Genomic DNA, 115,343 nt, shown 5'->3' on the forward strand with positions numbered 1-115,343 from the left:
ACGACCTGCTCCGGGGTGTGACGCTTCCTGCTGTTCGACATGATCTGACCAGTCTCCCTGCCCGCAACCACAGGCGACAGGACGACTCCCAGAACCACCGGACCTAAAAAACGGGGTCAGCCCACGCTCTTCTAGGCGGCAAGCTGAGCCTCGACACGGTCACTCATACGATTGGCCAGTTCCCGATCACGAGTCATCGTGGAATGCTGGTAGCGCAGCACAACCCGCATATCGGCATGGCCGCCTCGGCGCATCAACTCGGCCAGGGTCGCGCCCTCTTGCGCAAAGAGGGTCAGGCCGGTGTGCCGAAGAGCATGGAATCGGAATCCCAGCGGCACGCTCTTGGCCGTATCGCGGGCGTCACCCCAGAGATGCCCCCACTTGGTGTGTGACAGCGGCACGCTGCCACGGACGCTGGAAGGAACCACGGGAGCCTTCGCCTCGGACGCGACGTTGTCTCGCAGATGCTCCTTGAGACGCTCCACCATGATCCGCGGAACGCTCAGTGCTCGCTTGCCAGCCTCGCTCTTCGGGTCCGACATAGCGCCCGTGTTCGCGTTGAACTGCCGGCGCACATGCAAAGTGGCAGTGCCGTCGTTATGCCACTGGATGTCCCGGCGCTGCAGTCCGAGGCACTCACCACGACGCAACTGGCACCAAGCGGCAAGCAGGACCATGATCGAGTACAGATCCGGCGTCGCCTCATAGAGGGCTTCGACCTGCTCCGGAGTCGCAACGTCATCCTCTGGATCATGATCGTGATCATGCCGCACCGATTCCTGCTTGGGGATCGAAATGGGAGGTGCCGCCGGGATGATCCCGTCTCGAGCTGCCTGTCGCAGGATCATCATGAGCACGATCAGCACCGGACGGGTGATGCCGTTGAACTTCGACTTCGGATTCAGCGGCGCCGGAATCTGATCCAGACGACGGGTCATGACCCGAATGCGAGCCATGTCAATGCGTTGGATCTCCGTGTCGCCGAACTCGGGAATGAGGTATCCGGTGACCTTGCTCTTGTAGGAGCGCACCGTGGCGATCGCCCGCTTCTTTCCTCCCCGTGTCGGTTCGAGTCGAATAAATTCGATCCAGCGCTCGGCGTACTCGGCGAAGCCGATCGACCTCGCTTTCTCGGCCTCGGCTTCCGCTCGACGCCGAGCCGCGACGACCGAGGGTGGCTCCCATTCTCCCTGCGCGATCTTCGTGTGCACGCTGGCGAGCCACGTGCGAGCGTCGGTCTTGGTGAGGAACGTCAACGGCTTGTCGTCCTCCGTGCGGGCCGAGTGCATCTGCCCGTCTGGGGCCGGGTAGCGCGCCTGCCACCGTCCTGAGGGGAGCTTCCGCAGGCTCCCCCAGGTCTCTCTCTTCGCCGCCGTCTCAAGCTTCTTCGTGGTGCTCATCGTGCCCTCCAGGTGCCGCGAATGGACTCACGCGGACCGTCGTGCCACTCCGTGCCACTAGGTCGTGCAGTCCCTTCGAACCGGCCTCTCACCTGGCCTTTTACGAGCTCCGACGCGAGCCCAATGGCACGCTGTGGCACGCAGCCGGTGGCAGGCTGCCCCCAAATTTCGGGCTGCGAGCCACCCCGCGCTTGGCTGGAAGGTGCGCTCGTGCCACCCCCGTGCCATACCGAACGGATACTGATGTTCATCTGTGCTCTCCTCTGTCCTTCGGATGGACGCACGAAAAAAGGCCCGGACCTGCAGAAACCTGCGGGTCCGGGCCTCCCATCAGCCCTTTCGGGCCTCAAGCAAGCTCTGGGGTCTCAGAAGTCCCAGTCCTCATCCTCCGTGTTCACGGCCTTGCCGATCACGTAGGAGGAGCCGGAACCGGAGAAGAAGTCGTGGTTCTCATCCGCGTTCGGGGACAGCGAGGAGAGGATGGCCGGGGACACGTCCGTCATTTCCCGCGGGAACAGGGCCTCGTAGCCCAGATTGTTCAGTGCCTTGTTGGCGTTGTAGTGCAGGAACTTCTTGACGTCCTCGGTCCAGCCGACCGAGTCGTAGAGCGCCTCGGCGTAGGCCACCTCGTTGTCGTAGAGCTCGTCCAGCAGCTCGTACGTGTACGCCTTGAGCTCCTCCTGACGCTCCGGGGTCTCCTGCAGCAGACCACGCTGGTACTTGTAGCCGATGTAATACCCGTGCACGGCCTCGTCGCGAATGATCAAACGGATCAGGTCCGCGGTGTTGGTCAGCTTGGCGTGCGAGGAGAAGTACATGGGCAGGTAGAACCCGGAGTAGAACAGGAAGGACTCCAGCAAGGTGGAGGCCACCTTCTTTTTCAGCGGGTCGTCACCCTTGTAGTACGTCAGCACGATGTCGGCCTTGCGCTGCAGGTGCTCGTTCTCGCGCGACCAGCGGAACGCCTCGTCGATCTGCTTCATGGACGACAGCGTGGAGAAGATAGACGAGTAGGACTTCGCATGCACGGATTCCATGAACGCGATGTTCGTGTACACGGCTTCCTCGTGCAGGGTCTTGGCGTCCGGGATCAAGGAGACCGCGCCCACGGTGCCCTGGATGGTGTCCAGCAGGGTCAGGCCCGTGAACACCTTCATGGTGAGGTCCTGCTCCTCGGCCGTGAGCGTCTTCCACGACTGGACGTCATTGGACAGCGGGACCTTCTCGGGGAGCCAGAAATTGGACGTCAGACGGTCCCAGACTTCGGTGTCCTTCTCGTCCTGGACGCGATTCCAGTTGATGGCCTCCGCCGGGTGGCGGAGCAGTTCGACCTTCTCGGTGGTCATGGCGCGCACTGGCTCCTTCGTGGATGGGGGTTCCCGCCCCGCTGGATGACGCCGACGGCGCTCGGCGGGCGAGCGCTGCACACCGGTTCTCGCGGGGTCGGCTGGCGCGCGGGACGACTTCCCAGGGTACTCCACTTCAGGCGGGAACGAACGGGGCCCGATTCCTTCCACCCCGGACCCATCGCGTCATGTTCCCTCAGGGTGAACCCCGTGTCGGGGTCCTTCCGTATGTGACGGAAGCCGTGCAGGATGAACGTACCGACCCGACACCGGGCTGGTTCACCTACCGGAAGGACACAGATCATGCCGGATCTCGGAGGACTCGCGGACAAGGCCAAGGACGCCGCCGGAAACCACCAGGACAAGGTCGACCAGGGCATCGACAAGGCGGGTGACGCCGTGGACGAGAAGACCGGTCACAAATTCGAGGGCCAGATCGATCAAGGCCAGGACGCCGCGCGCGATCGGCTCAGCGGCAACGAGTGATCTGTACCGCCGCGTGAGAACGGGGTCCCTTCCGATCGGAAGGGACCCCGTTCTCACGTCGGCTCGAGGGTGCGCCCCACGGGCTCGAGGGCTCCTCTCACGGACCGGTCACCCGCGCGGGGGCGACGCCGCGGCGTCGCCACCGCTCTCGCGGGTCTCAGGCCTCGTCCGCCTCCCGGGCGAGTGCCGTGAGGCGGGAGACCGCCCGGTAGTACTTCTTCTGGTAGCCGCCGGCCATCATCTCCTCCGTGAAGACGCGGTCGAACGGCACGCCCGTGGAGAGGATGGGCAGGTCCCGGTCGTACAACCGGTCCGCGAGCACCACGAACCGCAGCGCCACCGCTTGCTGGTCGATCGTGCGCACCCCGCGCCACGCGATCGCGTCCAGGCCCTCGATCAGCGCACGGTAGCGCGAGGGGTGCACGCGGGAAAGGTGTTCCACGAGCGCGTCGAAGTCGTCGATCGCCACACGCCGACCCGCGAAGTGCTGTTCGACGGCGGCGTCGAGCGCGGCGTCGTCGGGCAGGGGCGACGGCGCGTTCGGCAGTCCGCGGTGACGGTAGTCCTCGCCGTCGATGCGCACGACCTCGAACTGGGAGGACAGCACCTGGATCTCACGCTGGAAGTCCTGCGCCGCGAACCGGCCTTCGCCCAGTGAACCGGGCAAGGTATTGGACGTGGCCGCGAGCTTGACGCCCGCGTCCGCGAGTTCGCGCATGAGCCGGGACATCAGCACGGTGTCCCCGGGGTCGTCGAGCTCGAACTCGTCGATGCACACGAGGGTGTATTCCTTCAGGGCGTCCACGGTGCGGCGGAACGTCAGCGCACCCACCAGGTTGGTGTACTCCACGAACGTGCCGAACGCCTTGGGCCCGGGCACGGCGTGCCACAGGGACGCGAGCAGGTGGGTCTTGCCCACGCCGAACCCGCCGTCCAGGTAGATCCCCTGCGCCGCGCCGGAACTCTTCTGCCCGCCGAAGAGTTTGGAGAAGAACCCGCCACCGGAGGCGCCGCCCCCGGACGCGCCCGCCGCGAAGGTCTTGAGCTTCTCGACCGCCTGTGCCTGCGAGGGCTGGGACGGATCAGGGCGGTACGTGTCGAACGACACCTCCCCGAAGCGTTCGGACGGGGTGAAACCGGCCAGCAGTTCATCGGCCGAGACGCGTGGATCGCGCTCCACGAGGTGTTCGATCTGAGTGCTCACGTGACAGGGCCTCCCGACCGGTTCCGGATCGCGCGCCGCGGCGGGCGCGCACCGGGACCGGTCCTGCGGTAAACGGACAGTACGTGGGACGCGCCGGGCGTCCCGTTCTCCCACGATGCTACCGGTCAGCCCGTGGTGAACACGGCGACCGCGTATGACGGCACACGCGGGCCGGCATGCGCCGGGTGCGCGCGCACCACTACGCTGGAGAACGAGACGCGCACGGCACGTGCGTGCGCAGCGCCCACGACAGCACAAGGACAAGGAGAAGTCTCATGGCTGTAGAAGCAGAGCAGAACGACGCGTTCGCGCAGTACGCGCACCCGGAACGTCTGGTGTCCACGCAGTGGGTGGCCGATCACGTCGGCACGCCCGGCGTCGTCGTCGTCGAATCGGACGAGGACGTCCTGCTGTACGAGACCGGGCACATCCCCGGGGCCGTCAAGGTGGACTGGCACACGGACCTCAACGAACCGGACACCCGCGACTACGTGAACGGGGAGCAGTTCGCCGAGGTGATGTCCCGCAAGGGGATCTCCCGCGACGACACCGTGGTGATCTACGGCGACAAGTCCAATTGGTGGGCCGCCTACGCCCTGTGGGTCTTCACGCTGTTCGGTCACCGGGACGTGCGCCTGATGAACGGCGGGCGCGACAAGTGGATCGCCGAGGGCCGCGAACTGACCACGGACGCGACCCCCGTGACCCCCACCGAGTACCCCGCGGTGGAGCGGGACGACTCCGTGATCCGCGCGTACCGCGAGGACGTGCTGGCCGCGCTGGGCACCACTCCCCTGATCGACGTGCGCTCCCCCCAGGAGTACACGGGCGAGCGCACCCACATGCCCGACTACCCGCAGGAGGGCACGCTGCGCGGCGGACACATCCCCACCGCGGCGTCCGTGCCGTGGGCCCGGGCCGCCGCCGAGGACGGGACGTTCAAGTCCCGCGAGGATCTCGACGCCATCTACCGCGACGAGGTCGGGCTCGGGCAGGACGACGACGTGATCGCGTACTGCCGCATCGGCGAGCGTTCCTCGCACACGTGGTTCGTGCTGACCCACCTGCTGGGCTTCGACAACGTGCGCAACTACGACGGGTCCTGGACCGAGTGGGGCAACGCCGTGCGCGTGCCCGTGGCGCAGGGTGAGGAACGCGGCGAGGCCCCCGGGGCCGCGCGGTGAGCACCCAGGACCTGCCCGAACAGTTGCGGGAGCTGGTGACCGAGTTCCACGAGGTCCCGGAACCCGACAAGCTGCAGTTGCTGCTCGAGTTCTCCCGTTCGCTGCCCGCGCTGCCCGCGCGGCTCGGCGAGCACCCGGAGGAACTCGAGCAGGTCACCGAGTGTCAGTCGCCGTTGTTCCTGACCGTGGAACTGGACGGGTCCGGTGCGGACGCACCGGTCGCCCTGTTCTTCTCCGCGCCGGCGGAAGCGCCCACCACGCGCGGTTTCGCGTCCATCCTGCACGAGGGGCTCAACGGCCTGCCGGCGTCCCAGGTGCTGGACGTACCCGACGACCTGCCGGAACGCTTCGGGCTGACCAAGCTGGTGTCCCCGCTGCGCATGCGCGGGATGTCCGCGATGCTCGGTCGGATCAAACGCCAGATCCACGCCCGGCTCGGCGAGTGAGCGCCGCGGGCAACCAGTCACGGATGGCCCGCTCGTAGCGTTTGCGGTCGATGTTCCATTCCTTGGTGTGCCGGGCCCCGGAGAACCCCACGAAGTCCACGTAGGGACTGCGATTGGCGAGTTCCACGGACCCGGCCACCGGGACCACCTCGTCGTCCGTGGAGTGAAGGATCAGGGTGGGCGTAGTGATGTCCTCCCAGCGGGAGAGCCAGTCCAGGGCATGCAGGTCCAGGGGCGCGGCCAGCCCGGTGATCCGCGGGCCCATCCGGTGGGAGATCAGGTCCGCCGCCATGCGACCCACGCGCCGCGGGATGCGGTGGATCCGGGTCTGGTGAGCCAGTAGCTCGTACCAGTCCACGACCGGTCCCGTGAGCACCAGCGCTCGGATGCGGTCGCGGTACTCGGTCAGTTCGGTCGTGCGCAACACAATGGCCCCGCCCATGGACCACCCGAACAGCACGATGTCCGACGCTCCGTGGTCCAGCGCATAGCCGATTCCCGCCTGGATGTCCTCCCATTCGGTGAACCCGAGCCCGTAGCGCTGATCCGGGGTGGAGGGTGCCTCCTGGTCGTTGCGGTAGGACAGGATGAGGGAGTGCAACCCCAGTTCGTGGGCCACCCTGGCCCCGCGGATGCATTCCGGGCGCTGGGCGCCGCGGCCGTGCACCATGACCGCCCACGTGCCGGTGTGGTGTGCGGTGGCCGTGTCCCCGTCCCCGGGGATGACCCACGCGGGCGCGGGCCCCAGCGGCGTCTCCACGTAGATCTTGCCGTAGGCCAACCCGGCGTCCGACGGTCGCGCGTACACAGTCCCGGTCCACCACCCGCGCTTGCCCACCGCGAGTTCCCCGCGGTACACGCGCTCCACGAGCCGCGTGACGGTGCCCCCGGTCTGGCGCACGATGAAGCCGATCCGCGCGAGGCCGCGACCGTCGTCGAACCGTAGGGCGTACGTCCCGGCGACCCGGGTGTCCGGGTTCGCGGGCAGCGTGATCAGTTCCTGTCCCGAGTTGGGGTCCTTCTCGAGCTTGAGCACCTGGACGTTGCCGGGCCGGGTGGACGGGGTGACCACGTGGCGCGCGACGAGCGCCGCCAGACCTCCCGACAACGCGAACGTCGCCGACGCCGCTCCGATACTCGCGGCGGCGCCCACCACCGCGCCGCGGCGCCACGAGCGCGCGTTCGAATCCTGCCCGGGGGTGATCAGGGTAGTCATGTCGTCATTCTGGCACGCGCCGATCACGGGGACCTGGATGGCGGGCCGGTCACCGCAGGCACCCCGAATACACGGTGCGCGCGAGCGTCGAACGGCGGCTACGCGACGTCGTACGGGCATAACCGGCGCGAACGCATGGTTGAACAGGGAGGAAGTCACATGACGACGAGAAGGAGGCGCCCCGTGACCACGGAGCCGAACCACGAGACGAGCGCCCGCACCGGCGGAGCCCTGAGCCCGGAGGCCGCCGCGGCGCGCACGGACGCGCAGTGGCGTGAACAACTGAACCCGCTCGAGTACCAGGTGCTGCGCCAGGCGGGGACCGAACGCCCCTTCACGGGCGAGTACGTGGACACCACCACGCAGGGCGTGTACGAGTGTCGCGCGTGCGGGGCCGAGCTGTTCCGCTCGGACACGAAGTTTTCGTCCCACTGCGGGTGGCCGTCCTTCTTCGCGCCGCTCGCGGAGGACCGGGTGCGCTACATCGAGGACACAACCATGGGGATGAAGCGCGTGGAGGTGCGCTGCGCGAACTGCGACTCGCACATGGGCCACGTGTTCGAGGGCGAGGGGTACGACACTCCCACGGATCTGCGCTACTGCATGAACTCGGTGTCCCTGCGTCTGGTTCCCGCGACGCAGGACTGAAGCGTCGATCCGATCCACCCCAGAACGACGCACGGCGATACGCACGAGCGACACGATGTCAAACGCGCGGTGAAGGATAACGGTGTGGTTAGTGTGACCTTGTGGGAGCGGTGACCGAGCTGAACAGCACTCCGGACGTGTTTCGCGCAGTCGTGCAAGCCCTGGAGACTGCCCGCTTCCGCCCGGAGATCGCACTGCGCCGTATCGTCCCCCCGCACGGACTTGCTCCGCACGCGATCTCCTTCGCCGCGGAAGTCGTCCGGGGTCCCCATCGGCGCGACACCGCACCCGACCGGCCCCGCACCGCGGACGACGCACCGGCGGCCGGGCGTTTCGTGGTGTTGTACGACGAGTCCTGCCCGCAGCCCTGGGAAGGTCCCTTCCGGATCGTGAGCTGGTTCCGGTCCCGCACGGACACCGCCATGGGCCGGGACGACCTGCTGACCGACGTCGGTTGGTCCTGGCTCACGGACACGCTCACCGAGCACGGTGCGCAGTTCACCGCCGAGGGCGGTACGGCCTCCCGCACGGTGGAGCGCCACTTCGGCAGCCTGACCGAACATGCAGACTCCGCCCAGGTGGAGGTGCGTGCGTCCTGGACCCCGGTGCCCCACATCGGCCCGCCGCACTGGGCCCTGACCCACCTGGGTGCGTGGGCCCAGGTGTTGTGCACCGCCGCCGGTCTGCCACCCCATCACGAGGGCGTCACCTACCTGTAACCGGCCCCGTCATCCGTCCCGTCCGGCGGTGCGGATCACCTGCACCGCCGCCGATCCACCCTCCGAGGAACATCCCATCAACAGCAACGCCAAGGACCCCAGGCCCTCTCGAGCTCCGGAGCCACCCGAGATCGTGGTCCCCGGATTCGAGCATCTGCACATTCCCGCGACCGTGCATCTCAACGGTCCCGCAGAGGGGCTCCCCCGCGTGGTGGACACCGCCCGCGGCCTCACGCGCGCCGCGGAGCAACTGGCCGCGGCCACGGGTCCCGTGGCGATCGACACCGAACGCGCCTCGGGGTTCCGCTACGGGCAGCGCGCGTTCCTCGTGCAGTTGCGCCGCGAGGGCGCGGGCACGATCCTGATCGATCCCGAGGCCGTGGGGTCCCTGGCGGTCGTGAACGAGGCCCTGCGCGACGTCGAGTGGGTGCTGCATGCGGCCACGCAGGACATGCCTTGCCTCGCCGAACTGGACATGCACCCGGACCGGCTCTTCGACACCGAACTGGGCGGTCGGTTGCTTGGGCTGCGCAAGGTGGGCCTCGCCTCCATGACGGAGGAGCTGCTGGGATTCACGCTGTCCAAGGAGCACTCGGCGGTGGACTGGTCCCAGCGCCCGCTGCCCGTGGACTGGCTCAACTACGCCGCACTGGACGTCGAAGTGCTCGTGCAGCTGCGCTGGGCCACGGAGGATCGCCTGGTCCAGGCGGGCAAGCTCGACTGGGCTCTCGAAGAATTCGACCACATCCGCACCCTGCCCCCGCCCGCACCGCGCCAGGATCCGTGGCGGCGCACCCACGGCGTGGGCAACGTCCGTGGCCGGCGCAAGCTGACCGCGGTGCGCAATCTGTGGCAGGCGCGGGAGTCGCTCGCGCGGCACAAGGACCTCGCGCCCACACGGTTGCTCCCGGACTCGGCGATCGTCGCGGCCGCCAACGCGATGCCCCGCACCGTGCCGCAGCTCATGGCCACCCCGGGCTTCCACGGTCGCCTGGCCTCGCGCGAGGCCACCCGGTGGCTCACCGCGGTCCAGGACGCCCGCAACACCGAGGAGCCCGTCCCCGCCACGATCCCCTCCAACGCCCTCCCGCCGGTCAAGGGCTGGGATGCCAAGCGCCCGGAGGCAGCGGCGCGGCTCAAGGTCCTCAAACCCGCCGTGGCGGAACTCGCCGAGCACCTGGAGTTACCCACCGAGAACCTCCTGACGCCCGAACTGTTGCGCCGGTTCTGTTGGCAGCCCCCGCGTTCCACCGCCGACGACGCCGTGGCCGCCCGGTTGCGCGAGCTCGGCGCCCGCTCGTGGCAGGTCGAGCACGTGACGCCCGTGATCGGGGCCGCGTGGCGTGAACTGCGCTCGCGGCGTCGGGCGGAGAAGACCACTGAGGGGCACGAGTAGATCGAGGGCGCGGAGTCGGCCGTGCACCGGACCGCTCCGGCCACGACACGACAGTGGCCGTGCACCCACGAAGGTGCACGGCCGTTGTCACGCGGCGGCGCGGTCACATGACCCGTGCCGCCCGTCGCATCAGTTCTTCATGTCCTTGGCGTCCGGACCCGGGTGCGCGGGCTTCATGTCCACCTCGTCCTCGGTCACGGCGGGCTCGGGCAGCTCGGCGCCCGAGTGCTTCGCGGGCGTACCGGAATCCTGACCGCCCTGGGTGGCCTTCTGCTTCACGGCCTCGGCACCGCCCTGCGCCTTGTCCTTAACGGACGCGGCACCCTGGGCGGCCTTGTCCTTGACGGCGGCCGCGCCCTCGGAGGCCTTGGCGCCCACGGTGCCGGCGGCCTTCTGCGCGCCCTCGGCGAGCTTCTCGCCCACCACGGGGACCTCGGACTTGACCCAGTCCGTACCCTCGGAGACCTTGGCCTGGACCTTGGGGTCGTTCCAGGTGTTCAGCGCGCTCTCGCGCAGGGACTCGTAGCTCTTGCGACCGGACGCGGAGCCGACCACGAAGCCGATTCCGAAACCGGCGACGAATGCAAGACGTTTGATCATGGTGCCTTCCTTCCTGTACCGCGGACCGGGATCCACCCGTCCGCTCCTGGTCCCATCGTACTGAGGAAACACCCCGCCCCCGCGCCCCACGCCGCGCCGTGACCGGTCCTAGGATTGGAGCCACCGCGTCGAAAGGATCGCACCGCCATGACCGTCCCACCCCTGCCCGAGGACCCCGCCGCCCGGACCAAGACCCCCTCCCCCGCGTTGTTCACGCGCCGACGCGCCGTGGGTGCCGCCGGGATCGCCACTGTGGGCGCGGTCGGGTTGAGCGCGTGCGGTTCGGGCGGCGGATCGGACGACGACGCCGCGGCCACCCCCACCGCGCCGGCCACCCCCGTGGACGTGGCCGCCGCCGCGGACATCCCCGTGGGGTCGGGGCTCAAGGTGGACTCCGGGGGTGTGCAGGCCGTGGTGGGACAGCCCACCGAGGGCACGTTCACCGCGTTCTCTCCCGTGTGCCCGCACGAGGGGTGCATCGTCAATCCCGCCAACCGGCAGTACGTGTGCCCGTGCCACAGCTCGGCGTTCGACATGGCCACGGGCGAGGTCACGGGCGGGCCCGCATCCAGGGGACTCACTGAGTACCCGGTCACGGTGCGCGACGGGCGCGTCATCGTGGGCTGAACCGCGCGGATCCGTTCGCCACGCACCACATCTGTCCGGCGGCAAACGGTCCGTGGGTCAGCGCTGGTGGTTCAGCGTCCCTCGCGCGGTTGCTCCCCGGAGCGCGGCACGGTGAACTGCGCGGCGTCTTCGGCCACGGGACGCGCGTACGGGACCTTGGTGCCCAGGACGGACGCGAGCGTGTCCTGGGCGATGCGCTGGGCGGTCAATCCCGTGTGCTGCAGGATCTGCTCGCGGCTCGCGTGCTCGAGGAACTCGGTGGGTAACCCCACCTCGTTCAGCGCGGTGTCCACGCCCTGGGCGCGCATCTCCTGGCGGATGAGCGAACCGATGCCCCCGGCGCGCACACCGTCCTCGATCACCACCACGATCCGGTGCGTCGCTGCCTGCTCCACGACCGCCTGCGGCACGGGCAGCACCCAGCGGGGGTCCACCACGGTGGAGGAGACACCGTGGGCGGCGAGGCGTTCGGAGACGTCCAGCGCGGTGACGCACATGGCGCCCACGCCCACGATCAGCACGTCGCGGTGATCCACGCCCTTGCCGGAAGCCTCGCCGTTGCGGGCGAGGACGTCCACCCCGCCGCTCAGTCGCTCGAGGGCGGGCAGCGGCGCACCCACCGCGCCCTTGGGGTAGCGCACCACGGTGGGTGCGTCGGAGACGGCAACCGCCTCGCGCAGCTCCTCGACCATGGTGGCCTCGTCCCGCGGGGCCGCGAGGTGCAGCCCCGGCACGATCTGCAACAGTGCGAGGTCCCACATCCCGTGGTGGCTCGGCCCGTCCGGGCCGGTGACGCCCGCGCGGTCCAGCACGACCGTGACGCCCGCGTGATGCAGGGCCACGTCCATGAGCAGCTGGTCGAAGCCGCGGTTGAGGAACGTCGCGTACAGGCCCACGACCGGGTGCAGCCCGCTGAACGCCATGCCCGCGGCCATGGTCAGCGCGTGCTGTTCGGCGATCCCCACGTCCACGACGCGCTGCGGGTGTGCTGTCTGCATCTTCTGCAGTCCCATGGGGATCAACATGGCGCCGGTGATGCCCACGATGTCCTCGCGCTCATCCGCGATCGCGGCGATCTCGTCGCGGAAGACGTGCGTCCACGAGCGGGCCGAGGCGGTGCTCGTGGGTTTGCCCGTGGTGGGGTCGATCACGGGCACGGAGTGGAACTGGTCGTTCGCGTCCAGGCGGGCGGGCAAGTAGCCGTGGCCCTTCTCGGTGATGGCGTGGACGATGACCGGGCCGCCGAAGTTGCGGGCATTCGTGAGCGCTTGTTCCATCGCGGCGAGGTCATGGCCGTCCACCGGACCCACGTACTTCATGCCGAGGTCCTCGAAGATCCCCTGCTGGACCACCACGTCCTTGATGCCCTGCTTCATCCCGTGCAGACCGCGGTACACGGCCTGGCCCAGGTGGCCCGAGGACGTCAGCAGGCGCTTAGCCTTCGCGAGGGTCTGCTCGTAGCGGCGGTCCGTGCGCACGGCGTCCACGCCCTGCTGCACGCTGGCCTGCAGCTCGCGCAGGTGGTTCGCGAACCCGCCCACGGTGGGCGCGTAGGAGCGGCCGTTGTCGTTGACCACGATCACGACTTTGCGGTCCCGGTCCGAGGCGATGTTGTTCACGGCCTCCCACGCCATGCCACCGGTCAGGGCCCCGTCCCCGATCACCGCGACGGTGTGCCGGTCGTCCTGGCCCGTGAGCGCGTAACCGCGCGAGATCCCGTCCGCCCAGGACAGGGACGACGACGCGTGGGAGGACTCCACGATGTCGTGTTCGGACTCCGCGCGGGACGGGTAGCCCGCGAGGCCACCCTCCTGGCGCAGGGTGTCGAAGTCCTGGCGACCCGTGACGAGCTTGTGCACGTAGGACTGGTGCCCGGTGTCGAAGACGATCGAGTCCTGGGGCGAGTCGAACACGCGGTGCACCGCGAGGGTGAGCTCCACGACACCCAGGTTCGGCCCCAGGTGACCCCCGGTCGCGGAGACGTGGGTGATCAGGAAGGAACGGATCTCGGCGGCCAACTGCTCCATGGCCGCGGCGTCCAGCCCCCGTAGGTCTTCAGGTCCCTCGATGGTCTCCAGAAGCGTCATAGCCTGCTCTCCGTGGATGTCTCGTCCTCTTCGGGTCCGCACCGGACGGGTGCTCGTCCGACGGGGGATCATGATGCGCCCGAATGCTCCGTCCGATCTTACTCGCCCTGGCCGGGGCCCCGTCCCGTCGCATGGCATGGGCCACGGCGAACGACGCCTGCAACGCCGTCGGCCGGTGCCCCCCCCGAGAGGGGATCACCGGCCGACGGTACGATCCGAGGATCTATTACTTGGCGATCTGACGCAGCACGTACTGCAGGATGCCGCCGTTGCGGTAGTAGTCGGCCTCACCCGGGGTGTCGATGCGCAGCACGGCGTCGAACTCCACGGTGGAACCGTCTTCCTTGGTGGCCGTGACCTTCAGGGTCTTGGGGGTCTGGCCGTCGTTGAGCGCGGTGACCCCTTCGATCGAGAACGTCTCGGTGCCGTCCAACCCCAGGGAGTCCGCGGACTCGCCCTCGGGGAACTGCAGGGGCAGCACGCCCATGCCGATCAGGTTGGAACGGTGGATGCGCTCGTAGGACTGCGCGATGACCGCGCGCACACCCAGCAGGGACGTGCCCTTGGCCGCCCAGTCACGCGAGGAACCGGAGCCGTACTCCTTGCCGCCCAGCACCACCAGGGGAACACCGGCCTCCTGGTAGTTCATCGCGGCGTCGTACACGGCGGCCTGCGGGCCACCCTCCTGAGTGAAGTCGCGGGTGAAACCGCCCTCCACGCCGTCGAGCAGCTGGTTCTTGATGCGGATGTTCGCGAACGTACCGCGGATCATGACCTCGTGGTTACCACGGCGGGAACCGTAGGAGTTGAAGTCCTTGCGCTGCACGCCGTGCTCCGTGAGGTACTTGCCCGCGGGCGTGTCGCTCTTGAACGAACCGGCCGGGGAGATGTGGTCCGTGGTCACGGAATCGCCCAGCTTGAGCAGCACGCGCGCACCCTCGATGTCCTCCACCGGAGTGGTCTCCATGGTCATACCCTCGAAGTACGGTGGCTTGCGCACGTAGGTGGACTCGGGGTCCCACTCGAACACGTCACCCGTGGGGGTGTCCAGGTTCTGCCAGCGCTCGTCACCGTCGAAGATGGTGCCGTACTCGCGGTCGAACATACCGGTGTCGATCGAAGCATCGATGATCTTCTGGACCTCGGTGGGGTCCGGCCAGATGTCCTTGAGGAACACGTCCTGACCATTCGAGTCCTGGCCCAAAGGCTCGTTCTCGAAGTCAAAGTCCATGGTCCCGGCCAGCGCGTACGCGATGACCAGCGGCGGGGACGCGAGGTAGTTCATCTTCACGTCCGGGTTGATTCGGCCCTCGAAGTTGCGGTTACCGGAGAGCACCGAGGTCACGGCGAGGTCGTTTTCCTGCACGGCCTGGGAGATCTCGGGCTCCAGAGGACCGGAGTTGCCGATGCACGTGGTGCAGCCGTAACCCACGATGTAGAAGCCGAGCTCCTCGAGTGCCGGGACCAGACCGGACTTCTCGTAGTACTCGGTGACCACGCGCGAACCCGGCGCGATCGAGGTCTTGACCCACGGCTTGGCCTTGAGGCCCTTCTCCGTGGCGTTGCGCGCGAGCACGGCCGCGGCCATCATCACCGAGGGGTTGGACGTGTTGGTGCAGGACGTGATCGAGGCGATCGACACGGCACCGTGGTCCAGCTCGAAGTGACGGCCGTCCTCCATGGAGACCTCCACTCGGTGCTCGGGGCGCTCCCTCATGTCGTCCGCGGGGCTCTCGCGCGGCGCGTCCTGGGGGTCCTGCTCGTCGGTCGCGTCGTGGGAGGGGGCGTCGGAGGCCGGGAAGGACTCGACGACGTCCGGGTCCACCTCCACGGACTTGTCCTCGGCCACGTAGTTCACGAGGTCGTCGCGGAACTGTTCCTTGGAGCGAGTCAGCTCGATGCGGTCCTGGGGACGTTTGGGCCCAGAGATCGAGGGGACCACGGTGGACAGGTCCAACTCGAGGTACTCGGAGTAGGCGACCTCGTGCTCGGGGTCGTGCCACATGCCCTGTTCCTTGGTGTACGCCTCGATCAGGGCGATCTGCTCCTCGGAGCGGCCCGTGAGCGCCAGGTAGTCCAGGGTCACCTGGTCGATCGGGAAGATCGCCGCGGTGGAACCGAACTCCGGGGACATGTTGCCGATCGTGGCGCGGTTGGCCAGCGGCACCGCTGCCACGCCCTCACCGTAGAACTCCACGAACTTGCCCACGACACCGTGCTCACGCAGCATCTCCGTGATGGTCAGCACCACGTCCGTGGCGGTCGCACCGGAGGGGATCTCGCCGGTGAGCTTGAAGCCCACCACGCGCGGGATCAGCATGGAGATGGGCTGACCGAGCATCGCGGCCTCGGCCTCGATGCCACCCACACCCCAACCGAGCACGCCGATGCCGTTCTCCATGGTGGTGTGGGAGTCGGTGCCCACACAGGTGTCCGGGTAGGCGCGCAGCGTGCCGTCAACCTCGCGGGTCATGACCACGCGGGCCAGGTTCTCGATGTTGACCTGGTGGACGATGCCCATCCCGGGCGGGACCACCTTGAAGTCATCGAACGCGGTCTGGCCCCAGCGCAGGAACTGGTAGCGCTCGCCGTTGCGCTGGTACTCGATGTCCATGTTGCGCTCGATCGCGTCCGCGGAACCGAACGCGTCGATCTGCACGGAGTGGTCGATGACCAGCTCGGCCGGGGCGAGCGGGTTCACGCGGGAGGGGTCGCCGCCGAGATCTGCCACGGCCTCACGCATGGTGGCCAGGTCCACGATGCAGGGAACGCCGGTAAAGTCCTGCATGATCACGCGACCAGGGGTGAACTGGATCTCCGTGTCGGGCTGGGCCTCGGGGTCCCAGTTGCCCAGGGCTTCAATGTGCTTGCTCGTCACGTTGGCACCGTCCTCGGTGCGCAGCAGGTTCTCGAGCAGGACCTTCAAGCTGTAGGGGAGCTTCTGGGCTCCCTCCACGGCGTCCAGTCGGAAAATTTCGTAGTCGGTGCCCTTGACGTTGAGAACGTCCCTGGCTCCAAAGCTGTCCACAGTCATGGTGTGGAACTCCTCTCGCCACCGTCGGTTGCGTTCGGCGCGCGCGGCACACTACAGGTGTCCCCCGCGCGTGGAACAGTCCCTGTCAGTGTAGCCCGTGCGCTCCGTCACTCCGGGGATTCCCGGGCGACCGCGTCACGATGACGTGGGCCGTCGTTCGGCCGCCCGGTTCAGCCCTCGCAGTTGAGCACCGCGACGGCTTCCACGTGGTGCGTGTTCGGGTACAGATCGAATGCTTCGACGCCCTCGATCCGCCAGCCCCGGCGCCGCAACCGCCCCAGGTCCCGGCCGAGCGCGGCGGGATCGCACCCGACGTACACGATCGTGCGCGGTGCGGCACGGTCCACCGCGGCCAGGACCTCCTTGGCCGCGCCGGCGCGCGGCGGGTCCAGGACGACGACGTCCGGGCGCGGTGGCCGCGGTGTGGAACCACGACCCCGCCGGGACGACGCCGCTGCGGCACCCCGGCCCCGGTGCCCACCCCGCCCGCCCGGTCCAGTGAGCACGCGCGCCACGTCCCCGCGCACGCTCGTGACGTGCGGGGCGTGGGCGAGGTTGTGGGCGGCGTCGGCGGAGGTCACGGGCGAGCCCTCGACCGCGAAGACGCACCCCGTGGGGCCCACGGCGCGCGCGGCCACCGCGGTGAACAGACCGGCGCCGCTGTACAGGTCCCACACGCTGTCCCCGGGGCGCAGACCGGCGCCGTCCAGTACCGCGCGCGCGAGGGTCCCGGGAGCGCCGCGATGGATCTGCCAGAAGCCCGTGGGACTTATGCGCCAGCGCAGCGGCTCGGGATCGGTAGCGCCGGGCAACTCGAGGGTCTCCTGGACGTGGTCGGTGCCCGCCCACACCTGGGTGTCCCGCTCGTGCGGCGAGCGCGCGGAGACGCTCACCCCGCGGTCCCCCGCCCATGCGCTCAACCGATCCCGCAGGGCGGTGACCTGCTCCGGCGCGGTATCCGGGCGCAGCCCCACGTGCAGCAGCGGTGCCGCTCCCCCTGCCGGCGCGGCGACGTCCACGCGGGCCGCACCGGGGTACTCCAGCGACCACGGGGCCAGGGCACGGATCGCGTCCGTGGCCAGGGGCATGTCCGTGACGGGACCGAGCTCGGTGCTGCGGTGGGGGTACATCCCGGGTGTGCCGTCGGGGGCCACGTCCAGGTGCAACCGGGTGCGCCACCCGGTGCCGTCGGGGCTCTCCCCCGCGACGGGCTGCACCTCGCCGTCCCAGTCGTGGCCGGCCAGGTGGCCCAGTTGCTCGGCGATCACGTGGCGTTTGAGTTCGCGCTGGGTCGTCAGGTCCGCGTGCCCGAACTCGGCCCCGCCCAGCGGTGACCGGTCCGCGCCCGCTGCGACGAGCGCGTCCGCCTGCTCCCACGGGTGTACCTCCCGGCGCCCGGGGACGGGTTCGAGCACGTCCGTGACGTCAGCGCGCCAGAACGACGCCGCGGGGTCCCGGTCGGTGAGCCGCACCCGAACCAGCTCCCCCGGCAGCCCGTGGCGCACGAAGACCACGCGCCCCTCGTCCGTCCGGGCCACCACGTGGCCGCCGTGGGCCACGGCGCCCAGGCGCAGCTCGAGGTGATCGGGGGACTCGGTCATTCGTTGTTCTCCGTGAGTCGTAGTTCGCGCACCGATTCGAGGTGCCAGGGTACGGAGGCGATCATGACTCCGCGTTCATAGTGCAGCCGCGTCCGCAACGGGCGGATGGCCTGGTTGTGCAGGAAGCGTTCCCATCCGCGGCCCACCACGTACTCGGGCAGGTACACGATCACGAGGTCCCGCGGGGACTTGCGGCGGATGCCGCGGATGTGGGCGACGACGGGTCCCACGGTATCGCGGTAGGGCGAGGCCAGGACCGTGACGGGCACGGGGATCTCCAGGGCCTCCCACTGCTTCACGATCTGTTCGGTGCGCGCGCGGTCCGTGTCCACCACCACGGCCTCGAGGCTGGACGGACGGGAGGCCCGCGCATAGGTCAGGGCGTGCACCACGGGCTTGCGCACCGAGGTGACCACGATGATCGAGTGCACGCGGGACGGCAGGGCCCGCACCCCCGAGTTTTGGTGCACCTCGAGTTCGGTGTCCACCGAGCGGTAGTGGCGCCCGATGGCGCGCATCATCACGGTGATCAGGGCGATCGCGACGATCGTGAGCCACGCGCCCTGGGCGAACTTGGTCACGAGTACCACCACGAACACCGCCGCGCACGCGATCAGGGCGATCACCGCCACGGCCCAGCGCCCGGCGATCCGGCGGTGCGGACTCTGCGACGTGCTCGTGCGGCGCACCCTGGTCCAGTGCCGCACCATGCCCGCCTGGGTCAGCGTGAACGCGAAGAACGCCCCCACCACGTAGAGCTGGATGAGCCCGTTGACGTTCGCGCCGAACACGATTGTGAAGACCGCCGCGACCACGGACAACAGGATGATGCCGTTCGTGAACGCGAAGCGGTCCCCCCGGCTCTGCAACTGCCGGGGCAGCAATGCGGCGGACGCGAGGCGTGAGGCCAGCACGGGGAAGCCCGAGTACGCCGTGTTCGCGGCCATGAACAGCACGCCCACGGTCACGAGAACGAGGATCACGAACCACACGGAATCCGCCCCCGCCACGGCCTGCGCGATCTGGCCCAGGATGGGCACCTGGTAGAAGTCGGGCTCCGGTGCGCGGCCGTCGATCAACAGTTGCCGCGCGGGGTCCATCACGACCACCGCGCCCGTGCGCCGGGTCAGGTAGAGCACCCCGAGCAGCAACACAGCGGACAGCGCTCCGAGCACCGCGAGCGTGCGCCCCGCGTTGAGGGCCTTGGGCTTACGGAAGAACGGCACGGAGTGCGTGATGGTCTCCACGCCCGTCAGGGCCACGGCACCCGAGGAGAACGCGCGCAGCACGAGCATGGCCCCGGCCAGGCCCATGAGCCCGCCGTCCATGCCCGCGGCCGGGACGACGTCGTAGTCCGCCGACGGCGCGCGCTGCAGTGTTCCCGTGACGTCCTGGACGAAGCCCACGAGCACGAGGATCAGCACGACCCCCACGAACGCGTACGTGGGCACCGAGGACGCGCGACCCATGAATTTGAGTCCGCGCAGGTTGAGCAAGCCCACGAGCGCGATCCCCGCGACGGCCACGACCGTTTGGTGACCCACGAGCCACGGGACGGCCGCGGCGAGGTACTGCGCGGCGGCGGCCATGGACACGGCCACGACGAGCGTGTAGTCCACCATCAGAGCGGCACCCACCGCGGCACCGGCGGGCCGGCCGAGGTTCTTGGACGCGATCTCGAAGTCCGCCCCGCCCGAGGGGTACGCGCGCACGTTCTGCCGGTACGCGGTGATGATCACCGCGAGCACGGCGAGAACCGCGAGGCCCACCCACGGGGACAGCAGGATCGCCGCGGAACCCGCGAGGGCAAGCGTCAGGACGATCTCATCCGGGGCGTACGCGACCGAGGACAGGGCGTCGGACGCGAACACCGGCAGGGCGGTGCCCTTGGAGAGCACCGTGCCCGCGGCGCGCTCGTTGTGGATCGGTTTGCCCACGAGCGCGCGGCGCAGCATTTGGGACACATACACGTGGGAACACGCTAGTCCCTCGGCCGGGCCTTGTCCCGTGCCGCGGGCCCTATGCTGTGGCTCATGGCGCATTTCGTGATCATGGGCGTGGGCCGGGTGGGGATCACCCTCGCGCACGCCCTCGAGGACTCAGGGCACACGGTTGCCGTGATCGACCAGGACGACCGGGCGTTCCGCAAACTGCGGCCCTCGTTCAGCGGCAAAAAGGTCACGGGCCACGGCTTCGACCGCGAGGTGCTGCAACGCGCGGGGATCGCGGACGCCTACGCGTTCGCCGCGGTCTCCTCGGGGGACAATTCCAACATCATCGCCGTGCGCGTGGCGCGGGAGACCTTCAAGGTCAAGCACGTGGTCGCCCGGATCTACGACCCCACCCGCGCGGAGTTCTACCAGCGCATGGGCATTCCCACGGTCGCGTCCGTGCGCTGGAGCGCGGACCAGGTGTTGCGCCGCATCCTGCCCGAACACGCCATCACGGGTGACTTCCGGGAGGCCTCCGGTCGCCTGCAGCTCGGGGAACTGCCCCTGGACGACGCGTGGTCGGGACTGCACCTGGACCGGATCGAGGAGGCCGCCGGTGTGCGGGTCGCGTTCGTGACCCGGTTCGGGGAGGGCATCCTGCCCGCGAGCGACACGAGCTACCAGCAGGGGGACATCGTGCACGCCATGATGCGCGTGGAGGACGTGGAACGCGTGGCCCGGGTGCTGTCCCGACCGCCGTCGGACGAGGTCATGGAGGCCGTGGCGCTCGCCGCGACCCCTGGGACGCGGGGGCGTGACTGATGCACGTGGTGATCGTAGGCGGAGGGTCCGTGGGATCCTCGATCGCTCGGGAACTGTTGTCGCACGGCCACGACGTGGTCGTGGTGGACGCCACCGCGGAGGTGATCGGGCGCTCCAACCTGCGCGGTGCGCAGTGGGTCGTGGGGGACGCGTGCGATCTCCAAGTCCTGCAACGGGCGCGCGCGGAGGAGGCGGACGTGGTCGTGGCCGCGACCGGTGACGACAAGGCCAACCTGGTCGTCTCGTTGCTCGCGCGCAGCGAGTTCGGGGTGCCCCGCACCGTGGGGCGTGTCAACCACCCCAAGAACGAGTGGCTCTTCGACGACGCGTGGGGCGTGGACGTGGCCGTATCCACCCCGCGGTTGATGACGGCGCTCGTGGAGGAAGCCGTGGAGGTGGGCGACGTCGTGCGCCTGCTGAGCTTCCAGACCGGCTCGGCCACGCTGTCCGCCTACACGGTGCCCCGGGAACACCCCGTGGTCGCGAGCACCGTGACCCAGGTGCCGTGGCCCCAGGACGTGGCGCTCGTGGCGATCCTGCGCGACGGTGTGCCGATCGCACCGTCCGGCGACGACGTCCTGGAGAGCGGGGACGAGCTGTTCTTCATCACCACGGCGGAGGGTGAGGACCAGTTGCGGGCCATGTTCACCACGGCCCGGGACGTCAACCTGCAGGCTGCTCGCGGCGAGGGCGGCTCCACAGCCATGCCACCCACAGCACAGCGGCGTACAGCGGGGCCCCCATGACCAAGCGCGCGATCCCGAGCGCCGTGACGTTCTCCGCGACGTACAGCGGGACCTGCACGAGCAACCGGGTCGCGAACATCGCGATGAGCAGACCGTTGACCCGCTGATAGGCCACGCGCCGCAGCGGGTCGCGGCGCCATTCCACGGATTCACCGCGCACATAGCCGAAGACGACGCCCAGCAGCGGCCACCCAACAGCCGCCGAGATGCTCAACAGGACCAGCGCCGCGACGTTCGTGATGAACCCGGGCACGTAGTAGTCCAGCGCCTGCCCGCCCGCGCGGGCGAACAGCGTGCACACTCCCACGCCCATGAGCCCGGCGATCGCCTGGGTCACGGTCTGGCGCTGCGCCAGCCGGAGCACGGTGAACACAGCGGCCGTGCCCAGTGACGCCAACAACGCCGGGACCAACTCCCCCGTGAGCACCACGCACGCGAGGTACACGAGTCCCGGGAGGATGGATTCGATCACACCGCGCCAGCCGCCCACGGCGCTGAGCACGTCCAGTTGGCCGTTGGCGTCCCGGCGCAGGCCCGAGCGCCGGGCGAGATCCTCGGCGGCGCGGCCCATGCGGTCGCCCGCGCTCTGCGGTGCGGGGTCCGTCGGGTCCGGCGGGGACGTCATCGCACGGCCTTCTTGGGGGTGATGATCTCGTAGCGCGGATTATACATGGTGGCCACCCCGTCCGGGAAGCACACCACGGCGAGGCAGCGCAGCTTGGTGCCGGCGGTGACGCCCGGGACCACGTGCTGACCGTGCCACAGCAGTTCGAGCGTGCACGGCTGCGCCTCTGGGCTCGTCACGCGCAGCAGCGCCCGGTAGTACGGCGGCGCGGCCACGGGCGCGATCGTGACCTCCACGACCACGCCCTCCACGACCGCACGGCGCCGCTGCCGCGCCCTATGCTCCGGGGTCAGGTCCTCCGCGTGGGCCTCGGGTTCGGCGACGACGTCTATCGCGCCCGTGAGCGGGTTGTTGACCACCCGGGTCAGCCGATCTCGGTAATCTCGGGGCCGCGCCGCGGCTCCTGCACCGCGGCGCCTGGCTCCGCCGGGGTCCGACCCGCGTCCTCGTCCGCATCGGTCGGCGCGCCCGCGGGGTGCACCTCGGCGTCCTCGGGGACCGTGAGCGCGAGCAGGTCGCGCGGCGGGTGCGGGTCCTGGCCGCGGACGACGACGAGCCCGCGCACGGCGTCATCGAGCACCTCCGCGGTGGGCCCGGGCAGCGCGGCGTCGCCTGTGTAGACGCAGCGCAGGAACCAGCGCGGACCGTCGATGCCCACGAAGCGTGCGAGCCGGAATCCGTTCTCGCCGGAGGGCGTGACGCCCGCGAACTGCGCGTTGACCTGCATGCCCAGGGGACCGTCGGAGACCGTGGGGTCGCCCCCGTCCCGCCGCAACCCGGCCACGAGCTCGGCGCGCACCTCGTCCCACAACCCGGAGGACTTGGGGGCCGTGAAGACCTGCACCTGGACGGAACCGCCCCCGAAGTCCATGTTCACGGCCCGCGGCACCCGGTCCCGCGGATCCAGCTCGACGCGCACGTCCACGCGCGCGACCGGCTTCAGCAGCAGAGCCCCGAGATCCAGGTACTCGGCGCGCTCACCCGGCATCTCGCTCTCGTCCCACGGGCCGTTGGCGCGAGGATCCGGCGCGTCCTGGTCCGGGGCGGCCTCGGTGGCAGCCGACGCGGTCGTGGACTCGGTCGGTGTCTGCTCCGAGGCCTCGCGGTTGCGCTTCTTACGTCCGAACATCAGTTGCTCCAAGAGTGGGTGGGGAATCTGCGGGGGCGAGGGCCGGCGATCAGCGGGCCCCCGTGGACCCGAATCCGCTTGCACCGCGCTCGCTGTCGGGGAGTTCGGTGGTGAGCTCGAAGCGGGCGGTGACCACTTCCTGGATCACGAGCTGGGCGATCCGCTCACCGCGGCGCACCGTGTAGCTCTCATGCGGATCCGTGTTGAGCAGGCACACCTTGAGTTCGCCACGGTAGCCGCTGTCCACGGTGCCCGGTGCATTGACCACGGTCAGCCCATGCTTGGCCGCGAGCCCGGAGCGCGGGTGCACGAGACCCACGTACCCCGCGGGGATCGCGAGCGCCACCCCTGTGTCCACGAGCGCGCGCCGACCCGGGCCGAGTTCGACGTCGTGGCGGGCGCGCAGGTCCGCCCCGGCGTCACCGGGACGTGCATAGGCGGGGGCGGGCAGGTCCGGGTCCAACAGATGCAGGGCCACGGTCACCGCGGCCGACTCGCTCATTTCGGTCACAATGCCCCACTGTAACGCGCGGGCCTGACGGCGCGGACGCGGGCGGCGTCCAGGGGGAATGTGTCAAGGTGGGGGCATGAGTTTCCACCCAGATTCCGGGGCGGCCGCGGCGTCCTCACCCGCAGAGCACCCGTCCCACGCCCAGGAGAACGTCCGAGCGGACGTGCAGTACGAGGAGAAGCTGATCGTCGCGTGGTGGGTATGGCTCATCGTGGTCTTCGTGGGTGCGGCCGGATTCGTGGCCGTGGCACCCATCAGCATCGCCGTGGGCGTGATCGTCGCGGTGGTGCTGATGGTCGTGATCGGGCTCGTGCTGCACCTGGGGGCGCCGAGCATCGTGGTCACCGACAAGGACCTGCGCGTGGGCCGGGCGTACATCGAACGGCAGTACGTGGGCAATGCCCGTCCGCTGGTCGGCGCCGAGGCGCGTGCTGCGCGCGGACCCGACCTGGACGGGCGCGCCTTCATGAACTTCCGTGTGTCGATGCCGGACCTGTGCCGGATCGAGATCGTGGACCCGGTGGACCCCACCCCGTACTGGCTCACCGCGACCCGCCACCCCGAGCGGTTGGCCGAGGCGATCAACGCGGGCTCCCGCTCGGCGAGCGACCGCGGCGACCGGGTCTGACGAGCACGATCACGGACGAGCAGAAAGACGACGGGCGCTCACCCGAGGGTGAGCGCCCGTCGTCATGCGGTCGTGGACCCGGGGCTCAGCCCAGGCACTCGTGGCAGTACTTCACGCCATCGCGCTCCTCGGCGAGCTGCGAACGGTGGCGCACCAGGAAGCACGAGCCACACGTGAACTCGTCGTCCTGGGCTGGGAGCACCACGACGGACAGTTCCTCGTTGGAGAGGTCCGCGCCGGGGAGCTCGAAGCTCTCCGCCGCGGTGGCCTCGTCCTCGTCAACGCTTCCGGACTGTTGGTCCGACCGCCGGGACTGGAGCTCCTCGATGGAGTCTTCCTTGAGGTCTTCGTCCTGCTTACGCGGTGCGTCGTAGTCTGTGGCCATGTGTCTATCCGCTCCAACCGGTCTTCACGAAAATCCCTGCGAAAAACAACTCCCGAGCGCTCTACCCCCGGGCCGTGTCGCGTAGATTGTTCACCATGGGCGCGGAAAAAGCCAGTGGCGACGCCGAGGTTTTCTCGCAGAGCAAGATTTCCACCTCGGGCGGTGGATCCGCTCGTCCGGATGACGCACGTGGTGCCCGTGCGGGTGGCCGTCCCGCCGGTCCCGGACGGCGCCCGGGCGTGCCACTACACTGACGCTACGAGCGCGCCGAGCGCACCCCGGATCGCGTGGTGCCCCCAACGGCGAGGGAAGGACAGCATGGAGCAGTTGCGCCTGGTAGGAGTGCACGACGACGGTGAGCACCTCATCGTGGAGACCCCCGATTCGACCCGCTACCGGCTGAAGATCGACCAGCAATTGCGTCAGACGATCCAGCACGCGCGCCGCAAGCCCCCCTCTCATGGGCGCGGCGGACGGTCCTTCGGTCCGCGTGACATCCAGGCCCGCTTCCGCGCCGGCGCGAGCGTCGAGGACGTCGTGGCCGAGTCCGGGTGGGAGGCCGAACGCGTCAAGCGGTACGAGTGGCCCATCCTGGCCGAACGCTCCCACGTGGTCGCCGAGGCGTGCCGGGTCACGGTCTCCGGGACCAACCCCTCCCACGAGGGCTACCGCTCCGTGTTCGAGGGCGAGCCCCGCACCCTGCGCGAGACCGTGGACGAGCGTGCCGCCGAGCTCGGGGTGGACCGCTCGTCCTTCGACTGGGACGCGTGGTTGCGCGAGGACCAGTTGTGGACCGTGCAGCTGAGCTTCTCCGCGGAGGACGCCTCGCAGGACGCCCCGGACATCCCGGGTCCCGCCCAGTGGAGTTACAACCCCGCGAACCGGACCGTGCGTCCGGAGAACGACTGGGCGCACGCGCTGGGTCAGGAGCACCAGGAGACCGGCCCGCTCGGCGCGGCCGCCCACGCGCTGCCCCCCGCACCCACCGCGACATTGCGGCAGTTGCAGCACGAGGCGAGCCAGGCGGACGACCTGCTCGACGTCCTGCAGTCGCGCCGCGGACGGCGGATCGGCTCGGACGAGGCGGGCGACGACCGGCTCGCGGAGATCCTCGGCCGCGGCATGGGTCAGGTGGACCAGCGCCCGCGCCCCATCGACGCCCCGGAGGATTCCACGGTGTTCGACCGGCCCATCCAGCCGGCCGCCTCGCAGGTCGCCGAGGCCCAGGCACTCGCCCAGGACGACGGGATCGAGATCGTCGACGATTCGACCCCCCTTGAACACGACGACGCCACCCCCTCCCGGAACGCAGCTGCCCCCGCCGTGCCGTTCGGGAAGGGCTCGTACGACGACTCCCCCGCAGCCTCCCGGAACGAGAACGTCCCCTCCGCCGTCACGGACCACCAGCCTGCGGATTGCATTTCCGAGGATTCCGCGCCTGAGGACTCCGGGTCGGAGAACTCCGGTGAGGACGAACACGCGGCCACGGAGACCGAAGCGCGCGGCACGACGTCGGATAGCGCGTTCGCCGTCGACGCCTCCGGCACGGCCACGGACGTGGCGGACGAGGACGAGCCCGCCGCGCAGGACACCGACGAACCGGCCCGTTCCGGCGATGCGAGCACCACGGACGAATCGGGATCGAGCGACCGTCCCGCCCCGGGCCCGCGGGGTCGCACCCCCAAGGCCAAGCGGTCCTCCGTGCCGAGCTGGGACGACATCGTCTTCGGGGCCAACCGGTCCTGACGTCGGCGCTGCGCTCTCACGAGCGGTTGTGCGCGGGGAAGCCGGCACGCGGTAAAGTCACGTGAACGCACCGGGCCCGGGGAGAACACGGTCCGGTCGTGGACACGCACGGGCGATCTCGAGGGAATTTTTGCATGGGCAACTCCATCCAGGACGATTTATTCGGTGAGGACACTCAATCCCCCGAAGGCACCGCGACTCCGGCCCGCTCGGGTGTCCGGCGATACATGGCCCCCGTCACGCTCGGTGGTGCGGCCCTGCTCGTCCTGGTGGGTGTGGGGGCCGTGGCTTTCACCGGTTTGTCGGGTTCGTCCGACGACGACCCCGCGAACTTCGCGACCGAGTCCCCCACCGTGACCCCCTCCCCCACGCCGAGCGCCACCCCGAGCGTATCTCCGACGCCGTCGCCGCAGATCACGCCGTTGGTCCCGCCCTCGAGGCCCGCGGAGCAGTACTACGTGCCCGCTCCGCCCCCCGTGGTTCCCGCACCCCCGGTCGCTCCCGCACCACCCGCCGCGCCGGTACCCCCGGCGCCCACGAGCACCCCTCGGCCCGTTCCGTCCACGGCTACGCCCGAGCCCACGAAGAGCCAGGCACCGGAACCGACCCGCGCACCTCGGCCGTCCCAGCCACCGGCGCCCACGCGGCCGGCGGCGCCGACCGTCGATCCGGACCCCACGCAGAAGGGGACTAAGCCCGCGCCGATCACCACACCAGGGAAGGGACAAACCTCTCCTGGTCGGTGAGCGACCCGTGCTGGCCCACCATGGCCAGAGGCCGGGTTCCCTGTCGGGAGACGTCGTACAGGGCGATGTCCTCGCGGGCCAGCACCCACACGTCGCCTGCTCGTTCGAGCAATCCTTGATCCGGCTCGGGACCGAAGTACCCGTGCGCCGCAAGGTGCTGCTTGGTGGCCACCCACACGACGTCCCCGTAGTGCGCGCTCCAACGGCTTGCCAGTTCTTCCGGATCGGTGTCCGCGTCCGTGTGCAGTTGCACCGCCCGGGGCTCACCCGCGGTGAGCCGCACCCCGGCCATGAGCTCGGGGACCGCACTGTAGTCCACGCGGTGCTCGGGGGCCACGTCCACCATGCCATGGTCCGCGGTGAGGATCACCCGGGTGTTGGCGGGCAATTTGGTCACGAGCCGCTTGAGCGCGGAATCAAGTTCCTCAAGGGAGCGTAACCAGTCGTCCGAGCGCCACCCCGCTTTGTGACCGGTCTTGTCCAGCTCGTCCCAGTAGAAGTACACGAGCCCGCGCCTGCCCTCCCGCAGTTGCTCGAGGGTGCGCGCGGTGCGGGCGTACACACCGTGGACGCCCACGAAACGGCCACCACGCAGCACAGCCCTCGTAAGGGCGGAGGACTCGAAGCGTGGTGAGCTCACCGTCACGGCGTCCGCGTGCTGCGCGGCGCGCTCCAGGACCGTGGGCTCGGGTTGCCAGGCAAGCGGGTCCACGTCCGAGGGCCAGTTGCCGAGCATGTTGACCACGCGGTCGGAGGCAGGGTCCACGACGTCGTAGCCGAGCATGCCGTGACGCCCCGGTGTGGCTCCGGTGCCCAGGCACGAGAGCGAGACGGACGTGGTCGTGGGGAACGCGGCGTCGAGCTCACCGAGTGACTGGGCCGCGCGCAGGGTGGGCGCGTAGCTCGCCGTCTCCCTCAGCAAGCGCGAGCCGAGACCGTCCACGAGCACCACCACATAGCGTTGCGCGGACGGCAAGCTGAGGGCGTTGCGGAAACCGGGGATGCCCAGGGCCGCGGCCGCGGAACCCATGACCTCCGCGACGCTGTGCGAACCGTAGCGCGGCGCACGCGGCAGCTCCGGGGCGGCGGGATCCTCCACATTCACGCGTTGCGCCCCGAATCGCGGCCGTTGAACCGGTGACCGAACCGCGGTCGCGGTGCCGGCGGTTCGGGACGGGCCGCGGTGGGGTGCTGCGGCGGGGACTGCGCGATCTGCGCGCCGGAATCCGTCAGCGGTGCCACATTGGCCCGGCGCAGCGTGCGCGCGAACTCGCGAGCGCCCTCCACGGCCTCCTGCCCGTCCGCCTCGGAGCTGATGCGCATGACCACGTCCTCGCTCGCGGCAGTGCCCGTGTAACCGTGGTCCGCCTGGCACTCGGGGTCCTCGCACATCGCGGGATACAGCTCGAGCTGTTGGGTCCCGGTCCAGCTCACGGCCAGGTTCAGCTCCATGATCGCGGTGCCCGGGACGTAGTTCTGCGGCTGGTGGTACGCGTAACTCAGCGTGACCGAGCGGATCTGGGAGATCGGCACGGTCTCGGACGAGACCCGAGCCACGGTGTCCGAACCGTTCTCGTCATACTGTTGGTCGTCCACGTGCGTGATGTGCAGGACGTCCTCCGCGAGCACGAGGGCCGTGATGTGCCGGTGCAACTCCGTGTTGGTGAAATGGGTTTCCAACTGCACCAGGTGGGACACCGGGCGCCGCCCGTCCAGGGAGTCCATGACCACGTCCGTGACCAGTTGCGGATAGAAACCCGCCTTCTCGATGTCCTGGACCAGGCGCGATCCATCGGGTGCTGAGTATGTCATGGCGCCATTGTCCTCCACCGCGCCGCCCGGGGCACATTGCGACCCTCCGCGGTCCGGCACACGGCGCGACCCTCCGCCGCCCGGCGCCTCACGGGGCCACCACGCACGAGACCGTGCCGTCCTCGAGCTTCGAACAGATCGGGGTCACGTCCGTGGTGGGCGCCGGTTCCGGGTCCCTCGTGGGAGAGATGGTGGGGGCCGGTGTCTGCGCCGGTGACGGATCACCGCCCCACTGCACCAGCACGGGGCCGAGCCACAGGTATCCCGCGGCGAGGGCCAGGAGCGCGAGCGTGAGCGCTAGGACCCACCACGGCCAGCGGACCGCTCGCCGAGCGTGCGGTTCCCGTTCGTTCGCCGTGCCACCCGGGTCCACGACGCCGCCGGCTCCCGTGTCCGCTTCCCGCCCTCTGGCAGTCAGACCGGTCGCGGCACCCACGGCAGTGATACCGGTGGGGTTCACGCCCGTGAAGCCCGCAGGATCCACGATCGTGATCTCCTCGGACCGGTCCGGGGTGCTCGCCCCTCCCGAGGTGCCCACGGGGTGCCCTTCGAGCATCGCGGGCGCGCCCTCCACGGGGTTCAGCCGCTCGGTCGTGTCCTGCCCGGCACCGGTTCCGATCGCATGCGCAGCGGACACCTCGTTCACGGGGGCGAAGGGGCGCAACCGGTCACCGCCGCGCTCGGCCATGGGCCGGTGCTCACCCCCGGCGATCACCTTCCGGTGCACCGCGTGCCACGCGATGGGCGCCTCCCTGGTGCCGCCCGCCCCGGGAGGCAACCGCGCGGCGTCGAGCACCGGGGACAGCTCACGCTCCGTGGTGGGTTCGAGGACGTCGAAGACCTCGAACGGCTCGCCATCCACCGTCTCGCTGGGCCGGTCCCGGCGGGCGGCCGCCGTGGCCGCGAGACTCGCGAGCAGCTGATCGGCGGCGCGCGTGCGCTCCGCGGGCACGATGCTGAGCAGTCCGGCCACGCCCGCGCGTAACAGCGGGGAACCCCCGAACAAGCCGAGGCGGGCCACGTCCTCCGGGCGCAAGGGGTCGCCACTGAGATCCACCTCGGGCAGGACCATGCGCACCGCCGTCACCCCGGCGGCATAGAGGTCCATGGTGCGAGACGGATTCCCCGGGGCGTACGCCTCGGTCGGCAGGTACCCGGGGGTACCCACCACGGTGCCGGCGTGCGTGAGGCGCGCATCGGTCACGCGCACGGCGATCCCGAAGTCCGCGAGCCGGGCCACGGGGGTCCCCGAACCCGTGGGTTCGAGCAGCACGTTGGCGGGCTTGACGTCCCGGTGCACCCAGCCGTGCTCGTGGACGAAGCGCAGTGCCTCGAGCAGCTGACACATCAGCTCCTCCGCGAGCCAGTCCGCCACGGGACCGTTGTCCTGCAGCGCGGCCTCGAGGGTGCCCCCGGACACGAGCTCCATGGCGATGGCCACGTGTTCGTCCTCCGCGGCCCAGCCGTACGGAGCCACGACGTGCGGGTGCTCGAGGTCCACGGACTGTTCCCGCACGAAGCGCAACAGCTCCGCCGAATCACGCTGCCGCAACACCTTGGCCGCGCATTCCCTGCCCCGGCGCAGGTCGTGGGCTCGCCACACGGCCCCGCTGCCACCCTCGGCGATGGGTGTCAGCAGTTCGAAGCGTCCGGCAATCGTGTCCCGCACTCGGTTCGAGGTCCCGTGCTAGCCCAGCATGGCGCGCCGGGCGCTGTCCGTGCGTTGTCCCGGGTCCCCGATCTTGACCGCGGCCGAGAGCACCGTGACGACGGATCCGGAGAGCACGACCGGGTTCAGTTCCAGGAACGCGATCTCGGGGAAGCGGTCCTTGAGAAAGGCCACACGGTTGATCAGCTGCTCCAATCCGGTGGTGTCCACGGGCGGGACGCCCTGGTAGCCGAACAGTTTCCGCGCGGCCTTGGGCGCGCGCACCATGCGAGTGATGTCCCGGTCGGTCAGCGGGGGCACGCGGTGGGCCCAGTCGTCCAGCAGGTGCACGGCGTCCCCGGCCATCCCGAAGGACAGGACGGGACCGATGAGTGGGTCCTCCGCGGCGCGCACCACCACGGTCTGTCCCGTGGGCGCCATGGACTGCACCTCGAAATCGCTCGCGTTCCAGCCCGCGAGCGTGCGCTTCATGGTCTCGATCGCGGCACCCAGTTGGTCCGCGTTCGCGATGTTGAGCACCACCCCACCCAGGTCCAGGCGGTGGCGCAGGAACGGGTCCGTGGACTTCAGGGCCACGGGGTAGCCGAGCCGTTCGGCGGCGGCGTACGCGGCCTCCGGGTCCGTGAACCGCACGGACTCGAGCACGCGGATCCCCGCGAGACCCAGCAGCTCGTTGCGCTCGGCGATCTCCAGTTCGTAGAGCGCGTCCCCGCTGATCTTCTCGCGCAGCCGTTCCAGGAACTTCTCGACGCCGTCGGAATCGAACTCCTCGGGCGGCACCATCACGCCCTGGTCCTGCGAGCGCCATGTCATGTAGTCCACGACGCTCGCGAGCGCGCTCAGGGCGGCGCCGGGCGAATCGAAGCACGGCAGGGCGGCGTCGTCCGCGGTGTGCACGGACGTGGTCATGGCCTCGGGGCCGTGTTGACCCGTGAACACGACCACGGTCGTTCGGTCGGCGTCGCGCGCGGCCCGGGCGACGTCGCTCGCGAGCGCCGCGGTGTCCAGGCCGCGCACGGGCATGAGCACGAGCACGACGCTGTCGACCGCATCCGACGAGAGCTGAGCGCGCACGGCGTCCAGGACGGCCTCGTGCGCCCGCTCGGGCCCGTTGGAGGTGTTCACGGTGCCGTCCACGACGGTGGGGTCGAGCCGTAGGCGCAGGGCCGTGTCCTCGGCGAGCTGCGCGAGCGCGAGCGCGTTCGAGACCACGGCCACGCGCGGGGAGACGGGCAGCGGCTGGCTCTCCGCGATCGCGGCGATGTCGAGCAACTGCTCGGCCGTGGTCGCACGGATCACCCCGGCCTGGCGAAACATCGCGTCGAGCGCGCCGGCCGGGGCCTGGGTGACCCGGCCCGTGTGGCCCGGCGGGAGCCGCAGGCCGGTGACCTCGGACTTCGCGACGATCACGGGCTTGCTCAGCGAGAGCCTGCGCGCAATGCGCGAGAACTTGCGCGGGTTGCCCACCGACTGCAGGTAGAGACCGCATACCGTGGTGGCGGGGTCGTCCTCCCAGTACTGCATGAGGTCGTTGCCGGAGACGTCCGCGCGGTTCCCCGCCGAGAGGTAGCTGGACATCCCCACGCCGTGGCGCTGCGCGGCACCGTAGAGCATGGTGCCGATCGCCCCGGACTGGGAGAACAGTCCTAGTCCTCCGCGGCGCGGCAACTCGGGCAGAACGGACGCGTTGAGCGAGACCTCCGGATCGGTTGTGAACAGACCCAGGCTCGCTGGGCCCACCACGCGCATCCCCGCGGCGCGGGCGATCCGCACCAGGCGGCGCTGGGCGGCCGCGCCCTGCGCACCGTCCTCGGCGTAACCGCCCGTCATCACGACGACGGCGCGCACTCCCGCCCTGCCGCACTGCGTCACGGTCTCCTCCACCGATTCGCGCGGCACCGCGATCACCGCGAGGTCCACGGTGCCCTCGATCTCGTCGAGGGACGAGACGAAGTGCAGTCCTTCGCGCTCGTACGGGGAATGACCTACGCCGTAGAGCGTGCCCGTGTACCCGCCCGTGAGGATGCCCTCGACCGCGTGGAACCCCGCGTGGTCCCGGTTCGCGGATGCCCCCACGACCGCCACGGTGGCCGGTGTCAGCAGGTCCGTGATGGACCGGGCCTCCGCGCGGTGCTCGCGCGCGGCCATCACCGCGAGCGACTTCTCGGTGGGGTCGATGTCGAAGTCCACGACCACCACGCCGTCCTCGAACTGACGGGAGACGTCGTAGCCGGCCTCCACGAAGACGTGGAGCATCTTGCGGTTCTCGGGCAGCACCTCCGCGGTGAAGCGGTCGATCCCGTTCTCGCGGGCGGCGGCGGCCAGGTGCTCCAACAGGATGGACCCGATTCCCCGCCCCTGGTGGTGATCGGAGATCATGAACGCGACCTCCGCCGAGCGCTGCGTGGTGCGGTCGTAGCGGCCCACACCGATCATCCGCTCCCCCAGGATCAGCACGAAGCACACGCGGTCCCGGTGGTCCACCGTGGAGAAGCGGTCCAGTTCCCGCTGGGACAGGGTCGGTTTGTAGGAGAAGAACCGCAGGTAGATGCTGTCCTCGGACTGCCCGGAGTGGAACTCCTGGAGCAGGTCCTGGTCCTCGGGGCTGATGGGGCGCAGGTGCGCGGTGGCGCCGTCGCGCAGGATGACGTCCGCCTCCCAGTACTCGGGGTAGGTCTGCTGCGGCGCGGCGTCGTCGGTGGTACCCATAGACTTCAGAGTAGCCAACCGCCTGCTCCGGTCACAGGAGCACGCCCTGATTTCAAGGAGTTACCCCTCGATGGCTCGTCGCCGCTCAGCCACGCGTTCTCCCCAGGACGAACTGCCCAAGGACTTCACCGAGCACATCGTGGACGTGGACGTCACGCAGGAGATGGAGACGAGCTTTCTGGAGTACTCCTACTCCGTGATCTACTCCCGCGCGCTGCCGGACGCCCGGGACGGTCTCAAGCCCGTGCAGCGGCGGATCCTGTTCATGATGGACCAAATGGGCCTGCGCCCGGACCGCGGCCACGTCAAGAGTGCGCGCGTGGTGGGCGAGGTCATGGGCAAGTTGCACCCCCACGGTGACGCCGCGATCTACGACGCCATGGTCCGCATGGCGCAGTCCTTCGCGATGCGCGTGCCACTCGTGGACGGGCACGGCAACTTCGGGTCGCTCGACGACGGTCCGGCGGCCCCGCGCTACACGGAGGCCCGGATGGCCCCGGCCGCGCGCACGCTCACGGGTGACCTCGACGAGGACGTCGTGGACTTCGTGCCCAACTACGACAACCAGTTCCAGCAGCCCGCGGTGCTGCCGGCCGCGTACCCCAGCCTGCTCGTCAACGGGGCCACCGGGATTGCGGTGGGCATGGCCACGAACATGGCACCGCACAACATGCGCGAGGTCGCGGCCGGGGCCCGGCACCTCATCCTGAACCCCGAGGCCACGCTCGAGGAACTCATGCGGTTCATCCCCGGTCCGGACCTGCCCTCCGGCGGTCGGATCGTGGGCCTCGAGGGCGTGCGGGACGCCTACCGCACCGGGCGGGGTTCGTTCCGCACGCGCGCCACGGTCTCCGTGGAACAGGTCTCGCCCCGCAAGCAGGGCATCGTGGTGACCGAGCTGCCGTACATGGTGGGCCCCGAGAAGGTCACCGAGAAGATCAAGGACGCGGTCCAGGCCAAGAAGCTCGCCGGGATCTCGGACGTCGTGGACCTCACCGACCGCACCAACGGGCTGCGACTGGTCATCGAGCTCAAGAACGGGTTCAACCCGCAGGCCGTGCTCGCGCAGCTGTACAAGCACACACCGCTCGAGGAGTCCTTCGGGATCAACAACGTGGCTCTCGTGGAGGGTCAGCCCCGCACCATGGGGCTGCTCGAGCTGCTGCGGGTCTACAGCGACCACCGGATCAGTGTGGTGCGCCGGCGCACCGCGTTCCGCCTGGCCAAGCGGCAGAACCGGTTGCACCTCGTGGAGGGGTTGCTGATCGCGATCCTCGACATCGACGAGGTCATCCAGATCATCCGTTCCTCCGAGGAGACGGCCGAGGCCCGGGACCGGTTGATCGCGGTCTTCGACCTCTCCCGCGCGCAGTCCGAGCACATCCTGGAACTGCGGTTGCGTCAGCTGACCAAGTTCTCCCGGATCGAGCTCGAGGCCGAGCGGGACACCCTGCAGCGGGAGATCGCCGAACTCGAGGCAATCCTGGGCTCGGAGAGCGCGCTGCGCGGCGTCGTCGCGGACGAGCTCACCGAGACCGCGGAGAGGTTCGGTGACGAGCGGCGCACCGTGCTGCTCGAGGCCGAGGACCTGCCCGCGGTCACCGCGGAGAACGCGCGCGGGAAGAAGAACGCGGCACCGTCCGTGGCGCTCGAGATCAGCGACGACCCGTGCTGGGTGTTCCTGTCCACGACCGGGCGGATCGCCCGCAGTGCCGTGCGCACCCCGCTCGCGGACGGCTCCCGGCGCTTCAAGCACGACGCCCTGACGAGCGTGGTGCCCTCGACGGCGCGCGGGGAGATCGCCGCGATCACGTCCACGGGCCGGATGCTGCGCGTCTCGTGCGTGGACGTGCCCGTGCTGCAGGAGTTCGACGGCGTTCCCCGCCTCGCGGACGGCGTGCCCGCCGCGGACTTCCTGGGTCTGGACAAGAACGAGACGCTCGTGGGACTCGTGCCCAGCAATGCCGTGTTCGCGATTGGGACCGCGGACGGCGTGGTCAAGCGCGTGAACCCCGACTACCCGCTGAACCTGGACCAGTGGCCCGCGATCAAGCTCAAGGACGGGGACTCGGTGGTGGGTGTGGGTGCCGCGCCGGTCGACGCGGAACTCGTGTTGGTCTCCTCGGACGCCAAGCTGCTGCACTTCCCCGCATCCGCGGTGCGCCCCCAGGGCCGAACGGCCGGTGGTGTGGCCGGGATGAAACTCGCGCCGGACGAGCACGTGATCTTCTTCGGGGCGGTGGCACCGAGCGAGTCCACCGTGGTGGTCACCCAGGCCCGCAGTGACGGTCAGCTGCCCGAGATGGGCGAGGCGTCCGTGAAGGTCACCCCGCTCTCGGAATTCCCCGCCAAGGGCCGCGCGACCGCCGGTGTGCGGGCCCAGCGACTACTCGCGGGTGAGACCGGGTTGACCCTGGCGTGGGCCGGCCACGGGCCGGGCAAGGCCGTGTCCGCGGCGGGCGTCGCGCGATCGCTCCCCGTGGAGTATGGGCGCCGGGACGGTTCCGGTGTGGGCATCGACCGTGCGGTCGCGGCCGTGGGACCCGCGCTCAGAGGTCTCCCCGTGCCGGGGACCACGACGGATGGGGAGTCAGCCGCGGAGAACGAATGACCCGCGGACCGGGCGCCGCGGAGGAGGATGGATCGGCGACGGTCGGCGACCGACCCGCGCACGGGGCGACGGCGGCGTCGCCCGCGGACGACCGACCGTCCGGGGCGTCGCGCCGCCCGGCGCGTGAGACGGCGCCGCTGCCCGAGCACACCACCTGAGGCGCTCAGGCGTCGATCTGCTCCTGGTTGAGCTGGGCGGCACCGGCCACGATGAAGTCCTTGCGTGGGGCCACCTGCGAGCCCATGAGCAGGGAGAACGCGCGCTCGGCGGCCTCGGCGTCGGACACGCGCACGCGCCGCAGGACACGGTGGCGGATGTCCATCGTGGTCTCCGCGAGCTGATCGGCGTCCATCTCCCCCAGGCCCTTGTAGCGCTGGATGGGCTCCTTGTACCGACGATCCTGCTCCTCGAGGCTGCCCAGCAGCGTGTCGAGTTCGCGCTCCGAATACGTGTAGACCATCTCGTTGGGCTTGGAGCCCGGGTTGACGATCTGCACCCGGTGCAGCGGGGGCACCGCGGCGTAGACCCGTCCGGCCTCCACGAGCGGGCGCATGTAGCGGTAGAAGAGCGTGAGCAACAGGGTGCGGATGTGGGCGCCGTCCACGTCCGCGTCCGTCATCATGATGACCTTGCCGTAGCGGGCGGCGTCCAGGTCGAAGCTGCGACCCGACCCGGCCCCGATTACCTGGATCAGGGCCGCGCACTCGGCGTTCGCGAGCATGTCCGTGATCGAGGCCTTCTGCACGTTCAGGATCTTGCCGCGGATCGGCAACAGCGCCTGGTAGTTGGAGTTGCGGGCGAGCCGGGCGGTGCCGAGCGCAGAGTCGCCCTCCACGATGAACAGCTCCGAGCGGTTCACGTCCGCGGAACGGCACTCCACGAGTTTCGTGGGCATCGACGACGTCTCGAGCGCGTTCTTGCGCCGCTGGGTCTCCTTGTGCACTCGGGCCGAGATCCGGGACTTCATCTCCGCGACGACCTTCTCGAGCAGCTGACCGGCCTGGGCCCTGTCGTCCCGCTTCTTGGAGGTCAGCTGCTTGGTGAGCTCCGCCTCCACGACCTTGGCGACGATCTGGCGCACCGCAGGGGTGCCCAGCACCTCCTTGGTCTGCCCCTCGAACTGGGGTTCGGCCAACCGGACCGTGAGCACCGCGGTGAGCCCGGCCAGGACGTCGTCCTTCTCGAGCTTGTCGTTACCCGCCTTGAGCTTGCGGGAGTTGGTCTCCACCTGCTTGCGCAGGGTCTTGAGCAGCGCATTCTCGAAACCGCTTAAGTGGGTGCCACCCTTGGGCGTGGCGATGATGTTGACGAACGAGCGCACCGTGCTGTCGTACCCCACGCCCCAGCGCAGGGCCACGTCCACCTCGCACGTGCGATCGACGTCGGTGAGCCGGGCGTGGCCGGACTCATCGAGCACGGGGACCCGCTCGGTGAAACTGCCCTGCCCCTGCAGCCGCCACACGTCGGTGACGGGCGCGTCCGCGGCGAGGAACTCCGCGAACTCCGAGATCCCGCCGTCGTACTGGAAGACCTCCTCCACGGGACCGTCCGCGCCCGGTGTACCCGGCAGGCGGCGTTCGTCCTGCACGGTGATCTTCAGCCCGGGGATCAGGAACGCGGTCTGGCGGGCGCGGCGCACGAGCTCCTCGGTGGAGAAGCGCGCGTCCGGGGTGAAGATCTGATCGTCGGCCCAGTAGCGGATCCGTGTGCCGGTGACGCCGCGCTTGGCTCTGCCCACGACCTGCAGGTGCGAGTCGGTCGTGAACGCCTCGAACGGTGCACTCGGGGACGGCGCCCCCTTGTCCGTGAACGTCCCGGGCTCACCGCGCTTGAACGACATCTGGTATGTCTTGCCGCCACGGTCCACCTGCACGTCCAGGCGCGCGGACAGCGCATTGACCACCGAGGCTCCCACGCCGTGCAGCCCGCCCGACGCCGTGTACGAACCGCCGCCGAACTTGCCGCCCGCGTGCAGTTTGGTGAACACGACCTCCACGCCCGTGAGGCCCGTGCGGGGTTCGGTGTCGATGGGGATGCCGCGACCGTCGTCGTGGACCTCCACGCACCCGTCCCGGTGCAGGATCACCGTGATGTCCTGGCCGTACCCTGCGAGCGCCTCGTCGACGGAGTTGTCGATGATCTCCCACAGGCAGTGCATCAGACCGCGCGAGTCCGTGGAGCCGATGTACATGCCCGGGCGTTTGCGTACCGCCTCGAGGCCCTCCAGGACGGAGAGGTGGCGGGCGTTGTATTCGGAACGGGACGGTGTCACGGTGGTGCTACTCCGGGGTTCGGGGGCGGCCCGCGGACGGTGCGGGACCATCCCACTGTAGTCGGCACCCGGGGTTTGTGCGCGGTGGGCGAAACAGGGCCTTCGTGGGAAGCATTGACTGCGCGCGTGGGTTGTACTGGTACGTGCGATCGGGGCGTGACACCCCTGATGGCCGTGCGGCGGCTCAGATGAGCGCCGTCGCATTCCGTACCCCGTGAGGAGGATCCCATGAACGCGACACTCGAAGCGCGTGAACTTAACGCGACCCACCGTTGCGACGCCTGCGGTGCCCAGGCATACGTCCGCGTGGTCCTCGAATCCACCGGTGGCGAGCTGCTGTTTTGCGCCCACCACGCTCGTGAGAACGAGGAGAAGCTGCGCCCGTTGGCCGCCACGTGGCAGGACGAGACGCAGCACATCGGCGCCTGAGCGACAGGCCCACCCGCGGCGTTCCGGTCCCCCGCCGGAACGCCCGGACACGAAGGAAGGCGCGCATCCTCGGATGCGCGCCTTCCTTGTCATGTGTCCTTTACATCATGTGTCCCTCACGGGCCGGGCTTGCGGCCCCACAGGATCACGTTGGTGCCCAGGTACTTGGTCTCGAAGTCCACGTCCGTGAAGCCGACTTCGCGCATGAGCTGCGCGACCTGCGCGGGCTGCATGAATCCGAGGGTGGAGCTCTCCAGGTAGGAGTAAGCGTCCTTGTCCTTGGCGACCACCCGTCCCAACAGGGGCAACACGATCCGCATCCCCGCGGTGACCGCGAGCTTGAGCAGCCCCCGGGGCGGTGCCGTCTCCAGGACGACCACCCGCCCCCCAGGCGAGAGCACACGGAACTGTTCGCTGAGTACGCGCGGGACGTCGCTCACGTTGCGCAGCAGGTAACCGTGGGTCACCGCGTCGAAGGATTCGTCCGCGTACTCCAGCGAGTGGGCGTCCGCGAACTCCCACTCGATGCCGTCCGCGCCGGGCTTCGTGCGGGCGCGCTCGAGCATGTTCTCGGAGAAGTCCACCGCCGTGATCTCGGCGCGGGGTTCACGACGCCGCGCGGCCAGCGCGATCTCCCCCGTGCCCGTGGCGATGTCCAGCAGCCGGCTGCCCGGCGTCACGGCCGCCCGCTGGGCCACCTCGCGGCACCACTGGGCGTGCCGACCCAGGGTCATCAGCGTGTTGATCCGGTCGTAGGAGTCCGTGATCCGGTCGAAGATGCCCTGGACCTTCGTATCCCGTTCGGTCATGGAGTGCTTACCGTTCTTGTTCACCGAGGACATCAGTCCAGGTAGTCCCGTAGCACCTGCGAGCGGGACGGGTGACGCAGCTTGGACATGGTCTTGGACTCTATCTGGCGAATCCGCTCACGGGTGACGCCGTAGACCTTCCCGATTTCGTCCAGGGTCTTGGGCTGACCGTCCGTGAGCCCGAAGCGCATGGCCACCACACCGGCCTCGCGTTCGGAGAGCGTGTCCAGCACCGAGTGCAACTGCTCCTGCAGCAGCGTGAAGGACACAGCGTCCGCGGGGACCACGGCCTCGGAGTCCTCGATCAGGTCGCCGAACTCGGAGTCACCGTCCTCACCGAGCGGCGTATGCAACGAAATGGGTTCGCGACCGTACTTCTGGACCTCCACGACCTTCTCGGGGGTCATATCGAGCTCGTTGGCGAGCTCCTCCGGGGTGGGTTCGCGCCCCAGATCCTGCAGCATCTGGCGCTGCACGCGGGCCAGCTTGTTGATGACCTCGACCATGTGCACCGGGATGCGGATGGTGCGGGCCTGGTCCGCCATGGCGCGGGTGATGGCCTGACGGATCCACCACGTGGCGTACGTGGAGAACTTGAAGCCCTTGGTGTAGTCGAACTTCTCGACCGCGCGGATCAGGCCCAGGTTGCCCTCCTGAATCAGGTCCAGGAACAGCATGCCGCGGCCCGTGTAGCGCTTGGCCAGGGACACCACAAGGCGCAGGTTGGCCTCAAGCAGGTGGTTCTTGGCGCGGCGGCCGTCGTGGATCACCCAGCGGTAGGCGCGGCGGGTGTCCGCGTCCATGGAGTCCTGTTCGTCCGCGAACTTGTGCTCGGCGTACAGCCCGGCCTCGATGCGCAGGGCCAGGTCCACCTCCTGCTCCGCGTTGAGCAGCGCGACCTTTCCGATCTGCTTGAGGTAGTCCTTGACGGGGTCCGCGGTGGCACCGGCGACGACCACCTGCTGAGCGGGAGCGTCGTCGTCGTCGTTGTTGGTCAGCACGAAGCCGCGCGCACTCTTGTCCTGGCGGCCCTTCATGAGCGGGGCCGATTCCTCCACTGAGGCCTGCTGGGACTCCTGGGTGTCCTCGTCCTCGAGGTCCTCCGGGGTGTCCTCGGGCACCAATTCGTCCTCGGCGAGCGCCTCCTCAACGGGATCCTCCTTCTTCCGACCGCGCCCGCCCGCGGGGGCCTTAGCGGCGGGCTTCGCGGCGGTTTTGGTGGTCTTGCGGGTGCCCGCGGACTTGGCGGTGCCCTCCGCGGAGTCCGCGGCGGTCTTGGTGCGGGTCGTGGACTTGGTCGCCGCGGTCTTGGTCGCGGCAGACTTCTTGGCGGCGGTATTCCGGGTGGCGGTATTCTTCGCCGCGGGGGCGGCGGTGTCTGACTCGTTCGACGCCGCCGCGTCCGATGTGGCAGCGGTGGTCTGCGACGACGCCGCGGCGGTCCCCCGCGTGGCGGAAGCGGTCTTCTTAGCGGCGGTGCTCTTGCGCGCCACAGTCTTCTTGGCCGCGGCGGCCCTCTTCACGGCGGGCTTCTTGGCAGCGCCACTCGTGCTAGCGCCGCCCGTGCCTGCCTGAGAAGTGGTCTCAGCGGGGTCCGTCTGCTCCGTGGAGGCCTGAGAAGCGGACGCGGTCTTGCTGGCAGCTGGTGACACGGAGAACCTTTCGTTGGACAGATCTACGGGTGCGCACCGCATCAGCGGCCAACACACCTATGACCCTGTCAAGTCCGGCGTGGTGACACGAGGTCCCGCCGAGACTCTGAGGGCCTCATTCGCCCTAACACCGACCCTTCGCAGTTTGTTCCCGCACACCGTGAAAAGTTTTCGCCCGCCCCCGTTACCTCTAGCGACGTGCCCCCATCACCCCTGGTCCGAGGCACCGCGTTCCCACACGCCCCGGCCCGGCCACGCGGTACGCCGGTCCACGCACCACCACGGCGTGGGCTGGTGTCGCAACCGGTGCGCCACGTCGGCCGCCGCGGAACGGCCGGGCATCACGGATCGTTCGGACCCCGCGGCACCCTCCCGGTTCGCGCAGCGTGCGAGCAACCGCGACGCCGTGTGGGCGCGACCCCGGTACACCTCGAGCTGCGCCAAGGTGGCCACGACGCTCGCGGCAGCCGCGGTCAAGGGTTGCCGATCGTTCGAGGGGTTTGGGTCACTTGACGGCTCTCGGTCACCCGACGTCTCCCGGGAACCCGACAAGTCTCGAGGACCCAACGACTCCCGCGAGCCCGCCACGATCTCGGTAGGGTCGGCGAGCGGGTCGCGCCCCGCTCCCAGAATCCCGTCCAGCACCTGCAACACCCGGTACGCACCGTCCAGGGTGTCCCAGTCCGGCGGGCCGTCCCATTCCCCGGCCACCGCGACCACGCAGCGCAGGGCCTCGTCGATCTCGTCCTCCGAGGGCTCGGACCCCGCGATGCCGCCGCCCAGCCGCACCATGGCGGCCCGCAACCCTGCGAGCGCCGCCGCGGCCCGAGCGGTGCTCCCGCTCAACCACGCGTATAGCAGCGCGTCCCGGACGAGATCGTCGTGCACCCCCTCGATCAGCAGCGCGAGATGTCCGTCCGACAGACCCAGGACGGTATCCACCCAGTGCTGCCTGTCCGCCTGGACGCAACGCACCGCGCGGTGCCACGCCGTCAACGGATGCCGCGGATCGGGGTCGATGGTGGGCGGCGTCGGACCCGGCACCGTGGTCTGCGCAGGTGCGGAATCGCCGTCGTCCGTGCGCAGTCGCTCCCACGCACGCGTGACATGCTGTGCCCTCCGGGCGAACCGGTGCCGCCACCGCGGATGGTGCTCGGGCGCATCCGGTTCGGCAGCGCTACCCAGTGCGATCATCTGGGCGTTGACCGCGCTGTCCCGGATCAGCTCGACGGGCAACGCCCGGTCCGGTTCCGCGAGGTCCCACCAGTGCTGCGGACCCACCACGAGGGTGCGTAACACGGTGAGTCCCGCCCGTTCCACGGCGCACGCCCACCGGGCCGCGGCCACGGCCTCTCGATCCACCCCGCCCTCGAGGGCCTGGTCCGAGTACACCGTCACGACCACCTCCCCGCAGTGACGCACACGCGCGAGGACCTCGGCGAGCTCCGCACCGAGCTCGTACGGATCGGTCTCCACGGTGGGTGAGTTCATGCTCAGGCACAGGGCGCTGCTGTCGGCCACGGGGAAGAACAGCACCGAGGTGTTACGGGGCTGCCGACCCACCTGATGAGGGATCAGCGCGAGGAGGTCCTCGGTGCTGCGGATGCGAACGGTGTCGGCGGCTTCATGGGAAATGGTCATGACGCCACCCTGGCGACCGGACGCCCCTCGGCGGGGTCGGTCCGCGCGCATGTGCACGAGCTCGCTCCCGACACACCCCGGGGCGGTGCTGTGGAGGGCGCTCGCCGCGGTGGGCGAAGTGGGGTGCCGCCTACGGTGGAGCGGTGGGGTGTGGCGAGCCAGTGCCGTAACGGGACGCGCGGCGCGGGTTCCCACTCGCCCAGGGGTCAGACGGAATCGGGGCCGTGCACCCGGCGCACCTTGCGTGTGCAGCGAAGGATCGCGACCGTGCCCACGAGGGCCACGAGGGCCTGGGCGGCGATCGCGGGACGGAACGCATCGGCGTCGTACAGCGTGGGTGAGATCCCGGCGCCGAACAGCAGGTCGAGCACAAGCCCCGTGACGTAGATCGCGAGCAGGGACGCCGCGAACCCGCCCACGTTGGCGAGTCCCGTGGCGGTGCCGTTGCGCTGCGGCGGGTTGAAGGAGCGCACGATGTCGAACGCCAGCATGGACGCGGGCAGGGACAGAGTGATCATGCACACGGCCACGTAGACGACCACGGCGGGGGCGTGGCCCGGCCAGACGAGCAGTGCGGTCCACCCGGCCCAGCTCACGAGCACGCATGCCAGGGACAGTGTGGAGCGCCGGCGCGCGAAGCGCGCGCTGAGTTTGCCGATCACCGGCGCCACCGCCACGTTGAACACCACGTACACGGTCATCACGGCGGAGGCCTGCGTCGGGTCCAGCCCTTGTGCGTTCTGCAGGTACGGGTACGCCCACATGAGCGCGAACGTGTTGCCCACGAACTGCACGGTGAAGTGGACCCAGAAGCCCAGCTGGGTCCCCGGTTCCTTGATGGCCTGCGCCATGGAGGTGCGCACGATCGCCAAGGAGATCGCGTCGTTGAGCTCACGCGCGCCTGGCGGGTTGCTGCGCAGGAGCAGACCGGAGAGCACCGCGGCGAGCAGGGCGATCGCCGCCATGACCACGAAGGACGGCACCCAGCCGACCACGTGGAGCAACGCCGCGAACGGGATCACGGAGAAGAGCTGGCCCAGGTTGCCCGTCATGCCCACGACCTGGGTGAGCATGGGTACCTTCAGCACGGAGAACCACACGGGGAGCAAGCGCATGACGCACACGAACGTGGCGGCGTCGCCGGCGCCCACGAGGATGCGACCCACCACGCCCTCGGCCACGGACTGCGCCGCGGCCAGTTGCAGTTGTCCCGCCGCCATGGCCACGGCCCCCACGGTGATGAGGATGCGCGGGCCGAACCGGTCCACGAGCACCCCCACGGGCACCTGTAGTGCCGCATAGACGAGCACCTGCATCATGGAGAACAGGGACAGCCCCGAGGCCGCGGTCTGGAACCGGTCGGCGGCCTCCACCGTGGCCACGCCGAAACTCGTGCGCTGCGCGACCGCGGAGAAGTACGCGAAAACACCCACCGCGAAAATCAACCATGCGGTGGCTGAGTCCTTGTACCGGGACGGACGGGGTGCAACCGGTTCGGGCATGCGGATGGGCCTCCCACGGGCTCGGCGACGGAGGCCCGTGCATACCGGGTGCGGGGCCCTACTCTCGGTGGTCCTCCGGGTCGCTCTGCGCGGCCAGGAACGCCTCCGCGGCGGCACCGAGGTCGTCGGCGTCGGGCAGGTCGGCGTCGTCGGGCCCGGCGAGAATCGAACGACGGGCGGACGCGTCCACCACGTCATCGTATCGCCGTTCCATGTTCTGGATGACAGCCTGGACCTCGGGCGAGGAGTTCGCCTGCGCGTCGATCTGACGGATCACGTCCCGGGAGGCCTCCCGTAACTCGTCCGTGGGCAGAGTGCGCCCGGTCACGGCACTGAGATACTCGAGGGCCGCGACGGCCGCCTGCGGAAGGTAGGACTCCGCGAGGTACTGCGGCACGTGCACGGACAACCCCACGTGATCGATCCCACCCTCCTGCAATCGCAGTTCGAGCAGGTGCGAGGCGGATGCGCTGACCTCGAACGTGGGCTTGTTGCCGTCGATCCGGGGCAGCAGATCCGCACGCGGACCATGGGCGGTCACCAGGATGGGCCGCGTGTGCGGCACGGGCATGGGGATCCCTCCCACGAGCGCCACGAGACTCACCCGCAGTCGTTGCGCGAGCCCCACCACGGCGGAGCTGAACCGCTCCCACTGGGTGTCCGGCTCGGGTCCGGTGAGCAACAAGAAGTGCCGATCCAGCCCGTCGGTGACCACATGCAGGTTCAGCTCGGGCGCCTCGAAGTCCTCGAAGTGGTCCTCCGAGAACTTCACGTGGGGGCGCCGGGAGCGGTAGTCGTAGAGCTGGTCCAGGTCGAAACGGACCACGGTCTCGCTCGGCATGGAGTCGAGGATGACGGCCTCGATCTGACCGGCCAGGTGGCCGGCCTCCACGTATCCGGACAGCGCCACGATCATGGGCAGCCCACGCAATCGCTCGTCTCCCAGCAACGCGGGATTCCCCAGATACAGGGCCGTGGGATCCAGCACACTTCCTCCTCGTCGAATCATGGGCGCGGCACAGGGGCGCCGACGCTCGTGAGAAGGGAACGCCCGGAGCGACCCCGCCTATTCCCCGCTTCCCCGGGGCTGTGCTGGCTAGGATCGGAGTCGTGCGCGCCACACGAACGCCGCGCACGTCGCGGCCATCCGTACCGCGCCGCATCGTCGTCAGCCACCCGTGAAAGGACACGACAGTGACCACTCCGCAGGACATCCTGGCCACCCACGAGGTACGCCTCGAGACCAGCACCAAGCCCCTGGGCGCCTCCGCAGACGCCCTCGTGCTGGGGGTACGCCACGACGGCGAGCTCGCGGTACCGAGCGACGTCAAGGCGGGCGTGCGGCGTCGTCTGACGGAGCTCGCCGAACGGGCCCGGGTCTCCGGCGGGCTCGACCGCGTGCTCGTGGTGCCCGCCCCGGACGAGGTGGACGCGCGGTCCGTCGTGTTCACGGGACTGGGCCGTGGTGAGGACGACGAGCGTGGCGAGAACCTGCGCCAAGCGGCCGGTGCTGCGGCGCGGACCCTGCGCGGGGCGGCCGAAACCGCCGTGTTCGCGCTGCCCGTGGCCTCCGAGACCGAGGTCCAGGCCGTGGCCGAGGGGATCGGGCTGGGCGCGTTCAACTACGTCACACAGAAGTCCCGCACGGCCTCCGAGGCCGACGCCCCGCTGAGCGCGGCGACCGTGGTCGTACCCAAGAACCTCGGCAAGACCGCGAAGGACGCCGTCATCCGGGCCGCCCAGGTGGCGCGCGCCGTGCGCCTGACGCGCACCCTCGTGGACCTCTCCCCCGACACCGCGACCCCCGAGTTCGTCGCGGCCGTGGCGACCACCGCCGCGAAGGGCACGAAGGTCTCGGTCGAGGTGCTCGCCGAGAAGGAGCTGGCCCGCGGCGGTTACGGCGGCCTGCTGGGCGTGGGGCGGGGCTCCGTGAACGGGCCGCGCCTGGTCAAGCTGCAGTGGTCCCCGGCCCGCCCCAAGAAGCACGTGGCGCTCGTGGGCAAGGGCATTACGTTCGACTCCGGCGGCCTGTCGTTGAAGCCGCCGGCCTCGATGATGACCATGAAGTCGGACATGGCCGGTGCCGCCGCGGTGCTCAGCACCGTCCTCGCGGCCGCTGCGCTCCAGTTGCCCGTGACCGTGACGGGCTGGCTGTGCCTCGCCGAAAACCTGCCCTCCGGCTCCGCGACCCGTCCGGGTGACGTGTTGAGCATGTTCAGCGGTCACACCGTGGAGGTGTTGAACACGGACGCCGAGGGCCGCCTGGTGCTCGCGGACGGGCTGTGGGCCGCGGGCCAGGAGAACCCGGACCTGTTGCTGGACATCGCGACCCTGACGGGCGCGCAGATGGCCGCGCTCGGCGTGCGTACCGCGGGCATCATGGGCGACGACGCCGCTCGCGAACGTGTCGTGCGCGCCGCTTCCCGCGCGGGCGAACCCGCGTGGCCCATGCCGCTGCCCGAGCACCTGCGTCCGTCCCTCGACTCGTTCGTGGCGGACCTGAAGAACATGGGCGACAAGTACGGCGGGATGCTCGTGGCCGGGCTGTTCCTGCGGGAGTTCGTCCCCGAGCAGCGTGGCCGGCGGATCCCGTGGGCGCACATCGACATCGCGGGCCCCTCCTTCAACGAGTCGCAGCCCTGGGGGTACACCCCCAAGGAGGGGACCGGCTTCGGGGTGCGCACCATGCTCGCGGTGGCCCAGGACCTCGCCGAGTAGGCTTCCCCCGATCGTGCGCCACGCTGCGGGGGTCCGCCGGGATGCAATGTCTGGTGAGCCCCCCGGGGTGGCGTTAGGCTGGACCCCAACCGTGACCGCCCCACACACACCCAGGATCGGGACCCGGGCGGGCATCAGAAACCAAGAACTCGAACCCCGAGGGAGCCAACGTGGCCGACAACCAATACGACATTCTGGTCCTGGGCGGAGGATCCGCCGGGTACTCCGCCGCACTGCGCGCGGTGCAGCTGGGTTACAGCGTGGCGCTGATCGAGAAGGAGAAGCTGGGAGGTACGTGCCTGCACTGGGGTTGCATCCCCACCAAGGCGTACCTGCACTCGGCCGAACTCGCCGAAGGCGCCCGGGAGTCGGAGAAGTACGGCATCAAGGCCTCCCTCGAGTCCATCGACATGGCGGCCGTACGCGAGTACAAGAACAAGGTCGTGCAGGGCAAGTACAAGGGTCTCACCGGGCTCATGAAGATGCGCAAGGTGGACGTGATCCAGGGCAACGGCAAGCTCACCGGCCCCAACACCATCGACGTGGACGGCACCACCTACACGGGTGAGCACATCATCCTGGCCACTGGTTCCTTCTCCAAGACCCTGGGCATCGAGATCGGCGGCCGCGTGATGACCTCCACCGAGGCCCTCGAGATCGACTTCGTGCCCAAGTCCGCGATCGTGCTGGGCGGCGGCGTGATCGGCTGCGAGTTCGCCTCCATGTGGCGCTCCTTCGGCGTGGACGTGACCGTGATCGAGGGTCTGCCCCACCTCGTGGCCAACGAGGACCCGGCCATCGTGAAGATCGCTGAGCGCGAGTTCAAGAAGCGCGGCATCAAGTACAACCTGGGCACGTTCTTCGAGAAGGTCGAGCAGAACGACGACGGCGCCAAGGTCACCCTCGCGGACGGCAAGGAATTCGAGGCCGAGATCGTGCTGGTGGCCGTGGGCCGCGGCCCCAACACCGAGGGCATGGGCTTCGAGGACCAGGGCATCCCCATGGACCGCGGTTTCGTGACCCCCGACGAGCGCCTGCACACGGGCGTGGCCAACATCTACGCGATCGGTGACATCGTCCCCGGCGTGCAGCTCGCCCATCGCGGCTACCAGCAGGGCCGCTTCGTGGCCGAGGAGATCGCCGGGCTCAACCCCGTGGTGGTCCCGGACATCAATGTCCCCAAGGTCACGTTCACCGAGCCCGAGATCGCCTCCGTGGGCTACTCCCAGCCCAAGGCGGAGGAGAAGTTCGGCAAGGACAACGTGGAGACTTTCGAGTACAACCTCGCTGGCAACGGCAAGAGCTCCATCCTGGGCACCGGCGGCATCATCAAGCTGGTGCGCGAGAAGGACGGACCCATCGTGGGGTTCCACGCGATCGGGACCCGCATCAGTGAGCAGATCGGTGAAGGCCAGCTCATGGTGAACTGGGAGGCCTACCCCGAGGACGTGGCGGCATTCGTCCACGCCCACCCGACCCAGAACGAGGCCATCGGTGAGGCAGCGATGGCATTGGCCGGCACTCCGCTGCACGGCTGATCCACTGCACCGGGTGCCCGCCCCACGGGGTGGGCACCCGGCCCCTCACCACCCCGGGACCGCACGGACCCGGGACACGTTGCACATTTTCCGATCTTTAGAGAGGGACGGACGACACAATGTCTGAAACCGTTAACCTGCCCGCGCTGGGCGAGTCTGTCACCGAAGGAACCGTGACCCGCTGGTTGAAACAGGTGGGCGACGAGGTGGCCGTGGACGAGCCCTTACTCGAGGTCTCCACCGACAAGGTCGACACCGAGGTCCCCTCCCCCGTGGCCGGCGTCGTCGAGAAGATCCTGGTCGACGAGGACGAGGACGTGGAGGTCGGTGCCCCGCTGGTCGTCATCGGTGACGGCTCCGGTTCGGGTTCCGATGACTCCTCGGACGCTTCCGCCGAGGAGGTCGAGGACGCCGCGACCGAAGCCGACTCCGGTGAGAACACCGAACAGGCCGCGGAGACCGAGACCGAGCAGGCCCCCCAGGCCGACACCAAGCAGTCCTCGGGCAACTCCGTGGAGGTCACCCTGCCCGCGCTGGGTGAGTCCGTGACCGAAGGCACCGTGACCCGCTGGCTCAAGGAGGTCGGCGAGCAGATTGAGGTCGACGAGCCCCTGCTGGAGGTTTCCACCGACAAGGTCGACACCGAGGTCCCCTCCCCCGTGGCCGGGACCCTGCTGGAGATCAAGGTCCAGGAGGACGAGGACGCCGAGGTCGGCCAGGTCCTGGCGATCGTGGGCGACGAGTCCGCCGCCGGCTCCGGTGACTCCGACTCCGACTCCGACAACGGTTCCTCCGACGAGTCGGGTGAGACCAAGGCCGAGCAGCTCGAGGACGCCGCGACCGAAGCCGACTCCGGTGAGAACACCGAACAGGCCGCCGAGGCCAAGGCTCCCCAGAAGAGCTCCGGCTCCGAGGAGAAGCCCACTCCCGCCAAGCAGTCCGAGTCCGGTGCGTCCTCCGATTCCGGTGCCAAGTCCTCGGACTCCGGCGCCAAGGACGTCCCCGGCTACGTGACCCCGCTAGTGCGCAAGCTGGCCCGTGAGAAGGACGTGGACCTGTCCACGATCACCGGCACGGGTGTGGGTGGGCGCATCCGCAAGCAGGACGTGCTCGCCGCCGCAGAGGAGGCCGCCAAGCAGTCCGAGGCTCCCCAGGTCCAGGACACCGGCGCCAACATGGCACCGGCCGTGTCCCGCCAGGGCTCCGAGGCCCAGCCGGCCTCCACCCCCGCGCCGGACGCCAAGCGCGGCACCACGGAGAAGGCCCCCCGGATCCGGATGACCATCGCCAAGCGCATGCGCGAGTCCCTGGACGTCTCCGCCCAGCTCACGCAGGTGACCGAGGTGGACATGACCCGCGTGGCCCAGCTGCGTCAGAAGGCCAAGGACCAGTTCCAGAAGCGCGAGGGCGCCAAGCTCACGTTCATGCCGTTCTTCGCCAAGGCCGTGGCCGAAGCATTGCAGGCGCACCCCGTGCTCAACGCCACGTTCAAGGAAGAGTCCAAGGAGATCGTCTACAACGCCTCCGAGGACATCGCGATCGCGGTGGACACCCCCCGCGGGTTGCTTGTGCCGGTCGTCAAGAACGCCGGTGACCTGAACCTGGGTGGTCTGGCCAAGCAGATCGCGGAAGTGGGTGCCGCCGCCAAGGACGGTTCCATCTCCCCGGATCAGCTGACCGGTGGGACCTTCACCATCACGAACATCGGTTCCTTCGGTGCTCTGTTCGACACGCCCATCATCAACCAGCCGCAGGTCGCCATCCTGGGCACGGGCACGATCGTCAAGCGCCCCATGGTGCTCACGGACGCGGACGGCAACGACACCATCGCCATCCGCCACATGTGCTACCTGTCCCTGACCTACGACCACCGTCTCGTGGACGGCGCGGACGCCGGCCGGTTCCTGGGCACGCTCAAGAAGCGCCTGGAAGCGGGTCAGTTCGAGTCGGAGGTCGGCCTGTAAGGGTTGCCCCGTGACCCACCGCGGTCAACCGTTCGGTTGATATCCCGGCCGCCGGGATGTGTTCTGGATCACTCAGGACGCATCCCGGCGGTTTCGCGTGACGGGGCTCCGATAGGCTCGAATCATGTCTTTTCTCTTCAGCCTCATGTTGTTCCTCCACTTCCTCGGTCTGGCCGTCATCATCGGCACGTGGCTCTTCACCATGAAGCGCCCCACCGTCACGTCCGGTCAGTTCTGGGCCGCGATCGTGATGCTGCTGACCGGTCTGGTCATGGTGGTCTTCCGCGAGATGCAGGACGGTTTCGCGGTCAACCGCATGAAGATCGGCGTCAAGCTGATCATCCTGCTCGTCGTGGCCGTCGCGGCGTTCATCGGGATGCGCAAGACCAAGCGTGGTGAGCCCGTATCCACCGGGCTGGCCCACGCGGTCGGCGGTCTGGCCGTGATCAATGCCGCCGTCGCCGTGTTCTGGTGAGCCACCCGCTTCCCTGAACGTCCCCCGTTCCCACCGCACGCCCCGGTGCCGCGCGTTCCCGTGGGTCGCGACGGCACAGGGGCTTTGCGTTGCGCGGGGGCCGTCATGGGCCGCCTCTCACGGGGCGGCCTCGACCGGTGTGACGTCGGCGAGCCGCCACCCCTGCGGGGTGTGGGTCACCGAGATCCGCAGGGTCTGCAGGGCCTCGTCCCCCTGCCGGGTCACGTGGGAGCCCGTGGGTAACTCGCCGTGCCAGCCCCGCGTCCGGACCTCGGCGTCGTAGGTGCGAGTGCGGGCCGCCTCGGCGGGCGTGAGACCCGACCCGGCGCGGGGCCGCTGTTCGGTCAACCGGGCGACGTCCATGCTCACACTGGACAAGGCCGTGAATCCCGATCCCGAGGTGTCCTGGGCCTTCGCGCGCCGGATCAGGTCCCGATCCCGCGCGGCGAGTCCCGAATCCCCGACGTACACTTCCGCGACGGCCGTCTCGTCCCCGGCCGCGAGCGCCGCCGCGCGGGCGGACACAAGGCCTTCGACGGCCCTTCGCGCCTCACCGTCCTTGTCCTGCATGGTCTCTCCTGGCGCGGTGGCCGATCGCTCGGTGGCTTCCCTGGACGCCCCCGCAGCGTCCGGCACGGGGGTCGCCCCAGGGGACCGCGAGCTCGTTCCGGAGGGTGTCCCGGCGGCCGCATCCGGGGGCGAGGACGCCGTCCCCGCCTCGGCTGCCGACGTCGCACCGGATTCGGCGGGCCTGGCGACGGGCCCGCCAGCGTCCCACGCGAGGAATCGCCACGCCAGGGCCGCTGCACCCAGGACTCCGGCGGCCGCGAGCCACGCCCTGCGCCGCACGGACGTGTCCACCCCGGCCACGGCGACGCCGCCCGGGCTCATCCGAATCCGACGCGGGGGAACGAGCCGACGGGGAACGGGGCGCAGGGGCATGAGGCGGCGGGGCCGCACCAGGGTGCCGTCCGCGCGGATGACCTCCGGGGTCATGCGTTCGGGTGGCCGGCCGACCGGTTTGCTCCGCGGTGCGGAGGCCGAGAAACCCGCGGCGAGTTCCTGCGCGGAGGGGCGCGCGGCGGGGTCGTCAGCCAGGGCGGCTTCGAGCATCAGCACGAGGTGACGCGGCGCGGCGGGACACATGAGCGTCAATGGCACCCGGTGCGACTCGGGGCCGGGGTGGCGGCCCGTGAGCGCGAGCCACCCCAGCACGCCCAGGGCATGCACGTCCTGCACCGCGGTGTATGCATCCTCCGCGGGGCCGAGCGCCACCCCGGGGTGCGTGGGCCGATCCGCGACACCCCATGGCACGGGCCCCACCGAGCTGCCCGCGGGAACGCCGTAGCCGTCCACGAGCGCGCGCTCGTCCAGCGTGAGGAGGACGTGATGCGCCGCGAGGTCCCCGTGCACCCAGCCACGTTCGTGCAGGTGCGAAAGCGCACGAGCGACCGCCGCGAGAACCGGCGCGGTGTCCTCCGGCCGCAACCGTCCCCGGTCGCGCATGGTGTCCTCAAGGGTCTTGCCGCGGACGTGGTCCGCCACGAGCGCCCGGGATGCGCCGTCCCCGCCGAGGGTCGCGCGCACGCTCACGAGCTCGGGATGCGGTGACTCCGCCCATGCCTCGACGAGGGCGGCGATCTGCTTCTCGCCGGCCCGCCGGTGTTCGCGGTCCTCGGTCACGACGAACGTGACGGTGTACTTCTCATGGGTCGTGCGTTCCCGGGCCAGCCACGTGCGGGACCCACCGCCCTCCCCGAGCTTCTCCACGAGTTCGAGACCGTCGCGCTCGACCGTCTCGGCGGCCGGATCGCTCATCGACTCGGGCGACTCCGCACGGTCGGCGGGCTGCACACGGTGGGCGGGTACCGAATGGCCGGCGGATACCGCACTAGCGGAGGGGGCCGCACCCGGGGACGCCGCGGCGTCGTCGTACCCCTCGCGGCCGTGACGACGCCGCTCACCCGCGCGCACGGCCCGCACGCGGTCCCGCGCGCTGTGCCCACGCGACGGCGCGGACGCGTCACGGGTCCTGGACGGCGCCTCGAGCTGCTCCGGTTCCTGCTCTGCGTTCATGACCCCACTGTGCCGTGAAACACGGCGGCCCGCTCACGTTATCCACAGACGGGCGGAAGGGATAGGCTGGCGGAATGGCTCTGCACTTCGAACGCATCGGTCTGGCACCGGACTTCGTGAACTACCGCGAGTGCTTGGACCTGCAGCGGGAGGTCCATGGCGAGGTCGTGGCCGGAACCCGCGGCAACACGGTGCTGATGGTGGAACACGAACCCGTCTACACCGCCGGGCGCCGCACCGAGAAGCACGAGTACCCGTGGGACGGCACGGACGTGGTCCCGATCGGCCGGGGCGGGAAACTGACCTACCACGGCCCCGGGATGCTCGTGGGGTATCCCATCGTGCGCTTGCCGATCCCCTTGGACGTGGTGCGCTTCGTACGTGTCCTGGAAGAGGTCATCATCGCCGTGGTCCGCGACTTCGGCGTGCCCGCGACCACCGTGGAGGGCCGGTCCGGTGCGTGGGTGCTCGCGGACGAGCGGGGCCCCGATCGCAAGATCTCGGCAATCGGTGTGCAGGTCTCCAAGCGTGCGACGATGCATGGTTTCGCCTTGAACTGCTCGAACGACCTGCGCCCGTTCGGCAAGATCATCCCGTGCGGGATCACGGACGCTGGCGTGACCTCGATCAGCCAGGAGACCGGGAATCGGATCGACCCGGCGGACGTTGTGCAGCGTATGGAGCAGGAACTCGCGGCCCGTGAGGCGGACCTGTGCGTCGCCTTCGAACCCGATGTCCCGGCACCGCCCGTGCGACTGCCGCACACGGGTGACTCCCGAGCGAGGGACGCCTCACCCACCGCGGTGTCCTGACCGGGCCACAGCCACCGCACGAATCGCGGATCGTCGAGAACAGACCCCTGAGAACGGCCCGTACCGCTCATCCGCGTGGACGGGCCCCGCCAGCGCCACCAGCGAGGAGTACTCATGACCATCGCCCCCGAAGGCCGCAAACTGCTGCGCGTCGAGGCACGCAACGCCGAGGTGCCCATCGAGAAGAAGCCCTCGTGGTTGAAGAACACCGCCAAGATGGGACCCCAGTTCACGGAACTGAAGTCCATGGCCAGGGGTCGCGGGCTGCACACGGTGTGCGAGGAAGCCGGGTGTCCCAACATCTACGAGTGCTGGGAGGACCGTGAGGCCACGTTCCTGATCGGCGGGGACACGTGCACGCGCCGCTGCGACTTCTGCGACATCGCCACGGGCAAGCCGGGCATGGTGGACGTCGCCGAGCCTCGCAAGGTCGCCGAGTCCGTGCGTGACCTGGGACTGCGCTACGCGACCGTGACCTCGGTGGCCCGTGACGACCTCGCGGACGGCGGCGCATGGCTCAACGCCGAGACCATTCGCGCGATCCACGCCCTGAACCCGAGCACGGGTGTGGAGATCCTGATCCCCGACTTCAAGGGTCAGCCGGACGCCCTGCAGCAGGTCATCGACGCACAGCCCGAGGTCTTCGCGCACAACCTGGAGACCGTCCCCCGCATCTTCCGCCAGATCCGTCCCGCGTTCGCGTACGAACGGTCCCTGGACGTGCTGACGCAGGGCAAGGAGAACGGGATGATCGTGAAGTCCAACCTGATCCTGGGAATGGGCGAGACCGACGACGAGGTCTACGACGCCCTGTGCGACCTGCACGACGCCGGGTGCGACATCATCACGCTCACCCAGTACCTGCGCCCCGGGCCCACGTTCCACCCCATCGACCGGTGGGTCAAGCCCGAGACCTTCGTGGAGCTGTCCAAGCAGGCCGAGGAGATCGGCTTCCTGGGCGTGATGGCAGGGCCCATGGTGCGTTCCAGCTACCGCGCGGGCAAGCTGTGGGCACGCGCCATGAAGAAGATGGGCCGCGAGATCCCCGAGCACCTGTCCCACATCGACGATTCGGGTTCCGCGAGCCAGGAAGCCTCCTCCCTGTTGGCCCGCCTGGGCTGACGCCCGCATCAACACCGCTCCGCGGACGACGCCGCCCACTTCCGGGCGGCGTCGTCCGTTCCGGGTGCCGCGCGGCACCCGGGAGGGCTTCCCTACGGACGAGACGCCGCGTCGTCGGGCCTCAGCGGATAGAATGGCGGAGATCCCCTGTGTCAGCGAGTGCGAGGAAGAACTGTGTCACCAGCCACGTCCACCAAGGCCAAGGCCGCCGAACGCGACCGTAAGCGCGAGGAGAAGCGCCAGCGCAAGGCCGCCAAGGGCCCGGGCATCTTCGCGCAGATGAAGCAGGTCTTCCAGATGACTCGCGAGCGCGAGCCGAACATCCTGTGGTGGATGATCCTGCTCGGCCTAGGCGTGCTGCTCGTGTTCCTGCTCATCGGTGTGCTACTCAACAACTGGATCACGTGGTTGCTCATCGGTATCCCGTTCGCGGTGCTCGCCGCCGTGATCCTGCTGTCACGGCGGGCCGAGAAAGCCGCATTCTCGCGCATTGAGGGACAACCCGGTGCCGCGGGGGCCGCGCTGTCCACCCTCAAACGCGGGTGGATCGTGGAGGAGGAACCCGCCGCGATGGATCCCAAGTCCAAGGACCTGCTGTTCCGCGCCGTGGGCCGCCCCGGTGTCGTGTTCATCACCGAGGGCCCGGTCAACCGCGTGGACAAGCTCGTGAAGAAGGAACGCCGCCGCATCGGCCCGGTGATCCAGAACGTCCCCATCCACGTGCTCAAGTCCGGCAACGGCGAGAACCAGATCCCCCTGAGCAAGCTCACCAAGGAGATGAAGCGCCTGGAGAACAGGCTCACCAAGCAAGAAGTTCAGGTGGTCCACCGCCGGATGAACACCCTGAAGAACAAGCTGCCGATCCCCAAGGGCGTGGATCCCATGCGTGCGCGCCCAGATCGTAAGTCCATGCGCGGTCGCTGAACCAGCGCCCGCGGGCCGTGGGGCGATCCTGCTGATCAGCGCACGCGCACCAGGACGGTGTCGACCGCGCGATCGTGCAGACCCCGTTGGTCCTCGTCCGCGATCAGCGCGGGGATCACCAGACACAACAGCAGCGTGCGAAGGGCCGCTCTGCCGAGGCCGGCGGGGCGGCCCTTCATCGTCTGGACCTGCAACCCCATGATCCAGTGCCCCGGGGTGCGCCCGAAGAACCCGACCATGAGCACGCTGATCACGAAGAACACCACGAGGTTCATCAGCCCCGACCCGTTCCACTGCGCCAGGAACAGCCCCGCGAGAACCACCGCAAGCACCCAGTCGATCACCAGGGCCACCAGGCGCGCAGGGAAGCGAGCGATCGAGCCCGGCCCCTCAGCGGGGCGACCCAGACGACGACCGGGGTACGGCTGGCTTCCCTGGGGGGCGCCGTCGAGCCACGCGCCCATGTCCTGGCGAGAAATCATGACTTCACCCTAACGGGCCGACGTGGGAGCTCGCGCACCCGCCGGTAGACTGGGGCTCGTACTGACCGGTCGGCGAGCCCTCCGTGCATCACGCTCCGGGCGTTACACGGACGAAACATTCGTGTCATGGACGGGCAACGCCAGGTTCCTACGCTGGACATCAGAACCGAACGACCGCGGTGGTCTCTGCCACCGCGGCCTCGATCGGACGCCCACACAGAAGGAGAACAGGTCCATGTTCCAATCAGCCGAAGAAGTGCTCGCGTTCCTCAAGGACGAAGAGGTCATCTTCGTCGATCTGCGTTTCACGGACATGCCCGGTGTGCAGCAGCACTTCAACCTCCCGGCCAAGGCGGTGGACGAGGACTTCTTCACGGACGGGCAGTTGTTCGACGGTTCCTCCATCCGTGGTTTCCAGGGCATCGCCGAGTCCGATATGCAGCTGATCCCGGACCCCCAGTCCGCGTTCGTGGACCCCTTCCGGCTCGAGAAGACGCTCGTGGTCACGTGCTCGATCGTGAACCCGCGCACCGGCGAGCCCTACCACCGCGACCCGCGCGGTGTGGCCGAGCGCGCCGAGGCGTACCTGGCCTCCACCGGTATCGCGGACACCGCGAACTTCGCGTCCGAGGCCGAGTTCTTCGTCTTCGAGGACGCCCGCTTCCAGGTCTCCCCCGAGCACACCTTCTACCGGATCGACTCGGACGAAGCCTCCTGGAACAGCGGCCGTGAGGAAGAGGGCGGCAACCTCGCGAACAAGACCCCCGTGAAGGGCGGCTACTTCCCCGTGTCCCCCGTGGACAAGCAGGCGGACCTGCGCGACGCCATGTGCGTGGCCCTGGACGAGGTGGGCCTTGAGGTCGAGCGCTCCCACCACGAGGTCGGTGCCGCGGGTCAGGCGGAGATCAACTACAAGTTCTCCACGCTGACCGCCGCCGCGGACGACCTGCTCAAGTTCAAGTACGTGATCAAAAACACCGCGGACTCGTTCGGCAAGACCGTCACGTTCATGCCCAAGCCCGTCTTCAACGACAACGGCTCGGGGATGCACTGCCACCAGTCGCTGTGGAAGGGTGGGGAGCCGCTGTTCTACGACGAGAAGGGTTATGCGGGCCTGTCGGACGTGGCACGCTGGTACATCGGCGGCCTGCTGGAGCACTCCTCCGCGGTGCTCGCGTTCACCAACCCCACCGTGAACTCCTACCGCCGCCTGGTCAAGGGCTTCGAGGCCCCCGTGAACATGGTCTACTCGCAGGGCAACCGCTCCGCGGGCATCCGGATCCCCATCACGGGCACCAACCCCAAGGCCAAGCGCCTGGAGTTCCGCGCCCCGGACCCCTCGTGCAACCCGTACCTCGCGTTCGCCGCGCAGCTGATGGCCGGGCTGGACGGGATCCGCAACCGCATCGAGCCGGCGGACCCCATCGACAAGGACCTCTACGAGCTGCCCCCGGAGGAGGCCAAGGACATCAAGAAGGCCCCGGGCACCCTGTCGGAGGCGCTCGAGGCCCTCGAGGCGGACCACGAGTTCCTGCTCGCCGGTGACGTGTTCACCGAAGACCTGATCGAGACCTGGATCGAGTACAAGCGTGAGGTCGAGCTCAAGCCGCTCTCTGTGGTCCCCCACCCGCTGGAGTTCCAGATGTACTTCGGCGTCTGATTCCCCACTCCATACCAACGCGGCCCCGCTCCTCGTGAGCGGGGCCGCGTTCGCGTCACAGCACGGGCGACGTCGCCCGCTCGCCACGTGGGGACCGCGCCACACGCCGGGTGGCCGGGTCCAGTAGCCACAGGTAGATGCCGTACGTCAGGGCCACGAGCGCGGCGATGACCCGCGCCGCGAAGAGGTTCAGGTCCAGGTAGGGGAACACGTCCAGCTGGTCCGCCACGGCGTAGACCATGAAGAACGCGGTCACGAAGAACAGCACGTCCACCTGCCAGTCGTCGCGGATCCCGGAGATCGCGAACAACGGGATGAGCCACACCACGTACCATGCCTGGATGATGGGGGCCAGCAGCACGAACGCGGCGAGCGCCCACGCGAGCCGGCGGAACAGTTTGGCGTCCCGCCCCACGAACATCAGCACGACCACCACCGCGGCGGAGAGCACCGTCCCGGTCGTGTGCACGGCGTCCATCCACGCGGAGCCGTTGAACCCCCACGAGTTGCCCACGAGCTGCGCGAACAACCCCAGCAGTCCGATCGGCGCGTACCAGATGTACACGGTGCCCGGTGTGGAGACCGCGGAGACCCACCCGAAACCGAAGCCGTTGACGAATCCCATGAGCGCCAACAAGGCCACGGAGTAGGCCAGCGTGAGGGCCCAGATCGCGAACCGGCGCGGCCATGACGCACCGCGCCCGGCCCAGAGCAGGCCCACGAACGGCAGGAAGATCAGTGTGATGGGCTTGATCGCCACCGACAGGGTCACGAGGGTCGTGCCCGCGATCCCACCCTTCCAGTTGCGGTGCATTGCCGCCACGTAGGTCCCTATCAGGGCCAGGGCCAGCATGATCGCGTCGTTGTGGGCGGCCACCACGAAGTTCGTGAGGAACAGCGGATTGGCCACCGATAGCCACATGGCCCGCCGCGGATTGACGCCGTGCAGCCGGGCCAGGCGCGGGATGACCCACATGCACGCGATCACGGACACCACGCACAAGGCCCGAAACAGCAGCACGGACGCGTCCGGGTCCGCACCGGTCACGAGGACCACGAGCTGTTCGAGCCACAGGAACACCGGGCCGTACGGCGGCGGGGATTCCGCCCATAACTGGTCCGCGCCCAGTTGGAAGAAGTTGTCGATCGTGGAGACCCCGGACTCGTACGGGTTCAACCCGTTCGCCATCACGCGGCCCTGCCCGATGTACGAGTACACATCCCGACTGAACAACGGGATGCTCACGAGCATGGGCGCCGCCCACGCCGCGATCGAGATCAGCACCCAGCGGGCGCTCTCCGGTCCCCACGGTCTGAGTTTCTGGCCCAGGCGCAGCCACTGCCGCACCAGGAGCATGGCTCCGAGGGCGAGCATCACGACCGAGACCACCACGCCCACGGTCTCGAAGCGCATCCACATGATCAGCGGGATGCGCCGCAGCGAGGACACGCTCGCGAGCCATCCCACGCCCAGGGAGCCGAACAGCAACATGAGCGAGCCCAGCGAGCCCATCACCACGGTGCGGGTCAATGACGCCGAGGCCGTTGCGTCCCGTCCCGGGGCTGCGTCCCGTCCGGTTCCGGGGAGCGTCGGGTGACGTTCCGTCCTGGACGTGATGCGCACTACGGGCCTCCCGGTGCTTCCGCGGTGGCCGCAGATGAGGGGTCTGGGAATCGTCCGCCGCGGCGCGCGGTGCGCGGGGGCGGCGTCGGGGTGATCCTACCGTGCGACGTCGTACGCCAACCGGATGCCCGGGGCGAGGCGGCGTCGCGGGGGTGCCCGCACGACGCGATACATTGGAGGGCGTGACGACTGCAAACCGGAGAATAGTGTGGATCGACTGCGAGATGACGGGGCTGTCCCTGTCCGATGACGCGTTGATCGAGGTGGCCGCGCTCGTGACCGACGACGAGCTCAACGTGCTGGGCAGTGGCGTGGACGTGGTCATCAAACCCCCGCAGGCCGCGCTGGATCAGATGTCTTCTTTCGTGCGGAACATGCACGAGACATCCGGGCTGCTGCCGGAGCTCGAGAACGGCATGGACATGGCGCAGGCGCAGGACGCGGTGCTGGACTACATTCGCAAATGGGTCCCCGAACCGGGCAAGGCGCCGCTGGGTGGTAACTCCGTGGGGACGGACAAGACGTTCCTCACGCGGGACATGCCGCAACTCGTGGATCACCTGCACTACCGGGTCATCGACGTCTCCACGATCAAGGAGCTCGCGCGGCGCTGGTACCCGCGCGCGTACTTCCAGGCGCCCGAGAAGACGGGCAATCACCGTGCGCTCGGCGACATCGAGGACTCGATCGACGAGCTGCGATACTACCGCCACATCCTCTTCCCCGGCGATCCCGGTCCCACCTCCGACGACGCCCGCAAGATCGCCGCGCTCATCAAGGCCTCCCCGACCCGCTCGGGTTCCTGACCGGGGCCTGACGCGTTCAGGCGCTCGATGCGGGAATCCGCCCGGGCATGCGCTATAGTGGTCGTCGTTGCCCGGAGGGATCGAACGGTTCTTCCGCGGGTTCAATGGTGGGCGTAGCTCAGTCGGCAGAGCGCCTGGTTGTGGTCCAGGAGGTCGCGGGTTCAACCCCCGTCGCTCACCCCATGCACGAGGTGCGAACATCGATCGGTGTACCGGTCGGGGTTCGTACCTCGTTCTCGTTGGCGGGCCAGTCCTGCATGACCTCGACCGCCCGCTTCCCAGCGGCTCGTCCGGCCTGACCACTCCCACCGCTGCGGCCATCCCCGCCACCCCGACCGCCCGCGCCCGCCATCCAAATGCACAGCGGAGAAAAACAGCCTGGCGCGCGAATATCTGTTCTACCTCAGTAAAAGCACAGCCGGGGGTGCTCCTATGTTCTGAGTCAAACCGCGAGGGTGGTTGGTTCGGGGCTGGGGGTAGGTGCCATTGCGGAGCATCGCGTAGATGACGTTGCAGCGACGGCGGGCGAGGCAGATGACGGCGGCGTGGTGTCGGTTTCTCTCGGCGCGCTTCCGGTCGTAGTAGGCCTTGGAGATCGGATCTGAGTCCGAGGCGACCCACGCGGAGTGGAACAGCGCGTTCTTCAGGCGTTTGTTGCCGGATCAGGCGGGGAACTCGCTCCTGATCGAGATCCCTGATTTTCGCGTGACCGGCGCGACGCCGGCGCAGGCTGCGAGATGGCCTGCGTCTCGAATGCGGAGCCATTGCCGATGGCCAGGAGGATCTGGGCGGCGGTCTTGATGCCGATCCCCGGCATGCTCATCAAGACCCCGGCGAGAGAGAAGTCCTCCAGCATAGCCTCGACCCCTCCGGCTACGGTCGCGCGTTGTTCCTTCAGCTCCTTGACCTGCCCGGCCACCCTCGGGATCACCAACTCCACGGCCGCGGTCGCTGGAACGACCACGGTCTGCTCGCTGAACGCCGTGAAGAGCCGATCGACCAGCACCTCCGGGTCAGCGGGATGGATCTGTGTGAGCAGAGACCGGATCCGGTTCAGTGCCCGGGTGGTCTCGTGGGCGAGGTCCGCGGCCGTTCGCATCGCCAACCCGGGTAGGTAGGCCACCGCGCAGCCGACGTCGCGAGCGACTGCGATGGGCAGGGCTCCGATGGTGTTGGGCTGATCGACGACCATCAGCACGTCGCCGTGCTCCTGCAGGTGTGTGAAGAGGTCGCGCGGCTGGGCCTCGTCCTGCGGGAGGGGCTTGTCGAAGAGCCTGTTCCCCGTCGGGGTCCAGCGCGCAGGCATGATGCCCGGTATTCCCCACGTCCAGGCCGATCACGGCCGCGAATCCGGCGTTCATGATGTCGTCCTCATTGAACGCATCACTGCTGGTCGCAGTCTTGAGACCCGATGCCGGCACCCACGTTACGAAGAGACCTCAGAGAAGCTGGGCCGTGTCCCTATGAGCGGTCAATGCGTGTCTCTCGACCGGGCGGCAACACCCCCGGACCATGGATGGCTGGGCAGACAAGCCATACCCCGTCGAGCACCAAACCCCCGGCGATCGGGGGTACTCACAACGTAACTGGCGGGCACCACGAAGCCCCTCCTACCTCCGAGCGCGCCGCGAGGTGGGAGGGGCTTCCTCCATCTTTCTTAGAACCGGAACGGAATGGGGATGGGCCCGCAGCAGCAGACACCGCTCACATCGCCGCGGCCCGCGGGGCCGAGCATGAGGGCCGCCCGGTAGCAGGCCACGAAACGGAGCATCGTGGGGATGATCCCTCGGATCACGCCGTACTGCGCAATAATGCCGCGCACCGCCGCGGAGCAGGACTGCCCGCCCCGTGCCACAAGGTGGGCGCACGTGAATCCTTTACGCGGTGAGAGGTGGCGCTGGTATCCGCGGATGAGACGATCGACCCCACGGCGGGGTGCACTGGCTACTCGAAGCAGTACGTCAGACAAGGGCGACCGGCTCCTCTTCCCATGAGCATGGCCGTGGTGTGCACAGGGTCATGGCTTGAGGACCACCTTGATGCAGCCGTCCTTCTTCTCCTGGAAGATCTTGTACATCTCCGGTGCGTCCTCCAAGGACACGTGGTGGGTGGCCAGTGACTCGAGGCCGAGGACGTCGTCCGGGCGGCTCGCGATCTCCAGCAGCTCATCGGTCCAGTGGCGCACGTGGCACTGGCCCATGCGCATGCTGATGCCCTTGTCGAACATCTCCATCATGGGCATGGGATCCGCCATTCCGCCGTACACGCCGGACACCGAGACCGTGCCCGCGCGGCGCACGCTGTGGATCGCGGTGTGCAACGCATCCAACCGGTCGATACCGGCCGTCTCGATGGCCTTGCGCCCGAGCGGCTTGGGCAGTCGCGCCGCGCCGGCGACGATCTTCTCCGCGATGGGGTTGCCGTGCGCTTCCATGCCCACGGCATCCAGGACGCCGTCGGGGCCGCGCCCGTCCGTCATGTCGACGAGCGTGTCGGAGACCTCGTCCACCTCACGCATGTCCACGGTCTCGATCCCCCAGCTCTTGGCCAGGGCGAGGCGCTCGTCCACACGGTCTACGGCGATGATTCGCTTGACGCCCTGCAGCTTGGCCGAACGCACCGCGAGCTGGCCCACGGGTCCGAGGCCCAGCACCGCGAGGGTGTCCTCCTCCCCCACGTTCGCGTACTTCACGCCCTGCCACGCGGTGGGCAGGATGTCGCTGAGGTAGAGGAAACGCTCGTCGTCGAAGTCCTTGGGCAGTTTCACGGGGCCGAAGTCCGCGTGCGGGACGCGCACCATTTCCGCCTGGCCTCCGGGGACCGACCCGTAGAGGGAGGAAAAACCGAACAGCGCGGCGCCCGTTCCCATCTCGCGGACCTGGGTGGTCTCGCACGCGGCGTACAGCCCGCGGTCGCACATCCAGCAGTGACCGCACGCGATCACGAACGGGACGACCACGCGGTCACCGGGTGCGAGGTTGCTGACCTCCGGTCCCACTTCTTCCACGATGCCCATGAACTCGTGACCCATCACGTAGTCCTTCTGCAGGTACGGGCCCAGCACGCCGTAGAGGTGCAGGTCCGAACCGCAGATCGCGGTGGACGTGACCCGCACGATGGCGTCGGTGGGGTCCTGCAGAATGGGATCCGGGACGTTTTCGACCCGGACGTCGCCGAGTCCTTGCCATGTGAGTGCTCGCATTCACCCAGTAAAGCACGATCACTCCGCCCGGGCACCACCCCTACAGGGGGGTCGAACCTGGGCGGCGCACCGCGTAGCGTGTCCCGTATGACCGCATCGCATCAGGTTGCCCTCGTGGCCGGAGCCTCCCGTGGACTGGGGCTGCTCGTGGCCAAGGAACTTCTCTCGCGTGCTTTCGACGTCGCCGTGTGCGCTCGCGACGCCGCCGAGCTGGCCCGCGCCCGCGAGATGCTGTCCCCGTTCGGCACGGTGCGCGACTACGTGTGCGACGTCGCCGAGGCGGACCAGGTCGAGGCCTTGGTGCGGGACGTGGAGCGTGATCTGGGACCGGTGGACGTGCTCATCACGGTCGCCGGGATTATCCAGGTGGGCTCGGTGGAGGGTGTCACGGTGGAGCAGTTTCGGGACGCCGTGACCACCATGACCATGGGTCCCGTGCACACCGCGCTCGCGGTGTTGCCCGGGATGCGCGAGCGTGGCCGCGGCCGGATCGGCACGATCGCGTCCGTGGGCGGACTGGTCTCCGTGCCGCACCTGTTGCCGTACTGCACGGCCAAGTTCGGCGCGGTGGGGTTCAGCGAGGGTCTCGCGGCGTCCCTGTCGGGGACCGGTGTCACCGCCACGAGCATCGACCCCGGCCTCATGCGCACGGGATCGCACGAGCGCGCCTACTTCACGGGCGAGTCGCAGAACGAGTACGCGTGGTTCGCGCCGTCCGCGTCCCTGCCGGTGTTGTCCATGAACGCCGACCGCGCGGCCCGCTCGATCGTGGACGGCGTTCTCGCGGGACGCCCGATCGTGCTGCTGGGGTGGTTGCCCAAGGTCGCCCAGCGGGTCCGGGGTATCGCCCCCGGGCTCACGATTCGCGCGTTGGGCGTGGTGAACCGGGTGCTCCCGTCCGCGTCCCCCCAGCAGACGGATCTCGTGGTGGGGGCCACCGCCAAGCAGCGCCTGGGATCCCGCGTGGTCAACGCCCTGAGCACGCTCGGCAGCAAGGCCGCACAGCGCAACAACGAGCGCTGAACGAACCGCGGTCGTCCGGCTCGCCGGTGCCGCCCCGTGCCGGACGACGGCGCGCGCGGTGGCGGCATGCAGCGGCAGCGCCCGGCGGCGTGGTTCGCGACGGCTGTGCAGCATGGCGTGACGCGCCCTCACCACCCGGGTCAGCGCCGTCGCACCCTCATCCCTCGGTACACGATGCCCAGCGCCAGCACGAGGACGCCGCCCGCCACGGACGCGATCGGGAGCGTGACCACGAGGACCACGCACAGCACCGTGCCCAGGACGGACACCGCGCGCGGGTAGCGGCGATGCGGCCCGGTCTGCGTGAGCGCACTGAGGTTGGCCACGAGGTAGTACAGCAGCACCCCGAACGACGAGAAGCCCACCACCCCGCGCACGTCCATGGTGAACACCGCGATCACGACCACCGCTGCCACCACGATTTCGATGCGGCGCGGGACGCCGTGGCGCTCGTCGAGCACGGCGAGGGGCGCGGGCAGATCCGCCGTGCGGGCCATGGCCAGGCCGGTCCGACCGATCCCCGCCGTGAGCCCCAGCAGCGCCCCGAGCGTGGCGGCAGCGGCCGCAATCGTGACCACAACCGTGGTCCACGGCCAGTCGGCGACCGCGGCGAGGTCCGCGAGCGGCGTCGTCGTACGGGACAGGGCCTCGGGACCGAGGACGTGCAGCGAGAGCACCGCGAGTACGCCGTAGATCACGAGGACCGCGCTCAGGGAGATGACGATGGCCCGAGGGATGATCCGGGCGGGATCGCGCACTTCCTCCCCCATGGTGGCGATGCGTGCGTACCCGGCGAAAGCGAAGAACAGGAGTCCCCCGGCTTGCAGGACGCCGTACGCCCCGCCCGGCGGTGCCGCACCGAAGGTTGATGCGGCGGGGCCGGACCCGGCGAAGAGCCCGGCCACGAGGACCACGGCCAGGCCCGCGAGCACGATACCCACGAGCACCTTGGTGGCCGAAGCAGTGCGCGTCACGCCGAAGCAGTTGACCGCGACCACACCGAGCACCGCGAGAGCAGCGACGGGCCGTTGCCAGGGCTCGGGGACCACATAGGCGGCGAACGTCATGGCCATGGCCGCGCAGCTCGCGGTCTTACCGGTGAGGAAACACCACCCGGCGAAGAACCCCGGCCAGGGGCCGAGGCGCTCGCGACCGTAGACGTAACTACCGCCGGCCACGGGGTACTGGGCGGCCAGCTGGGCCGAGGACAGTGCGTTGCACAGTGCGACGACCGCGGCCAGCACGAGGGCCAGCGGTAACCAGGCGCCCGCGGAGGCCGCAGCGGGGGCGAACACCACGAAAATGCCGGCGCCGATCATGGAACCGAGCCCGATGGTCACGGCGTCCGTCAGGCCAAGTCTGCGGTGCATGGCGGAAGGATTCGTCACGAGGCTCCCGGGTTTCACATCACGTACCCGTGACACACCAATGGGCGGGCCGCCTATCGCGTCCCGCCCACGGTGGTGTCATGTGCACTTGTCTGTCGTGGCTCTCGAAGGTGGCCTAGAAGACGGGTTTGCCGCCGGTCACACCGATCACTGTGCCGGAGACGTAGGACGCCTCCGCCGGGCTGGCCAGGAACACGAACGCCCCGGCCATCTCGGAGGGCTGTCCCGCGCGGCCGAGCGGGGTGTCCGACCCGAACTGAGGCATGCTCTCGCCGGCCTTGGTCGCGGGCTGCAACGGGGTCCAGATGGGTCCGGGGGCCACGGCGTTGACGCGGATCCCCTTCTCCCCCAGCTCGCTGGCCAGGTTGACCGTGAAGTTGTTGATCGCAGCCTTGGTGGAGGCGTAGTCGATCAAGTTCTCGGACGGGTCGTAGGCCTGGATGGAGCTCACGTTGATGATCGAGGAACCACTCTCAAGGTACTGCAGCGCCTGCTGGGAGACCCAGAACAGGGCGTACAGGTTGGTCTTGAAGACGCGGTCCATCTCCTCGGTCTTCAGACCCTGCAGACCGCCGTCACGGCGGGCCCACTGGAAGCCCGCGTTATTGACGAGGATGTCCAGGCCGCCGAGCTGCTCGGCGGCGTCGTCCACGACCTGACGGGCGGTGGCTTCCTCGCGCAGGTCCGCGGGCAGCAGGACGGCCTTGCGACCGGCCTTCTCGATCCACTGCTTGGTGTCCTGCGCGTCCGATTCCTCGTCCGAGAGGTAGTTGATGGCCACGTCCGCGCCCTCACGGGCGAACGCGATGGCCACCGCGCGGCCGATGCCGGAGTCGCCACCGGTCACGAGGGCCTTGAGACCCTCGAGGCGACCGCGGCCCACCCAGTTCTCCTCACCGTGGTCCGGGAAGGGCTGCATGCCCGTGGACAGGCCGGGCGGGGTCTGTTCCTGCTTGGGGAAACCGCCCTCTTCACCGGCGAGTTCCCGTGCTTTCCTGGCTGCTGCGTACTTGTCTTCGGTCATGTGTCCATTGTGCCCCGCCGTGCCCCGGGCTGTCGCGCACCCGAAAGGATGAAACCGCTGGTCGGTCCCGGATGACGCTGCGGGTCAGACCGCGGTTGTGCGCTGCTGCTGACCCGTGGGATCCATCCCGTGCTGGACGCCCCACAACACGGCCTGACTGCGTCGCTCCACGCCCATTTTGCGGTAGGCGGAACGGATGTAGGACTTCACCGAGTTGATGCTGAGGTAGCAGTGCCGGGCGATTTCGTCATTGGTGAACCCCTGGGTGATCAGCGCGATCACCTCCGCCTCACGCGCGGAGAGCCCCTCGGGCCGGCCGGGCCAGTCCGGCAAGGTGATGTCCTCCCGCACTGGTTCGGGGGCCACCACGCGCTCCCCCTCGTGCACGCGCACGAGGGCGTCCGCGAGTTCGTCCCCGGTGAGCTCCTTGGAGAGATAACCGTGTATGCCCAGATCGAGTGCTTCGTCAACGTGCTCGGCGCTCACGTGCCACGTGTACATCACGACCTTGAGGCAGTGGGGGTCATCCAGTAGGCGCATCACGTCATGGGTGCCACGGTCCTTCGCGGCGAACGCGTCATAGAGCACCAGGTCCGCGTCCGTGTGCGGCAGACACCCGGAATCGAGTTCCACGACCCGCAGGCGCGGATGACCCTGCAGCATACTCGCCACACCCTGGAGGACCACGGGATAGTCGTTGATCAGGGCCAGGGTGATGACAGGGCGTTCGGAACTCACACCCCGAGCATAATCGTATGCTCACGCATCATCGGTCGAACCCTGTTCGAAGACGTGCCAGTCCTCCCCCGCGCGTGTCAAGACCCCCAAGTTGCGGAGTTCCCGCAGCCACCCCTCCATGGGGTCGAACCCCCACGTACGGCGGAAGAGGTTGGCGTTGCGGGCGATCGCCGCGGCGTGCTGGACGGGCGGTGACTGGGTCGGGTGGTACTGGTGGTACGCGGCGGCTCCGCCGAGCCACCACAGGCTCCCCCCGCTCGCGGCCAGGCGCTGACCGAAATCCGTGTCCTCGCCCCCGTAGCCCACGTAGCGCTCGTCGAATCCGGCCGCCGCGTGCCACGTCCGTACCGTGGTCGCCATCGTCAGCGACCACAGCATCCGGGGGTCGCCCTCGACCAGTTCCCCGGGCTCCGGCAGCACGCGGGCGGCGTGATCCCGTCCCGCGCGGGCGACGCCCTCGGGCGTGTAATCGGCCTCGGTCATCCCCTCCGGGAGGTACTGCACGCGCCCGCTCACCACGGCGCGCTGGTCTGCGAGCCGCTCGAGGGCGCGCGTGTAATCGGCCATCAGGTCACGGTGGGGAAGGCAGTCCACGTCCAGTAGCACCACGGTGTCCGCGCCCAGCTGCTCCGCGCGTGCCACGCCGGCATTGCGCGCGGCGGCCAACGGCAGTTCGACGGCAGGCGGCAGTTCCACGAGGTCGGTGGGCAGTTCCGGCCGTTGCTCGAGCACTCCGCGGATCCCGGGATCGCCCATGCTCACGACCACATGGGTGATCGGGGGTTCGCTCTGCGCGGCCACCCAGTCCCGTTGCCGCCGCAGGTGGGTGTGCCGTCCGCTCACGATCGTGATCAGGGCAGCGGCCGTCACGACGGGACCCCGTGCAGCAGGTCCTCGAGCGCGCGCGCCGCACGGTATGCGCCGTCGCCATGGCGCCACGCGTCCCAGCGGGAGCCGCCGAGTTGCCGGGCACGTGCGAGCAACCGGGGCCACGCGGCGGCGTCGGGCCAGTGCTGCAGGCCCACGCAGATTCCCGCGCGCTCGAGCGCGGCGGCCGTGGCGGCTTGCTCGTCGTGCGGTCGCGGCTGGGCGACGACGACGGCGCGCGAGTGCGCCGCGGACAGCTCCGCCACGGCGTTGTTGCCCCCGTGGGAGACGACGACGTCCGCCTCGTGCAGTTCGCGCCACAGGTCCGGGGAGGGGTTCTCCGGCGAGCGCACGGTCCACGACCACCCGGGGGTCGCCGCGCGAGCCGCCTCGATCTCGGTGTCCCCCACGTCGGTCCCGCCGCGGCCCCACACCACCAGGACGCGTTGGCCGCCGACGTCGCTCGCGCCGCTCCCGCTCGCACCTCGCGTCGCGGTGCGCGCACCGGGAGCTGGCTCGCCGGAAGAGTACGCGCCCGGAACGTGCTCGGCGGAGGAGCCCGGCACCCGCACGGGGACGTCGAAGCGGGAGATGGCCCCCGTGAACGTGGTCTTACGGGTCCATTCCTCGGGCCAATAGGTCTCCGCGGTCTCCCGGGACCACGGCGCGATCAGAGCGGTCGCGGCGTCGTACGCCGCACGGTGGGTGCGATCGGTGCGATCCCCCCGCATGGCCATGACCACGGTGGGCACACCCATCAGACGCGCGAGCAGAGTGACCTCCGCGGAGGTGTCCGTGACCATGAGTTCCACATCCGAGCGCAGGCGCTGCGCCATAAGACCCATGCGTTCCCGGTACCCGGGATGCTCGAGAGGCGCCCAGTGCAGCACGTCGTTGGCGGTGGGGTCCACGGGGTCCTGGGCGACGTCCGGGGGCAGCTGGACCCACTCGCCGGGCCACGCCTCCGGGCGCTCCAGGGAACTGAACCCCGTCACGGGCACCGTGAGTTCCCGGGCGATCTGGGTGGCCCGGTTGCGGTGGCCCAGACCCTGGTGGTGGATGTAGTACCCAATCACGCGCTCACCAGTTCCCGGTAGAGCGCGGCGTAGGCGTCCACGGTGACGTTGAGGGAACAGTGCTCGAGCGCGTAGTGGCGCACCCTGGTGCGGTCCAGGGCCACTACGCGGGGCAGCTCCGCGACCGCGGACGCCACCGTCTCCACCTCGCTCGCCCCGGGCTGGGACGTGTGCCCACCGGGATCGCGCACGATCTCGCTCAGGCCGCCGCGGGCCACCGCGAGCACGGGCGTGCCGCACGCCATGGCCTCCGCGGCCACGAGGCCGTAGGGCTCCTCCCATGCGGGCGTCACGAGGCTCGCGGCGCTATTGCCCACCAGGGTGCGCAGCTGCTGCGTGTCCAGGTGACCCACGTAGGTGATGTCCTCGTTGAGCAACGGCTTCAGCCGCGCCTCGAAGTAGTGCCGATCCGCGATGGGCCCGGCGATCCGCAGTTTCCACCCGGCCATGCTCGCGATCAGCGCCGCGATGTGCGGGGCCTTCTCCGGGACCACGCGCCCGGACCACACGAGGGCATCCCCGCCGGGTCCCGGTCGCCACTCGTGCGGGTCCACGCCGTTGCGGATCACGCGGGCGGGCGTGACCTTGCTCCACATCTGGGCCACCGAATCGCTCACGGCCACCGTGGGTGCCGTGGGCGTGAGACGCAGCGCGGGTTCGAGCCACGGGGTGGCCGGGGTGTGAAGGGTGGTCAACAGGGGTTGCGGGATGGCCGGGGACATCACGATGGGCAGGAAGTGCAGCGAATTGTTGTGCACCACGTCGATGTCCGGGCGGCGTGCGAAGTCCCGCATGACCTGCAGGTACGAGAAGGTCTCCCGCACCTGCGCCTCCGGTGGCATGGCGACGTCGTTGCGCGCCTCGTCGCTGAGCACGAGCGGTTCCACGTCCAGTTCCTCGACCCCGAGCTCGGGGTCGGAACCCGGCGCAGCGAAGACCACCACCTCCATCCCGCGGCACTTGAGCCCGCGGGCCAGGTGCCATGTGAAGGACTCGAGACCCCCGGAGAACGGCGGGGCGATCGGGAACCGGTCATGCGCGAGCAGTGCCACCTTCATGCGGCGTCCCCTTTCCCGGCCTCCCGGACCACGACGGCGCGGCGGTAGACCTCGGCGTGGGCTGCGGCGATGCGACGTCGTTGTTGGGTGCGTTCCAAGGCGCTCGCCTGCCAGGGCGCGTTCCCGCGCAGACCCGCGAGCGCTTCCCGGATCTGATCGGCGTCCGGCTGACCGTCCCGGTCCCAGTCGAAGCGCAGCACACCCGGATGCTGCTCGTGGTAGAACCCCACGGACGGCGCCAGGACATGGGTGCCCAGGTCGTAGCACAGTTCGAGCCACCCGGAATGGGTGCCGAAGCGGTACGCGAGCACCGAGAGATCGAGCCCGCGCAGGTACTCCCACAACTGCTCGTCGGTGTAGAACTCGTGGACGTTGACCTGAACGTTGAGTGTCCGACGCGCGGTCTCCAGTAGGTGACTCACCACGGGGTCGTGGTGCGGGGCGCCCCGGGTGACCACGTCTGTGTGGACGTCGAGCTGCAACCGGATCTCCCCGCGGGACGCGCATTCGAGCAGCACGCGCGCCACCGGCAGGGGGTTCATGTTCGCCCGCATGCTCTTGAAGTTGAGTCCCACCACGGGTACGGATCCCACGGGCGCGTGATCGCGCCACCGGTCTAGCGGGAGCAGGTGCGGGTGCGGGATGACCGTGGCCCGGCGGCCCCAGCGCCGCTCGATCACGCGTGCTGCGCCGTCGGTCAGGGTAATCAGTTCGTCGGCGGCCGGAATCAGCACGTCCAGGGCGGCGTCCTGGGCGGCGGGGTCCGTCTGGTGGGGGTTGCGCAGATCGTGCACCGTATAGACGAACGGTTTGCCCAGCTCGTGCAGGGTGTCCACGATCCGTCGCAGCTCCGCGGGTGAGGTCTGGTCGAACCCGAAGTGCAGGTGGTAGATGTCGAACTCGTGTGCGTGCCGCCGGATCCAGGCCTCGCTCAGCATCACGAGGGGCCACCACGGAGCTCCGGGGACCGGGTGTGCGGGCGCGGGGTCCGGCAACCGGTGGACGGGCTGCACGGCGCCGGGGTCACTGAGGTGCTCGACGTACACGTGACCGTGGGGTAGGGACGCGACCCTCACTCGATGTGACCTCCTGCGCAGAACTGACGTGAACGGATGGGACGCCCGCTGGCTGTGCGGACCGGGAACGGCGCGGGATCCGGTGCCTGAGCCGATTGTGTGCACGGCCCCCGGCGACGATACACACATTACTGATGGTCAGGGACACGATATATTGTCCTCCGTCCGCCCGCCCTCCGCGCGGCCGCGCGGCGTGGGTCCAGGGACCACGCCCACAGATGACGTCCACCCGTGAATCCCGAGGTGCTCTCCGCATGACCGTCCGTCCCATTGTGATCTCCGGTAACCCCGTGCTGCATCGCCCCGCGGCCCGGGTGACCAACTTCGACGACGCCCTGCGCGAGCTCGTGGCGGACATGCATGAGACCATGGACGCGTCCCACGGCGTGGGTCTGGCGGCGCCGCAGATCGGGGTGGGGCTGCGGATCTTCACCTACATCTTCGAGAACGAGGACGGTGTGCCCCCGCGCGGCACGCTCGTGAACCCCGTCCTGAGCACCGGGCGGATCTCCGAGACCGCCCCGGACCCGGACGACGAGGCCGAGGGATGCCTCTCGGTTCCCGGCCAGTCCTGGCCCCTCAAGCGGGCGGACTGGGTGCGGATCGCCGGGCAGGACGAGAACGGGGACCCCGTGGCGTTCGAGGCCAACGGTTGGTTCGCCCGGGTCATGCAGCACGAGTACGACCACCTGGACGGGAAGCTGTACGTGGACCGGCTCAACCGCAAGTGGTCCAAGAAGGCCCGCAAGGCCATCTCCGCGGAACAGTGGGGCAAGGATTCGACGTGGCTGCCCGGTGTGGACGAGGACCCGTTCGGGCACTGACCCGCTGAGGGGATCCCGCATCACGGACGCGCCGTGGCGGCAGGCCCCGTCTCAGCGCCCTCGTCGGGCGAGTCGGTTGCTGCCCGTGGCTCAGTGCGGCTTGGTTACTGCGGATCCACCACGATCGTGAGCGTGCCCGCCTTGCGGGTCGTGGGTTCGGTCAGTTCCACCGTGAACCTCTCGGCCAGCGCCGCGCTCACCTGCTCCACGGTGTCCAGCGGACGCCCCACTCCCCCGATCTCGCACAGCGCACGGGCCACGAGTCCCCGCGTGTGTTTGGCGTGGTGTGACACCACGGACCGGCTCCCGTCCGGCTTGAGCTGCTCGACCCGTACCGTGACGGTCCGCGCGGCGGGAGGTTTCCACGCCGCGGCGTAGGCCGCCGAGCGACAGTCCACGATCACGCCGTCGGCGGCGAGCGCGTTCAGCACCGGGGTCAATCGCGGTTTCCACCACGCACCGAGCTTGCCGGTGTCCGGTAGCGCGGTCCCCATACTCAGGCGGTAGGCGGGGATGCGGTCGGTGGGTCGCACCGCGCCCCACAGTGCTGAGATCACGAGCAGCGACGCATCGGCGACCTCGCGGGCCTCGGGGGCGAGGGAGCTGACATCCAGCGCCTCGTAGAGCACCCCCGCATAGACGTCGGGGGCGGGCGCGGCAGGTGCAGTCGCGAGTTCACGGTTGCGGGCGACGTCGTCCGCGAGCGACGGCCCCACGCCCAGGATCTCTAGGGCGTCCGGGCGTTCGCTGACCTCGGCGAGGTGCTCTGCCAACATTGCACGATCACGTGAGAGCTCGGGGAAGCTGAGTTCGGCGGGCATGACGGGATTCCCGGTCGCGGGCGCGGTCTTGGACTCGGAGGGAGGCAGCAGAATCAGCACCCCACGAGTGTAGAGGGACAGGTGGGCCTGTGAGCCGGGTTCTGTGCCGCGGGCGGTTACCCTCACCGCGGTGACGACCATCCATCTAGACCGTGCGTTGCCGCACGGCTCGAGCAGCCTACCCGGACGCTCGGGCGAGCAGCCCTCGAACGCGCCCTGCATGGCCTTGCTCCGGACGGGGTTTACCGAGCCGCGCCGGTCACCCGGCGCGCTGGTGGTCTCTTACACCACCTTTTCACCCTGACCCGCTCGCGGCGGGCGGTCTGTTTTCTGTGGCACTGTCCTGCGGGTTACCCCGAGTGGGTGTTACCCACCGTCCTGCTCTGCGGAGCCCGGACTTTCCTCGAGACGCCGTCCCTCACGACGACGCCGCGCGGTCGCCCGGCCCACCTGTCCACCGTCGATCCTACCGCGCCGCCGGGCCACCCGACGCTCAACGCCTGGCACCCCTGGCGCGGGGCACCCGAGTCAATGCGAGCGGCCGATGATGAGCGGGCCGCGCAGTTCAGGACCGGACGCATGCAAGCCCGGGCTCACACTAGGAGCAGCGCGGAACACTCGGGGCACTGGGGCACGGTCTGCGGCGGAGTATTCGTCAGCGCCGCGGCGTCGGCGGGGCTCAACCGGGTGCCGCACGCCCCGCACGTTCCGTTCTCGAAGCGTGCGACGGCGATCCGGCCTCCCCCGCGGGCGGTGCGCAGGCCGTCGTAGCGGCTCAGCAGGGCGGGATCAGTGAACTCCGATACACGCGTGGAGCGCTCCGCGGTCAGCCGCGCGTGCTCCTCCTTGAGCCGGGACAGCTCCGCGTCCCGCTCGGCCACCGCCGCGCGGGCCTCAGCGTCCGCGCGGCGCAACAGGGGCAGCTTCCGGTCCCGGTCCGCGGTGACCTCCTCGGCGTGGTTCATGGCCTGCAACTGCGCGTCCTCGGCCCGTCCGCACTGCGCGGTGAGGGTGTCGATCTCGTGCTGGATGCCCATGAGGTCCTTGGCGGAGCCGCCGTGGTTGAGCCGCTCGGTGTCCTTGTCGATCCGGTCCTGGATCCGGGTGACCTCCCGCTCCGCCTCGGCCACCGCCCGCTCGGCCTCCTGCTGGGCGGTCTCGAGGGCGCGGGCCGCCGCGATCGCCTGCGTCCGCCGGGCCATGAGGGAAGCCACCCGCTCGGAGGTCTGTAACTCCTTGGCCCGGGCCATCACGGTGAGCAATCGGGAGTCCACGGACTGGAGTTCCAACAGGGCGGGAAGGGCCGAGCGGGGTGAGGTCATGGCGTTCTCCTGGGGTGCGGCTGGTTGAGTGCGGTGGTGGGTCCGCGTGTGCTTCAGGTCCCGGGCGTGTCGATCCGGAAGTCCCACGGATCGGTGCGCAGCGAGCTGACGGAGGTCTCCACGGCGAATCCCCGCCGCTCGAGTTCGTGCCGCAGGTCCTCGGCGGCCCACGGCAACCACAGGGCCTCGCTCGCGGAGTGGGCGGCGTCGATCAGCGCAGGGGTGCCCGATCCCCCGGGGCCCAGGGCGGCTTCCCGCGCTTCGGAGGCCGGGTGGTGGCGCAGGTCCGCGGTCACGAACACGTCCGCCCCGTGGGCCCGGACCTCGTCGAAGAGGGAGTCCCCGGAGCCCCCGCACACCGCCACGGTGCTCACGGGTCGCTCGGGATCGCCGGCCACGCGCAGGCCCTGCGCCGTGGGCGGGATCCGCTGCGCGAGTCGGCCCGCGAGTTCGCGCAACGTCACCGGCGTGGTCAGGGTCCCCACCCGACCCAGCCCCACGCGGGGGTCCGTGTCGTGCGGGACGAGCGGAGCGGCGTCGTCGGGAGAGACACCGCACGCCGCGATCAGGGCGTCCGACACGCCCCGGCGCGCGGAGTCCGCGTTCGTGTGGCAACACAGCAGGGCGCAGCGGTTCTCGATGAGGTCGTGGATCACACGGCCCTTGAAGAGGTGCGCGGCCACCGAGGTGACCCCGCGCAGCAGCAGCGGGTGGTGGGTCAGCAACAGGTCCGCGCCCCTGGAGACGGCCTCGTCCACGACGGCGGCCACGGGATCCACGGCGAAGAGGATCCGCCGGATCGGCTGCTCCGCCCGCCCCGTGACGAGCCCGGACGCGTCCCAGTCCTCCTGCAACGGGAAGGGCCACAGAGTGTCCGCGGCGGCGAGCACGTCCTCGAGCGTGGGCGGGGCGTCGGACGGGCGTTCGGTGCTCATGGCCTCATCCTAGGAGTTCGCGCTGGGCGAGCGGCGGGAATCTTCTGGCGCGTCACGCGTTGTACTGGGCATGACTTCATCGACACCGCAGACGTTCGTGCTGGCCGGTGGCTGCTTCTGGTGCCTGGACGCCGTCTACCGCAGGGTGCGCGGCGTGCAGGGGGTGCGCAGTGTGTACACGGGAGGGCACACGGACCACCCCGACTACGAGTCCGTGTGCTCGGGCACCACGGGCCACGCCGAGGCCGTGGAGGTCACGTTCGATCCCTCCGTGGTTCCCGCCGACGTGATTCTGGACCTGTTCTTCACGGGCCACGACCCCACCACGCTCAACCGCCAGGGCTACGACGTGGGCACGCAGTACCGCTCCGCCATGTTCCCCGCCGACGACGAGCAACGGCACCTCTTCGAGGCCGCGATCTCCCGGGCGCAGACCCTGTTCGACGATCCCGTGGTGACCACCATCGAGCCGCTCGGGCCCGTGCACGAGGCAGAGGACTTCCACCAGGACTTCTACGGGAACCAACCATTCAACGGCTACTGCCAAGTGATCATCAACCCCAAGCTCGCGAAGGTGCGCCAACATTACGCCGTGTGGCTGAACGACTGAGCCGCCACCCGGGCCACCGATACGCTGGAGAAGACTCTGTGCGGGGACCGGCACGTGTGCCATGCCCCGCGGACCGACTGAACAGGAGACATGTCATGGGCAAGATCTACAACGACGTCACCGAGGTCGTGGGAGGCACTCCCCTCGTCCGCCTGAACCACCTGGACAAGGACCTCCCCGGCAACGTGGCCGTGAAGCTCGAGTTCTACAACCCCGCCAACTCCGTGAAGGACCGGATCGGCAAGGCCATCGTGGATGCCGCCGAGGCCTCCGGCCAGCTCAAGCCCGGTGGGACGATCGTGGAGGGCACCTCCGGTAACACGGGCATCGCCCTGGCCATGGTGGGTGCTGCCCGCGGGTACAAGGTCATTCTGACCATGCCCGAGACCATGTCCACCGAGCGCCGGGTCATGCTGCGCGCCTACGGTGCGGAGATCGTGCTGACCCCGGGTGCCGACGGCATGCGCGGCGCCGTGGACAAGGCCCAGGAGATCGTGGACTCCTCGGACAACGCGATCCTCGCGAGCCAGTTCGCCAACCCCGCCAACCCCCAGGTGCATTACGAGACCACGGGTCCCGAGATCTGGAACGACTCCGACGGCGCCGTGGACGTCTTCGTGGCCGGTATCGGCACGGGCGGGACCATCTCCGGCGCGGGCAAGTACCTGCGCGAGCAGAAGCCGGACATCCGGCTCGTGGCCGTGGAGCCCTCCGACTCCCCGCTGCTGACCGAGGGCAAGGCCGGCCCCCACAAGATCCAGGGTCTCGGCGCGAACTTCGTCCCGGACGTGCTCGACCGTGAGATCTACGACGACGTCTACGACGTCACCGTGGAGAACTCCGTGAAGTACGCCCGCGAGCTCGGCACCCAGGAAGGCATCCTGGGCGGCATCTCCTCGGGCGCCATCGTGTGGGCCGCCCTGCAAGAGGCCGCCAAGGAGGAGAACCGGGACAAGCTCATCGTCGCCGTGGTGTGCGATTTCGGTGAGCGCTACATCTCCACGATCCTGTACGAAGACATCCGGGGCTGATCCACTCGACCCGACCGTGCGGGTGTCCGGGATGCGCACCACAAGTGAGGCGCACCCCGGGCACCCGTTCTTCACGGCGGGCGGCCCACCCCGGCACACCACGGAAGAGGAAACACACGTGAGCTTCTGGCGCAGACTCAACGAGGACCTCGACACGGCTCGGACGCACGACCCCGCGGCGCGGTCCAACCTGGAGATCGCTCTGAACTACTCGGGGCTGCACGCCATTTGGGCCCACAGGTTGTCCCACCGGTTGTGGCGTAACCCGGACCGTCGGTTGCTGGCGCGCACCGTGTCCCAGCTCGCCCGCTGGGCCACGGGCGTGGAGATCCACCCGGGCGCCACGATCGGTCGGCGCTTCTTCATCGACCATGGCATGGGTGTGGTGATCGGTGAGACCGCGGAGATCGGTGACGACGTGATGATCTACCACGGCGTGACCCTCGGTGGTCGCTCCTTGGAACCCGTCAAGCGTCACCCCACGATCCAGGACCGCGTGACCATCGGTGCCGGTGCCAAGATCCTGGGTCCCCTGACCGTGGGCCATGATTCCTCCGTGGGCGCCAACGCCGTGGTGGTCAAGGACGTCCCCGAGGACTCGATCGTGACCGGCATCCCCGGCAAGGTGCGCCAGCGCACCCCGGAGAAGCAGGAACCGCTCGTGGACCCCGCAACCTACATCGATCCCGCGATGTGGATCTGAAGCTGACTACCTGACGAGTTCGACGAGAACGGGCCGGGTCCCCACGTGGGGGCCCGGCCCGTTCTCGCTACCACCCCCCTGTCTCGGGAGCGGTCGACGGTTCACGTGCTCAGGACACGACCTCGGAGCGGTCCCCGCTCCACAGCACGTGGAAGCTGGAGTCCGGGTCGTCGATGCGCTTGTACGTGTGGGCACCGAAGTAGTCCCGCAGGCCCTGGGTCAGGGCGGCGTTCAGCCGCGGGCGGCGCAGAGCGTCGTAGTACGCGAGCGCGGAGGAGAACACCGGGGCGGGGATGCCGCGTTCGACGGCGCGTGCCACCACGCGGCGCCACGACGGCAGTGCGTCCTCGATGGACGTGATGAATTCGGGCGCGAACAGCAGGTTCAACGGGGCCTTGTCCCCCTGGTAGGCAGCCATGATCACGTTGAGCAGTTCGGCGCGGATGATGCAGCCGTTGCGCCATAGGCTCGCGATGGTCGCGAGGTCCAGCTGCCAACCGTACTCCCGCCCCGCCATGGTGAGCATGTCCAGGCCCTGCGCGTAGGACACGAGCTTGGACGCGTACAGCGCCTTGCGCACGTCCTCCACGAACCCGGGGTCCTTCACGACGTCCTCGGTGGTGTCCCCGATGCCGGCGGGCAGCACCTCTTGGGCCTCCTTGCGCATCACGGGCTCGGAAGATGACAGGGCGCGGGCGAACACCGACTCGGCGATCGCGGTGACCGGGGAGCCCAGTTCCAGGGCTTCCTGCACGGTCCAGCGGCCGGTGCCCTTCTGACCCGCGGCGTCCGCGACGACGTCGATGAAGGGCTTGCCCGTCCGGGAGTCCACCTGACGCAGCACCTGCGCGGTGATCTCGATGAGGTAGGAGGACAGCTCGGTGGTGTTCCATTCCTCGAACACGTCCGCCTGCTCGGCGGGCTCCAGTCCGGCCACGGAACGCAGCAGCTCGTGCGCCTCACCGATGACCTGCATGTCCGCGTACTCGATGCCGTTGTGCACCATTTTCACGAAGTGACCCGCGCCGTCAGTGCCGATCCACGCGCAGCACGGAGCGCCGTCGTCCGCCTTGGCGGAGATGTCTTCGAGCATGGGGCCCAGGCTCTTGTAGGACTCCTCGGAACCACCCGGCATGATGGACGGGCCGTTGAGGGCGCCCTCCTCACCGCCGGAGACACCCACGCCCACGAAGTGCAGGCCCTTCTCTGCGCACTCGCGCTCACGACGCCGCGTGTCCTGGAAGTAGGAGTTGCCGCCGTCGATGATGATGTCGCCCTCGTCCAGCAGCGGGGTCAGCTGCTCGATCACGGAATCCACGGGCGCGCCCGCCTTGACCATGATCAGCACGCGGCGCGGCTTCTCGAGGGAATCGACGAGCTCCTCCATGGTCTCGGTGGGGATGAAGTTCCCCTCGGAACCGTGCTCCTCCATGAGGGCCGTGGTCTTGCCCTCGGAACGGTTGTGCAGGGCCACGGTGTACCCGTGGTGCGCGAAGTTGCGGGCCAGGTTGGCGCCCATCACGGCCAGGCCGGTGACGCCGATGTGAGCTTTCTTTTCTGCTGCCATGGTCCCTAGCCTACGCATCTGCCCTGCGGGGTTGCAGCGATTGCCGCATGTTCCCCCGGACACGCTCGGACATGCAGAAATCCCCGGGACTTGAGTCCCGGGGATTTCTCGAAGTGGTGGAGACCGACGGAATCGAACCGCCGTATCTGTCACGCCCGAAAGCGATCTAGCGCACCAGCGTCCCCTCAAGCAAAACACGTCACCGAGCGCGTTTGCATCATTAGCTTAACGCATCGTGACCGCGCGGTGTCAAACGCGACGCCGAACGGGGAACCTCTCGTGGTCAACATCACACACGGACTCGTGCATCGTGTTGGGTCCCGCCGTGACCTGCGGGTAGGCTGATCCGCAATCGGGTGCTGGCAGCTGGTCCAGTCGTGCCCACCCGATCCCGGGCCTTTAGCTCAGCTGGTAGAGCGCCACGTTTACACCGTGGATGTCATCGGTTCGATCCCGGTAGGGCCCACCACACGTACGACGAACGGACGTCAAGTCCGCCGCGCCGGGGTCGCGGCATGGCCCCGGCCTATCTCCTAGGTCGAGCGATGCAGGTCTACTGAGACGGTGGGGACTCTCAGAGCGCATCGTGGACGGCGTCGTCGACACGAGTATTAACGGCACGTCCCTGAGCCCCGTGGCCGCATTGATCGCTGGCAGCATCGAACTCGCACAGGTGCGCAAGGCGCATCTCAGGGCGATCTCCGCGGGACCCGGAGGGAACCTTCCGGTCCCTCACGCCACGGGCGGGCGCCACATCCCGATCGCGGGGACCGTCCCGCGGGACGGCACCGGTCCCCGGGAGATGAAGCCGAAACGCGAGTAGAAGGGCACGAGGTCCAGCGTGGAGGCCTCCAGGTACGCCCCAGTGTGCTCGCGGTCGATGTGGGCGAGCCGTTCGTTGAGCAGCATGCTCCCCACGCCCGTCCGCTGCAGATCGGGCAGGGTGCCCACGGCCTTGAGGTACCAGTGCGGGGTGGCTGGATGCTGGCGATGGGCCAGGAACTCGGTCGCAAAGGCATCCGGGAGGCGATCACGGAACACCCGCGCGTAGGCCAGCAGACCCGGAAGCATCCGAGGGATCGAGACCTTGCTCCCGGGGGCCTCCCACAGGGCCACGCCCAACGGTCGCTCCTCACCCCGCCGCTCGGCGAGATACGCGTGGCCGCCCGCCTGCAGGGTCTCCCGCACGATGCGTTCCCACAGGACGGTCAGGGACCCGATCACGTCACCGGGCGGGAGCAGACCCACCACGTGGGGGTCCACCGAGAACGCCCGGGCCAGGGTCGCGGCGGCGCGCTGTGTGTCCGCGGCGGCCGCGGGGAGGATGTCGATCTGCTGCGCGGCGTCGTGGTCGGCGCCCTGAGTCGTATGCACAACCAGAGAGTAACAGCACGCCCCTAAGAGCGGGCCGGGTGCCGAACCCGTCCATGACGTGCTCGTTCACCCGGCAGGCAAAGGACGTGCGACGATCAGAGAAGTCGCGGCTGCGTGGGCGTCTCCGCCGGTTTCTTGGCCCGGCGACGCCGCGTCGGAGCGGCCTTCTTCGGTGCGGTGTCGTCCTCGGGGGCCTCCGCGGCAGTGTCCTCCGACGCCGCGTCCGTGCCCTGGGCGGGGCGCCGGCCCGAGCGACGTCGTACGCCACCGTTGGTTCCCGGACCCGCAGCGGGAGGAACGAGGGTCTGCTGACCCGCGAGCTCCGCCTGCTGATCGCGCAGCACGTTGATCGCGCGCTCAAAGTCCTCGAGGTCGTCGAACGCCTGGTACACGGACGCGAACCGCAGGTAGGCCACGACGTCCAGGCGGCGCAGGGGCGGGAGGATGGACAGGCCCACGTCGTGCGCCTCGACCTCCGCACTGCCCGAGGCGCGGATGGATTCCTCGACCTCCTGGGCGAGCATCGCGAGGTCGTCCTCGCTGACGGGGCGACCCTGACATGCCTTGCGCACGCCGTTGACGATCTTCTGGCGGTCGAACGGTTCGGTCACCCCCGAGCGCTTGATCACCGAGATGGTCGTGGTCTCGAGCGTGGAGAAGCGTCGGCCGCACTCGGTGCACCGGCGGCGTCGGCGGATGGATGTGCCGTCGTCCGAGGTGCGCGAATCCACCACCTTGGAGTCGTTGTGCCGGCAGAACGGGCAGTGCACGGCTCAGCCTTCCCGGCCCGGTGCGGCGGCCTCGGAGCGGATCGTGACGGCGCGAGCATGCGCGGGCAGGTCCTCGGTGTCCGCGAGCGCCACGATGTCGTCCTTGAGCTGCGCGAGCGCCTTCTTGCTGTACTCGATGACCTGCACGGCCTTCATGAACGACGCCGCCTGCAGTCCCGAGTTGAACACCGCGGTCCCGCCCGTGGGCAGCACGTGGTTGGAACCGGCGGCGTAGTCCCCGAGGGGCACGGGACTGTACGGGCCCACGAAGATCGCACCGGCGTTGCGCACTCGCGCGGCCACCGCGGCGGCGTCCCGCGTGTGGATTTCGAGGTGTTCGGCGGCGTACGCGTCCGCAACCGCCACGGACTGGTCGAGGTCGTTCGTGAGCACGACCCCGGACTGGGGTCCGCCCAGTGCCGTGGCGATCCGCTCACGGTGTTTGGCGGCGGGCACCTGGACTGCGAGCTGCTCCTCGACCGCCCGGGCCAGGTCCTCGGAATCGGTGATCAGCACGGACCCCGCAGCGGGATCGTGTTCGGCCTGCGAGATGAGGTCCGCGGCCACGAACCTCGGATCCGCGGAGTCGTCGGCGAGCACCGCGATCTCGGTGGTGCCGGCCTCGGCGTCCACACCCACCACGGAGCGCAACTGCCGCTTGGCCATGGCCACGAAGATGTTGCCCGGGCCGGTCACGGTGTTGACGGGTTCCAGGACGTCCTCACCATCGGTGATCCCGTAGGCCAAGGCGGCGAGCGACTGCGCGCCGCCTACGGCCCACACCTCGTCCACACCGAGCAGACCGGCCGCGGCCAGGATCACGGGGTGGGGCAGTCCGTCGAAGTCCTTCTGGGGCGGCGAGCACAGCACCACGGATTCCACGCCCGCGGCCTGGGCCGGCACGACGTTCATGACGACCGAGGACGGGTACACGGCCAACCCACCGGGGATGTAGAGCCCTGCGCGACGCACCGGGGTCCACCTGTGGCGCAGGACGGCACCGGGGGCGACCTCCACGCTCACGTCCTGCGGTCGCTGCGCCCGGGCGAAGGCGCGCGTGCGCTCGATCGCGGACTCCAGTCCGTGGCGCACCGCGGGGTCGAGTTCGGCCACCGCGCGCTCGATCTGCTCGGGCGCCACCCTGATCCGATGCTGGTCCACGCCGTCGAACGTGAGGGCGAGATCCCGCAGCGCCTGCGCGCCACGGGAGCGCACGTCCTCGATGATCGAGCGGACGCTGTCCTCCGCCTCAGCGACCGACGACGCCGCTTGGCGCGGCACCGCGGCACGCAGCTCGTTCCAGTCCAGGTGCCGTCCCCGCAGGTCGATGACCCGCAGGTGGGAACCGGTGGTCGCCGGGGATGCGGATTCAAGGCTGTACTCACTCACCCGCCCAGTCTACAATCGCGCCCCGCGCGGACCGCTCGGGCAACACCCGCACACGGCTAGAACCCACGCACCGTGCATGCCGAGGTCACGCAGCGTCAAGTCCGACGCCGCGCGGCGGCCCGGGCAGCGTGGCGCAACTACCCGTGCGGCGTCGAACCGCGGCCCGTTCGACGCCGCCCGTTCACGAGCGCCCGGTGACGCGCCCGGCGCCGCGTCGTCACGCCTCGAGGCAGGCCGGGCCCAGGAGGACCTTGAGGTCACCGAACAGGGCCGGCGACGGGTTGACCCGGTACTCGGGGCCCAGGCGCATGACCTGGACGCTGCGATGCGTGTCCAAGTGGATCCGCACCTCCGAGTCCCCCTTGTGATTGCGCAGCACCTCCCCGATCCGGCGGATCACGGCCTCCGTGGCCCGGTGCTCGGGCAGGGCCACGCACACGGGTCCCGAGGAACCATCCACGCTCAACTCGGGCACCGTGAGTTCCTGGGCGGAGATGGAGATGGAACCGTCGTCGCGGCGCTGCATACGGCCCTTGATCACGCAGATCAGGTCCTCGGCAAGGACCCCGGCGATGGGCGCATATGCCTTGCCGAAGAACATGATCTCGATGGATCCCGAGCGGTCCTCCAGCTCGACGCGCGCGTACGCGTTGCCGGACGACTTCGCGATCCTGCGGGACAGGGACGTGATCATCCCACCCACGGTAATCACCGCACCGTCGGGACGGGTGTTCTCCTCGGTGAGCAGCGAGGCGATCGCGGTGTCCGTGTATTGGCCCAGGGCGTCGTCGAGCCCGCGCAGGGGATGGTCGGAGACGTAGAGACCGAGCATCTCGCGCTCGAACGCCAGCAGGTCCTTGCGCTCCCACTCGGGGACCTCCGGGACCTCCACGGAGAATGTCTCCTGCTCGGCGTCGTCGGCGCCGCCCATCGCGAAGATGTCGAACGTGAACTCGCCGTTGTCCTCCTTCTTCTTCTGCGCGACGACGTCCTCCACGGCTTGCTCGTGGCACATCACCAGGCTGCGGCGCGTGTGACCCAGCTGGTCGAACGCACCGGCCTTGATCATGGACTCGATGGTGCGCTTGTTGCACACCACGGCCGGGACCTTGGCCAAGAAATCGGTGAAGGACGTGAACTTGCCCTGCTCGGTGCGCGCGTCCACCATGGCCTGCACCACGTTGGACCCCACGTTGCGCACCGCGCCCATGCCGAAGCGGATGTCGGTGCCCACCGGGGTGAAGTTCAGTTCGGACTCGTTGACGTCCGGGGGCAGCACCGTGATCCCCATGTGGCGGCACTCGGTCAGGTACATGGCGAGCTTGTCCTTGTCGTCACCGACCGAGGTGAGCAGCGCGGCCATGTACTCGGCCGGGTAGTGCGCCTTGAGGTACGCCGTCCAGTAGGACACGAGCCCGTAGGCCGCGGAGTGTGCTTTGTTGAACGCGTAGTCCGAGAACGGCAGCAGGATGTCCCACAGCGCCTTGATCGCGTCCTCGGAGTACCCGCGGTCGATCATTCCCTGGTGGAAGCCCTGGTACTGCTTGTCCAGCTCCGCCTTCTTCTTCTTGCCCATGGCGCGGCGGAGGATGTCCGCCTGACCCAGGGAGTAGCCGGCCACCTTCTGGGCGATCGCCATGACCTGCTCCTGGTACACGATCAACCCGTACGTGGTGCCCAGGATCTCCGACAGCGGTTCCGCGAGCTCCGGGTGGATCGGCGTGATCTCCTGCGCGCCGTTCTTGCGCAGCGCGTAGTTGGTGTGCGAGTTCGCACCCATGGGCCCGGGGCGGTACAGCGCGATGGTCGCGGAGATGTCCTCGAAGTTGTCGGGGCGCATCAGTTTGAGCAGCTGACGCATGGGCCCGCCATCCAACTGGAACACCCCGAGGGTGTCACCGCGCGCGAGCAAGTCGTAGGAACCGGCGTCGTCGATCGGCAGGTGCTCGAGGTCCAGGACGAACCCGTCCCGGTTGAGCGTGATGTTCTCGAGGGCATCCGAGATGATCGTGAGGTTGCGCAACCCCAGGAAGTCCATCTTGATCAGCCCCAGCCCCTCGCACGTGGGGTAGTCGAACTGGGTGATGACCTGCCCGTCCTGCTCGCGGCGCATCAACGGGATGATGTCGATCAGCGGGTCCGAGGACATGATCACACCGGCCGCGTGCACACCCCACTGGCGCTTGAGCCCCTCGAGGCCCTGGGCGGTCTCGAAGACCTTCATGGACTCGGGGTCGTCCGCGAGGATCTCGCGCAGCTCCCCCGCCTCGTCGTAGCGCTTGGCGTCCTGGTCGTAGACGTCCTGCAGGGAAATGCCCTTGCCCATGACGTCCGGCGGCATGGCCTTGGTCAACCGCTCCCCCATGGAGAAAGGGTAGCCCAGCACGCGGGAGGAGTCCTTGAGCGCCTGCTTGGCCTTGATGGTGCCGTACGTGACGATCATGGCCACGCGCTCGTCGCCGTACTTCTCGGTCACGTAGTGGATGACCTCGGAGCGGCGGCGATCATCGAAGTCGACGTCGAAGTCGGGCATGGACACGCGGTCCGGGTTGAGGAAGCGCTCGAAGATCAGCCCGTGCTGCAACGGGTTGAGCTCGGTGATGCGCATGGCGTACGCGACCATGGACCCCGCACCGGAACCACGGCCCGGACCCACGCGGATCCCGTTGTCCTTGGACCAGTTGATGAAGTCCGCGACCACCAGAAAGTAACCGGGGAAGCCCATCTGGATGATGATCTTCTTCTCGTACTCGGCCTGCTCGCGGACGTCGTCCGGGATGCCCCCGGGGAAGCGGTAGTGCAGCCCTTTCTCGACCTCCTTGATGAACCACGAGGTCTCGTCCTCGCCCTCCGGGGTGGGGAAACGCGGCATGTAGTTCGCGGAGGTGTCGAAGTCCACCTCGCAGCGCTCGGCGATCTCCAGGGTGTTGTCGCACGCCTCCGGGAAGTCCCGGAAGAGCTCGCGCATCTGTTCCGGGGACTTGAGGTAGAACTCGTCCGCGTCGAACTTGAACCGCTTGGGGTCCTGCAACGTGGAACCGGACTGCACGCACAGCAACGCGGCATGGGATTTGGCGTCCTCCGCGTGCGTGTAGTGCAGGTCGTTGGTGGCCACGAGCGGCAGGTTGAGCTCTTTGGCGAGCTTGAGCAGGTCCTGCGTGACCCGCTTCTCGATCCCGAGCCCGTGGTCCATGAGTTCGCAGTAGAAGTTCTCTGCGCCGAAGATGTCCCGGAACTCGGCGGCCGCCTGCACGGCCTGGTCGTACTGACCCAACCGCAAGCGGGTCTGCACCTCACCGGACGGGCAGCCCGTGGTGGCGATCAGACCCTTGCCGTACTGGTTGAGCAGTTCACGGTCCATACGCGGCTTGTACAGCTGACCCTCGAGCGACGCCTTGGTGGACGCGCGGAACAGGTTCTGCATGCCCTCGCTCGTCTGCGCGAGCAGGGTCATGTGGGTGTAGGCACCGGCGCCCGAGACGTCGTCGCGCCCGCCGTCCGCGAACTTCACGCGGGAACGGTCCTGCCGCGCGGTGCCCGGGGTCAGATAGGCCTCCACACCGATGATCGGCTTGATCCCCGCGGCGCGCGCCTTGTTCCAGAAGTCGAACGCCCCGAAGACGAAGCCGTGGTCCGTGGTGGCCAGGGAGTCCATGCCCAACCGGTGGCATTCCTCGAAGAGGTCGGTCAGGCGCGCGGCACCGTCCAACATGGAGTACTCGGTGTGCACGTGGAGATGGGTGAAGCCTTTTTTGCCGGTCGCCGAAGTCACCGCCCCAGTCTAGGACCCCGCACCGACCCGCTGAGGGTGGACGCGGTGGAGATCTGTCACAGCTGCGGGCCGCCCTCCCGCAGCGTCTCCACGGCATAGGCGAGATCCGCGGGATAGGGGCTCGTGTACTCCACGTCCTCCCCCGTGTCGGGGCTCGTGAACCCGAGCCGCGTGGCGTGCAACCACTGCCGCGTGAGCCCCAGCCCCGCGGACAGCGCGGGATCCGCCCCGTACGTGAGATCCCCGCAGCACGGGTGCTGCAGGGCGTTGAAGTGCACGCGGATCTGGTGGGTGCGCCCGGTCTCCAGGTGCACCTCCACGAGGGACGCCCGCCCGAAGGCCTCGAGCACCTCGTAATGGGTCACGGAACGGCGACCGTCCTGCAGCACCGCGAAGCGCCACTCGTGTCCGGGGTGCCGCCCGATCGGGGCGTCGATGGTTCCCTTGAGCGGATCCGGGATGCCCTGGACCACCGTGTGGTAGACCTTGGTGACCGTGCGCTCCTTGAAGGCGCGCTTGAGCACCGTGTAGGCGTTCTCGTCGCGGGCGACGACCATGAGCCCGGAGGTCCCCACGTCCAGGCGGTGCACGATCCCCTGCCGCTCGGGAGCCCCCGAGGTCGCAATCGTGATCCCGGCCCCGGCCAGCGCCCCGGCCACGGTGGGTCCCTTCCACCCGGGCGAGGGGTGCGCGGCAACCCCTGCGGGTTTGTCGATCACCACGTACCCCGGGTTCACGTGCACGAGGCGCAGATCCGGAACGTGCTGCGCGGCGATGCGGTGGGGGTCCTCGGGCACCGGGACCTGGACTGTGTAGGTCTCGGCCGCACCCACCCTGTGGGACTTGGGCGCGGGCCGCCCCCGGAAGCTCACCCGCTCCTCGGCGCACAACTGTGCCGCTGCCGAACGGGACAAACCCGTCCAGGTGGCCACGGCGGCGTCGAGCCGGGAACCTTCTTGCTCGGCCGTGGCCGTGAACCGCTCGCTCACGTACTCGGGTTCGGAGCCGGTGGGGCGGGTGTGCTCAACGGCCACGGGGCACCTCCATCTGGCGATTGGTCATGATCAGCACGAGGATCAGCACCACGCCCACGACCACCCCGCAATCGGCCACGTTGAAGATCGCGAAGCGGGGCACCGCGATGAAGTCCACCACGTGTCCGTGCGCGAAGGAGGGCTCCCGGAACAACCGGTCGGTGAGGTTGCCCGCGGCACCGCCCAGGACCAGTCCCAGGGCGAGCGCCCACAGCGGGTCCCGCACCCGGCGCAGGTTCCACAGGATCGCAACGATCACCACGGCCATCACGATCGTGAAGACCCACGTGAAGTTGGAACCGAGGGAGAACGCCGCGCCGCTGTTGCGGATGTGTTCCCACCACAGCAGGCCGGAGATCACGGGGTACTGCCGGCCGATCGGGAGGTTCTCCACGACCCACAGCTTGCTGAGCTGGTCCGCCGCGTACCACGCCGCGGCCACGAGCAGGGAGATGACGAGGCAGCGGCGGCCCACCCGGGAGGTCCCGGGGGCCGCCGCCGCGTCAGGGGTGTGTTCCGTCACCGGTGCTTACTTGGTGCCCGTGCGTTTGGTGGTCGCGGAGACGGGAGCGTCAGCGGGCTCGAGCGATCCGGTGTTGGCGAGATCGTTCAGCTGGGCGTTGAGGAAGCTCTTGAGGTTGCCGCGGTAGTCCTCCTCGAAGCTGCGCAGCTGCGCCACGGAGGCCTCGAGGTCCACTTTCTCGCGCTCAAGCGAGGACAGGGTCTCCTCCTTGGTGCGCTTGCCGTCCGCCACGAGCTGGTCCGCTTGGGTGCGGCCCTCGGTGATCAGGCGCTCACGCTCGGCCTGGCCCTGCGAGACGTAGTCGTCGTGCAGCTTCTGCGCCATGGCGAGCACCGCGGCCGCGGACTCGGCGGACTCGGTGGTCGGGACGTTCTGCGTCGCAGCAGGCTGGGCGGCGGCCGACGACGTCGTGCCCGCGCTCGGAGCGACCGTCGCGGCGGTGCTCGTGGACTGCTCGTCTGTCACGCGCACGGGCTCGGACACGGTGGTCGTCTCGGAGGACTCGGTCACCGAGGCGGCCGGAGTCGCCGTGGTCTCCTGGACGTCCTCGGTGGACTGCGAGACCGCGGAGGTCTCCACGGCGAACTCCTCGGGACGCCCACCCAGGGTCTCGACCTGCTTGCGCAGGGCGTCGTTCTCCTGGTTGAGGCGACGCAGCTCCACGACGATCTCGTCGAGGAAGTCGTCCACCTCGTCCTGGTCGTAGCCCTCACGGAACTTGGTGGGTTGGAAGCGCTTGTTGATGACGTCTTCGGGTGTCAAAGCCATGAGATGTCCTCACTCCTCTAGATGAATTGAACCGCTCGGATGGTGACCGTGCCCGGTGGTGACTGCCGCCGTTGCGCGGTGAATTCTGGCCCAGGATACAGCCGCGTGGCCGCGCCCGGGGCACGGACCGCTCAGCCGCGCAGCAGGAAACCGGCCAGGATGGCCTGCAGGATGCTGACGGCGAAGACCAGGATCAGGAACCCCAGGTCCAGCGCCACCCCGCCGAAGCGCAGCGGCGGCACGAGCCGGCGCAGCGCCTTCATAGGGGGATCGGTCAACGAGTAGATCGTGGACGCCGCCACGAGCGCCATACCCTTGGGACGCCAACCGCGCGCGAACATCTGTACCCAGTCCAGCACGAGGCGGCCCAGCAGGGCGATGTAGAGCACGTGGACCACGAGGTAGACGATCGACAGCACCAGGCCCATGCTCAGCCCTCGACCCGCTGGACCGCACCGGTATCCTCGTCGATCTCGTCCGAGTGGCCCTGGTCCAGGACCTCCACGAAGGACGGGGTCAGCAGGAACACCTTGGCGGTGACCCGTTCGATGGACCCGTGCAGGGCGAAGACCAGCCCCGCGGCGAAGTCCACGAGACGCTTGGCCTCGGCCTCACCCATGTCGGAGACGTTCATGATCACCGGTGTGCCGTCCCGGAACGCCTCACCGATGGATTTGGCGTCGTTGTACGACCGGGGGTGCACAGTGGTGATGGTGCGCAATTCGTTGTCGTCCTCTCGGGAACTGGGAGCCCGCTTGATGGGGGTCACGGGGGCTCGGTACTCGGGGGACCGGCGGGCCATGGAGGTGCTGCCGGTCTCGCTCACCGCAGTCGTGGAACCGCTCGAGGCGTGCTGGGGGGTCTCCCGAGGGCGGGGGGTTTCTTCGGAGTGGTACTCGTCGTCGCTCTCGGCCAGCCCGAGATAGACCATGGTGCGACGCAGCGCTCCGGCCATATTCTCTCCTCAATCACAGAACGGACCGACTCAGGTCGGCCCGCATGTCGTCCGTCCTTACGCTACCGCACGGCGGGCCGCGGCCCGAGAACATCCGAACCGATCCGCACGTGCGTGGCCCCCGCGGCCACGGCTGCTTCGAGGTCTGCGCTCATGCCCGCGGAGATCGCCCGCGCGTCCGGGAATTCCCGCTGCACATCCTGGGAGAGCTTCCACAATGTCTCGAAGGCCTCACGGGGTTCGGCGCCCAACGGGGCCACCGCCATTACACCGCCCACGCGCAACCCCTCGGTCCCCTCGAGCGTCCGCGCGAGCTCCAGGACGGTGTCCGGGTGCGCTCCCCCGCGGTGACCGTCCGGCTCGGCAACCGGGTCCAGGTTGACCTGCACGAGACACGGCAGATCGGCGTCGTCGCACGGGGCGGGCCGCGCGTCCCCCGCGAGGGCCGCGTTGCGGTGCGAACGCACCGCCTTGCCGAGCGCGGTGACGAGCGAAGGTCGGTCCACGGAATGCACCCAGGACGCGTACTTGACCACGTGCTTGGCCTTGTTGGACTGCAACTGCCCCACGAAGTGCCACGCGGGAGGGCTCACGGGAGGCTCCTGTCGGGCGAGGGTCTCAGCGACCTCCGCGGCCTTGGGCCCGGCCTCCTGGTCCTTGTTCTCCCCCACCGCACGCACGCCCAGTTCCCGCAGGCGCAGGACGTCCTGGGCGGGGAAGAACTTGGTCACGACCACGAGCGAAGGCAGCTCGCCCCCGCGGGCGCGCTCGGGCGCGCGGTCCTCGGCCGCGCGCAGGATCCGTTGGCGCACCGCGGACAACCGCTGCGCGAGTTCCGCGGTGCGACCCGCGTCCTGCGGATCAGTGGTGTCCATTATGCGGTGCCCCTCCCGTTGCGGGCCCACACGAGCCCGGCCAGTCGTTGCGCTGTGGTGTCCCGGCGGTACGAGTACAGCGCGGGGTGCTCGAGCGTGCACCACGTCGTGCGGTCGGTGCTCGCGGTCGCCACGGTCACGCCCCGCTCGCGCAGCAGCGCGTCCGCGGCACTCGGCAGGTCCAGGCCGGGAGTTCCCCACGCGGTGGTGGTCGCGATTCCGGGCAGCGCCGCCTCGGCCGCCTCGGCCATCTTCGCGGGTACCTCGTAGCAGTCCCCGCACACCGCGGGGCCGATCCACGCGGTGATCCCGGTGGCACCGCGGTCCTCGAGCGCGCCGAGGGTGTGCTGCAGGACCCCGTCCAACAGACCCTTGCGGCCCGCGTGGGCCACCGCGAGGACCGGCGCCGCGGCGTCGTCGTCCGTGCGGCCCACGAAGACCACGGGAAGGCAGTCCGCCGTGAGGATCCCCAGGGGCGTGCCGTCCGTACTCACGGCCGCGTCCGCCTCGGGGGCCTGTTCGGGCACGTCGGTGCCCGTGGCGTCATGCACGGTGGTGCCGTGCACCTGGTGCACGAAATGCACACCGCGAGCGCCGGGGCCCAGTTCGCGTTCCAGCGTATGACGCCGCTGCCGCACCACCGCGGGGTCGTCGCCCGTGTGGGTGGCCAAATTGCCCTCGGTCGCGTCCGTGAATGCGATGCCCACGCCGTGGTGTTCACTGCGGAACCACATGCCGTTCTCCTTCCACTGCCGTGCCCCGCGCGGGCGCGGGACGTCGACGGGGTGGTCACCTCAGTGGTAACCACCCCGTGCTGCACCCCGATCGGTGTTTGCGCTGCAGGGCGTTCACACTGCAGGGTGCTCGAGCGGACCCGTGCCGCCCGTGCGGGCACCGGCCCCGATATCAGTCCCCCGGAACGATGCACACCGCTGAACTCACCTGGTGCGCATCGCTGGACTCACTTCAGGAAGTCCGGGAAGTCCAGGGAGTCCTTACGGCCCGAGGAGTTCGTGGAGGACGGCGCGTCCGACTCGGCGGGCAGGTCCACGTCGAAGCCCGCGTCATCGGGGATGTCGTCGTCCTGGTTCTGCCGGGACGCGAACCCCGCGGTGGGTGCGCCGTAGGAGGAACCGCCGCGTTGAGGAGAGCGGCCCAGACCCGAGGGCCGGGACGCGTCCCCGCCGAAGGTCGCGCGGGTGTTCTCCGCCTGGCGCTGCGCGGGCGAGGAGTTGTTGGCGTTGGTCTCCTGCGAGACCGAGTCGAACCCGGCGGCGATGACCGTCACGCGGGCCTGGTCCCCAAGGGCGTCGTCGATCACGGCACCGAAGATGATGTTGGCCTCCGGGTGGGCGACCTCCTGCACGAGGCGCGCGGCCTCGTTGATCTCGAACAGACCGAGGTCTGAACCACCCTGGATGGACAGCAGTACACCGTGGGCACCGTCAATCGAGGCCTCGAGCAGCGGGGACGCGATCGCGAGCTCCGCGGCCTTCACGGCACGGTCCTCGCCCTGGGCGGAGCCGATGCCCATGAGCGCCGAACCGGCACCCTGCATCACGGACTTGACGTCCGCGAAGTCCAGGTTGATCAGGCCCGGGGTGGTGATCAGGTCAGTGATGCCGGAGACACCGGACAGCAGTACCTGGTCCGCGGACTTGAAGGCGTCCAGCATGGACACGTTGCGGTCCGAGATGGACAGCAGGCGGTCGTTGGGGATCACGATGAGCGTGTCCACCTCGTCCCGCAGGGTCTCGATGCCGTTCTCGGCCTGGTTGGACCGGCGCCGACCCTCGAAGGTGAATGGGCGGGTGACCACGCCGATGGTCAGCGCGCCGAGCGAGCGGGCGATGCGGGCCACGACGGGCGCGCCACCGGTACCGGTTCCGCCACCCTCGCCGGCGGTCACGAAGACCATGTCCGCGCCCTTGAGGACCTCCTGGATCTCCTCCTCGTGGTCCTCGGCGGCCTGGCGTCCCACGTCCGGGTTGGCGCCGGCGCCAAGACCGCGGGTCAGTTCGCGGCCAACGTCCAGCTTGACGTCCGCGTCCGACATCAACAGTGCCTGGGCGTCCGTGTTGATGGCAATGAACTCGACGCCACGCAGACCTTCTTCGATCATGCGGTTGACGGCGTTGACACCGCCGCCGCCGATGCCGACCACTTTGATGACGGCCAAGTAGTTCTGGGGGGTTGAGGAGTCCATATGCACCTAACTCGCGTGGGCTTGCGGGAACGTGGGATGTTCGGTTGAGGTAAAGTTTCAACCCTGAGGTGAAACTCCCGGGATATTGGCACCCGCGGGTGCAATATCCTGATCAGGGTAAGGATAACAACCCCGCTCTGTTCTCCGTATCATGCTCCCACGTGTTACCGGAGTTTGCCATACATCCCCTGGTCGCGCCCAACTTTAAAGTCTCAGGCATGGGTTAAGAAAATGCGCTGGATTCTCACCGGACCACGGGGTGCAACGGTGCGGAGACGTCGATGAGCGAGGCGTCCTTCGAGGCGTCCGAGTTCACCAGGGCGGCCACGACCTGCGACTTCAGTTCGCTCTCCCCCGCATCCCCCCATAGGACCTTCTTGCCGTCCTTGAGAGTGAGCTCCACGGCCGAGCCGGACGGGGCGTCGGCCGCGTCCAAACGGGACAGCACGTCCGCCGGCAGGGCGGCCAGGACCTCGGAGATGTCGGTGAACTTCTGGGTGCTCAACACGCCCCGGCCACCGGCCACGAGGGGCACGTCCGGGCGCTGGGCACGGGGCACGGTGCTGAGGGACTTGCCCTCGGAGTCCACGAGCACCAGGTCGGACCCGTCCTCGACCACGGCCACGCCCACGCGTTCGTGCAGGTGCACCGTGATGGTGTGCGGGGGCCGCAGCACCACGTCCACGGACTTCACCTGGGGGACGTCACCGACCGAGTCCATGATCTCCTGCTTGGAGATCCGGGGCATGGGGACTCCCTCGTACCCGGCCAGGGCCTGCTCCACCGTGCGGGGGTCCGTGAGGGTCGCACCCTGCACGTCGATCGTGCGGGTCGCGAACAACGGCGAGAAGAAGACCACGAGCGCCAGCGCCGCGAGCACCACGAGGCTCAGCAGTAGTGCGAGCAGACGGCGGCGCCGGGTGCGCCGGTGCTGGCTCGGCGGGAACGGCACGACGGTCGTGGAGTCGTCGTCGGCCTCGGCGGCGGTGTCCTCGGGCGCGTCCTCGGCGGCACGCGCCGCCCGGCGCTGGGCCCGCCACGTGGAGAACCGTCCCCCGGCGCTCGGCACGGCCTCGAGTTCGTCCGTGGCCACACGCGTGACCTTGGCACCGCCGTGCACGCGGACGGGGGTCTGTTCGCCCGGGGCGACGCCCATCGCGTCCTCGGGCGCGCTGCCGCGGCCGCGCGCGGACCTCGACCCACCCGAGGACGCACCGGGCGTGCGTCCCCGCGATCCCCGACCCACGACCGACGACCCCATTCCGGTGGGGCCCGACGTCGGGAACGGGAGGTCCGCGTCCCACGGGGTCGAGGCGTCCGTCCCGGTCCCCGAGGTGTCAGAGATGCCGGACGTGTCGGTGGTTCCGGACGGGTCGGCGGTCCCGGTGTCAGGCTCGGCACCGGACGGATCGACGGTGTCGCGCGCGGCGGCGTCGTCCGCGTCGAACGGAGCGCCGCCCACACGGGGCTGGTGCGGAGGGACGGAGCGTGCCATCAGCGCTGCGCCAACGCGGAGAGGATCCGCGGCCCGAGAGCGGTCACGTCACCGGCGCCGATCGTCATGATCACGTCCCCGGGACGCGCGCGGGCCACCACGGTCTCGATCGCCTCCTCGGCGCTCGGGGTGGAGACCACCCGGTCGTCGGAGGCGTGCCCGGTGATCGCGGCGCCGGTGATCCCCGGCTGGGGTTCCTCGCGCGCGCCGAAGACGTCCGTGACGCACGCGAGGTCTGCGATCTCGAGGGCGCGGCAGAACGCCTCCGCGAACTCCCGGGTGCGCGAGTACAGGTGGGGTTGGAACACGGCGAGCACGCGGTGACCCTGGGCGACGTCGCGCGCGGCCGTGAGCGCGGCGGCGACCTCCGTGGGGTGGTGAGCGTAGTCGTCGAAGACCCGCACCCCGCCGTCCTCGCCCTTGGGGTCGAAGCGCCGTGACGAACCGTGGAACGAGCCCAGGCCCTCGGCGAGCAGGTCCGGGTCCGCGCCCGCGGCGAGGCCCGCGGTGAACGCCGCCGCGGCGTCGGCCGCGTTGTGCGCTCCGGGAACGGCGAGCGTGAGCTCCACGGTGCGCCGGGCGCCGTCGCGGTCGAACGTGAGCGTGCAGGACGAGCCCGTGCCGTGCGGCGTGGCGTCCGGGACGACGACGTCCGCGGCCGGGTCCTGCCCGTACGTGAGCACGGCCTCCCCGCGGTCCCGACGACGCCGCGCGAGCCGGTCCGCGCCCGGATCGTCCGCGCACGCCACGAGGGTCCCACCGGGGCGGATGGTGTCGCAGAACGCCTCGAACGCGGCGTAGAACGCTTCCGCGCTGCCGTAGTGGTCCAGGTGGTCCGGTTCCACGTTGGTGATGATTGCGATCCGCGGGTGGTAGGTCAGGAAGGAGCCGTCCGACTCGTCGGCCTCAGCCACGAACCAGTCGCCGGAACCGAAGCCCGCATTGGCGCCGAGATCCGGGACGTGGGCGCCCACGGCCCAGGACGGGTTCATGCCGGCCGCCTGCAGGGCCACGGCAGCCATCGAACTCGTGGTCGTCTTCCCATGCGTCCCCGCGACCGCGATCACGTTCCTGCCGTGCATCGCCGCAGCGAGTGCCTGCGAGCGGTGCAGGATCCGCGCACCCGCGGCACGTGCGGCGGCCAGTTCCAGGTTCGTCTCCTTGATTGCCGTGGAGACGACCACCGTGGCGGCGTCGGCCACGTTGGCCGCGGACTGCCCCACGAACACCGTGGCTCCCAGCGCCTCGAGCTGCCGCAACCCGGCCGAGTCCTTCGCGTCCGAACCGCTCACCGCCACACCGCGCGCGAGCAGCAACCGCGCGACCGCGGACATGCCCGCCCCGCCCATGCCGATGAAGTGCACGCGGCCCAGGCCGTGGGGATCGAGGGGTTGCTGGGTGTTCACTGGTTCTCCTGGGGACGTGGGGGGGGAAGGTTTTCAGCGGCGGGCGTGGTCGAGGGTGAGCCGGGCCATCACCTGCGCGGCGTCGCGGACACCGTGGGCAGCGGAGGCCTGGGCCATGCGATCGAGCCGGGGAGCGTCGGTCACGAGCGGGACCACGGTCTCGCGGTAGAACGCGGCGGTGAACTCGGCGTCCCGCACGATCTCGGCACCACCCGCGGCTACGATGGAGCGGGCATTGAGTGCCTGCTCACCGTTACCGATGGGCAGGGGCACGAAAACGGCGGGCAGACCCACGGCGGCGACCTCGCACACCGTGGCCGCGCCTGCGCGGGCCACGAGCAGGTCCGCGGCCGCGTAGACCTTCTCCATCCCGTCCACGTACTCGGTCTGGACGTAGTTCGGCGCGCGCAGCAGCTCGCCGTCCGGGGTGCGCACTTCCTTGGCGCACCCCGTCACGTGCAGCAGCTGGTACCCGTGCCGCGCGACCTCCCCCGCAATCGCGGCCACGGTCCGGTTCAGGGACTGGGCACCGGAGGAACCACCCGTGACCACCACGGTGGGCAGGTCCGGGTCCAGCCCAAGCGCCGCGCGGGCCTGCGCGCGTTCCGCGGTCCGGTCCAGCGTGGCGATCTCACGCCGCATGGGCATGCCCACGGTGCGCGCACCACGCAGCGGGGTGTCCGGGAAGGCGGTCGCCACGACGGACGCGAACCGGGCGCCCACCCGGTTCGCCATCCCGGGCTTGGCGTTGGCCTCGTGGATCACCACGGGGATCCGACGCCTCGCGGCCGCGAGGTACACGGGCGTGCACACGTACCCGCCCACGCCCACGACCACCGTGGCCTGTTGCGCGTCCAAGATCCGGCCGGCCTGGCGCACCGCGGCGGACAGCCGACGCGGCAGGCGCGCGAGGTCCAGGGACGGCTTGCGGGGCAGGGGCACGCGGTCGATCAGTTCGAGGGGTACACCGGCCTGCGGGACGAGCCGCGTCTCCATGCCGGAGGCAGTGCCCACGGCGCACACCGTGGCGTCCGCGCGCAACTGCTGCACGGCGTCGGCGATGGCCAGCAGGGGGCTGATGTGCCCCGCGGTGCCGCCACCGGCGAGCACCACGCGGGCGGATCCGGCCCGCTTTTGCTGGTGGTCGATGTCGTGCGTGGTTGTCATTCTCGTCCCTTTCCGAACCGCTGGGTCACGCGCTGCGCCCACGACGTCCGGGGGCGTTCCGGTTGCGTGGCCAGCCCGCGCTCGTAGGCCTCCTGGTCGTCCAGGATCTGGGTGCCCGATGCCGCCCCGGACCGTCCGGGACCCACACGCACCGAGCGCGGGACCCGGGCGAAAGACATGACCACGCCCACGGCCGCCATGGTCATCAGCAGCGCGGATCCACCGTAGCTGATGAAGGGCAGCGGGATACCGATCACCGGGAGCAGGCCAGTGACCATGCCCAGGTTCACGAAGGCCTGGCCCACGAGCCACGTGGCCACGCACGCGGTGGTGATCCGCACGAACGTGCTGCGGGTGCGCAACAGGATCCGGGCCATGGCCACGACCATCACGATGAACAGCGCCAGGATGATCACGGTGCCCACGAGGCCGAGTTCCTCGCCGATGATCGAGAAGATGTAGTCGTTGTGGGCCTCGGGCACGTAGTTGTATTTGAGCCGGGACTGGCCGAGCCCCACGCCCCACCAGCCGCCAGTGGCCAGGGCGTTGAGTCCTTGCTGTGCCTGCCAGCACGCGTCCGTGGCGCCGCACTCCCCGAACAGCCACCCGGTGATCCGGTCCAGACGGTGCGGCGCAGTGATCACGAGGAACAACCCGCCCAGGACGAGGCCGGCCGCGCCCACGAGGAAGATCTTCAGGGGTGCGCGCGCGAACCACAGTGCCGCGGCGTAGATGAGGCAGAACACGATGGCCGTACCGGCGTCCCCGCCGGCCAGCGTGAGGAGGGTGGGGACCAGGAATCCCACGACGGAGGGCCACAGGGCCGGCTTCCAGTGCTGCGCGACCGCATCTCCCTGGCGCGCGAACATCGCCGCGAGCCAGATGCACAGCGCGAGCTTGGCGAACTCCGAGGGCTGGAACGACTGACCGCCCAGCACGAGCCAGTTGCGGTTGCCGTTGACCTCCCGCCCCAGGGGTGTGAACACGAGCAGGGACACGAGCACGCTGAGACCCCACAGCACCCACGCGATCCGCGTGTAGAAGTGGGGTGGCACCATGGACAGCGCGAACATCGCGATCAACCCCACGACCCCGAACAGCGCCTGGCGCGCGAACAGGGCGTACGCCGAGCGACTGTCGGAGATCGATTCCACCGCGGACGCGGAGAGCACCATCATCACGCCGATGCCGGTGAGCAACACCACGCACCCGGCCAAGGCGTAGTAGGAGTGGAAGAGCGGGCCGTCGGTGAGCTGGTGCCGCCAGCCGCGCATCCTGGTGCTCAGGGCGGTCGATCGGGTGCCCGGCTCCGCGGGCTCGGCTACCCGGGGACGTTCGGGGGTGCGGGTGGCCATCAGAACCCCAATTCTTCGAGCACGACATGCATGAACGCGTTGCCGCGGTCCGCGTAGTCGGCGAACTGGTCCATGGACGCGGCCGCCGGTGCCATCAGCACGGTGTCCTTGGGCTCGGCGTGTTCACGGGCCAACCGCACGGCCCGGCGCATCACGGCGTGCCCGTCCGTCGGGTCGATGCCGGAGTCGTCCGGTGCGGTGCCGCCCTGGCCCGGGGTCGCCGCGAGGACGGGCACGTCCGGGGCCAGGCGGGAGAGCGCGTCCAGCAGGGCGGCGTCGTCCGTGCCGATCACGACGACCGCGCGCAGCCGGCCTGCGTTGCGCTCCACGAGGGTGTCGTACGTGACGCCCTTGGAGAGCCCGCCGGCGATCCAGACCACGGAGTCGAACGCGGACAGGGACGCCTGCGCGGCGTGTGGGTTGGTGGCCTTGGAGTCGTTGATCCAGCGCACCCCGTCCGATTCGGCCACGAGCTGGATCCTGTGTTCACCGGGGCGGTGGGCGCGCAGTCCGTCCCGCACGGCCTCGGGGCTCACCCCGGCGGCGCGCGCGAGCGCCGCGGCGGCGAGCGCGTTGGCCACGATGTGGCGCGTGGGGATGGAGCCGGTGTCCTCGATCGATCCGATCTCGGCGGCGGTCGTGATGCGCTCTGCGACGAACGCGCGGTCCACGAGCAGGTCGTCCACCACGCCCACCATGGACAGCCCCGGGGTCTGCGTGGTGAAGCCCACCGCGCGGCAGCCCTCGAGCACGTCCGCTTCCTCCACGAGTTCCTCCGCGCCGTCCTGTTCGGCGTTGTACACGCACGCGACCCGCGTGTTCTCGTACACACGGGACTTGTCCGCGCGGTAGTTCTCGAAATTGCCGTGCCAGTCCACGTGGTCCTGGGCCACGTTGAGCACCACGGAGGCCAGGGGCGAGACGGAGTGCGTCCAGTGCAGTTGGAAGCTGGACAATTCCACAGCCAGGACGTCGTACTCCACAGGATCGCGCAGTGCGTCCAGGATGGGCGTGCCCACGTTGCCCACGGCCACGGCCTTGAGCCCGGCGGCCTGCAGGATGGAGGCGGTCATGCCCACGGTCGTCGTCTTGCCGTTCGTGCCCGTGATGCAAACCCATTCGGGGGTCTTGCGCCCCGCGCGGCGGTTCACGCGCCACGCGAGTTCCACGTCACCCCAGATCTGGATGCCCTCCTCGCGCGCCGCGGCGAGCAGCGGGTGGGTGGGCGGGAAGCCCGGGGACGTGATCACGACGTCCGGGCGGGCCCCGGCCACGTCCGGGACGCTCGTCATGGCGTCCGGCCCCAGGACGACGTCGCTCGCGCCCACGATCTTCAGGGTGTCCGCGCTCTGCCGATTGCGTTCGGTGTCCCGGGAGTCCAGGACGGTGACGAGCGCACCGAGTTCGATCAGGGTGTCCGCCGCGGCGAAACCCGAGACCCCGATCCCGGCGACCACGGCGCGCAGACCGGACCAGGGCGCGTCCCAGCTGGTCAGCTCCGCGAGGCGGGGGTTGTCCAGGACGGGGTTGTCGTTGCTCGCGTGCATCATGTCTGGTCTGTGCCTCATCCTCGTGTCGGTCGTGGGTGGTCTCGCGGGTGACCGGCGCGCTCCGCCGCCCGAGAGCGGGGTGCGCGCCGCGCGGTCAGTGCAGCGCTTCCGCGCCGGGGAACGCGCCGCCGTTGTGCAGCAACCAGTCACCGTAGAACACACCGAGCGCGGCGGCCACGAACAGACCGGCGATGATCCAGAATCGGACCACGATCGTGACCTCCTGCCAGCCCTTGAGCTCGAAGTGGTGTTGCAACGGGGCCATCTTGAAGATGCGTTTGCCGTGGGAGAGCTTGAAGTAGCCCACCTGCAGGATCACGGACAGGGTGATGATCACGAACAGGCCGGCGATCAGGATCAGCAGCAGTTCGGTGCGGGAGAGCACCGCGAACGCCGCGAGCGCGCCGCCCAGGCCGAGCGAGCCCGTGTCCCCCATGAAGATCTTCGCCGGGGACGTGTTCCACCACAGGAACCCGATGAGCGCACCCACCAGGGCCGCGGCCACGATCGAGAGGTCCATGGGATCCCGAACCTCGTAGCACGCCGCCTGTGCCACGTTCTCGCACAGGTGCCCGGCCTGCCACAGTGTGATGAGCATGTACCCGCTGAACACCAGGATGGACGCGCCCGTGGCGAGCCCGTCCAGACCGTCCGTGAGGTTCACGGCGTTGGTGGTTCCGGTGGCGATCAGATTCACCCAGATCACGAATAGGATGGCCCCCGCGATCGGCCCGGCGAATGCGAGGTCCACGCCGGTGTCCCGGGTCCAGGAGATCGCCGTGGAGGCCGGGGTGTGACCGGCCTCGTCCGGGAAGAACAGCACGAGCAGCGCGAACGCGATCCCGATGGCCCCCTGCAGGGCCATCTTCCCGGCAGCGGTCAACCCGAGGTTCTGTTTCTTGGAGATCTTCTTGAAGTCGTCCAGGAACCCCACCAGCCCCATGCCGAGCATCAGGCCGAGCGCCAGGACGCCCGAGAGGGTGATCCCACCGTTCTCAGGCCACGCGATCACGCTGATCAGGTGGGTCACCAGATAGGCGGCCACGACTGAGAGCAGGATGGCCACGCCACCCATGGTGGGGGTGCCGCGCTTGGTCTGGTGAGACGTGGGTCCGTCGTCCCGGATGTACTGACCGTACCCGCGCCGGGCGAGCACCCGGATCAGGGCGGGCGTACCGAAGATCGAGAACACGAGGCCGAGCCCCGCTGCCACGAGCAATTGGATCACGGGCTCAACCCTCCTGGTGGTTCGTGTCGGTGGTGGCCTGGGCCACCCGGTCCCCCAGGTGCTGCAACCCCGCGGCGTTGGACGCCTTGAACAACACGATGTCCCCCGGGCGCAGCGTGTCACTCAGGTACTGCTCGGCGTGCTCGGTGTCCGGGACCCAGGCCGCTTCCTCGCCCCACGAGCCCTCCAGGGTCGCAGCGGTGTAGACCGGCCGGGCGACCTCCCCCACGGCCACGACATGCGAGACGTTCAACCGCACGAGCAACTGCCCGAGTTCCGCGTGGGCGGTGATGGACTCGTCACCGAGTTCAAACATGCCACCCAGCACGGCGATCGTGCGCCGCGCGGGGTGCTCCTCGTCCCCGCGGCCCAATTGGGCGAGCGTCTGCAGGGCGGCCCGCATGGACTGCGGGTTAGCGTTGTAGGCGTCGTTGATCACGGTCACGCCGTCCGGGCGCTCCGTGCGTTCCATCCGCCACCGCGAGCGGGGGCCGCGGCCCGTCAGACCCGCTGCGATCTCGGCCGCGGGGACCCCGGCGCCGAAGGCCACGGCGGCCGCGGCCAGCAGGTTGGTCACATGGTGCGCACCGATCAGCTGTGAGTGCACCGGGTGGGCGGAGCCGTCCGGGAAGTGCAGCGTGAAGGCGGGGCACCCGTCGGTACCGACGGTCACGTCCTCGGCCCACACGCGCGGGTCCTCGTGGGCCGGGTCGTGGGCGTCGGGCCCCTGCCCGAAGGAGATGATGCGCGCGTCGGTGCGCTCGCGCATGGCACGCACGCGGGCGTCGTCGTCGTTGAGCACCGCGGTGCCGTGCGCGGAGAGGCCCTCGACCATCTCGCCCTTGGCGCGCGCGATGTTCTCCACGCCACCGAACTCGCCCGCGTGGGCCGAACCCACGCACAGTACGGCGCCCACGTCCGGGCGGACGGTGTCGCACAGGTAGCGGATGTTGCCGATGTGCGTGGCGCCCATCTCGATCACGAAGTACTCGGTGTCCTCGGTGGCCGTGAACACCGTGAGCGGGACACCCACCTCGCCGTTGTACGAGTTGCGCGGCGCGACCGTGGGGCCCTGCGCGGCGAAGATCCCGTGCAGCAGGTCCTTGGTGGTCGTCTTGCCCACCGAACCCGTCACGGCCACCACGGTGACCGGGTGCGCGGCACGCAACTGCTCGAGCACGTGGCTCGCGAGCGCGCCCATCGCAAGCACCACGTCCGCCACGACGACGCACGGGTACGGAGCCCCCGCGTCGTCGGTCACCACGCGTTCGGTCAGGTGCAGCACCGCGCCGGAGTCCGCGGCGGCCGGCACGAAGCGGTGCCCGTCCGTGGTCTCGCCCGGCTTGGCGACGAACAACGCGCCGTCCGTGACTTCCCGGGAATCGGTCGTGACGGAGGTGACGGTCACGGACTCGGGGTCCGGGACCCCCGCGAGCTCACCGTTCACGGCCCGCGCGAGCTGCGCGGCGGAAATGGCAATCATTGCTGCTCCTTCGTGTCCGCGTGCAACGCCGCCAGGGCGTCCCGCAGCTCTTCGCGGTCGTCCAGGTGCACGACCACGCCGTTGAAATCCATGGCGGTCTCGTGACCGCGGCCCGCCACGATGATGGCGTCGTCCGGGTGGGCCATGCGCACTGCAGTGCGGATCGCGGTCGCGCGCGGTTCGATGACCAGCACGTCCGTGGCGCGAGCATGGTTCGCGACGGCCTCACGAGCGCCCTGCGCGACCTGCTCCCGGATGGGAGCGGGTTCCTCGGCGTGGGGATCGTCGTCCGTGATGATCACGACGTCCGCCTCCTCCGCCGCGACCCGGCCCATGATGGGGCGCTTGGTGGTGTCGCGCTCGCCGGTGGCGCCGAAGACCACGATCACGCGACCGTGCCCGTCCTCGGGGGTCACGGCGCGCAGCGAGCGCGCGAGCGCGTCCGGGTTGTGCGCGAAGTCCACGAGGGACGTGGGCCGCGTGCCCACAAGTTCCATGCGTCCGGGCACGCCCGCGCTCAGGGGGTCGTGCTCGTCCAGGACGCGTTGCAGGGTGTCCAGTGCCACGCCGGAGTCCAGGACCATGAGCACGGCCAGCGCCGCGTTGGCCACGTTGAACTCACCGGGCAGTCCCGTGTGCATGTCCAGCGCGCGCCCGTCCGTGTGCTGCAGCGTGAACGCGTGACCGATGCCCCGGCGGGTCAGCGAGCGCAGGGTCCAGTCCGCGGCGTCCGCCCCGCCGGTCCCGACGGGGGCGGTGCCTTCCGCACCGCTCGCGTCCTGACGCGTTCCGTCCGAGCCGCGCAGGGCAACGGTCGTGACGTTCTCCGCACCCAGGTTCTCGCGGGCCCGCTGCGCCATCGCGGCGCTCCACGGGTCCCCGTCCCCCAGCACGACGACGCCGCGGCTCGTGCGCTCGCGCGTGAACAACTGCGCCTTGGCCTCGAAATACTCGGCCATGGACCCGTGCAGGTCCAGGTGGTCCTGGGTGAGATTGGTGAACCCAGCGACGTCGTAGTGCACCCCGTCCACCCGGTGGAACTCGAGGGCGTGGGACGAGACCTCCATGGCGGTGGCGGTGATCCCGCGTTCACGGGTCAGGGCCAGCAGGGAATGCACGTGCGGAGCCTCTGGCGTGGTCATGCGTGACGGGATGGGTGTGTCCCCCGCGAGGATCTCGATGGTGCCGATCAACCCGGTCATGTGGCCCAGGGCGCGCAGGATCGAGGTGATGAAGTAGGTCGTGGTGGTCTTGCCGTTGGTGCCGGTCACCGCGAAGAGCTCCTGGCCGGTGCCGTCCGCCGGTTGGGAATCATAGACCGCGCGGGCCACCGGACCCACCCATGAACGGGGTTCAGGGCTCACGAGCACCGGCAGGCCTACGCCCGCCTCGACCACGGACCGCGCGCCGTCCGGATCGGTGAGGATCGCCACGGCACCGGACGCGGCGGCGTCGGCGGCGAATCGCGCCCCGTGCACCTTGGCGCCGGGCAGCGCGGCGTAAAGATCACCCGGCTGCACCTCCCGCGAGTTCAGGACCACTCCCGTGACGGGAACGGTGGTCCCCGTGGGGGCGGGGACCACCCGCGCGCCCGTGAGCCGCGCGAGCTCCTCGAGCGAGTGGGCCACGGGCCGGGACGGACGCAGACTCTGCGCGTCGGTCCCTTCTTGGGCAGATGCCACCATAGAAATCCTCTTCGAACCTGTCTGTGGACGTACCCCGTCCACCCGGGCCGGTGTCTCACCGGTCGTTGCTGCCGCCATGTGCTTCTGTGTGGGAAGTTTAGTCCTGGGACTCGTCCCTCCCCGGCTGCGGCCACGTTTGCTCGAGCGCGTTCGTGGGTGTCACGTCCCGGTCCACGTTCTGCGGCACCTGCATGTCGAACGTGGGCCCCGTGGTGGTGGAGGGCGCCACGTTGAAGTGGTGCAGCACCTGGGACATGATCGTGGAGAACGCGCTCGTCACGCCCAGGGTGCGCACGTCCCCCTGGGGGCGCTGCATGGTGACCGCCACGAGGTACTGAGGGTCCTCCATGGGGGCCACACCCACGAAGGACGTGGTGTAGCCCTCGTACCCGCCGCCCTCGCTCGGCGCCTCGGCCGTACCCGTCTTACCACCCACGCGGTATCCCGGCACGGCCGCTTCCTTGGCGCCGCCCTGCGTGACCACGTTCTCCATGATGTCCAGCGTCTGCTGCGCGGCGGACTCGGAGAGCACCTGTTTGGGTTCAGGACGTTCGGGGTGCGTGACCGTCCCGTCCGGCGCGGTCACGGAGTCCACGAGACGCGGTTCGATCTGACGGCCCTTGTTCGCGACCGCCTGGAAGATCGACGCCGTGCGCAACGGGGTCTGGGACACGCCCTGACCGAACAACACCGTGTACTCCTGACGCGGGTCCCACTGATCCGCGGGCGCCAGGATGCCCGTGGACTCCCCCGGCAGTTCGATACCCGTGGCGGAACCCACCCCGAAGTTCGCGAGGTTGTCGTGGCGGGCCTGCTTGTCCATCTTGGAACCCATGATCACGGTGCCCGTGTTCATGGAGTCCGCGATGATCCCCGCGACCGTGCGGTTCTGGGTGCCGTGGTCGAACGCGTCGGTGATCTTCTCGGAACCGATCTGCAGGTACGGCGGGACCGTGATCTCCGTGGTGGGGGACACGATCCCCCGGTCCAGGGCGCCGGCCACCGTGGCGATCTTCTCCGTGGAACCGGGCTCCACGGCCTGGGACACGGCGCGCGAACCGAGGTCGGCGGCGTCGGCCTTGCCCGGGACGTTGGGGTCCACCGAGGAGGTGTCCGCGAGCGCCAGGACCTTGCCGGTCTTGACGTCCATGACCACGGCCGTGCCCCATTCGGCCTTGAGCTGCTTGGCCCGTTCGCGCACGGCCTGCTCCGCGAAGAACTGGACGTCGCTGTCGAGCGAGAGCTTGACGTTCGAACCGTCCTCGGCGGCCTTCTGTTCCTGCGGGGCCACGGGGATGCGCACGCCGTCGCCGGAGATCTCGAAGCGGCGCTCGCCGTCGGTGCCGCGCAACAGGGAGTCCTGGGTCTGTTCGATCCCGCCGAGGGCCTGGTTGTCCCCGCCCAGGAACCCGACCACGGATCCGCCCAGGGAACCGTCCGGATAGCTGCGCTGGAACGTGGGCTGGCCGTAGATGTACGGCAGGTTCAACTCCCGCAGGGCGTTGTACTGCTCGGGGGTTACGCCCCGCGCTACGTAGTTGAAGCTCTTGTCCCCGTCCAGCGCGGCCTTCACGTCCGTGTCCTTCATGCCCAGGGCGTCCGCGATCTTGTACACGGCCTGCGTGGGGGTCACGGTCTCGGTGGAACCGTCCTTGTGGGGCACGGTCACGGCAGCGACGGCGCTCTGGTCCACGGTGATGTCGTAGCGCTGCAGTGTGCGGGCCAGCACCGTGCCACGGCTGTCGGTGATCTCCCCGCGCACCGCGGGGATGGACTCCACGAGCGTGCGCTGGGCGGCCGCGGCCTCGGCCCGGCCCCCGGGGTCCAGCCCCTGGACCCAGAACAGGCGGCCCACCACGAGAAGCAACAGGACCAGCAGGAAGGCGATGCCCACGTGCATGCGCGAATAGGGCCGGAACACTCGGTTCTTGCGCGCTGACGATGCTGACACGGTCTTCCTCGATTCCTGGACTTCAGCGTGGTGGGGCCACCTCCGACGGGTTCTACACCCGGTCCGCGGCGCGGACCGGCGCGTTCACTGGCCAGGCGCGCGCTGCGACGGCGCGGGGATGGAGCCCCCGTTGAGATCCCGGGACTCGTCGGCCTTCTGGGCCGCTTTACGCTGGGCGGTCTTCTTGTCCGCTTCTTCCTTGGCGCGCTTCTCTGCGCGTTCCTCGGCGGCGATCCGGTTCGCCTCCGCGGCGTCGGAACCCTTCATCTGCGCGGGCGGCACGAGGATGTTCTGCGCGTCCGTCTTCTCCGCGGGGGCGCTCGGGGCCGTGACGGCACCCGTGCCGAGCTGGATGCTCCCCACATCCTTGGCCGGGACCATGCCCAGGTCGTTGGCGCGGGCGGCCAGGTTCTGCGGCGCGGAATTGGCCTCGATATCCTGCGTGAGCGCCTCGTTCTCCTGGGAGAGAGCGCGCTGCTGACCCGTGAGCTCGGTCAACTGGTACTGCCCCTGGGTGATCTGGATGTTGAGCACCAGGATGCCCACGAGAGCTGCGGCCAGGGCGAGGGTGCACATGACCACGGTGGAGACCCGGCTGCGGCGGGCCGCGCGGCGCGGCACCACGGAGAGCGGCCTACGCCCGTCCGCCCCCCGGCCCGAGGGGTCACCCGACGACGGGTGCGAGGCCGACGTCGCACTGCTCATCGCGCACTCCCTGGTCTCGTGGTCTCCCGGAGCCGCTCGACGGCACGCAACCTGGCCGAGGCGGCCCGGGGGTTGTCCCGGACCTCCTGCTCGCCGGCGCGTTCCGCCCCGCGGGTGAGAACCTTCAGCGTGGGCTGGTGTTCCGGCAGTTCCACGGGAAAACCTCTGGGGGCCGTGGAACGTGCACCGCGAGTGAACTCCTGCTTGACAATTCTGTCCTCCAGGGAGTGGTAACTCATGGCGAGGACACGCCCTCCCACCCTGACAGTTTCCACGGCGGCGGGCACGGCACGCTCCAGGACGTCGAGTTCCTCGTTGACCTCGATCCGCAACGCCTGGAAGGTCTGTTTGGCCGGGTGGCCCTTCTTGTGCTGGGCCGCGGCGGGGACCGCGGAGCGGACCACGTCCACGAGCTGGGCGGTCGTGCGCAGCGGGGCCTCGGTACGGGCGGCGACGATGGCGCGCGCGATCCGCGGCGCGAAGCGGTCTTCGCCCCAGCGGTAGATGATGTCCTTGAGCTGGGCCTCCGAGTACTCGTTGACCACGGTGTACGCGGACAGTTCCGCCCGGGAGTTCATGCGCATGTCCAGGGGGGCGTCGAACGAGTACGCGAAGCCGCGCTCGCGTTCGTCCAGCTGCAGTGAGGACACCCCGAGGTCGAACAGGATGCCGTCCACCCGGTCCACACCGGCGGCTGCGGCGGCCTGATCGATGTGGTCGTACGTGGTGTGGATGCCCGTGAACCGCTCCCCGAAGTGCGCAAGGCGTTCCCCGGCGAGTTCGAGGGCCTGGGGGTCCCGGTCGATCCCGACCACGCGCAACCCCGGGAAGCGTTCGAGCATGGCGTGGGTGTGCCCGCCCATGCCCAGGGTCGCGTCCACGACCACGGGGTGTTCGGTGTCCAACGCCGGCGCGAGCAGGTCCAGACTGTGCTCCAGCATCACGGGGATGTGTCGTTGCTCGGCGGGGGCGTGGTCCATGCCGGGCTCCTGGTCTGTCGCGGATCGTGCGGGTACTACGGGTCGCAGGTCTCGGTGCGCACGGCACCGATGTCCTCCGGGGGCATCCTACGGTGCGCCCGGACACCAGATCCCCATCCGCCGCTCGCCCCTCGAATCCGGCCTGACTCGGGGGAAGTCGAGTCAGGACGGTGACGTGGGCGGCTGGAGATCTCATGTCCGGGGACGGCACCGGCGGGGGTCCGCGCGGTGGTCCTCGGGTGATCAGAACAGCCCGGGTATGACCTCGTCCTCCGTGGCGGAGAAAGCCGCTTCCTTCTCCGCCAGGTACTGCTGCCACGAGGCCGCATCCCAGATCTCGGCGCGGCTGCCCGCCCCGATCACCGCCAGTTCCCGGTCCAGGCCCGCGTACGAGCGCAGGGACGCCGGAATGGTGATGCGACCTTGCTTGTCCGGGACCTCGTCCGATGCCCCGGAGAGAAAAACGCGGATGTAATCCCTGGCCTGCTTGGACGACAACGGGGCCGCCCGCATCTGTTCGTGGACCCTGGCGAACTCCTGCGCGCTGAACACGTACAGGCAGCGTTCCTGCCCTCGGGTCAGCACGAGTCCGTCCGCCAGTTCGGCCCGGAACTTGGCCGGGAGAATCAGCCTGGCCTTGTCGTCCAAACGCGGTTCGTATGTTCCGAGAAACACAGCCACCGCCTTCGAACCAGGGTCAGCCCAACCCTCGCTTCTCTACCACCCTCCACTTTACTCCACTGCCCTCCCCCGTCAACGCGGATCCCCTCCACGGCACGCCACGACGGCGCTGCCCCGGGGCGTCGTCGACACACCTTTCCCGGCGTGGTCTGCGGGCACGCCGGAGACGATGGGTCCGGACATGAAAGAACTCCCCGGCGCGGTGCCGGGGAGTTCTCGGAAGTTTTACGGGCTGGACGGCCTGCGGGAAGGCTCAGCGCTAACCCTGATTGCGTTTGTCCCACTTCTCCTCGAGGTTCTGGAGGAAAGTGGAGGACTTGCGTGGACCGGAGGGACCGCGGCCGAACGGCCCGCCATGGGACGGCCCGCTCCCGGGGCCTCCGGGATTGGCCGCGCCCTTGTCCGGGGTGGCCCGGCCCCGCACGGTGGCCACGTACGCGCCGGCGGCCATCACGATGAAGCCCAACACGCCCACGATGATCAGGTGCATGGCGACCCCGGCGAGCAGGACGCCCAGGCCAACCACTGCGATCACGACCCCCAGCACGACGTTGCGCATGGACCCGCGCCCCCGAACCGCTTCGGTGTGCATGGTCGACGCGAAGCGGGGGTCGTCGTCGTGCAACTGCTTCTCGAGCTGGGCGAGAAGCTGTTGTTCGTGCTCGGAGAGAGGCACGATTCCTCCTGTGGTGTTGAGGGAGCGAGGCGGGGGCGGTACGGCTGCCTTCCTCACGTACCGTCCAGAATATCCCGTGCGGGACGGATTGGCATCGTCGCTTCCATGAGTTTGGCTGGGCGCACAATTCCGGGGCCGAATCGGTGGTGCACGCGGTCCATGGCTTCCTCCGCGGCACCCCATTCCTCCTCCCGTCCGTCCAGGCTCAACTGGAACGCGCGATCGGCCCCGGTGAGCTTCTCCGCCCTGATGCCCACGAGCCGCACGGCCTGCGCTCGCGGGCCCAGACCGTCCAGTAGAGCGCACGCTTCGGTGTAGAGATCGTGGGCCGCGGTGACGGGGTGACTCAGCGTCCTGGAGCGGGTGATGGTCGAAAAATCGGCGTAGCGCAGCTTGAGTCCCACGCGCCCGGCGCGCAGTCCGTGCCTGCGCAACCGGACCGCGGTGTCGTGGGCCAGGCCCAGCAGCACACGTTTCAGAGCCGCACTGTCGGCGACGTCGCGCTGGAACGTCCGTTCGGCCCCGATGCTCTTCTCCTCGCGCGCGGGCGTCACGGGACGGGGGTCGTGGCCGGTGGCCAATTGTTTCAAATGTGTCCCGGAAGCGGTGCCCACGAGCGCGTGCAACCGGGGCAACGGCGTGGCGGCGATGTCCCCGACCGTGGACAGCCCGGCGGACTGCAGGATCTCGGAGGTGCGCTTGCCCACCCCCCACAACTTGCCCACCGGCAGCTGTGCCAGGAACGCGAGGGTGTGCTCGGGCGTCACCACGAGCAGCCCGTCCGGCTTGCAGTAGGCGGAGGCGATCTTGGCGACCGTCTTGTTCTCCGCGACCCCCACGGAGGCGGTGAGTCCCGTGCGTTCGTGGATCACGCGCCGCAGGGTCCGGGCGATCTCGACGGGCGGTCCGCTGCGCCGGATCGCCCCGGACACGTCCACGAACGCCTCGTCCACGCTCAGCTGCTCCACGCGGTCCGTGACCGAGCGGAAGATGTCCATCACGATCCGTGAGTAATGGGTGTACGCCTCGCGATGCGGTTCGAGCACCACCGCGGAGGGGCAGCGAGCGCGGGCCTGGGACACGGGCATCGCGGAGTTCACGCCGTACCGGCGGGCCTCGTAGGACGCGGAGAGCACCACCGAGCGCGGACCGGAACCGGCCACGATCACGGGGCGGCCGCGGTACTGGGGGGCGTTGAGCAGTTCCACGCCCACGTAGAACATGTCCATGTCCACGTGCAGGATGGCGCAGCGCCGGTACTCGGCCAGTTGCTGCGGACTCGGCCCGCCCATGGCGCCTCCTTCCACGACCCTCCGGCATCGGGAACCCATCGCCACGCGGGACCCGTCCGGATCGAGACCCGTTGATGACGGACATGCCACTCGCGCGGGATCTGGTTCGTCTTTCGTAAGCCTAGGAAGGGGCTCCGACACGCACACGGGCCACGGCGCCACGAACTTGTCCGGCCCCGGGCCGCTCGACGGGGCGGCACCGATACGCATCCGCGGCGCCGCGTCCGGTTAGGCTGGTCGGGCGCCCGCGGGGCGGCCCGGCGTCGTGGAGCCCGTGCCCGTGACGCCCGCCGCGACCCGCGGTACCGCGCAGCGCGGCCGACAGCATCCCCTCGATCAAAGGTGCCCTGGCATGACCCTTTCCGACGCGTCCGTCACCGCGACGCAACAGGACCGTGACTTCTCCGCGCTCCTGGACGAGCGGATCACCGAGTTCTTCGCGCGGGAACGCGAACGGGTCACCGGGATCTCCCCGCACGCGACCGTGCTCGTGGACGCGATCGAGGACCTCACGCGCGGCGGCAAGCGCCTGCGCGCACGGCTGTGCTACTGGGGCTGGCGCGCGGCGGGCGGGGCCGTGGTGGACGACGTCGCCGTGGCCGCCGCGTCGTCCCTGGAACTTTTCCAGACCGCGGCGCTGATCCACGACGACATCCTGGACCGCTCGGACACGCGCCGCGGCAAGCCCAGTGTGCACCGCGTTTTCGAGGCTCTGCACCGCGACGCCGGGTGGTTCGCGGACGCCGCCCACTTCGGAGTCAGCGCGGCCGTCCTCACCGGGGACATGAGCCTGTCCTTCGCGGAACAACTCTTCGCCGACGCCACCGCGCGCGTCGCCAGGGACGCGGCAGCGACCGCACGGGAGATCTTCTCCACGATGCGCACCGAGGTCATGGCCGGGCAGTACCTGGACATCCACGCGGAGGTCGCTCCCGCCGTGGGCGACCCCGAGAAACAACTCGAGCGTGCCATGACCGTGCTGCGCTACAAGTCCGCCAAGTACTCGGTGGAGCACCCCGTGGAGATCGGCGCGGCACTCGCCGGCGCGGACCGCGCGTTCCTCGCGGACTGCTCCGCGTTCGCGCTGCCGGTCGGCGAGGCTTTCCAATTGCGCGATGACGTCCTGGGGGTCTTCGGCGACCCGGAGACCACGGGCAAGCCCGCCGGGGACGACATCCGCGAGGGCAAGCGCACCGCGCTGATCGCACTGTGCGCGGCATCGAGTTCGGCCGAGGACATCGCGTGGCTCGAATCGGTGCTCGGCCGCGCGGAACTCACCGAGCAGGAAGTGCACCGCGCGCGGGACCTCATGCGAGTCAGCGGCGCCCACGCGCGCTCGGAGGAACTCATCGCGTCCCTCGTGCGCACCGCGGACACGCAGCTGGCGCGCTTGCGCACCGATGACGTCGCCCGGGCCGGACTGCAGGCGCTCGCCGACGCCGCCGTGCGCCGCGCCAAGTAGGCCGACTCAGCGGGCGGGTGTCACCAGCCCAGGGCCTGTGCCCTGCGGCGCACCTCGGTCTTCTGGCCACGGCGCAGCGCGTCGATGGGCCGCCCGGGCAGGGACTCGTCCTCGGTGAACAGCCAGCGGATCGCCTGGGCGTCCGTGTAGGCGGCATCCCGCAGGACGGCCACGGTCCCCTTGAGGGAGTCCACGGGGCGGTCGCCGTCCATGAATTCGGCGGGGACCACACGCACGCGGTCTTCGGGTCGGCGCACCTCGAGCAGGGCGCCGTCGTCCACGAGCCGGTGCACCCGGGTGATCTGGATGTCCATGGCCTCGGCGATGTCGGGAAGGTAGGTCCACTCACCCACCAACGAGTCGAGTTCGGCGAATTCCTGGGCGGAGAGATCGGTTGAGTAGTTCACGAACCCTACTGTGCCACGGCGCACCGACCGGCTCACACACCGGTCGCGACCGGGGGTCGGGTAATCTGGGGGCACCGTGCTGTACCGGAGGGTGCCGCCGGATCTTCCCCCGCTCCCCCGTCCAGAGGTAGGAATCGCGAACATGCCGGTTGACCCGCCCCACGACCGCCGGTCCCCCCGTTCCACATGGTCCCGCCGCGCCGCGCAGGGCTCCGCCGCCGCGCTGGCCGCCCTCACCGCCCTGGGCACCGTGGGTTCCGCGCACGCCGCGCCGGCGCCCGCCCCGAACGTCCACGTGGCGCATCATGCCCAGTCCACGCACGTGACCGTGGCCCCCGGGGACTCCCTGTGGTCCCTGGCGACCGCCCACGGGGTGCGAGTCCAAGACCTGATGAGCGTCAACAAGCTCCCGGCCCACGGCATGATCCGCCCCGGCCAGCGGCTCGTGATCCCGGGATCGGACCGCGCTCCCGCCTCCTCCTCCGCGGCCGCATCGCGCGCCGACGACGCAGACCCGGCCGGCTCCGACCGCGGCGGCTCCCGGCGCCACACCGTGGCCGCCGGTGACACCCTGTGGGACCTCGCGCAGCGCTACGGCGTGAGCGTGGCCGAGCTCATGCGGGCCAACGGGGTCTCCGCTGCCTCCGTGTTGCGCCCGGGCCAGGGACTCACGATCCCGGGCGGGGCGGCGGGACCCGCCCGAGCGGCGTCGTCGTCCGAACCCGCCGCGACGGTGCGTGACGCTGGCACGGCCGCGGCCCCGAAGCACAAGGCCGCCGTGGGTGACACGTTCGCGGGCCGCACGTACCCCCGCGAGGTCGTGGAGTCCGCGAACCGACACCACGCCCAGTTGCAGCAGCGCCAACTGCCGGCCCCGGAGCAGATCCGTGAGATGGTGCGAGCGACCGCCCAGGAGTTGGGGGTGGACCCGGCGCTCGCGCTCGCCCACGCCTCGCAGGAATCCGGGTTCCGCCACGGGGTGGTCTCCCCCGCGGACGCCGTGGGCACCATGCAAGTGATCCCGTCCGCCGGTGAGTGGGCGTCCGCGATGGTGGGTCGGGACCTGGACCTGCTGGACCCCCAGGACAACATCACCGCGGGGGTCGCGCTGATCCGGGAGCTGCAGGCCAAGGCCCCCAACAAGGCCGCGGGGATCGGCGCCTACTATCAGGGACTGCACGGCGTGAAGACGTACGGTATGTACCCCGACACCAAGGCGTACGTGAAAGCCGTGAGCGCACAGGAACGAGAATTTGCCCAGTAGCAGCATGAACGACCACCGCGTGGGATCCCTGCTGGAGGGCCGGTACCAGGTCCGCCGCCTGATCGCCCGCGGCGGTACGGCCACGGTCTACGAGGGGCTCGACGAACGGCTCGAACGTCCCGTGGCCCTGAAGATCATGCACCCCCACGTCGCGGACGACCCGTCCTTCCTGGCCAGGGCACGGCGTGAGGCCAAGTCCGCCGCGCGCCTGCACCACCCCAACGTGGTGGCCGTCCTGGACCAGGGTCACACCGCGGATGGCGTGCTCTACCTGGTCCTGGAATACGTGGACGGGCCCACTCTGCGCGACGTCGTGGCCCATGAGGCGCCCATGACACCGCGCCGCACGCTCGACCTGCTGATCCCCGTGCTGCGCGGCCTCACCCAGGCGCACCGGATCGGCCTGGTCCACCGGGACGTGAAGCCCGAGAACGTCCTTCTGACCCGGGGCGGGCAGGTCAAGGTTGCCGACTTCGGACTGACTCGCGCCGTGGACGAGCACACCACGAGCACCACGGTCATGGGCACGGTGGGCTACGCCGCCCCCGAACTCGTGGGGGACGGCCCCGTGGACCAGCGCAGCGACGTCTACGCCGTGGGGATCATGGCGTACGAGATGCTCACGGGCTCACGCCCGTACACCGGTACCGCCCTGCAGGTCGCGACCGCCCACGTGAGCCGGGACGTCCCCGCCCCCAGTGGGCTCGCGCAGGGCGTCCCCGCCGCGCTCGACGAGTTCGTGCTGCGCGCGACGTCCCGCGACGCTGCCCAGCGCCCCGCCGACGCCGCGGCGCTGCTGGACCTCGCGCTGGCCATCCGACGCTCGCTGCCCGAGCAGATCGACCCGCCCTCACTGCGGGACACGGACACGGTCGTCCTGGGAGGCGGGTCCCACGCCTCGACGGCTGCGGCGGCGGTCGCCGGAGGGGCACTGGCCGGCGCTGCGGGAGCGTCCGCCGCTGCCGGCGCGGCCACCGTTCCCACCGCGGGAGGCGACGCCGCCGAGGCGCCGACGCAGGCACTCGGCGGAGTACCCACGGAGGCCCTCGGCGATG

At 69.5% G+C, this 115,343-nt stretch carries 96 protein-coding genes, 3 tRNA genes, 1 other RNA gene and 2 pseudogenes (1 of these 102 running past the window's edge); 32 read left to right on the forward strand and 70 right to left on the reverse strand.

The features are described from left to right. Nucleotides 1-131: 131 nt before the first annotated feature. Both RF650_RS08710 and nrdF read right to left on the reverse strand, forming a co-directional pair. Entirely contained in the window at nucleotides 132-1,400 is a 1,269-nt protein-coding gene (locus RF650_RS08710; protein WP_368814686.1) for a tyrosine-type recombinase/integrase, read from the reverse strand. A gap of 365 nt (nucleotides 1,401-1,765) precedes the next feature. After that, nucleotides 1,766-2,746, reverse strand: coding sequence for a class 1b ribonucleoside-diphosphate reductase subunit beta (nrdF, locus tag RF650_RS08715; RefSeq protein ID WP_085105975.1), 981 nt, complete (start codon nucleotides 2,744-2,746; stop codon nucleotides 1,766-1,768). 303 nt (nucleotides 2,747-3,049) lie between these two features. On the opposite strand from nrdF, the gene RF650_RS08720 reads away from it, so the two are divergent. After that, nucleotides 3,050-3,232: an antitoxin gene (locus tag RF650_RS08720; RefSeq protein ID WP_193519439.1), complete on the forward strand. Its 183-nt coding sequence runs from the start codon at nucleotides 3,050-3,052 to the stop codon at nucleotides 3,230-3,232. A 157-nt stretch (nucleotides 3,233-3,389) separates the two neighbouring features. On the opposite strand, the gene zapE is transcribed toward RF650_RS08720, so the two are convergent. After that, nucleotides 3,390-4,436, reverse strand: a complete 1,047-nt coding sequence (gene zapE, locus RF650_RS08725) for a cell division protein ZapE (RefSeq protein WP_064846785.1) — start codon at nucleotides 4,434-4,436, stop codon at nucleotides 3,390-3,392. 275 nt (nucleotides 4,437-4,711) lie between these two features. Between zapE and RF650_RS08730 the strand changes: the two genes are divergently transcribed. Both RF650_RS08730 and RF650_RS08735 read left to right on the forward strand, forming a co-directional pair. Continuing rightward, nucleotides 4,712-5,620 carry a sulfurtransferase gene (locus RF650_RS08730; protein WP_085105973.1) on the forward strand — a complete coding sequence of 303 codons (909 nt, stop codon included), beginning with the start codon at nucleotides 4,712-4,714 and terminating at the stop codon, nucleotides 5,618-5,620. Next, a complete protein-coding gene (locus tag RF650_RS08735) occupies nucleotides 5,617-6,066 on the forward strand; it encodes a SufE family protein (protein WP_085105972.1) in 450 nt (149 codons plus the stop codon). The genes RF650_RS08730 and RF650_RS08735 overlap by 4 nt, the downstream gene beginning before the upstream one ends. Here the strand turns inward: RF650_RS08735 and RF650_RS08740 are convergent. After that, a complete protein-coding gene (locus RF650_RS08740; RefSeq protein ID WP_368814687.1) occupies nucleotides 6,032-7,282 on the reverse strand; it encodes an alpha/beta hydrolase family protein in 1,251 nt (416 codons plus the stop codon). The two genes, RF650_RS08735 and RF650_RS08740, sit on opposite strands and share 35 nt — an antisense overlap. Nucleotides 7,283-7,441: 159 nt before the next feature. Here RF650_RS08740 and msrB point away from each other — a divergent pair, with 159 nt between their 5' ends. The 3 genes from msrB (at nucleotide 7,442) to RF650_RS08755 (ending at nucleotide 10,045) form a co-directional block, all read left to right on the forward strand. After that, nucleotides 7,442-7,930, forward strand: coding sequence for a peptide-methionine (R)-S-oxide reductase MsrB (gene msrB, locus RF650_RS08745; RefSeq protein ID WP_064846781.1), 489 nt, complete (start codon nucleotides 7,442-7,444; stop codon nucleotides 7,928-7,930). 110 nt (nucleotides 7,931-8,040) lie between these two features. Further along, the gene (locus tag RF650_RS08750) at nucleotides 8,041-8,649 is read left to right on the forward strand and encodes a DUF3000 domain-containing protein (protein WP_368814688.1); all 609 of its coding nucleotides are present in this window, start codon (nucleotides 8,041-8,043) and stop codon (nucleotides 8,647-8,649) included. A gap of 133 nt (nucleotides 8,650-8,782) precedes the next feature. Next, a complete protein-coding gene (locus RF650_RS08755; protein WP_064846789.1) occupies nucleotides 8,783-10,045 on the forward strand; it encodes an HRDC domain-containing protein in 1,263 nt (420 codons plus the stop codon). A gap of 129 nt (nucleotides 10,046-10,174) precedes the next feature. On the opposite strand, the gene RF650_RS08760 is transcribed toward RF650_RS08755, so the two are convergent. Next, nucleotides 10,175-10,645, reverse strand: a complete 471-nt coding sequence (locus RF650_RS08760; protein WP_368814689.1) for a hypothetical protein — start codon at nucleotides 10,643-10,645, stop codon at nucleotides 10,175-10,177. A gap of 147 nt (nucleotides 10,646-10,792) precedes the next feature. Here RF650_RS08760 and RF650_RS08765 point away from each other — a divergent pair, with 147 nt between their 5' ends. Beyond that, nucleotides 10,793-11,272 (forward strand): Rieske (2Fe-2S) protein, encoded by a 480-nt coding sequence (locus tag RF650_RS08765; protein ID WP_368814690.1) that lies wholly within the window; start codon nucleotides 10,793-10,795, stop codon nucleotides 11,270-11,272. A gap of 71 nt (nucleotides 11,273-11,343) precedes the next feature. Here the strand turns inward: RF650_RS08765 and dxs are convergent, their stop codons facing one another. The 4 genes from dxs to RF650_RS08785 all read right to left on the reverse strand — a co-directional run bounded on the left by dxs (nucleotide 11,344) and on the right by RF650_RS08785 (nucleotide 19,964). Further along, the gene (dxs, locus tag RF650_RS08770; protein WP_368814691.1) at nucleotides 11,344-13,359 is read right to left on the reverse strand and encodes a 1-deoxy-D-xylulose-5-phosphate synthase; all 2,016 of its coding nucleotides are present in this window, start codon (nucleotides 13,357-13,359) and stop codon (nucleotides 11,344-11,346) included. A gap of 226 nt (nucleotides 13,360-13,585) precedes the next feature. Continuing rightward, nucleotides 13,586-16,393 carry an aconitate hydratase AcnA gene (gene acnA, locus RF650_RS08775; RefSeq protein ID WP_368814692.1) on the reverse strand — a complete coding sequence of 936 codons (2,808 nt, stop codon included), beginning with the start codon at nucleotides 16,391-16,393 and terminating at the stop codon, nucleotides 13,586-13,588. A gap of 170 nt (nucleotides 16,394-16,563) precedes the next feature. Then, nucleotides 16,564-17,994: a class I SAM-dependent RNA methyltransferase gene (locus RF650_RS08780; RefSeq protein ID WP_368814693.1), complete on the reverse strand. Its 1,431-nt coding sequence runs from the start codon at nucleotides 17,992-17,994 to the stop codon at nucleotides 16,564-16,566. Next, on the reverse strand, nucleotides 17,991-19,964 hold the full coding sequence (locus tag RF650_RS08785; protein ID WP_368814694.1) for an APC family permease: 1,974 nt from the start codon (nucleotides 19,962-19,964) through the stop codon (nucleotides 17,991-17,993). The genes RF650_RS08780 and RF650_RS08785 overlap by 4 nt, the downstream gene beginning before the upstream one ends. A gap of 63 nt (nucleotides 19,965-20,027) precedes the next feature. Between RF650_RS08785 and RF650_RS08790 the strand changes: the two genes are divergently transcribed. Together RF650_RS08790 and RF650_RS08795 are read left to right on the forward strand one after the other, a co-directional pair. Next, entirely contained in the window at nucleotides 20,028-20,747 is a 720-nt protein-coding gene (locus RF650_RS08790) for a TrkA family potassium uptake protein (protein ID WP_368814695.1), read from the forward strand. Further along, entirely contained in the window at nucleotides 20,747-21,493 is a 747-nt protein-coding gene (locus RF650_RS08795) for a TrkA family potassium uptake protein (RefSeq protein ID WP_098056176.1), read from the forward strand. Before RF650_RS08790 ends, RF650_RS08795 begins: the two co-directional genes overlap by 1 nt. Here RF650_RS08795 and RF650_RS08800 read toward each other — a convergent pair. The 4 genes from RF650_RS08800 to dut are packed head-to-tail and all read right to left on the reverse strand — an operon-like array spanning nucleotide 21,411 to nucleotide 23,749. Further along, nucleotides 21,411-22,118 (reverse strand): DUF3159 domain-containing protein, encoded by a 708-nt coding sequence (locus RF650_RS08800; protein WP_131333051.1) that lies wholly within the window; start codon nucleotides 22,116-22,118, stop codon nucleotides 21,411-21,413. The two genes, RF650_RS08795 and RF650_RS08800, sit on opposite strands and share 83 nt — an antisense overlap. Beyond that, a complete protein-coding gene (locus tag RF650_RS08805; protein WP_131333052.1) occupies nucleotides 22,115-22,477 on the reverse strand; it encodes a hypothetical protein in 363 nt (120 codons plus the stop codon). Before RF650_RS08805 ends, RF650_RS08800 begins: the two co-directional genes overlap by 4 nt. Before the next feature lie 5 nt (nucleotides 22,478-22,482). Next, entirely contained in the window at nucleotides 22,483-23,247 is a 765-nt protein-coding gene (locus tag RF650_RS08810; RefSeq protein WP_131333053.1) for a DUF3710 domain-containing protein, read from the reverse strand. Nucleotides 23,248-23,296: 49 nt separating this feature from the next. Beyond that, a complete protein-coding gene (gene dut, locus RF650_RS08815; protein WP_098054510.1) occupies nucleotides 23,297-23,749 on the reverse strand; it encodes a dUTP diphosphatase in 453 nt (150 codons plus the stop codon). An 85-nt stretch (nucleotides 23,750-23,834) separates the two neighbouring features. On the opposite strand from dut, the gene RF650_RS08820 reads away from it, so the two are divergent. Further along, entirely contained in the window at nucleotides 23,835-24,386 is a 552-nt protein-coding gene (locus RF650_RS08820) for a DUF3093 domain-containing protein (protein ID WP_260981604.1), read from the forward strand. A gap of 85 nt (nucleotides 24,387-24,471) precedes the next feature. Here the strand turns inward: RF650_RS08820 and RF650_RS08825 are convergent, their stop codons facing one another. Further along, nucleotides 24,472-24,771, reverse strand: a complete 300-nt coding sequence (locus tag RF650_RS08825; RefSeq protein ID WP_064847393.1) for a DUF4193 domain-containing protein — start codon at nucleotides 24,769-24,771, stop codon at nucleotides 24,472-24,474. 180 nt (nucleotides 24,772-24,951) lie between these two features. Between RF650_RS08825 and sepH the strand changes: the two genes are divergently transcribed. Next, nucleotides 24,952-26,517 (forward strand): septation protein SepH, encoded by a 1,566-nt coding sequence (gene sepH / locus RF650_RS08830; RefSeq protein WP_368814696.1) that lies wholly within the window; start codon nucleotides 24,952-24,954, stop codon nucleotides 26,515-26,517. 705 nt (nucleotides 26,518-27,222) lie between these two features. Here the strand turns inward: sepH and RF650_RS08835 are convergent. The 4 genes from RF650_RS08835 to RF650_RS08850 all read right to left on the reverse strand — a co-directional run bounded on the left by RF650_RS08835 (nucleotide 27,223) and on the right by RF650_RS08850 (nucleotide 33,453). Then, a complete protein-coding gene (locus tag RF650_RS08835; RefSeq protein ID WP_368814771.1) occupies nucleotides 27,223-28,293 on the reverse strand; it encodes an alkaline phosphatase family protein in 1,071 nt (356 codons plus the stop codon). Between the two features lie 71 nt (nucleotides 28,294-28,364). Beyond that, nucleotides 28,365-29,075, reverse strand: a complete 711-nt coding sequence (locus RF650_RS08840; RefSeq protein ID WP_035961403.1) for a DUF5998 family protein — start codon at nucleotides 29,073-29,075, stop codon at nucleotides 28,365-28,367. An 88-nt stretch (nucleotides 29,076-29,163) separates the two neighbouring features. Beyond that, nucleotides 29,164-30,744, reverse strand: coding sequence for a serine/threonine-protein kinase (locus tag RF650_RS08845; protein ID WP_368814697.1), 1,581 nt, complete (start codon nucleotides 30,742-30,744; stop codon nucleotides 29,164-29,166). Nucleotides 30,745-30,762: 18 nt separating this feature from the next. Then, nucleotides 30,763-33,453, reverse strand: coding sequence for a GNAT family N-acetyltransferase (locus RF650_RS08850; RefSeq protein ID WP_368814698.1), 2,691 nt, complete (start codon nucleotides 33,451-33,453; stop codon nucleotides 30,763-30,765). A gap of 70 nt (nucleotides 33,454-33,523) precedes the next feature. Here RF650_RS08850 and RF650_RS08855 point away from each other — a divergent pair, with 70 nt between their 5' ends. Next, entirely contained in the window at nucleotides 33,524-36,064 is a 2,541-nt protein-coding gene (locus RF650_RS08855) for a DNA topoisomerase (ATP-hydrolyzing) subunit A (RefSeq protein WP_368814699.1), read from the forward strand. Between the two features lie 163 nt (nucleotides 36,065-36,227). Here the strand turns inward: RF650_RS08855 and RF650_RS08860 are convergent, their stop codons facing one another. Then, nucleotides 36,228-38,336 (reverse strand): type IIA DNA topoisomerase subunit B, encoded by a 2,109-nt coding sequence (locus tag RF650_RS08860; protein ID WP_368814700.1) that lies wholly within the window; start codon nucleotides 38,334-38,336, stop codon nucleotides 36,228-36,230. A gap of 228 nt (nucleotides 38,337-38,564) precedes the next feature. On the opposite strand from RF650_RS08860, the gene RF650_RS08865 reads away from it, so the two are divergent. Further along, entirely contained in the window at nucleotides 38,565-38,765 is a 201-nt protein-coding gene (locus RF650_RS08865; RefSeq protein ID WP_368814701.1) for a hypothetical protein, read from the forward strand. A gap of 116 nt (nucleotides 38,766-38,881) precedes the next feature. Here the strand turns inward: RF650_RS08865 and RF650_RS08870 are convergent, their stop codons facing one another. The 5 genes from RF650_RS08870 to RF650_RS08890 all read right to left on the reverse strand — a co-directional run bounded on the left by RF650_RS08870 (nucleotide 38,882) and on the right by RF650_RS08890 (nucleotide 45,357). Further along, nucleotides 38,882-39,607: a ubiquinone/menaquinone biosynthesis methyltransferase gene (locus tag RF650_RS08870; protein WP_368814702.1), complete on the reverse strand. Its 726-nt coding sequence runs from the start codon at nucleotides 39,605-39,607 to the stop codon at nucleotides 38,882-38,884. Then, entirely contained in the window at nucleotides 39,607-41,226 is a 1,620-nt protein-coding gene (locus RF650_RS08875) for an RNA polymerase sigma factor (RefSeq protein ID WP_368814703.1), read from the reverse strand. Before RF650_RS08875 ends, RF650_RS08870 begins: the two co-directional genes overlap by 1 nt. Before the next feature lie 207 nt (nucleotides 41,227-41,433). Beyond that, nucleotides 41,434-42,867 carry a DUF4192 family protein gene (locus tag RF650_RS08880; protein WP_368814704.1) on the reverse strand — a complete coding sequence of 478 codons (1,434 nt, stop codon included), beginning with the start codon at nucleotides 42,865-42,867 and terminating at the stop codon, nucleotides 41,434-41,436. A 206-nt stretch (nucleotides 42,868-43,073) separates the two neighbouring features. Then, nucleotides 43,074-44,369 (reverse strand): nitrate/nitrite transporter, encoded by a 1,296-nt coding sequence (locus RF650_RS08885; protein ID WP_368814705.1) that lies wholly within the window; start codon nucleotides 44,367-44,369, stop codon nucleotides 43,074-43,076. A gap of 58 nt (nucleotides 44,370-44,427) precedes the next feature. After that, entirely contained in the window at nucleotides 44,428-45,357 is a 930-nt protein-coding gene (locus tag RF650_RS08890; RefSeq protein WP_193519420.1) for a proteasome assembly chaperone family protein, read from the reverse strand. A gap of 206 nt (nucleotides 45,358-45,563) precedes the next feature. On the opposite strand from RF650_RS08890, the gene RF650_RS08895 reads away from it, so the two are divergent. The 4 genes from RF650_RS08895 (at nucleotide 45,564) to RF650_RS08910 (ending at nucleotide 51,064) form a co-directional block, all read left to right on the forward strand. Next, nucleotides 45,564-47,087 carry a leucyl aminopeptidase gene (locus RF650_RS08895; RefSeq protein ID WP_368814706.1) on the forward strand — a complete coding sequence of 508 codons (1,524 nt, stop codon included), beginning with the start codon at nucleotides 45,564-45,566 and terminating at the stop codon, nucleotides 47,085-47,087. A 170-nt stretch (nucleotides 47,088-47,257) separates the two neighbouring features. After that, nucleotides 47,258-48,625, forward strand: a complete 1,368-nt coding sequence (gene lpdA / locus RF650_RS08900) for a dihydrolipoyl dehydrogenase (protein WP_064845175.1) — start codon at nucleotides 47,258-47,260, stop codon at nucleotides 48,623-48,625. A 119-nt stretch (nucleotides 48,626-48,744) separates the two neighbouring features. Further along, nucleotides 48,745-50,589 (forward strand): 2-oxoglutarate dehydrogenase, E2 component, dihydrolipoamide succinyltransferase, encoded by a 1,845-nt coding sequence (gene sucB, locus RF650_RS08905; RefSeq protein ID WP_131333064.1) that lies wholly within the window; start codon nucleotides 48,745-48,747, stop codon nucleotides 50,587-50,589. A 124-nt stretch (nucleotides 50,590-50,713) separates the two neighbouring features. Continuing rightward, on the forward strand, nucleotides 50,714-51,064 hold the full coding sequence (locus RF650_RS08910; RefSeq protein WP_368814707.1) for a hypothetical protein: 351 nt from the start codon (nucleotides 50,714-50,716) through the stop codon (nucleotides 51,062-51,064). Between the two features lie 117 nt (nucleotides 51,065-51,181). Here the strand turns inward: RF650_RS08910 and RF650_RS08915 are convergent, their stop codons facing one another. Next, nucleotides 51,182-53,140, reverse strand: a complete 1,959-nt coding sequence (locus RF650_RS08915; protein ID WP_368814708.1) for a serine/threonine protein kinase — start codon at nucleotides 53,138-53,140, stop codon at nucleotides 51,182-51,184. Nucleotides 53,141-53,214: 74 nt separating this feature from the next. Between RF650_RS08915 and lipB the strand changes: the two genes are divergently transcribed. The 3 genes from lipB (at nucleotide 53,215) to RF650_RS08930 (ending at nucleotide 55,998) form a co-directional block, all read left to right on the forward strand. Further along, nucleotides 53,215-53,952 (forward strand): lipoyl(octanoyl) transferase LipB, encoded by a 738-nt coding sequence (gene lipB, locus RF650_RS08920; protein WP_098054537.1) that lies wholly within the window; start codon nucleotides 53,215-53,217, stop codon nucleotides 53,950-53,952. 114 nt (nucleotides 53,953-54,066) lie between these two features. Then, a complete protein-coding gene (gene lipA / locus RF650_RS08925) occupies nucleotides 54,067-55,074 on the forward strand; it encodes a lipoyl synthase (protein ID WP_085105942.1) in 1,008 nt (335 codons plus the stop codon). 174 nt (nucleotides 55,075-55,248) lie between these two features. After that, on the forward strand, nucleotides 55,249-55,998 hold the full coding sequence (locus RF650_RS08930; RefSeq protein WP_368814709.1) for a DUF4191 domain-containing protein: 750 nt from the start codon (nucleotides 55,249-55,251) through the stop codon (nucleotides 55,996-55,998). Between the two features lie 35 nt (nucleotides 55,999-56,033). On the opposite strand, the gene RF650_RS08935 is transcribed toward RF650_RS08930, so the two are convergent. Then, on the reverse strand, nucleotides 56,034-56,480 hold the full coding sequence (locus RF650_RS08935; protein ID WP_239320197.1) for an RDD family protein: 447 nt from the start codon (nucleotides 56,478-56,480) through the stop codon (nucleotides 56,034-56,036). A gap of 235 nt (nucleotides 56,481-56,715) precedes the next feature. Between RF650_RS08935 and glnA the strand changes: the two genes are divergently transcribed. After that, on the forward strand, nucleotides 56,716-58,140 hold the full coding sequence (gene glnA, locus RF650_RS08940; RefSeq protein WP_131333068.1) for a type I glutamate--ammonia ligase: 1,425 nt from the start codon (nucleotides 56,716-56,718) through the stop codon (nucleotides 58,138-58,140). Between the two features lie 55 nt (nucleotides 58,141-58,195). Here the strand turns inward: glnA and mptB are convergent, their stop codons facing one another. Next, the gene (gene mptB, locus RF650_RS08945; protein ID WP_368814710.1) at nucleotides 58,196-59,671 is read right to left on the reverse strand and encodes a polyprenol phosphomannose-dependent alpha 1,6 mannosyltransferase MptB; all 1,476 of its coding nucleotides are present in this window, start codon (nucleotides 59,669-59,671) and stop codon (nucleotides 58,196-58,198) included. Nucleotides 59,672-59,946: 275 nt separating this feature from the next. Here mptB and orn point away from each other — a divergent pair, with 275 nt between their 5' ends. Both orn and RF650_RS08955 read left to right on the forward strand, forming a co-directional pair. After that, nucleotides 59,947-60,570: an oligoribonuclease gene (orn, locus tag RF650_RS08950; RefSeq protein WP_098054541.1), complete on the forward strand. Its 624-nt coding sequence runs from the start codon at nucleotides 59,947-59,949 to the stop codon at nucleotides 60,568-60,570. Nucleotides 60,571-60,677: 107 nt separating this feature from the next. Beyond that, nucleotides 60,678-60,753: transfer RNA gene (locus RF650_RS08955), tRNA-His, on the forward strand. Between the two features lie 215 nt (nucleotides 60,754-60,968). Here the strand turns inward: RF650_RS08955 and RF650_RS08960 are convergent. The 3 genes and pseudogenes from RF650_RS08960 to RF650_RS08970 all read right to left on the reverse strand — a co-directional run bounded on the left by RF650_RS08960 (nucleotide 60,969) and on the right by RF650_RS08970 (nucleotide 63,772). After that, nucleotides 60,969-61,931 (reverse strand): annotated as a pseudogene (locus tag RF650_RS08960) (transposase). A 296-nt stretch (nucleotides 61,932-62,227) separates the two neighbouring features. Beyond that, nucleotides 62,228-62,539: a membrane protein insertion efficiency factor YidD gene (yidD, locus tag RF650_RS08965; protein WP_242670432.1), complete on the reverse strand. Its 312-nt coding sequence runs from the start codon at nucleotides 62,537-62,539 to the stop codon at nucleotides 62,228-62,230. Nucleotides 62,540-62,587: 48 nt separating this feature from the next. Continuing rightward, entirely contained in the window at nucleotides 62,588-63,772 is a 1,185-nt protein-coding gene (locus RF650_RS08970) for a zinc-dependent alcohol dehydrogenase (protein WP_239320224.1), read from the reverse strand. 87 nt (nucleotides 63,773-63,859) lie between these two features. Between RF650_RS08970 and RF650_RS08975 the strand changes: the two genes are divergently transcribed. Beyond that, nucleotides 63,860-64,795, forward strand: a complete 936-nt coding sequence (locus tag RF650_RS08975; protein WP_368814711.1) for an SDR family NAD(P)-dependent oxidoreductase — start codon at nucleotides 63,860-63,862, stop codon at nucleotides 64,793-64,795. A gap of 140 nt (nucleotides 64,796-64,935) precedes the next feature. On the opposite strand, the gene RF650_RS08980 is transcribed toward RF650_RS08975, so the two are convergent. From RF650_RS08980 to RF650_RS09010, 7 genes are all read right to left on the reverse strand, one after another. After that, the gene (locus RF650_RS08980; RefSeq protein WP_368814712.1) at nucleotides 64,936-66,183 is read right to left on the reverse strand and encodes an APC family permease; all 1,248 of its coding nucleotides are present in this window, start codon (nucleotides 66,181-66,183) and stop codon (nucleotides 64,936-64,938) included. Nucleotides 66,184-66,298: 115 nt separating this feature from the next. Next, nucleotides 66,299-67,207: an SDR family oxidoreductase gene (locus RF650_RS08985; protein WP_131333072.1), complete on the reverse strand. Its 909-nt coding sequence runs from the start codon at nucleotides 67,205-67,207 to the stop codon at nucleotides 66,299-66,301. An 84-nt stretch (nucleotides 67,208-67,291) separates the two neighbouring features. After that, nucleotides 67,292-67,945 carry a response regulator transcription factor gene (locus RF650_RS08990; RefSeq protein ID WP_131333073.1) on the reverse strand — a complete coding sequence of 218 codons (654 nt, stop codon included), beginning with the start codon at nucleotides 67,943-67,945 and terminating at the stop codon, nucleotides 67,292-67,294. Nucleotides 67,946-67,966: 21 nt separating this feature from the next. Further along, complete coding sequence (locus RF650_RS08995; protein ID WP_239320247.1) at nucleotides 67,967-68,815, reverse strand: glycosyltransferase family 2 protein; 849 nt, start codon at nucleotides 68,813-68,815, stop codon at nucleotides 67,967-67,969. After that, complete coding sequence (locus RF650_RS09000) at nucleotides 68,812-69,888, reverse strand: glycosyltransferase (RefSeq protein ID WP_131333075.1); 1,077 nt, start codon at nucleotides 69,886-69,888, stop codon at nucleotides 68,812-68,814. Before RF650_RS09000 ends, RF650_RS08995 begins: the two co-directional genes overlap by 4 nt. Then, nucleotides 69,885-70,946: a glycosyltransferase gene (locus tag RF650_RS09005; RefSeq protein WP_131333076.1), complete on the reverse strand. Its 1,062-nt coding sequence runs from the start codon at nucleotides 70,944-70,946 to the stop codon at nucleotides 69,885-69,887. The genes RF650_RS09000 and RF650_RS09005 overlap by 4 nt, the downstream gene beginning before the upstream one ends. Next, on the reverse strand, nucleotides 70,943-72,151 hold the full coding sequence (locus RF650_RS09010) for a glycosyltransferase (RefSeq protein ID WP_131333077.1): 1,209 nt from the start codon (nucleotides 72,149-72,151) through the stop codon (nucleotides 70,943-70,945). Before RF650_RS09010 ends, RF650_RS09005 begins: the two co-directional genes overlap by 4 nt. 125 nt (nucleotides 72,152-72,276) lie before the next feature. Between RF650_RS09010 and def the strand changes: the two genes are divergently transcribed. Continuing rightward, the gene (gene def / locus RF650_RS09015) at nucleotides 72,277-72,846 is read left to right on the forward strand and encodes a peptide deformylase (protein ID WP_131333078.1); all 570 of its coding nucleotides are present in this window, start codon (nucleotides 72,277-72,279) and stop codon (nucleotides 72,844-72,846) included. A gap of 104 nt (nucleotides 72,847-72,950) precedes the next feature. Here the strand turns inward: def and RF650_RS09020 are convergent, their stop codons facing one another. From RF650_RS09020 to RF650_RS09035, 4 genes are all read right to left on the reverse strand, one after another. Continuing rightward, nucleotides 72,951-73,727, reverse strand: coding sequence for a YaaA family protein (locus tag RF650_RS09020; protein ID WP_131333079.1), 777 nt, complete (start codon nucleotides 73,725-73,727; stop codon nucleotides 72,951-72,953). A gap of 14 nt (nucleotides 73,728-73,741) precedes the next feature. Next, an RNA gene (gene rnpB / locus RF650_RS09025) (RNase P RNA component class A) lies at nucleotides 73,742-74,120 on the reverse strand. Between the two features lie 140 nt (nucleotides 74,121-74,260). Then, nucleotides 74,261-74,989, reverse strand: coding sequence for a zinc ribbon domain-containing protein (locus RF650_RS09030; protein ID WP_368814713.1), 729 nt, complete (start codon nucleotides 74,987-74,989; stop codon nucleotides 74,261-74,263). A 53-nt stretch (nucleotides 74,990-75,042) separates the two neighbouring features. After that, entirely contained in the window at nucleotides 75,043-75,924 is an 882-nt protein-coding gene (locus RF650_RS09035) for a Nif3-like dinuclear metal center hexameric protein (RefSeq protein WP_368814714.1), read from the reverse strand. Nucleotides 75,925-75,994: 70 nt separating this feature from the next. Here RF650_RS09035 and msrA point away from each other — a divergent pair, with 70 nt between their 5' ends. The 3 genes from msrA (at nucleotide 75,995) to epsC (ending at nucleotide 78,268) form a co-directional block, all read left to right on the forward strand. Further along, on the forward strand, nucleotides 75,995-76,534 hold the full coding sequence (gene msrA / locus RF650_RS09040; RefSeq protein WP_035962271.1) for a peptide-methionine (S)-S-oxide reductase MsrA: 540 nt from the start codon (nucleotides 75,995-75,997) through the stop codon (nucleotides 76,532-76,534). Between the two features lie 95 nt (nucleotides 76,535-76,629). Next, a complete protein-coding gene (cysK, locus tag RF650_RS09045; RefSeq protein WP_035961305.1) occupies nucleotides 76,630-77,565 on the forward strand; it encodes a cysteine synthase A in 936 nt (311 codons plus the stop codon). A 118-nt stretch (nucleotides 77,566-77,683) separates the two neighbouring features. After that, on the forward strand, nucleotides 77,684-78,268 hold the full coding sequence (gene epsC, locus RF650_RS09050; RefSeq protein ID WP_131333083.1) for a serine O-acetyltransferase EpsC: 585 nt from the start codon (nucleotides 77,684-77,686) through the stop codon (nucleotides 78,266-78,268). A 109-nt stretch (nucleotides 78,269-78,377) separates the two neighbouring features. On the opposite strand, the gene gndA is transcribed toward epsC, so the two are convergent. Both gndA and RF650_RS09060 read right to left on the reverse strand, forming a co-directional pair. Then, a complete protein-coding gene (gene gndA / locus RF650_RS09055; protein WP_368814715.1) occupies nucleotides 78,378-79,835 on the reverse strand; it encodes an NADP-dependent phosphogluconate dehydrogenase in 1,458 nt (485 codons plus the stop codon). Between the two features lie 114 nt (nucleotides 79,836-79,949). Next, nucleotides 79,950-80,020 (reverse strand) — tRNA-OTHER (locus tag RF650_RS09060). A gap of 208 nt (nucleotides 80,021-80,228) precedes the next feature. Between RF650_RS09060 and RF650_RS09065 the strand changes: the two genes are divergently transcribed. Further along, nucleotides 80,229-80,304: transfer RNA gene (locus RF650_RS09065), tRNA-Val, on the forward strand. A gap of 263 nt (nucleotides 80,305-80,567) precedes the next feature. Here RF650_RS09065 and RF650_RS09070 read toward each other — a convergent pair. From RF650_RS09070 to dinB, 26 genes and pseudogenes are all read right to left on the reverse strand, one after another. After that, the gene (locus tag RF650_RS09070) at nucleotides 80,568-81,209 is read right to left on the reverse strand and encodes a GNAT family N-acetyltransferase (RefSeq protein WP_131333085.1); all 642 of its coding nucleotides are present in this window, start codon (nucleotides 81,207-81,209) and stop codon (nucleotides 80,568-80,570) included. A 329-nt stretch (nucleotides 81,210-81,538) separates the two neighbouring features. Beyond that, a pseudogene (gene nrdR / locus RF650_RS09075) lies at nucleotides 81,539-81,979 on the reverse strand (transcriptional regulator NrdR); the annotation flags it as partial. 3 nt (nucleotides 81,980-81,982) lie between these two features. After that, nucleotides 81,983-83,368: a histidinol dehydrogenase gene (hisD, locus tag RF650_RS09080; protein WP_368814716.1), complete on the reverse strand. Its 1,386-nt coding sequence runs from the start codon at nucleotides 83,366-83,368 to the stop codon at nucleotides 81,983-81,985. Nucleotides 83,369-83,585: 217 nt separating this feature from the next. Then, nucleotides 83,586-87,140 carry a DNA polymerase III subunit alpha gene (gene dnaE / locus RF650_RS09085; protein ID WP_085105924.1) on the reverse strand — a complete coding sequence of 1,185 codons (3,555 nt, stop codon included), beginning with the start codon at nucleotides 87,138-87,140 and terminating at the stop codon, nucleotides 83,586-83,588. Between the two features lie 56 nt (nucleotides 87,141-87,196). Further along, a complete protein-coding gene (locus RF650_RS09090) occupies nucleotides 87,197-88,174 on the reverse strand; it encodes an RluA family pseudouridine synthase (RefSeq protein WP_368814717.1) in 978 nt (325 codons plus the stop codon). Continuing rightward, nucleotides 88,164-88,649, reverse strand: a complete 486-nt coding sequence (gene lspA / locus RF650_RS09095; RefSeq protein ID WP_368814772.1) for a signal peptidase II — start codon at nucleotides 88,647-88,649, stop codon at nucleotides 88,164-88,166. The genes RF650_RS09090 and lspA overlap by 11 nt, the downstream gene beginning before the upstream one ends. Before the next feature lie 54 nt (nucleotides 88,650-88,703). Next, the gene (locus tag RF650_RS09100) at nucleotides 88,704-89,465 is read right to left on the reverse strand and encodes a DivIVA domain-containing protein (RefSeq protein ID WP_368814718.1); all 762 of its coding nucleotides are present in this window, start codon (nucleotides 89,463-89,465) and stop codon (nucleotides 88,704-88,706) included. A gap of 131 nt (nucleotides 89,466-89,596) precedes the next feature. Beyond that, a complete protein-coding gene (locus tag RF650_RS09105) occupies nucleotides 89,597-89,893 on the reverse strand; it encodes a YggT family protein (RefSeq protein ID WP_368814719.1) in 297 nt (98 codons plus the stop codon). A 2-nt stretch (nucleotides 89,894-89,895) separates the two neighbouring features. Next, complete coding sequence (locus RF650_RS09110; protein WP_312919735.1) at nucleotides 89,896-90,420, reverse strand: cell division protein SepF; 525 nt, start codon at nucleotides 90,418-90,420, stop codon at nucleotides 89,896-89,898. Nucleotides 90,421-90,482: 62 nt separating this feature from the next. After that, entirely contained in the window at nucleotides 90,483-91,295 is an 813-nt protein-coding gene (locus RF650_RS09115; protein ID WP_368814720.1) for a YggS family pyridoxal phosphate-dependent enzyme, read from the reverse strand. Beyond that, a complete protein-coding gene (locus RF650_RS09120) occupies nucleotides 91,295-92,029 on the reverse strand; it encodes a polyphenol oxidase family protein (RefSeq protein ID WP_368814721.1) in 735 nt (244 codons plus the stop codon). Before RF650_RS09120 ends, RF650_RS09115 begins: the two co-directional genes overlap by 1 nt. A gap of 227 nt (nucleotides 92,030-92,256) precedes the next feature. Beyond that, nucleotides 92,257-93,501, reverse strand: coding sequence for a cell division protein FtsZ (gene ftsZ, locus RF650_RS09125; RefSeq protein ID WP_368814722.1), 1,245 nt, complete (start codon nucleotides 93,499-93,501; stop codon nucleotides 92,257-92,259). A gap of 244 nt (nucleotides 93,502-93,745) precedes the next feature. After that, nucleotides 93,746-94,963 (reverse strand): cell division protein FtsQ/DivIB, encoded by a 1,218-nt coding sequence (locus RF650_RS09130; protein WP_368814723.1) that lies wholly within the window; start codon nucleotides 94,961-94,963, stop codon nucleotides 93,746-93,748. Nucleotides 94,964-94,995: 32 nt separating this feature from the next. Further along, nucleotides 94,996-96,402 carry a UDP-N-acetylmuramate--L-alanine ligase gene (gene murC / locus RF650_RS09135; RefSeq protein WP_368814724.1) on the reverse strand — a complete coding sequence of 469 codons (1,407 nt, stop codon included), beginning with the start codon at nucleotides 96,400-96,402 and terminating at the stop codon, nucleotides 94,996-94,998. Between the two features lie 33 nt (nucleotides 96,403-96,435). Beyond that, nucleotides 96,436-97,569 (reverse strand): undecaprenyldiphospho-muramoylpentapeptide beta-N-acetylglucosaminyltransferase, encoded by a 1,134-nt coding sequence (murG, locus tag RF650_RS09140; protein ID WP_368814725.1) that lies wholly within the window; start codon nucleotides 97,567-97,569, stop codon nucleotides 96,436-96,438. Continuing rightward, the gene (ftsW, locus tag RF650_RS09145) at nucleotides 97,566-98,924 is read right to left on the reverse strand and encodes a putative lipid II flippase FtsW (RefSeq protein ID WP_368814726.1); all 1,359 of its coding nucleotides are present in this window, start codon (nucleotides 98,922-98,924) and stop codon (nucleotides 97,566-97,568) included. Before ftsW ends, murG begins: the two co-directional genes overlap by 4 nt. Further along, nucleotides 98,924-100,474 (reverse strand): UDP-N-acetylmuramoyl-L-alanine--D-glutamate ligase, encoded by a 1,551-nt coding sequence (gene murD / locus RF650_RS09150; RefSeq protein WP_368814727.1) that lies wholly within the window; start codon nucleotides 100,472-100,474, stop codon nucleotides 98,924-98,926. The genes ftsW and murD overlap by 1 nt, the downstream gene beginning before the upstream one ends. 94 nt (nucleotides 100,475-100,568) lie before the next feature. Further along, nucleotides 100,569-101,702: a phospho-N-acetylmuramoyl-pentapeptide-transferase gene (gene mraY, locus RF650_RS09155; RefSeq protein ID WP_368814728.1), complete on the reverse strand. Its 1,134-nt coding sequence runs from the start codon at nucleotides 101,700-101,702 to the stop codon at nucleotides 100,569-100,571. Between the two features lie 4 nt (nucleotides 101,703-101,706). Next, nucleotides 101,707-103,185 carry a UDP-N-acetylmuramoyl-tripeptide--D-alanyl-D-alanine ligase gene (gene murF / locus RF650_RS09160; RefSeq protein WP_368814729.1) on the reverse strand — a complete coding sequence of 493 codons (1,479 nt, stop codon included), beginning with the start codon at nucleotides 103,183-103,185 and terminating at the stop codon, nucleotides 101,707-101,709. Then, the gene (locus RF650_RS09165) at nucleotides 103,182-104,870 is read right to left on the reverse strand and encodes a UDP-N-acetylmuramoyl-L-alanyl-D-glutamate--2,6-diaminopimelate ligase (protein ID WP_368814730.1); all 1,689 of its coding nucleotides are present in this window, start codon (nucleotides 104,868-104,870) and stop codon (nucleotides 103,182-103,184) included. The genes murF and RF650_RS09165 overlap by 4 nt, the downstream gene beginning before the upstream one ends. Before the next feature lie 97 nt (nucleotides 104,871-104,967). After that, complete coding sequence (locus RF650_RS09170; RefSeq protein ID WP_368814731.1) at nucleotides 104,968-106,821, reverse strand: peptidoglycan D,D-transpeptidase FtsI family protein; 1,854 nt, start codon at nucleotides 106,819-106,821, stop codon at nucleotides 104,968-104,970. Nucleotides 106,822-106,905: 84 nt separating this feature from the next. Next, the gene (locus tag RF650_RS09175; protein ID WP_131333099.1) at nucleotides 106,906-107,526 is read right to left on the reverse strand and encodes a hypothetical protein; all 621 of its coding nucleotides are present in this window, start codon (nucleotides 107,524-107,526) and stop codon (nucleotides 106,906-106,908) included. Further along, a complete protein-coding gene (gene rsmH / locus RF650_RS09180) occupies nucleotides 107,523-108,506 on the reverse strand; it encodes a 16S rRNA (cytosine(1402)-N(4))-methyltransferase RsmH (protein WP_368814732.1) in 984 nt (327 codons plus the stop codon). Before rsmH ends, RF650_RS09175 begins: the two co-directional genes overlap by 4 nt. Nucleotides 108,507-108,749: 243 nt before the next feature. Further along, a complete protein-coding gene (gene mraZ, locus RF650_RS09185; protein WP_035961210.1) occupies nucleotides 108,750-109,181 on the reverse strand; it encodes a division/cell wall cluster transcriptional repressor MraZ in 432 nt (143 codons plus the stop codon). 265 nt (nucleotides 109,182-109,446) lie between these two features. Then, nucleotides 109,447-109,863, reverse strand: coding sequence for a DUF3040 domain-containing protein (locus RF650_RS09190; RefSeq protein WP_193519394.1), 417 nt, complete (start codon nucleotides 109,861-109,863; stop codon nucleotides 109,447-109,449). Between the two features lie 53 nt (nucleotides 109,864-109,916). Continuing rightward, a complete protein-coding gene (gene dinB / locus RF650_RS09195) occupies nucleotides 109,917-111,155 on the reverse strand; it encodes a DNA polymerase IV (protein WP_368814733.1) in 1,239 nt (412 codons plus the stop codon). Between the two features lie 352 nt (nucleotides 111,156-111,507). Here dinB and RF650_RS09200 point away from each other — a divergent pair, with 352 nt between their 5' ends. After that, nucleotides 111,508-112,617, forward strand: coding sequence for a polyprenyl synthetase family protein (locus RF650_RS09200; RefSeq protein WP_368814734.1), 1,110 nt, complete (start codon nucleotides 111,508-111,510; stop codon nucleotides 112,615-112,617). Between the two features lie 20 nt (nucleotides 112,618-112,637). On the opposite strand, the gene RF650_RS09205 is transcribed toward RF650_RS09200, so the two are convergent. Next, a complete protein-coding gene (locus RF650_RS09205; protein ID WP_131333104.1) occupies nucleotides 112,638-113,024 on the reverse strand; it encodes an Rv2175c family DNA-binding protein in 387 nt (128 codons plus the stop codon). A 142-nt stretch (nucleotides 113,025-113,166) separates the two neighbouring features. On the opposite strand from RF650_RS09205, the gene RF650_RS09210 reads away from it, so the two are divergent. Together RF650_RS09210 and RF650_RS09215 are read left to right on the forward strand one after the other, a co-directional pair. Continuing rightward, nucleotides 113,167-114,288, forward strand: coding sequence for a LysM peptidoglycan-binding domain-containing protein (locus RF650_RS09210; protein ID WP_131333105.1), 1,122 nt, complete (start codon nucleotides 113,167-113,169; stop codon nucleotides 114,286-114,288). A 4-nt stretch (nucleotides 114,289-114,292) separates the two neighbouring features. After that, nucleotides 114,293-115,343, forward strand: partial view of a protein kinase gene (locus RF650_RS09215; protein WP_368814735.1) — the 5' portion only. It continues 878 nt past the right edge of the window; the window shows 1,051 of its 1,929 coding nt (coding positions 1-1,051); its start codon is at nucleotides 114,293-114,295; its stop codon lies beyond the right edge, outside the window.

The organism is Kocuria sp. CPCC 205297, assembly GCF_040981035.1.
Taxonomy (GTDB): domain Bacteria; phylum Actinomycetota; class Actinomycetes; order Actinomycetales; family Micrococcaceae; genus Kocuria; species Kocuria marina.

Excerpts from the sequence above, each read along its gene's own strand:
- RF650_RS08780 (WP_368814693.1), bottom strand. The coding sequence starts at position 17,994 with ATGACCGAGTCCCCCGATCACCTCGAGCTGCGCCTGGGCGCCGTGGCC.
- RF650_RS08865 (WP_368814701.1), top strand. The coding sequence starts at position 38,565 with ATGAACGCGACACTCGAAGCGCGTGAACTTAACGCGACCCACCGTTGC.
- dxs (WP_368814691.1), bottom strand. The coding sequence starts at position 13,359 with ATGACGCTTCTGGAGACCATCGAGGGACCTGAAGACCTACGGGGGCTG.
- RF650_RS08855 (WP_368814699.1), top strand. The coding sequence starts at position 33,524 with ATGGCTCGTCGCCGCTCAGCCACGCGTTCTCCCCAGGACGAACTGCCC.
- sepH (WP_368814696.1), top strand. The coding sequence starts at position 24,952 with ATGACGCACGTGGTGCCCGTGCGGGTGGCCGTCCCGCCGGTCCCGGAC.
- RF650_RS08850 (WP_368814698.1), bottom strand. The coding sequence starts at position 33,453 with ATGGGTACCACCGACGACGCCGCGCCGCAGCAGACCTACCCCGAGTAC.
- RF650_RS09100 (WP_368814718.1), bottom strand. The coding sequence starts at position 89,465 with ATGGCTTTGACACCCGAAGACGTCATCAACAAGCGCTTCCAACCCACC.
- cysK (WP_035961305.1), top strand. The coding sequence starts at position 76,630 with ATGGGCAAGATCTACAACGACGTCACCGAGGTCGTGGGAGGCACTCCC.
- RF650_RS08910 (WP_368814707.1), top strand. The coding sequence starts at position 50,714 with ATGTCTTTTCTCTTCAGCCTCATGTTGTTCCTCCACTTCCTCGGTCTG.
- RF650_RS08765 (WP_368814690.1), top strand. The coding sequence starts at position 10,793 with ATGACCGTCCCACCCCTGCCCGAGGACCCCGCCGCCCGGACCAAGACC.
- RF650_RS09110 (WP_312919735.1), bottom strand. The coding sequence starts at position 90,420 with ATGGCCGGAGCGCTGCGTCGCACCATGGTCTATCTCGGGCTGGCCGAG.
- ftsZ (WP_368814722.1), bottom strand. The coding sequence starts at position 93,501 with ATGGACTCCTCAACCCCCCAGAACTACTTGGCCGTCATCAAAGTGGTC.
- RF650_RS08935 (WP_239320197.1), bottom strand. The coding sequence starts at position 56,480 with ATGATTTCTCGCCAGGACATGGGCGCGTGGCTCGACGGCGCCCCCCAG.
- RF650_RS08835 (WP_368814771.1), bottom strand. The coding sequence starts at position 28,293 with ATGGGTTCCGCGGCCGCGGCCCTGGGCATCCCCGGTTTCCGCAACGCC.
- RF650_RS09115 (WP_368814720.1), bottom strand. The coding sequence starts at position 91,295 with ATGGACACCACTGATCCGCAGGACGCGGGTCGCACCGCGGAACTCGCG.
- RF650_RS09120 (WP_368814721.1), bottom strand. The coding sequence starts at position 92,029 with ATGTGGTTCCGCAGTGAACACCACGGCGTGGGCATCGCATTCACGGAC.
- murD (WP_368814727.1), bottom strand. The coding sequence starts at position 100,474 with ATGATGCACGCGAGCAACGACAACCCCGTCCTGGACAACCCCCGCCTC.
- dut (WP_098054510.1), bottom strand. The coding sequence starts at position 23,749 with ATGAGCGAGTCGGCCGCGGTGACCGTGGCCCTGCATCTGTTGGACCCG.
- RF650_RS08840 (WP_035961403.1), bottom strand. The coding sequence starts at position 29,075 with ATGACATACTCAGCACCCGATGGATCGCGCCTGGTCCAGGACATCGAG.
- RF650_RS08795 (WP_098056176.1), top strand. The coding sequence starts at position 20,747 with ATGCACGTGGTGATCGTAGGCGGAGGGTCCGTGGGATCCTCGATCGCT.
- RF650_RS08740 (WP_368814687.1), bottom strand. The coding sequence starts at position 7,282 with ATGACTACCCTGATCACCCCCGGGCAGGATTCGAACGCGCGCTCGTGG.
- RF650_RS08970 (WP_239320224.1), bottom strand. The coding sequence starts at position 63,772 with ATGCGAGCACTCACATGGCAAGGACTCGGCGACGTCCGGGTCGAAAAC.
- RF650_RS08915 (WP_368814708.1), bottom strand. The coding sequence starts at position 53,140 with ATGAACGCAGAGCAGGAACCGGAGCAGCTCGAGGCGCCGTCCAGGACC.
- RF650_RS08730 (WP_085105973.1), top strand. The coding sequence starts at position 4,712 with ATGGCTGTAGAAGCAGAGCAGAACGACGCGTTCGCGCAGTACGCGCAC.
- lipB (WP_098054537.1), top strand. The coding sequence starts at position 53,215 with ATGGCTCTGCACTTCGAACGCATCGGTCTGGCACCGGACTTCGTGAAC.
- RF650_RS08820 (WP_260981604.1), top strand. The coding sequence starts at position 23,835 with ATGAGTTTCCACCCAGATTCCGGGGCGGCCGCGGCGTCCTCACCCGCA.
- RF650_RS08870 (WP_368814702.1), bottom strand. The coding sequence starts at position 39,607 with ATGTCCTCGGTGAACAAGAACGGTAAGCACTCCATGACCGAACGGGAT.
- RF650_RS09010 (WP_131333077.1), bottom strand. The coding sequence starts at position 72,151 with ATGTGTGTATCGTCGCCGGGGGCCGTGCACACAATCGGCTCAGGCACC.
- msrA (WP_035962271.1), top strand. The coding sequence starts at position 75,995 with ATGACTTCATCGACACCGCAGACGTTCGTGCTGGCCGGTGGCTGCTTC.
- RF650_RS09105 (WP_368814719.1), bottom strand. The coding sequence starts at position 89,893 with ATGGGCCTGGTGCTGTCGATCGTCTACCTCGTGGTCCACGTGCTCTAC.
- RF650_RS08885 (WP_368814705.1), bottom strand. The coding sequence starts at position 44,369 with ATGCCCGAACCGGTTGCACCCCGTCCGTCCCGGTACAAGGACTCAGCC.
- rsmH (WP_368814732.1), bottom strand. The coding sequence starts at position 108,506 with ATGGACCACGCCCCCGCCGAGCAACGACACATCCCCGTGATGCTGGAG.
- glnA (WP_131333068.1), top strand. The coding sequence starts at position 56,716 with ATGTTCCAATCAGCCGAAGAAGTGCTCGCGTTCCTCAAGGACGAAGAG.
- RF650_RS08825 (WP_064847393.1), bottom strand. The coding sequence starts at position 24,771 with ATGGCCACAGACTACGACGCACCGCGTAAGCAGGACGAAGACCTCAAG.
- RF650_RS09210 (WP_131333105.1), top strand. The coding sequence starts at position 113,167 with ATGCCGGTTGACCCGCCCCACGACCGCCGGTCCCCCCGTTCCACATGG.
- def (WP_131333078.1), top strand. The coding sequence starts at position 72,277 with ATGACCGTCCGTCCCATTGTGATCTCCGGTAACCCCGTGCTGCATCGC.
- ftsW (WP_368814726.1), bottom strand. The coding sequence starts at position 98,924 with ATGGCCACCCGCACCCCCGAACGTCCCCGGGTAGCCGAGCCCGCGGAG.
- RF650_RS08720 (WP_193519439.1), top strand. The coding sequence starts at position 3,050 with ATGCCGGATCTCGGAGGACTCGCGGACAAGGCCAAGGACGCCGCCGGA.
- RF650_RS09200 (WP_368814734.1), top strand. The coding sequence starts at position 111,508 with ATGACCCTTTCCGACGCGTCCGTCACCGCGACGCAACAGGACCGTGAC.
- RF650_RS09030 (WP_368814713.1), bottom strand. The coding sequence starts at position 74,989 with ATGACCTCACCCCGCTCGGCCCTTCCCGCCCTGTTGGAACTCCAGTCC.
- murG (WP_368814725.1), bottom strand. The coding sequence starts at position 97,569 with ATGACAACCACGCACGACATCGACCACCAGCAAAAGCGGGCCGGATCC.
- murF (WP_368814729.1), bottom strand. The coding sequence starts at position 103,185 with ATGATTGCCATTTCCGCCGCGCAGCTCGCGCGGGCCGTGAACGGTGAG.
- RF650_RS08985 (WP_131333072.1), bottom strand. The coding sequence starts at position 67,207 with ATGACCGAAGACAAGTACGCAGCAGCCAGGAAAGCACGGGAACTCGCC.
- dinB (WP_368814733.1), bottom strand. The coding sequence starts at position 111,155 with ATGGGCGGGCCGAGTCCGCAGCAACTGGCCGAGTACCGGCGCTGCGCC.
- RF650_RS09175 (WP_131333099.1), bottom strand. The coding sequence starts at position 107,526 with ATGAGCAGTGCGACGTCGGCCTCGCACCCGTCGTCGGGTGACCCCTCG.
- RF650_RS08710 (WP_368814686.1), bottom strand. The coding sequence starts at position 1,400 with ATGAGCACCACGAAGAAGCTTGAGACGGCGGCGAAGAGAGAGACCTGG.
- RF650_RS08880 (WP_368814704.1), bottom strand. The coding sequence starts at position 42,867 with ATGACCATTTCCCATGAAGCCGCCGACACCGTTCGCATCCGCAGCACC.
- msrB (WP_064846781.1), top strand. The coding sequence starts at position 7,442 with ATGACGACGAGAAGGAGGCGCCCCGTGACCACGGAGCCGAACCACGAG.
- gndA (WP_368814715.1), bottom strand. The coding sequence starts at position 79,835 with ATGGCAGCAGAAAAGAAAGCTCACATCGGCGTCACCGGCCTGGCCGTG.
- sucB (WP_131333064.1), top strand. The coding sequence starts at position 48,745 with ATGTCTGAAACCGTTAACCTGCCCGCGCTGGGCGAGTCTGTCACCGAA.
- RF650_RS08800 (WP_131333051.1), bottom strand. The coding sequence starts at position 22,118 with ATGACGTCCCCGCCGGACCCGACGGACCCCGCACCGCAGAGCGCGGGC.
- nrdF (WP_085105975.1), bottom strand. The coding sequence starts at position 2,746 with ATGACCACCGAGAAGGTCGAACTGCTCCGCCACCCGGCGGAGGCCATC.
- lipA (WP_085105942.1), top strand. The coding sequence starts at position 54,067 with ATGACCATCGCCCCCGAAGGCCGCAAACTGCTGCGCGTCGAGGCACGC.
- RF650_RS08790 (WP_368814695.1), top strand. The coding sequence starts at position 20,028 with ATGGCGCATTTCGTGATCATGGGCGTGGGCCGGGTGGGGATCACCCTC.
- RF650_RS08760 (WP_368814689.1), bottom strand. The coding sequence starts at position 10,645 with ATGATCAAACGTCTTGCATTCGTCGCCGGTTTCGGAATCGGCTTCGTG.
- RF650_RS09165 (WP_368814730.1), bottom strand. The coding sequence starts at position 104,870 with ATGGTGGCATCTGCCCAAGAAGGGACCGACGCGCAGAGTCTGCGTCCG.
- RF650_RS08810 (WP_131333053.1), bottom strand. The coding sequence starts at position 23,247 with ATGTTCGGACGTAAGAAGCGCAACCGCGAGGCCTCGGAGCAGACACCG.
- acnA (WP_368814692.1), bottom strand. The coding sequence starts at position 16,393 with ATGACTGTGGACAGCTTTGGAGCCAGGGACGTTCTCAACGTCAAGGGC.
- RF650_RS09035 (WP_368814714.1), bottom strand. The coding sequence starts at position 75,924 with ATGAGCACCGAACGCCCGTCCGACGCCCCGCCCACGCTCGAGGACGTG.
- RF650_RS08975 (WP_368814711.1), top strand. The coding sequence starts at position 63,860 with ATGACCGCATCGCATCAGGTTGCCCTCGTGGCCGGAGCCTCCCGTGGA.
- RF650_RS09005 (WP_131333076.1), bottom strand. The coding sequence starts at position 70,946 with ATGAAGGTGGCACTGCTCGCGCATGACCGGTTCCCGATCGCCCCGCCG.